At 49.6% G+C, this 115,343-nt stretch carries 107 protein-coding genes, 4 tRNA genes and 8 pseudogenes (1 of these 119 only partly in view); 71 read left to right on the top strand and 48 right to left on the bottom strand.

What is annotated here, in order from left to right:
* A protein-coding gene (locus DT73_RS03625; RefSeq protein ID WP_036104012.1) for an integrase domain-containing protein crosses the window boundary here: on the top strand, nucleotides 1-758 show its 3' portion. It extends 436 nt beyond the left edge of the window; the window shows 758 of its 1,194 coding nt (coding positions 437-1,194); the start codon falls outside the window, past its left edge; the stop codon is at nucleotides 756-758.
* Nucleotides 759-767: 9 nt separating this feature from the next.
* On the opposite strand, the gene DT73_RS03620 is transcribed toward DT73_RS03625, so the two are convergent.
* The 5 genes from DT73_RS03620 to DT73_RS03595 all read right to left on the bottom strand — a co-directional run bounded on the left by DT73_RS03620 (nucleotide 768) and on the right by DT73_RS03595 (nucleotide 6,565).
* A complete protein-coding gene (locus DT73_RS03620; protein ID WP_036104009.1) occupies nucleotides 768-3,428 on the bottom strand; it encodes a DEAD/DEAH box helicase in 2,661 nt (886 codons plus the stop codon).
* A gap of 22 nt (nucleotides 3,429-3,450) precedes the next feature.
* Nucleotides 3,451-4,398, bottom strand: a complete 948-nt coding sequence (locus tag DT73_RS03615) for a DUF1837 domain-containing protein (RefSeq protein ID WP_036104005.1) — start codon at nucleotides 4,396-4,398, stop codon at nucleotides 3,451-3,453.
* A 608-nt stretch (nucleotides 4,399-5,006) separates the two neighbouring features.
* Nucleotides 5,007-5,573: a phage polarity suppression protein gene (locus tag DT73_RS03605; RefSeq protein WP_036104003.1), complete on the bottom strand. Its 567-nt coding sequence runs from the start codon at nucleotides 5,571-5,573 to the stop codon at nucleotides 5,007-5,009.
* 15 nt (nucleotides 5,574-5,588) lie between these two features.
* Nucleotides 5,589-5,834, bottom strand: a complete 246-nt coding sequence (locus tag DT73_RS03600) for an ogr/Delta-like zinc finger family protein (RefSeq protein ID WP_036103999.1) — start codon at nucleotides 5,832-5,834, stop codon at nucleotides 5,589-5,591.
* Nucleotides 5,831-6,565, bottom strand: coding sequence for a hypothetical protein (locus tag DT73_RS03595; protein ID WP_036103995.1), 735 nt, complete (start codon nucleotides 6,563-6,565; stop codon nucleotides 5,831-5,833). The genes DT73_RS03600 and DT73_RS03595 overlap by 4 nt, the downstream gene beginning before the upstream one ends.
* A gap of 545 nt (nucleotides 6,566-7,110) precedes the next feature.
* Here DT73_RS03595 and DT73_RS03590 point away from each other — a divergent pair.
* From DT73_RS03590 to DT73_RS03565, 6 genes are read left to right on the top strand one after another with little or no spacing between them, the layout of a single operon-like run.
* On the top strand, nucleotides 7,111-7,377 hold the full coding sequence (locus DT73_RS03590; protein ID WP_036103992.1) for an AlpA family transcriptional regulator: 267 nt from the start codon (nucleotides 7,111-7,113) through the stop codon (nucleotides 7,375-7,377).
* Nucleotides 7,374-7,592: a hypothetical protein gene (locus DT73_RS03585; RefSeq protein WP_036103989.1), complete on the top strand. Its 219-nt coding sequence runs from the start codon at nucleotides 7,374-7,376 to the stop codon at nucleotides 7,590-7,592. The genes DT73_RS03590 and DT73_RS03585 overlap by 4 nt, the downstream gene beginning before the upstream one ends.
* Before the next feature lie 20 nt (nucleotides 7,593-7,612).
* A complete protein-coding gene (locus tag DT73_RS03580) occupies nucleotides 7,613-8,140 on the top strand; it encodes a host cell division inhibitor Icd-like protein (protein WP_369792560.1) in 528 nt (175 codons plus the stop codon).
* Nucleotides 8,137-8,364 carry a hypothetical protein gene (locus tag DT73_RS03575; protein ID WP_036103984.1) on the top strand — a complete coding sequence of 76 codons (228 nt, stop codon included), beginning with the start codon at nucleotides 8,137-8,139 and terminating at the stop codon, nucleotides 8,362-8,364. The genes DT73_RS03580 and DT73_RS03575 overlap by 4 nt, the downstream gene beginning before the upstream one ends.
* Complete coding sequence (locus DT73_RS03570; protein WP_036103980.1) at nucleotides 8,361-8,681, top strand: DUF5375 domain-containing protein; 321 nt, start codon at nucleotides 8,361-8,363, stop codon at nucleotides 8,679-8,681. The genes DT73_RS03575 and DT73_RS03570 overlap by 4 nt, the downstream gene beginning before the upstream one ends.
* 14 nt (nucleotides 8,682-8,695) lie before the next feature.
* A complete protein-coding gene (locus DT73_RS03565) occupies nucleotides 8,696-11,038 on the top strand; it encodes a primase-like DNA-binding domain-containing protein (protein WP_036103976.1) in 2,343 nt (780 codons plus the stop codon).
* A 459-nt stretch (nucleotides 11,039-11,497) separates the two neighbouring features.
* On the opposite strand, the pseudogene DT73_RS26660 reads toward DT73_RS03565, so the two are convergent.
* From DT73_RS26660 to DT73_RS03535, 7 genes and pseudogenes are all read right to left on the bottom strand, one after another.
* Nucleotides 11,498-11,605: pseudogene (locus DT73_RS26660) on the bottom strand (late control protein B); the annotation flags it as partial.
* Nucleotides 11,602-12,012 (bottom strand): annotated as a pseudogene (locus tag DT73_RS03560) (phage tail protein); the annotation flags it as partial. The pseudogenes DT73_RS26660 and DT73_RS03560, both read right to left, overlap by 4 nt.
* A 161-nt stretch (nucleotides 12,013-12,173) precedes the next feature.
* Nucleotides 12,174-12,608 carry a hypothetical protein gene (locus tag DT73_RS03555; protein WP_036103972.1) on the bottom strand — a complete coding sequence of 145 codons (435 nt, stop codon included), beginning with the start codon at nucleotides 12,606-12,608 and terminating at the stop codon, nucleotides 12,174-12,176.
* The gene (locus DT73_RS03550) at nucleotides 12,605-13,309 is read right to left on the bottom strand and encodes a hypothetical protein (RefSeq protein ID WP_036103971.1); all 705 of its coding nucleotides are present in this window, start codon (nucleotides 13,307-13,309) and stop codon (nucleotides 12,605-12,607) included. Before DT73_RS03550 ends, DT73_RS03555 begins: the two co-directional genes overlap by 4 nt.
* Nucleotides 13,310-13,532: 223 nt before the next feature.
* Nucleotides 13,533-14,189: pseudogene (locus DT73_RS03545) on the bottom strand (IS3 family transposase); the annotation flags it as partial.
* A gap of 79 nt (nucleotides 14,190-14,268) precedes the next feature.
* Nucleotides 14,269-15,534 (bottom strand): Y-family DNA polymerase, encoded by a 1,266-nt coding sequence (locus DT73_RS03540; protein WP_036103968.1) that lies wholly within the window; start codon nucleotides 15,532-15,534, stop codon nucleotides 14,269-14,271.
* Between the two features lie 3 nt (nucleotides 15,535-15,537).
* A complete protein-coding gene (locus DT73_RS03535) occupies nucleotides 15,538-15,957 on the bottom strand; it encodes a translesion error-prone DNA polymerase V autoproteolytic subunit (RefSeq protein WP_036103965.1) in 420 nt (139 codons plus the stop codon).
* 77 nt (nucleotides 15,958-16,034) lie between these two features.
* Here DT73_RS03535 and DT73_RS03530 point away from each other — a divergent pair, with 77 nt between their 5' ends.
* On the top strand, nucleotides 16,035-16,277 hold the full coding sequence (locus DT73_RS03530; RefSeq protein WP_036103963.1) for a DinI family protein: 243 nt from the start codon (nucleotides 16,035-16,037) through the stop codon (nucleotides 16,275-16,277).
* A gap of 212 nt (nucleotides 16,278-16,489) precedes the next feature.
* Here DT73_RS03530 and DT73_RS03525 read toward each other — a convergent pair whose 3' ends face one another.
* Complete coding sequence (locus DT73_RS03525; RefSeq protein WP_036103961.1) at nucleotides 16,490-16,801, bottom strand: hypothetical protein; 312 nt, start codon at nucleotides 16,799-16,801, stop codon at nucleotides 16,490-16,492.
* 721 nt (nucleotides 16,802-17,522) lie between these two features.
* On the opposite strand from DT73_RS03525, the gene DT73_RS03520 reads away from it, so the two are divergent.
* The 4 genes from DT73_RS03520 (at nucleotide 17,523) to DT73_RS03505 (ending at nucleotide 22,825) form a co-directional block, all read left to right on the top strand.
* Nucleotides 17,523-18,929, top strand: coding sequence for a cytosine permease (locus DT73_RS03520; RefSeq protein ID WP_036103959.1), 1,407 nt, complete (start codon nucleotides 17,523-17,525; stop codon nucleotides 18,927-18,929).
* A gap of 11 nt (nucleotides 18,930-18,940) precedes the next feature.
* The gene (locus tag DT73_RS03515) at nucleotides 18,941-20,584 is read left to right on the top strand and encodes a GMC family oxidoreductase (protein WP_036103956.1); all 1,644 of its coding nucleotides are present in this window, start codon (nucleotides 18,941-18,943) and stop codon (nucleotides 20,582-20,584) included.
* Nucleotides 20,577-22,067, top strand: coding sequence for an aldehyde dehydrogenase (locus DT73_RS03510; RefSeq protein WP_036103952.1), 1,491 nt, complete (start codon nucleotides 20,577-20,579; stop codon nucleotides 22,065-22,067). Before DT73_RS03515 ends, DT73_RS03510 begins: the two co-directional genes overlap by 8 nt.
* Before the next feature lie 140 nt (nucleotides 22,068-22,207).
* Entirely contained in the window at nucleotides 22,208-22,825 is a 618-nt protein-coding gene (locus DT73_RS03505) for a DapH/DapD/GlmU-related protein (protein ID WP_036103949.1), read from the top strand.
* A 123-nt stretch (nucleotides 22,826-22,948) separates the two neighbouring features.
* Here the strand turns inward: DT73_RS03505 and DT73_RS03500 are convergent, their stop codons facing one another.
* Nucleotides 22,949-24,202, bottom strand: a complete 1,254-nt coding sequence (locus tag DT73_RS03500; RefSeq protein WP_036103946.1) for an enolase C-terminal domain-like protein — start codon at nucleotides 24,200-24,202, stop codon at nucleotides 22,949-22,951.
* Nucleotides 24,203-24,535: 333 nt separating this feature from the next.
* Between DT73_RS03500 and DT73_RS03495 the strand changes: the two genes are divergently transcribed.
* The 5 genes from DT73_RS03495 (at nucleotide 24,536) to DT73_RS03475 (ending at nucleotide 29,316) form a co-directional block, all read left to right on the top strand.
* The gene (locus DT73_RS03495; protein ID WP_036103943.1) at nucleotides 24,536-25,303 is read left to right on the top strand and encodes an SDR family oxidoreductase; all 768 of its coding nucleotides are present in this window, start codon (nucleotides 24,536-24,538) and stop codon (nucleotides 25,301-25,303) included.
* An 85-nt stretch (nucleotides 25,304-25,388) separates the two neighbouring features.
* Nucleotides 25,389-26,750, top strand: coding sequence for an MFS transporter (locus DT73_RS03490; RefSeq protein ID WP_036103940.1), 1,362 nt, complete (start codon nucleotides 25,389-25,391; stop codon nucleotides 26,748-26,750).
* A gap of 10 nt (nucleotides 26,751-26,760) precedes the next feature.
* Nucleotides 26,761-27,810 (top strand): L-idonate 5-dehydrogenase, encoded by a 1,050-nt coding sequence (gene idnD, locus DT73_RS03485; RefSeq protein ID WP_036103937.1) that lies wholly within the window; start codon nucleotides 26,761-26,763, stop codon nucleotides 27,808-27,810.
* Between the two features lie 90 nt (nucleotides 27,811-27,900).
* Nucleotides 27,901-28,620, top strand: a complete 720-nt coding sequence (locus tag DT73_RS03480) for a FadR/GntR family transcriptional regulator (RefSeq protein ID WP_036103934.1) — start codon at nucleotides 27,901-27,903, stop codon at nucleotides 28,618-28,620.
* Between the two features lie 273 nt (nucleotides 28,621-28,893).
* Nucleotides 28,894-29,316, top strand: a complete 423-nt coding sequence (locus tag DT73_RS03475; RefSeq protein WP_036103931.1) for a hypothetical protein — start codon at nucleotides 28,894-28,896, stop codon at nucleotides 29,314-29,316.
* A gap of 5 nt (nucleotides 29,317-29,321) precedes the next feature.
* Here DT73_RS03475 and DT73_RS03470 read toward each other — a convergent pair whose 3' ends face one another.
* Both DT73_RS03470 and DT73_RS03465 read right to left on the bottom strand, forming a co-directional pair.
* The gene (locus DT73_RS03470) at nucleotides 29,322-29,777 is read right to left on the bottom strand and encodes a GNAT family N-acetyltransferase (protein ID WP_036103928.1); all 456 of its coding nucleotides are present in this window, start codon (nucleotides 29,775-29,777) and stop codon (nucleotides 29,322-29,324) included.
* 113 nt (nucleotides 29,778-29,890) lie between these two features.
* Nucleotides 29,891-30,448, bottom strand: a complete 558-nt coding sequence (locus DT73_RS03465; RefSeq protein WP_051691257.1) for a tetratricopeptide repeat protein — start codon at nucleotides 30,446-30,448, stop codon at nucleotides 29,891-29,893.
* Nucleotides 30,449-30,628: 180 nt separating this feature from the next.
* On the opposite strand from DT73_RS03465, the gene DT73_RS03460 reads away from it, so the two are divergent.
* Nucleotides 30,629-30,922 carry a YciI family protein gene (locus DT73_RS03460; RefSeq protein ID WP_036103926.1) on the top strand — a complete coding sequence of 98 codons (294 nt, stop codon included), beginning with the start codon at nucleotides 30,629-30,631 and terminating at the stop codon, nucleotides 30,920-30,922.
* A gap of 45 nt (nucleotides 30,923-30,967) precedes the next feature.
* Here the strand turns inward: DT73_RS03460 and DT73_RS03455 are convergent, their stop codons facing one another.
* The 4 genes from DT73_RS03455 to DT73_RS03440 form a co-directional block, all read right to left on the bottom strand.
* Nucleotides 30,968-31,207, bottom strand: coding sequence for a thioredoxin family protein (locus DT73_RS03455; protein WP_036103924.1), 240 nt, complete (start codon nucleotides 31,205-31,207; stop codon nucleotides 30,968-30,970).
* Nucleotides 31,208-31,220: 13 nt separating this feature from the next.
* Nucleotides 31,221-32,264, bottom strand: coding sequence for a permease (locus DT73_RS03450; protein ID WP_051691256.1), 1,044 nt, complete (start codon nucleotides 32,262-32,264; stop codon nucleotides 31,221-31,223).
* A 61-nt stretch (nucleotides 32,265-32,325) separates the two neighbouring features.
* Nucleotides 32,326-32,913, bottom strand: coding sequence for a sigma-70 family RNA polymerase sigma factor (locus DT73_RS03445; RefSeq protein WP_036103922.1), 588 nt, complete (start codon nucleotides 32,911-32,913; stop codon nucleotides 32,326-32,328).
* A 276-nt stretch (nucleotides 32,914-33,189) separates the two neighbouring features.
* Nucleotides 33,190-34,773: a hypothetical protein gene (locus tag DT73_RS03440; protein WP_152552475.1), complete on the bottom strand. Its 1,584-nt coding sequence runs from the start codon at nucleotides 34,771-34,773 to the stop codon at nucleotides 33,190-33,192.
* A gap of 161 nt (nucleotides 34,774-34,934) precedes the next feature.
* On the opposite strand from DT73_RS03440, the gene DT73_RS03435 reads away from it, so the two are divergent.
* Together DT73_RS03435 and DT73_RS03430 are read left to right on the top strand one after the other, a co-directional pair.
* Entirely contained in the window at nucleotides 34,935-36,113 is a 1,179-nt protein-coding gene (locus DT73_RS03435) for an oligogalacturonate lyase family protein (RefSeq protein ID WP_036103916.1), read from the top strand.
* A gap of 93 nt (nucleotides 36,114-36,206) precedes the next feature.
* Nucleotides 36,207-37,022: a sugar phosphate isomerase/epimerase gene (locus tag DT73_RS03430; protein WP_036103913.1), complete on the top strand. Its 816-nt coding sequence runs from the start codon at nucleotides 36,207-36,209 to the stop codon at nucleotides 37,020-37,022.
* A gap of 100 nt (nucleotides 37,023-37,122) precedes the next feature.
* Here DT73_RS03430 and lpxP read toward each other — a convergent pair whose 3' ends face one another.
* The 3 genes from lpxP to DT73_RS03415 all read right to left on the bottom strand — a co-directional run bounded on the left by lpxP (nucleotide 37,123) and on the right by DT73_RS03415 (nucleotide 40,480).
* Nucleotides 37,123-38,034, bottom strand: coding sequence for a kdo(2)-lipid IV(A) palmitoleoyltransferase (gene lpxP / locus DT73_RS03425; RefSeq protein ID WP_036103910.1), 912 nt, complete (start codon nucleotides 38,032-38,034; stop codon nucleotides 37,123-37,125).
* Nucleotides 38,035-38,549: 515 nt separating this feature from the next.
* On the bottom strand, nucleotides 38,550-39,131 hold the full coding sequence (locus tag DT73_RS03420) for an NlpC/P60 family protein (RefSeq protein ID WP_036103908.1): 582 nt from the start codon (nucleotides 39,129-39,131) through the stop codon (nucleotides 38,550-38,552).
* 260 nt (nucleotides 39,132-39,391) lie between these two features.
* On the bottom strand, nucleotides 39,392-40,480 hold the full coding sequence (locus DT73_RS03415; RefSeq protein WP_036103907.1) for a LacI family DNA-binding transcriptional regulator: 1,089 nt from the start codon (nucleotides 40,478-40,480) through the stop codon (nucleotides 39,392-39,394).
* A 273-nt stretch (nucleotides 40,481-40,753) separates the two neighbouring features.
* Here DT73_RS03415 and DT73_RS03410 point away from each other — a divergent pair, with 273 nt between their 5' ends.
* The 10 genes and pseudogenes from DT73_RS03410 (at nucleotide 40,754) to DT73_RS03380 (ending at nucleotide 53,773) form a co-directional block, all read left to right on the top strand.
* On the top strand, nucleotides 40,754-41,935 hold the full coding sequence (locus DT73_RS03410) for a glycoside hydrolase family 88 protein (RefSeq protein ID WP_036103904.1): 1,182 nt from the start codon (nucleotides 40,754-40,756) through the stop codon (nucleotides 41,933-41,935).
* Between the two features lie 32 nt (nucleotides 41,936-41,967).
* Nucleotides 41,968-42,954 carry a TRAP transporter substrate-binding protein DctP gene (dctP, locus tag DT73_RS03405; protein WP_036103901.1) on the top strand — a complete coding sequence of 329 codons (987 nt, stop codon included), beginning with the start codon at nucleotides 41,968-41,970 and terminating at the stop codon, nucleotides 42,952-42,954.
* Nucleotides 42,947-43,510: pseudogene (locus tag DT73_RS26655) on the top strand (TRAP transporter small permease); the annotation flags it as partial. The gene dctP and the pseudogene DT73_RS26655, both read left to right, overlap by 8 nt.
* A gap of 135 nt (nucleotides 43,511-43,645) precedes the next feature.
* Nucleotides 43,646-44,947: pseudogene (locus DT73_RS03400) on the top strand (TRAP transporter large permease).
* Nucleotides 44,948-44,964: 17 nt separating this feature from the next.
* On the top strand, nucleotides 44,965-46,707 hold the full coding sequence (locus tag DT73_RS03395) for a DUF2264 domain-containing protein (RefSeq protein ID WP_051691255.1): 1,743 nt from the start codon (nucleotides 44,965-44,967) through the stop codon (nucleotides 46,705-46,707).
* Nucleotides 46,708-46,941: 234 nt separating this feature from the next.
* Nucleotides 46,942-47,718 (top strand): annotated as a pseudogene (locus DT73_RS27035) (PAS domain-containing protein); the annotation flags it as partial.
* Nucleotides 47,704-48,240 (top strand): methyl-accepting chemotaxis protein, encoded by a 537-nt coding sequence (locus tag DT73_RS27030; protein WP_369792559.1) that lies wholly within the window; start codon nucleotides 47,704-47,706, stop codon nucleotides 48,238-48,240. The pseudogene DT73_RS27035 and the gene DT73_RS27030, both read left to right, overlap by 15 nt.
* 99 nt (nucleotides 48,241-48,339) lie before the next feature.
* Nucleotides 48,340-49,134, top strand: a pseudogene (locus DT73_RS27025) (CHASE domain-containing protein); the annotation flags it as partial.
* 60 nt (nucleotides 49,135-49,194) lie between these two features.
* Nucleotides 49,195-52,818: a PAS domain S-box protein gene (locus tag DT73_RS03385; RefSeq protein WP_369792558.1), complete on the top strand. Its 3,624-nt coding sequence runs from the start codon at nucleotides 49,195-49,197 to the stop codon at nucleotides 52,816-52,818.
* Nucleotides 52,808-53,773 (top strand): diguanylate cyclase domain-containing protein, encoded by a 966-nt coding sequence (locus DT73_RS03380; protein WP_051691253.1) that lies wholly within the window; start codon nucleotides 52,808-52,810, stop codon nucleotides 53,771-53,773. Before DT73_RS03385 ends, DT73_RS03380 begins: the two co-directional genes overlap by 11 nt.
* A gap of 3 nt (nucleotides 53,774-53,776) precedes the next feature.
* Here the strand turns inward: DT73_RS03380 and DT73_RS03375 are convergent, their stop codons facing one another.
* Complete coding sequence (locus DT73_RS03375; protein WP_036103897.1) at nucleotides 53,777-54,046, bottom strand: hypothetical protein; 270 nt, start codon at nucleotides 54,044-54,046, stop codon at nucleotides 53,777-53,779.
* 40 nt (nucleotides 54,047-54,086) lie between these two features.
* Nucleotides 54,087-56,510, bottom strand: a complete 2,424-nt coding sequence (bamA, locus tag DT73_RS03370; protein ID WP_036103894.1) for an outer membrane protein assembly factor BamA — start codon at nucleotides 56,508-56,510, stop codon at nucleotides 54,087-54,089.
* A gap of 429 nt (nucleotides 56,511-56,939) precedes the next feature.
* Here bamA and DT73_RS03365 point away from each other — a divergent pair, with 429 nt between their 5' ends.
* The 3 genes from DT73_RS03365 (at nucleotide 56,940) to DT73_RS03355 (ending at nucleotide 60,047) form a co-directional block, all read left to right on the top strand.
* Nucleotides 56,940-57,221, top strand: a complete 282-nt coding sequence (locus DT73_RS03365) for a hypothetical protein (protein ID WP_036103892.1) — start codon at nucleotides 56,940-56,942, stop codon at nucleotides 57,219-57,221.
* Between the two features lie 555 nt (nucleotides 57,222-57,776).
* Nucleotides 57,777-59,384, top strand: coding sequence for a diguanylate cyclase (locus tag DT73_RS03360; RefSeq protein WP_160173953.1), 1,608 nt, complete (start codon nucleotides 57,777-57,779; stop codon nucleotides 59,382-59,384).
* 399 nt (nucleotides 59,385-59,783) lie between these two features.
* Nucleotides 59,784-60,047, top strand: a complete 264-nt coding sequence (locus DT73_RS03355; protein WP_036103888.1) for a hypothetical protein — start codon at nucleotides 59,784-59,786, stop codon at nucleotides 60,045-60,047.
* 339 nt (nucleotides 60,048-60,386) lie between these two features.
* On the opposite strand, the gene stpA is transcribed toward DT73_RS03355, so the two are convergent.
* Entirely contained in the window at nucleotides 60,387-60,785 is a 399-nt protein-coding gene (gene stpA, locus DT73_RS03350; protein ID WP_036103886.1) for a DNA-binding protein StpA, read from the bottom strand.
* A 768-nt stretch (nucleotides 60,786-61,553) separates the two neighbouring features.
* Between stpA and DT73_RS03345 the strand changes: the two genes are divergently transcribed.
* Nucleotides 61,554-62,012 (top strand): L-alanine exporter AlaE, encoded by a 459-nt coding sequence (locus DT73_RS03345; protein WP_036103876.1) that lies wholly within the window; start codon nucleotides 61,554-61,556, stop codon nucleotides 62,010-62,012.
* 156 nt (nucleotides 62,013-62,168) lie between these two features.
* Here DT73_RS03345 and DT73_RS03340 read toward each other — a convergent pair whose 3' ends face one another.
* Nucleotides 62,169-62,513, bottom strand: coding sequence for a DUF2002 family protein (locus tag DT73_RS03340; RefSeq protein WP_036103874.1), 345 nt, complete (start codon nucleotides 62,511-62,513; stop codon nucleotides 62,169-62,171).
* A 163-nt stretch (nucleotides 62,514-62,676) separates the two neighbouring features.
* Here DT73_RS03340 and DT73_RS03335 point away from each other — a divergent pair, with 163 nt between their 5' ends.
* From DT73_RS03335 to emrB, 14 genes are all read left to right on the top strand, one after another.
* The gene (locus tag DT73_RS03335; RefSeq protein ID WP_036103872.1) at nucleotides 62,677-63,006 is read left to right on the top strand and encodes a DUF883 family protein; all 330 of its coding nucleotides are present in this window, start codon (nucleotides 62,677-62,679) and stop codon (nucleotides 63,004-63,006) included.
* Between the two features lie 209 nt (nucleotides 63,007-63,215).
* Nucleotides 63,216-63,458, top strand: coding sequence for a glutaredoxin-like protein NrdH (gene nrdH, locus DT73_RS03330; protein WP_036103871.1), 243 nt, complete (start codon nucleotides 63,216-63,218; stop codon nucleotides 63,456-63,458).
* Entirely contained in the window at nucleotides 63,455-63,856 is a 402-nt protein-coding gene (nrdI, locus tag DT73_RS03325) for a class Ib ribonucleoside-diphosphate reductase assembly flavoprotein NrdI (protein ID WP_036103869.1), read from the top strand. The genes nrdH and nrdI overlap by 4 nt, the downstream gene beginning before the upstream one ends.
* On the top strand, nucleotides 63,838-65,988 hold the full coding sequence (nrdE, locus tag DT73_RS03320) for a class 1b ribonucleoside-diphosphate reductase subunit alpha (RefSeq protein WP_084172231.1): 2,151 nt from the start codon (nucleotides 63,838-63,840) through the stop codon (nucleotides 65,986-65,988). The genes nrdI and nrdE overlap by 19 nt, the downstream gene beginning before the upstream one ends.
* Before the next feature lie 9 nt (nucleotides 65,989-65,997).
* The gene (nrdF, locus tag DT73_RS03315; RefSeq protein ID WP_036103867.1) at nucleotides 65,998-66,960 is read left to right on the top strand and encodes a class 1b ribonucleoside-diphosphate reductase subunit beta; all 963 of its coding nucleotides are present in this window, start codon (nucleotides 65,998-66,000) and stop codon (nucleotides 66,958-66,960) included.
* Nucleotides 66,961-67,472: 512 nt separating this feature from the next.
* Entirely contained in the window at nucleotides 67,473-68,675 is a 1,203-nt protein-coding gene (gene proV / locus DT73_RS03310) for a glycine betaine/L-proline ABC transporter ATP-binding protein ProV (RefSeq protein WP_036103866.1), read from the top strand.
* Nucleotides 68,668-69,759, top strand: a complete 1,092-nt coding sequence (gene proW, locus DT73_RS03305; protein WP_036103863.1) for a glycine betaine/L-proline ABC transporter permease ProW — start codon at nucleotides 68,668-68,670, stop codon at nucleotides 69,757-69,759. The genes proV and proW overlap by 8 nt, the downstream gene beginning before the upstream one ends.
* Before the next feature lie 137 nt (nucleotides 69,760-69,896).
* Nucleotides 69,897-70,892, top strand: coding sequence for a glycine betaine/L-proline ABC transporter substrate-binding protein ProX (gene proX, locus DT73_RS03300; protein WP_036103861.1), 996 nt, complete (start codon nucleotides 69,897-69,899; stop codon nucleotides 70,890-70,892).
* Nucleotides 70,893-71,053: 161 nt separating this feature from the next.
* Entirely contained in the window at nucleotides 71,054-72,265 is a 1,212-nt protein-coding gene (locus DT73_RS03295; RefSeq protein ID WP_051691252.1) for an MFS transporter, read from the top strand.
* Between the two features lie 111 nt (nucleotides 72,266-72,376).
* Nucleotides 72,377-73,117 (top strand): AzlC family ABC transporter permease, encoded by a 741-nt coding sequence (locus DT73_RS03290; protein WP_036103859.1) that lies wholly within the window; start codon nucleotides 72,377-72,379, stop codon nucleotides 73,115-73,117.
* Nucleotides 73,107-73,442, top strand: coding sequence for an L-valine transporter subunit YgaH (gene ygaH, locus DT73_RS03285; RefSeq protein WP_036103858.1), 336 nt, complete (start codon nucleotides 73,107-73,109; stop codon nucleotides 73,440-73,442). The genes DT73_RS03290 and ygaH overlap by 11 nt, the downstream gene beginning before the upstream one ends.
* Nucleotides 73,443-73,529: 87 nt before the next feature.
* Nucleotides 73,530-74,060, top strand: coding sequence for a transcriptional repressor MprA (gene mprA, locus DT73_RS03280; RefSeq protein ID WP_036103847.1), 531 nt, complete (start codon nucleotides 73,530-73,532; stop codon nucleotides 74,058-74,060).
* 134 nt (nucleotides 74,061-74,194) lie between these two features.
* Nucleotides 74,195-75,370, top strand: coding sequence for a multidrug efflux MFS transporter periplasmic adaptor subunit EmrA (gene emrA, locus DT73_RS03275; RefSeq protein WP_036103845.1), 1,176 nt, complete (start codon nucleotides 74,195-74,197; stop codon nucleotides 75,368-75,370).
* A 14-nt stretch (nucleotides 75,371-75,384) separates the two neighbouring features.
* On the top strand, nucleotides 75,385-76,920 hold the full coding sequence (gene emrB / locus DT73_RS03270) for a multidrug efflux MFS transporter permease subunit EmrB (protein ID WP_036103842.1): 1,536 nt from the start codon (nucleotides 75,385-75,387) through the stop codon (nucleotides 76,918-76,920).
* Nucleotides 76,921-77,136: 216 nt separating this feature from the next.
* On the opposite strand, the gene luxS is transcribed toward emrB, so the two are convergent.
* The 14 genes from luxS to mltB form a co-directional block, all read right to left on the bottom strand.
* A complete protein-coding gene (gene luxS, locus DT73_RS03265) occupies nucleotides 77,137-77,652 on the bottom strand; it encodes an S-ribosylhomocysteine lyase (RefSeq protein ID WP_036103839.1) in 516 nt (171 codons plus the stop codon).
* A gap of 153 nt (nucleotides 77,653-77,805) precedes the next feature.
* Complete coding sequence (gene gshA / locus DT73_RS03260; protein ID WP_036103836.1) at nucleotides 77,806-79,380, bottom strand: glutamate--cysteine ligase; 1,575 nt, start codon at nucleotides 79,378-79,380, stop codon at nucleotides 77,806-77,808.
* A gap of 191 nt (nucleotides 79,381-79,571) precedes the next feature.
* Complete coding sequence (locus DT73_RS03255; protein ID WP_036103834.1) at nucleotides 79,572-80,003, bottom strand: YqaA family protein; 432 nt, start codon at nucleotides 80,001-80,003, stop codon at nucleotides 79,572-79,574.
* Entirely contained in the window at nucleotides 80,000-80,566 is a 567-nt protein-coding gene (yqaB, locus tag DT73_RS03250) for a fructose-1-phosphate/6-phosphogluconate phosphatase (protein ID WP_036103831.1), read from the bottom strand. The genes DT73_RS03255 and yqaB overlap by 4 nt, the downstream gene beginning before the upstream one ends.
* A gap of 322 nt (nucleotides 80,567-80,888) precedes the next feature.
* Nucleotides 80,889-80,965 (bottom strand) — tRNA-Arg (locus tag DT73_RS03245).
* 38 nt (nucleotides 80,966-81,003) lie between these two features.
* Nucleotides 81,004-81,080 (bottom strand) — tRNA-Arg (locus tag DT73_RS03240).
* Between the two features lie 179 nt (nucleotides 81,081-81,259).
* A tRNA-Arg gene (locus DT73_RS03235) sits at nucleotides 81,260-81,336 on the bottom strand.
* Between the two features lie 4 nt (nucleotides 81,337-81,340).
* Nucleotides 81,341-81,433: transfer RNA gene (locus tag DT73_RS03230), tRNA-Ser, on the bottom strand.
* A gap of 319 nt (nucleotides 81,434-81,752) precedes the next feature.
* Nucleotides 81,753-81,938 (bottom strand): carbon storage regulator CsrA, encoded by a 186-nt coding sequence (csrA, locus tag DT73_RS03225; protein WP_000906486.1) that lies wholly within the window; start codon nucleotides 81,936-81,938, stop codon nucleotides 81,753-81,755.
* Between the two features lie 233 nt (nucleotides 81,939-82,171).
* Nucleotides 82,172-84,799, bottom strand: coding sequence for an alanine--tRNA ligase (alaS, locus tag DT73_RS03220; RefSeq protein WP_036103825.1), 2,628 nt, complete (start codon nucleotides 84,797-84,799; stop codon nucleotides 82,172-82,174).
* Between the two features lie 157 nt (nucleotides 84,800-84,956).
* Nucleotides 84,957-85,400 carry a regulatory protein RecX gene (locus tag DT73_RS03215; protein WP_152552476.1) on the bottom strand — a complete coding sequence of 148 codons (444 nt, stop codon included), beginning with the start codon at nucleotides 85,398-85,400 and terminating at the stop codon, nucleotides 84,957-84,959.
* 464 nt (nucleotides 85,401-85,864) lie between these two features.
* Nucleotides 85,865-86,929 carry a recombinase RecA gene (recA, locus tag DT73_RS03210; protein ID WP_036103823.1) on the bottom strand — a complete coding sequence of 355 codons (1,065 nt, stop codon included), beginning with the start codon at nucleotides 86,927-86,929 and terminating at the stop codon, nucleotides 85,865-85,867.
* A 97-nt stretch (nucleotides 86,930-87,026) separates the two neighbouring features.
* Nucleotides 87,027-87,524, bottom strand: a complete 498-nt coding sequence (pncC, locus tag DT73_RS03205) for a nicotinamide-nucleotide amidase (RefSeq protein ID WP_036104113.1) — start codon at nucleotides 87,522-87,524, stop codon at nucleotides 87,027-87,029.
* A 148-nt stretch (nucleotides 87,525-87,672) separates the two neighbouring features.
* Nucleotides 87,673-88,758, bottom strand: a complete 1,086-nt coding sequence (gene mltB, locus DT73_RS03200) for a lytic murein transglycosylase B (protein WP_036103821.1) — start codon at nucleotides 88,756-88,758, stop codon at nucleotides 87,673-87,675.
* Nucleotides 88,759-89,207: 449 nt separating this feature from the next.
* Here mltB and DT73_RS03195 point away from each other — a divergent pair, with 449 nt between their 5' ends.
* Both DT73_RS03195 and DT73_RS03190 read left to right on the top strand, forming a co-directional pair.
* The gene (locus tag DT73_RS03195; RefSeq protein ID WP_036103817.1) at nucleotides 89,208-89,723 is read left to right on the top strand and encodes a DUF2778 domain-containing protein; all 516 of its coding nucleotides are present in this window, start codon (nucleotides 89,208-89,210) and stop codon (nucleotides 89,721-89,723) included.
* Nucleotides 89,704-89,973, top strand: coding sequence for a hypothetical protein (locus DT73_RS03190; RefSeq protein WP_051691251.1), 270 nt, complete (start codon nucleotides 89,704-89,706; stop codon nucleotides 89,971-89,973). The genes DT73_RS03195 and DT73_RS03190 overlap by 20 nt, the downstream gene beginning before the upstream one ends.
* Nucleotides 89,974-89,987: 14 nt before the next feature.
* On the opposite strand, the gene DT73_RS03185 is transcribed toward DT73_RS03190, so the two are convergent.
* A complete protein-coding gene (locus DT73_RS03185) occupies nucleotides 89,988-90,470 on the bottom strand; it encodes a type VI secretion system tube protein TssD (protein WP_036103810.1) in 483 nt (160 codons plus the stop codon).
* A 359-nt stretch (nucleotides 90,471-90,829) separates the two neighbouring features.
* Here DT73_RS03185 and DT73_RS03180 point away from each other — a divergent pair, with 359 nt between their 5' ends.
* From DT73_RS03180 to gutQ, 7 genes are all read left to right on the top strand, one after another.
* On the top strand, nucleotides 90,830-91,378 hold the full coding sequence (locus DT73_RS03180) for a PTS glucitol/sorbitol transporter subunit IIC (protein ID WP_036103805.1): 549 nt from the start codon (nucleotides 90,830-90,832) through the stop codon (nucleotides 91,376-91,378).
* Nucleotides 91,379-91,390: 12 nt separating this feature from the next.
* Nucleotides 91,391-92,398 (top strand): PTS glucitol/sorbitol transporter subunit IIB, encoded by a 1,008-nt coding sequence (locus DT73_RS03175; protein ID WP_036103802.1) that lies wholly within the window; start codon nucleotides 91,391-91,393, stop codon nucleotides 92,396-92,398.
* 8 nt (nucleotides 92,399-92,406) lie between these two features.
* The gene (gene srlB / locus DT73_RS03170) at nucleotides 92,407-92,769 is read left to right on the top strand and encodes a PTS glucitol/sorbitol transporter subunit IIA (RefSeq protein WP_036103799.1); all 363 of its coding nucleotides are present in this window, start codon (nucleotides 92,407-92,409) and stop codon (nucleotides 92,767-92,769) included.
* Between the two features lie 22 nt (nucleotides 92,770-92,791).
* Nucleotides 92,792-93,571, top strand: a complete 780-nt coding sequence (gene srlD, locus DT73_RS03165) for a sorbitol-6-phosphate dehydrogenase (RefSeq protein WP_036103796.1) — start codon at nucleotides 92,792-92,794, stop codon at nucleotides 93,569-93,571.
* 175 nt (nucleotides 93,572-93,746) lie between these two features.
* Nucleotides 93,747-94,106 carry a transcriptional regulator GutM gene (gutM, locus tag DT73_RS03160; RefSeq protein WP_036103793.1) on the top strand — a complete coding sequence of 120 codons (360 nt, stop codon included), beginning with the start codon at nucleotides 93,747-93,749 and terminating at the stop codon, nucleotides 94,104-94,106.
* Between the two features lie 62 nt (nucleotides 94,107-94,168).
* Entirely contained in the window at nucleotides 94,169-94,942 is a 774-nt protein-coding gene (locus DT73_RS03155; protein ID WP_036103790.1) for a DNA-binding transcriptional repressor, read from the top strand.
* Nucleotides 94,935-95,900 (top strand): arabinose-5-phosphate isomerase GutQ, encoded by a 966-nt coding sequence (gutQ, locus tag DT73_RS03150; protein WP_036103787.1) that lies wholly within the window; start codon nucleotides 94,935-94,937, stop codon nucleotides 95,898-95,900. Before DT73_RS03155 ends, gutQ begins: the two co-directional genes overlap by 8 nt.
* A 102-nt stretch (nucleotides 95,901-96,002) precedes the next feature.
* Here the strand turns inward: gutQ and DT73_RS03145 are convergent, their stop codons facing one another.
* Nucleotides 96,003-96,212 (bottom strand): DUF1471 domain-containing protein, encoded by a 210-nt coding sequence (locus tag DT73_RS03145; protein ID WP_036103785.1) that lies wholly within the window; start codon nucleotides 96,210-96,212, stop codon nucleotides 96,003-96,005.
* A gap of 234 nt (nucleotides 96,213-96,446) precedes the next feature.
* Here DT73_RS03145 and DT73_RS26650 point away from each other — a divergent pair.
* The 7 genes and pseudogenes from DT73_RS26650 to DT73_RS03115 all read left to right on the top strand — a co-directional run.
* Nucleotides 96,447-97,145: pseudogene (locus DT73_RS26650) on the top strand (DJ-1/PfpI family protein); the annotation flags it as partial.
* Nucleotides 97,146-97,211: 66 nt separating this feature from the next.
* Complete coding sequence (locus tag DT73_RS26645; protein WP_235234383.1) at nucleotides 97,212-97,592, top strand: GNAT family N-acetyltransferase; 381 nt, start codon at nucleotides 97,212-97,214, stop codon at nucleotides 97,590-97,592.
* A gap of 136 nt (nucleotides 97,593-97,728) precedes the next feature.
* Complete coding sequence (locus DT73_RS03135; RefSeq protein WP_036103782.1) at nucleotides 97,729-98,085, top strand: RcnB family protein; 357 nt, start codon at nucleotides 97,729-97,731, stop codon at nucleotides 98,083-98,085.
* 238 nt (nucleotides 98,086-98,323) lie between these two features.
* On the top strand, nucleotides 98,324-99,598 hold the full coding sequence (locus DT73_RS03130) for a YbiU family protein (RefSeq protein WP_036103779.1): 1,275 nt from the start codon (nucleotides 98,324-98,326) through the stop codon (nucleotides 99,596-99,598).
* A 110-nt stretch (nucleotides 99,599-99,708) separates the two neighbouring features.
* On the top strand, nucleotides 99,709-100,473 hold the full coding sequence (locus DT73_RS03125; protein ID WP_036103776.1) for a DNA-binding transcriptional regulator YciT: 765 nt from the start codon (nucleotides 99,709-99,711) through the stop codon (nucleotides 100,471-100,473).
* A 300-nt stretch (nucleotides 100,474-100,773) separates the two neighbouring features.
* A complete protein-coding gene (locus DT73_RS03120; RefSeq protein ID WP_084172229.1) occupies nucleotides 100,774-101,409 on the top strand; it encodes a division plane positioning ATPase MipZ in 636 nt (211 codons plus the stop codon).
* Nucleotides 101,409-101,705, top strand: a complete 297-nt coding sequence (locus DT73_RS03115; RefSeq protein ID WP_036103771.1) for a hypothetical protein — start codon at nucleotides 101,409-101,411, stop codon at nucleotides 101,703-101,705. The genes DT73_RS03120 and DT73_RS03115 overlap by 1 nt, the downstream gene beginning before the upstream one ends.
* 349 nt (nucleotides 101,706-102,054) lie before the next feature.
* Here DT73_RS03115 and DT73_RS03110 read toward each other — a convergent pair whose 3' ends face one another.
* Nucleotides 102,055-104,487, bottom strand: a complete 2,433-nt coding sequence (locus tag DT73_RS03110; RefSeq protein ID WP_036103768.1) for a formate C-acetyltransferase/glycerol dehydratase family glycyl radical enzyme — start codon at nucleotides 104,485-104,487, stop codon at nucleotides 102,055-102,057.
* Between the two features lie 4 nt (nucleotides 104,488-104,491).
* Nucleotides 104,492-105,394, bottom strand: a complete 903-nt coding sequence (locus DT73_RS03105) for a glycyl-radical enzyme activating protein (RefSeq protein WP_036103765.1) — start codon at nucleotides 105,392-105,394, stop codon at nucleotides 104,492-104,494.
* A 138-nt stretch (nucleotides 105,395-105,532) separates the two neighbouring features.
* Here DT73_RS03105 and fsa point away from each other — a divergent pair, with 138 nt between their 5' ends.
* Complete coding sequence (gene fsa, locus DT73_RS03100; protein ID WP_036104105.1) at nucleotides 105,533-106,195, top strand: fructose-6-phosphate aldolase; 663 nt, start codon at nucleotides 105,533-105,535, stop codon at nucleotides 106,193-106,195.
* An 11-nt stretch (nucleotides 106,196-106,206) separates the two neighbouring features.
* Here the strand turns inward: fsa and DT73_RS03095 are convergent, their stop codons facing one another.
* Genes DT73_RS03095 through DT73_RS03085 form a run of 3 tightly spaced genes read right to left on the bottom strand, consistent with a single transcriptional unit; the run spans nucleotide 106,207 to nucleotide 109,282 of the window.
* A complete protein-coding gene (locus tag DT73_RS03095; protein WP_051691250.1) occupies nucleotides 106,207-106,992 on the bottom strand; it encodes a DeoR/GlpR family DNA-binding transcription regulator in 786 nt (261 codons plus the stop codon).
* A gap of 14 nt (nucleotides 106,993-107,006) precedes the next feature.
* Complete coding sequence (locus DT73_RS03090) at nucleotides 107,007-107,987, bottom strand: D-threonate 4-phosphate dehydrogenase (RefSeq protein ID WP_036103762.1); 981 nt, start codon at nucleotides 107,985-107,987, stop codon at nucleotides 107,007-107,009.
* The gene (locus tag DT73_RS03085) at nucleotides 107,984-109,282 is read right to left on the bottom strand and encodes a four-carbon acid sugar kinase family protein (RefSeq protein ID WP_036103759.1); all 1,299 of its coding nucleotides are present in this window, start codon (nucleotides 109,280-109,282) and stop codon (nucleotides 107,984-107,986) included. Before DT73_RS03085 ends, DT73_RS03090 begins: the two co-directional genes overlap by 4 nt.
* Nucleotides 109,283-109,462: 180 nt before the next feature.
* On the opposite strand from DT73_RS03085, the gene DT73_RS03080 reads away from it, so the two are divergent.
* The 6 genes from DT73_RS03080 (at nucleotide 109,463) to DT73_RS03055 (ending at nucleotide 115,324) form a co-directional block, all read left to right on the top strand.
* Nucleotides 109,463-110,611: an iron-containing alcohol dehydrogenase gene (locus tag DT73_RS03080; RefSeq protein ID WP_036103757.1), complete on the top strand. Its 1,149-nt coding sequence runs from the start codon at nucleotides 109,463-109,465 to the stop codon at nucleotides 110,609-110,611.
* Nucleotide 110,612: 1 nt separating this feature from the next.
* A complete protein-coding gene (locus tag DT73_RS03075) occupies nucleotides 110,613-111,497 on the top strand; it encodes a dihydrodipicolinate synthase family protein (RefSeq protein WP_036103754.1) in 885 nt (294 codons plus the stop codon).
* 79 nt (nucleotides 111,498-111,576) lie between these two features.
* Nucleotides 111,577-112,992, top strand: a complete 1,416-nt coding sequence (locus tag DT73_RS03070) for a sodium:solute symporter family protein (RefSeq protein ID WP_036104099.1) — start codon at nucleotides 111,577-111,579, stop codon at nucleotides 112,990-112,992.
* Between the two features lies 1 nt (nucleotide 112,993).
* Nucleotides 112,994-114,160: an exo-alpha-sialidase gene (locus DT73_RS03065; protein ID WP_036103750.1), complete on the top strand. Its 1,167-nt coding sequence runs from the start codon at nucleotides 112,994-112,996 to the stop codon at nucleotides 114,158-114,160.
* Nucleotides 114,161-114,170: 10 nt separating this feature from the next.
* Nucleotides 114,171-114,647 (top strand): YhcH/YjgK/YiaL family protein, encoded by a 477-nt coding sequence (locus DT73_RS03060; protein ID WP_036103747.1) that lies wholly within the window; start codon nucleotides 114,171-114,173, stop codon nucleotides 114,645-114,647.
* The gene (locus DT73_RS03055; protein WP_036103744.1) at nucleotides 114,647-115,324 is read left to right on the top strand and encodes an SDR family NAD(P)-dependent oxidoreductase; all 678 of its coding nucleotides are present in this window, start codon (nucleotides 114,647-114,649) and stop codon (nucleotides 115,322-115,324) included. The genes DT73_RS03060 and DT73_RS03055 overlap by 1 nt, the downstream gene beginning before the upstream one ends.
* Nucleotides 115,325-115,343: the final 19 nt, after the last annotated feature.

Below are 115,343 nucleotides of genomic sequence, written 5' to 3'. Positions count from 1 at the left end.
AAGTTCAGGAGATAAAGGCCAGAACGATTGTTGAAGCATTGGAGCCAATCAAAGCGCGCGGAGCTCTGGAGACAGTTCGCCGCCTGGTACAGCGTATTAATGAAATCATGATTTATGCTGTTAACACTGGCCTGATTGATGCAAACCCAGCATCAGGGGTTGGGATGGCATTTGAGAAACCTAAAAAACAAAATATGCCGACACTGCGGCCAGAGGAATTGCCAAAGCTGATGCGTTCTCTAGTCATGTCAAATCTGTCCGTTCCGACTCGCTGTCTTATTGAGTGGCAACTCCTGACCCTTGTGCGCCCTTCTGAAGCCTCCGGTACTCGGTGGGCAGAGATCGATCTCAATGCCAAACTCTGGACGATCCCAGCAGAACGGATGAAGGCGAAACGTGAACACATCGTACCTCTATCTTCTCAGGCATTAGAGATTCTGGAAGTGATGAAGCCAATCAGTGCTCACCGAGAATATGTTTTCCCGAGCAGGAATGATTCAAAGCAAGCTATGAATAGCCAAACAGCCAATGCCGCATTGAAACGTATAGGTTATGGTGGAAAACTTGTTGCTCATGGTCTGCGCTCTATCGCAAGTACGGCTATGAATGAAGCCGGTTTCAATGCGGATGTTATCGAAGCGGCTTTAGCTCATAGCGATAAAGATGAAGTTCGAAGAGCTTATAATCGGTCTATTTATCTCCCACAAAGGCAAGATTTACTTGCCTGGTGGGGAGACCTCATCGATAAAGCAAAGTAAATTACAATATCATTGTGCAGGCTTTGAAGACCCAAAGCCTGCTCTTTGCAAATATTTTCTATGCAATGGTGAAAGCTTATCCAAATTATATTGCACTAAATATTGCCAAGTGGTTTGCTCATTTTTTATTTTTTGTTTTTTCAATAATTCAATTGCAGTACTTCTATTTATTCCATAAGCCATCACCTCTAAAACCTGAGGATCATAATTACCCATTTCTAACATAGATGAGAGATTGAGGAAAAATGCATTCAACGTACGTTCTTCCTCAGACATAAATGAGCTTACTACGTCAGCCCAAAGCGAGAGATATTTAACCAAAATGAATGTCAAATTAGTATTAATGTGTGTAGTTACAAAATTGGTAATCCCGTCAACCTTCTTATAATCAACTGAAATGCCTTTATTTGTTAATTTCTTAGTTACCATGTCATCTATAAAAAACCTATAATTTCTACCTTGCATCCACTTGTGTGAGTCGTTTACTAATTTAAAGATAGAAACGAAATAACTTGATTTTCTTGACACGCCATCTTCTTTATAATTAATCTCTTTCTCTATCTCAAAAATATCATTCAGCCGTAAAATTATGCTTTTGTATTGGTTATAATAATTCATATGCTGAAATTCAGCATTGGGATCTGCCACTCCAGATTTGACTCTAGGATATTTATCAATCATCCATTTATTAACACCTTCGCTTTCAACCAAAAAATAAAGTTGATCAATCAAGAGGGGATCGATGAAAGGGTTTTTATATATTATATCCTTCGGTACATTTAAAATATCTTCCAACGCCTCCAATCTATTCGTCATCACTCTAATTTGATTAGTAGTAAGACTGGAGTTGCTTATTATTTTCTCATAATGCTCTCTGTCTACTAAAAACTGGCCTCGCAGATAGGAGGCAAGATTGACAGCATTAAGCTCTCCTTGAGCATCAACAATATCTTTAGTGTAGACATCAATGTAACTTACAACTGACTCACCATATTCATTGAGCTTTCTTAAAACTGAAGATTGTATCTCCTTTGTTTCATTCGACTCAATCTTATCTTCAGCCCACTCTTCATCAACAAGCTGAATGCAAAAAATCTCACCATATAAAGATGTACTAATTCTACCTGCACGGCCAATAAGATTTAAAAAATCAAAATGGGATAACTCATAGTCACCAATCTTTGGGGATATTACAATCATTCTATCAGCAGGAAGATTTACGCCCTGTAGTAAAGTTGAGGTGCACACCAAATTCCTAATCGCACCATCAGCGAAAAGATCCTCGACCTCGAGCCTTGCCACATCCAATAAGCCACCATGATGAAATGCAACCCCTTTCTTAAGGCATCTAACAAGAGAATACAGAGGATGTATCTCATTTTCTAAAAATGAACACAAACTCTCCATTCTTGAATCATATACTAAATCAGTATTATCTTCATCTAACTCCGAATCTTCATTGTCAGTTTGAGCAATTGCCAGCGCCCATCCCTCAGCCAAATTTTTCTTAGGTGCGTATATTATATTTTGTTCATCAGCATCTAGAATAGAAGTTATATGCTTTAATGCTGCACCCTTTGATGAAGATAATTTACTATACAATGCTTTACCTATATCATACTCACCTAATACCGCATCCCCAACAGGGCTTATTAATTTATAATTAACGGTTTTCTTATTTTTATGTACTGTAAGTACAACTTTTAACTGCAAAACCGGGGTTGTAGAAGTTGTTTGCTCAACTAGATTAAGGTCAATAATTTTATTGAGTGAATGATGTAAGTTGATTATGTATGGGCCAGCCATAATAAATTGAGTTGACTGCCATAAGCTTGTCATTCTATAGATAACATTCTCAAAAACATTACCCCTACTTTTATCCTCTAAATTTTGTATTTCATCAAAAAAAACTATTTTAGGTGCTTTGTTACTATTCTCATTTAACAATCGCATACATCTTTCAGGCGTGAGAACATATACTATTTTTAAATCATCATTTTCGGAGTCCTTATAGGTTGTCATCACTGTAGCTATGTCTTTTAACTCTCTAGACATTTCATTGCCGACTTGGTTTATTAGCGCCTTTGAGGGTACAACGTAAACGAAGTAACCATCATTTGCAGATATAACACTATCGTAGACATACCTTTTAATTACAAATGATTTCCCGGCCGATGTTGGTGCAGATACTGCAACGTTTTCACCGCGTTCTAGTTTGTCCCACAGACTTCTTTGAAAATGAGTAAAATAAATATAATTATTATCAGAAACTCTTTTTTCAAGAAGAAATTTTTGACTTGTGAGTTCAAAATCCAATGATGAACTAAAGTGTTTAATAATATTCCCTTGACTAAAAAGACCTTCTAAATGCTTAGCAGAGACTATATTACCAGCTCTAGATTGCAGAATATAACAAGCTTTGAGATACAGTTCATTACTTGTGTCGTATAAATAGAGCAAAGTACCGAATGCACTTGCAATATTTTTATCGTTTTCGTTGCCTGATGATCCAAGTGATGCAAGCCAAGTTGCTCTCCTAATCATTTCATCAGATATTTTATATTTTTCTTCCTTACCTCTATTTTTCAAAAACAAATGCTCAATCAATAAATTAAAAACGCTTGTAAAGTCTTGATGATTTATTGCTGTTGTAGCAGTACTTTCAGCCATAGCAACTCCAAAAGATATTTTATTAACTTTCTTTATAATCTATTCCGTGGATAGCTCTATACAACGACTTTTTGAACTCACCAACATCTGTCATAGGTATTAGGAAAAAGTCTAAGAAGCAAGGTTTAACGTTAGGGTATTTGATTAACTTTGCATCGATGTCTGACTTTATCGCTTCCTTTTTTTTAGTAAGCCATGCATCAAACAGTCTTTCGGCCTCCGCCTTGTTGATTGCTTTTTCCTCTATGCTCTTAATTTCTGCATCTTCAAATATAAGCAGAACCGGGTGTGTTTTAACACACTCAGAGTAAATATCATCACCAGGAGTAAATGCTTTATAAATTAACTCCATAGTTTCAAAATCAAAATTACTTGATATATTAGTTCTAGCCATGAAAAGTTCATGACCAAGTGCACCGCTAGTATAATTTTTTGTAAATCTGTCAAGAGAGTCAAATGCGCTTTCCAGCGCACCACTAAAACTCTTATATATTTTCGATTCACCAATTAAAATTGAAAGATTTTCTCTATACACACCGAAGAAAACACCGTCACCACCCTTAACCTGATCGTTTAAGTTAGTTAAATTAGTGATTTTATGTGAGACCATCGGTGTATTAAGTATAGCCTCAGATAGGATATAAAGGAGCAACTCTCCGTACTTACCATCCTTGATTGGATTAGTATCCCCAAAAAACTGTGCAGCTTTTCTAAAAGGGGTAACGCCATCCGCTTGCATTTTAGCAAGAGCTTCTTTATCAAAAACGTAGTGTTCAATAGCATCAGCCATTGATTCCACTAAGTGATGATGCTCTTGTATAACTCCACTGAATGGGATAGTAAAAATCCTAGAAACTATCTTAGCTTGACTATCACAAGGATGATTAACCAACCTTGATTCAATCCACTCGTGACTGTTCGTAATTAACTCTTTCCAGTTTATCGATTTGAGCTTTTCTACACTTTCCATATATGAACTACTCAGCCTAATTTAGGAATACCCCCATATTGAATTAAAAAGCAACATTCCCATAGATGATCATTTAACCAGTTGTTACATTTAAATGCTCTCATTGTATATTGACGCGCAATACTCTATTGGTCACTTTATGGGGCGGTTTTCACACCTGTTTATTGACAGTTTAGGGCCGTTAATACATCAGGTAAAGGCATTGCCCAGTGAGAGCGGCTTCATTAAGCAACTCCATCAGCATCGAATTGACTGATATTTCTAATTCCCCAAGCGACTTCTTTTTTCCCCTCTCCAATACGATTCAGAAACCTATCACCGCGCCGGACACTCCCTCACTACCCAGCCTATACCACCATGCCACAGCGATGCCTTCAGGCCGTTAAATTAAATAAACACTTTGCTGCTGGCGCGCAATGCTTTCCCCGCCTCGCCTGCCCGCTTTCCGGGGCGGTTTTAATGCACCTGCATTAACGGCCTTAGCCCCTGCCAGCACTGGCGGGAACAGCATTAAAGGTAGTCATAAAACGCATGCAAAGCCATGCACCTTATGCATGCATGGCTTTTTTTGGGGAAAATGGCGGGATTTTCGCGGTTTTTTACGCAGGTTACTGCGCGGCCATGTCGGCACGTCGGCGGGTGTAAATCATGTTCTGTGCGGGGGTAAATTGCTCCCGGCAGTCATCGCGGGAAGGTGTTTCCGGCCGGTATCCGGCGGCCGTTAAAATCTCGCTGTCCCGCTCTGAATAAGTCATGTCATGCCCTCCGGCCAGCCACACTGACAGGGCTTCACGCAGGTATTCTGATGAACGGTCGAGGGCGCGTTTGCGTACCATTTCAGGCTGGCCGCTCAGGTGCATCAGTTCCGGGGCGAGAATGGCGGCCAGTGCTGCGCCGTTCTGCTGCATGAAGTCATTCAGCCCGGTGCGGATGCTGATGCGCTGCACTTCTTCATGTGAGCGGATATAGCGACCGGCGGCCTGATTCACTTCCCATTTTTTGATGTCAGTGACGTCGCGCAGTTCCTGCATTCTGGCAGGAATGTGGTCATCAACGGCCAGAAGCTGTTCGCGGTATTCCTGCTCTGCCGCGGCCAGCTCTGATTTACGGTTCAGCCAGACGGCTTTGTTGGTCTGGCAGGCCTCTGCGGCCTGCTGCAATGTGATAGTGGTCACCGGGGTTTCTCCTGGTCAGTGGCGGAACGGTGAGCGGTAACAGCCTTTTACCCTGCCGGTGGCTGTGGCGGCTGGCGGCACCGGGGCGGGTTTTTCTTCCACGACCGGTGAGCGAATCACTTCAAAAATGGATTCATGGGTTTTGAAGGTGGCCGAGCACTCCAGATTCTGGCACTGGTGATAACGCTCCTTGACGTTTTCCGACATGTAGCGGCTGGTTCGCACATGGGCGGCCTGACGGCAGAACGGGCAGCACATCATGACAGTAACCCCCGCGCTTTCAGGTCTGATTCACGCTGGCGCATTTTCGCCTGCCAGACCTGACGCTGAACGGGCGTGGCCGCCACACCGTGTTCCATATGCGGCAGTGTGGCCGCCGACAGCCCGGTTTTGTACAACACCGGTTCATCTGTCAGACGGATATTGCAGTTTTTAACCGACCGCTCAAGCCAGTTTTTCACCTGCTGCATCACCGCCTGTTCCGGTTCGGTATAGCCCTGATGGCCGGTGGTGTTGGCAAGAGGATTCTCCCGTACCAGTACGCTTAATTTCATCGCCCGGACAAGCGCCCCGCAGGTTTCACGTAATGCGGCATCCAGCTCATGTTCTGCATACTGACTCAGGACATGGTGATGTGCCTGCCGCCACGCTCTGGCCGTGCCGTCACAGTCTGCCCGCAAGTGGTCGCGCTCAAATGCCAGCACTTCCGAAAGGTTCTCGCATTCCTGCGCCAGCGTCCGGCGTGTCACCTGCTCAATATGCCGCTGTTTCAGTTCATCGGTCAGGATGGCACCACCGGCACGAAAGGCACTGCGCCATGCGCCGGTGTCACCGTCGTTTTCCTGCTCCAGCGCGGTTTTCTGCTCTGCCGCACGGCTGATGGCGGTGGTGATTTCATCCATCCGGCGGGCGTTTTCAAGATGGGCGGCTCTGGCGCTGTCCAGTTGTGTCAGTGCCGGTTTCAGGTAATCAGGCATACGGGGTTTGGTCATGTTCGGGCTCCTCAGTGTTTCAAGATGAGGAGATTCTGCCGTGCCGCACACAACAACACGACACATTGCCGTTGTGGCAAAAATGACACAAACAGACCTCAAAACCCGGCTTGCCAGGAAAAGGTCGCAGGAAACCCTTATCACTGGTTATTTTTATAATAAAAACTGTTCACTACTGTTCATCATAATAAAAAATATAGTTAATACAGTAAGATAAAGGGTGAACAGTTGAGGGTCTGACTGTTCACCCTCTGTTCACCACTGTTCACCCTCCTTTTTTAGTCAGTTAATCACTTAGACTTTTTTGGAATTAAAACGTAATTTGATATAAACAAATGTAGTTATTGATTTGCCAAAGAATTATCAAGGATTGCCAACGATTGTCAGAGATTGTCACTGTTTGCCATTCACTTGTTAATGGTTTGTTGTGTGGCATTTCGCTGCAAAATGACTTGTTGCCCTGCGTAAAAATATTCACAAAATAGAGAGCTACCCGAAGCCGGACAGATACCCCCGGCACTCTATGGACTTTATGAGGTAGCCTGATGCACACCGCTTTTTCTTCTTCACCTTCCGCCCCAGTGGCTCCACTGATGCCGGTTTCTGAAACCGCTCCTGAGCGTTTTATTCGTCTGCCCGAAGTCATTCACCTGTGCGGGCTGTCCCGTTCTTCCATTTACGACCTTATCAGCCGTGACGCCTTTCCGAGGCAGATTTCCCTCGGCGGCAAAAATGTCGCCTGGGCGCAGTCTGAAGTCTCGGCATGGATGGCTGAACGCATTGCCCACCGTAACGGAGAACTGACGAAATGATCACCCTGACACTGACCGGACAGACCCACACCCTGGCTGATGAAGATGCCCGCCTGCTGGCACTGGCACTGACTTCCCTGACCACGGGAGACCGTCACCGCAAAACGTTCCGCGTTCGCTCATCAGCATTCCGGGCTGAACGTGCAGACAGTCCGTCATACCCGCATAAATCAGCCACTGAGCATCCTGCCGGTGACGTGCTCACAGACTGCTGAGGAGTGCTTTTGTGTTATTGATTCTTTTCCCTGGCTTGCAGGCCGGGGCTTTTTCCGGTTATAGTCCTCTCGCTGTCGCAAAATCGGCAGCCGGGCGTAGGAACCCGAGTTACTTATTGGCGACACCAGACGCGCCATGCGTCTTTTTTTATGTCGTTGCTCAGGCACACCCATTTTCAGGGCTGTGGTGCTTACACCGTGGCTCCTGTCAGATAATGGTGGTCCGGGCGGGGCAGCCTTCGGGCTGGCCGGTTTCCAATAAGGCCGGTATTCCTACCCCCGTCCGGGTCACCACCCATGAGCGTAGGAACTCCGGTGGTGGCATTTACCGCTACTTATTGGAGGTTGCCCTTATGGCTACGACCCTCACCCCGTCACACCCGCAGTTTGTCTTTGTGTTTGCCGCCGTTCGTCGCGCAGACCGTAAACCCCGTATTCGTATGCTTCGCACTGTTGCCAGTGATGAACGCGCCGCACGCCTTTCCCTTGTCCGTGATTACGTCCTCTCGTTCGCTGGCCGTCTGCCGGTTGCGGAGGTGCGCGCATGAGACATACCGCCATTACCGTCAGCGACCTCGAATGCCTGGAGCATATGCGCAATGTCGGCCAGCTCGTCAGCGACCTGATGCAGGTGCAGGACTGCGCCACTGTACATCGTGACCCGGCGCAGCAGTTACAGCTCACCTCAGTGATTTACCTGATGACCGCCCAGCTCGACGGCGTGGTTGAACGCTGTAATGAGCGCTGGCTCACTGAGGAGGTTCGCGCATGAAACACCCCTTACCGCCCGTATTACGTGCCGCACTGTACCGCCGTGCGGTGGCCTGTGCCTGGCTGACCCTGTGCGAACGCCAGCACCGTTACCCTTATCTCACCCTCGATACACTGGAAAGTGCCATTGCCGCCGAACTGGAGGGTTTTTACCTGCGCCAGCACGGCGAGGAAAAAGGCCGCCAGATTGCCTGTGCCTTACTGGAAGATTTAATGGAAGCCGGCCCCCTGAAAGCCGCCCCGTCGCTGTCCTTTCTCGGGCTGGCCGTGATGGATGAACTCTGCGCCCGTCATATCACCGCACCGGTACTGCACTGAGGGAGACAATAACCATGAACATGAACGTAACGGAATCCGTAGAACGGGCTCGCGGCCACTGGCCGCGCATTCTTCCGGCGCTGGGCGTGAAAGTGCTGAAAAACCGCCATCAGGCCTGCCCGATTTGTGGTGGCGATGCGCACAGTGACCGGTTCCGCTTTGATGACCAGGAGGGGCGCGGCACATGGTACTGCAACAGGTGCGGCGCGGGTGACGGCCTGACACTGGTTGAAAGGGTGTTCGGGGTGTCAGCGGCAGAGGCCGCCGGAAAGGTGAATGCCGTGACCGGTAATCTGCCACCGGTCGCCCCGGAAATGATTGCATCAGCAGAAGCCGGAACGGAAGCCGGGCGCAAAGCAGCGGCCGCACTGGCCGTCACCCTGATGGCAAAAACCCGCACGGCCACCGGTAACGCCTACCTGACCGGCAAGGGCTTCCCGGATTATGCCTGTGCCATGCTGACGGGGGCACACAAAGCCGGTGGCGTGTCGTACCGCGCCGGTGATGTGGTGGTGCCACTGTATGACGACACCGGCGCACTGGTGAATGTCCAGCTAATCAGTGCAGACGGCCAGAAACGCACCCTGAAAGGCGGCCAGGTGAAAGGGACCTGCCATACCTTCAACGGCCAGAAACAGGCAGGGAAACGCCTGTGGATTGCCGAAGGGTATGCCACGGCACTGACCGTGCACCGCCTGACCGGCGAAACCGTCATGGTGGCGCTGTCGTCCGTGAACCTTCTTTCTCTGGCGAGCCTGGCCCGCAGCAAGCACCCGGCCTGTCAGATTATCCTCGCCGCCGACCGTGACCTGAACGGCGACGGCCAGAACAAAGCCGCCGCGGCCGCAGCAGCCTGCGAGGGCATTGTCGCCCTGCCGCCGGTGTTCGGTGACTGGAATGATGCGTTTGTTCAGAAAGGTGAGGAGGCTACGCGTAAAGCCATTTTTGCCGCCATCCGCCCAGCGGCACAAAGCCCCTTCGACACCATGAGCGAGGCGGAATTTACCGCCATGAGCGCCAGCGATAAGGCAATGCGGGTGCATGAGCATTACGGCGAATCGCTGGCCGTGGATGCCAACGGCCAGCTTCTGTCCCGCTATGAACACGGCATCTGGAAGGTGATAACGCCGTCTGATTTTGCCCGCGACGTGGCCGGACTGTTCCAGCGCCTGCGCGCCCCGTTCTCGTCGGGGAGAATTGCCTCAGTAGTGGAGACCCTGAAACTGATTATTCCGCAGCAGGAGGCACCGGCACGCCGTCTGATTGGTTTTCGCAACGGGGTGCTCGATACCAGCTCAGGTATATTCAGCCCGCACAGTAAATCGCACTGGCTGCGCACCCTGTGTGACGTGGATTTCACCCCGCCGGTGGAGGGAGAAACGCTGGAGACCCATGCGCCGAATTTCTGGCGCTGGCTCGACCGGGCGGCCAGTGGCAACCCGACAAAACGCGACGTCATTCTGGCCGCGCTGTTTATGGTGCTGGCGAACCGCTACGACTGGCAGCTCTTTCTCGAAGTCACCGGCCCCGGCGGCAGCGGGAAAAGTATTCTCGCCGAAATCGCCACGATGCTGGCCGGAGAGGATAACGCCACGTCAGCCGATATCGACACGCTGGAAGACCCCCGCAAGCGTGCCTCGCTGATAGGCTTCTCGCTCATTCGTCTGCCTGACCAGGAGAAATGGAGCGGTGACGGTGCCGGACTCAAGGCCATCACCGGCGGCGATGCGGTCTCCGTTGACCCGAAATACCAGAATCCCTACTCGACGCATATCCCGGCGGTGATTCTGGCCGTGAACAATAACCCGATGCGCTTCACCGACCGCAGCGGCGGCGTGTCACGTCGCCGGGTAATCATCCACTTCCCGGAGCAGATAGCCCCGGAGGAGCGCGACCCGCAGCTCAGGGATAAAATCGCCCGCGAGCTGGCCGTGATTGTGCGCCAGTTAATGCAGCAGTTCAGCGACCCGATGAGCGCCCGTTCACTGCTCCAGTCGCAGCAGAACTCCGACGAGGCGCTCAGCATCAAGCGCGATGCTGACCCGACGTTTGATTTTTGCGGCTATCTGGAGGCGCTGCCGCAGACCAACGGGATGTTTATGGGGAATGCCAGTATCATCCCGCGTAATTACCGTAAATATCTCTATCACGCGTATCTGGCCTATATGGAGGCCAACGGGTACAGGAATGTGCTCAGCCTGAAAATGTTCGGGCTGGGGCTGCCCATGATGCTGAAAGAGTACGGGATGAATTATGAGAAGCGGCACACCAAGCAGGGGATACAAACTAACCTGTCGCTGAAAGAGGAAAGCTACGGCGACTGGCTGCCGAAGTGCGATGAACCCGCAGCAACATAAGCGAACTCAGACCGGCAACAGCCGGTCTTTTCCTTTCTGAACATTGCCATAAGGTGAACAATCCACTGTTCACCCTTCACCGTGTATTCACCCTATATTACCATGAATTTATTGATAAAAAACAAAAGGTGAACAGTGTGAACAGTTAAATGCAAAAAAACTTTTTCTATAGCCTTTGTAGATACAGAAAAATTATCAGGAGGAAGGGCAATCGACAACTTTAGATAGGTAAGAATGCTATGACATTCCATAATTGGTACACGTTTAGGTACACAACTGAAAGTTGAATACGAAAAAACATATTATATTTAATAGGTTGGGAAACTTATTCAGACTCCGCCAGCCCACCAAATAAAACAAGGGGTTACGTGAAAGCGTAGCCCCTTTTTGTTGTCTGATGGCGGCAAAATGGCGATAGAGCATTGGGTTGGCGGTAAAGAAAAACCCGCATTGTGCGGGTTAATATGAGAGTTGGACTTGCCCACCTTTAGGGTGAGGTGGGGCTGCACTGATATGTTGTGGCCTGCAGACAGACCGGACAAATGTTTCATGTGTGACAAAGGTGTGTCATGCCCTGGTACCCCAAGAATACGGGGTTTCACACCGAGTTGTGATTGTGCCGACAGCAGGGCTTTCATACCTGTCTTTTTACCGTCAGCTGTGACACCGCCGATAATATTTGAAGTGGTTTCCGCTTCGCTTTCGCCCTGAGCAACACGGACAACAACCGTGACCGGTTTTGCCTGATCAGCAATGGCATCCAGCGAACGTGCCAGCGTACCGGTTTCACCGGCTTTACCACTGGCGGTCAGTACATCAGTGAGTAACACCGGCTTATTGAGTGGGAACACGGACGCATCCGCATCGTCACCGGTACAGACCATTCCCACAATGGCGGTACTCACTGTGGTTATGGGGCGGGTGCCGTCATTGATTTCAATAACGCGCACCCCATGGTGGTAATCCTGAGCCATAAGGCAGTCTCTCCGGTTAAAGGGGTCTGCCTATGTTCTTAATAAGTACCCGACAGGGCACGTAATCAACAATGTGTGGGTGATAGCACAACAGGCTACCAGAGAATGCATTGAAAGCAGGAAGGGAATGCAGGGCAGAACATGCAGCCCTGCAGGCAGCACTACTCTGTGTTTTCGCTGCGGTAAATTTCTATACCGACCAGATTGAGCTTTGTGGAGGCATAAAGGGATACAACGTCTTTTTTATTACGTGGTGAGCGCCAGCATTCTGCTTCTGTCTGGCATTGTGCCTGCGGCTCATAACCTTCAGCAGAAAGATAATCACGAATTTTCCTGGTATCAGCCGTCCCGTTGAATGTGACACCAAACACGAAGGCCTGCGGCCCGCTTATGTTGTGATAGCTGAATTCATAATCGTCCGATATACGAGGCAATTTTCTGAGCAATTCAGGCGTATAGTAGTCATATTCTCTTTTATCTTTTTCGGTATAGTGAGCACTTTCTGCAAACTCAAGCTGCAAATAAGGCCAGACAGAACCCCCGACGATACCAGCGACTACAACCACACTGACCAGAACGAGAACTAATTTTTTCACAGCCCCATCCTTCCGTTCTCAGCGCCCAGCACGATAAATGTTTTGTCATGTTGAGGCAGTATGACATTCCCTGATAAAAAATCGTTATAAGGGGTAATTGTTCTCATAAAGGGAGGAAGAATTCCTTTCTGTGGACGGGAGTGAGGATATTTATCCGGGTCAGGAAACAACAAAGGCTGGAAAGTTTCATTTTTCCAACTACCTATTTTTCCATAGTGGTCCCAACGTTTCAGCGCTTCCACCTTACTTATCGGACGCAGCATAGCAAAAGGATTTTGAATGGAGACTACACGGTAAAATCCCAGCAAATCAGAAACCAAATCTTCTCCACTGAAACCACTGTCTGTCACAATATTGTTCGGGAAGGACCCCTGAAAAGCCTCAAATTTTCGGGCCATGGTCATCATCATTGCCAGCGCGATGCTCTTTCTCTCCCAGTCAGGTCTCCCATGGTGAATTCGCCAAGTGAGCACTTTACCGGAACGCACTAACCCATGAGGTGATGTCATCCCCTGAGAATAAGTCACATCGTAGAACTGCTGACCAGATGACTCACCCTGTGCCATTTTATTAAGCAGTTTAACAATATCAGTTCCCTGTGCATGTCCTAAATCAATCCAGCCAAGTACCTCTGTATAAACCAGTCCGGCTTTGGCTAAAGCAGCCAGAGAGCCATCAATTATATCCTCGCGCTTACTCATTCCTGATATCCTTTCCTGTGATAAAACGGGACTGTTGGATTAACCCGAATTTCCATTTAACACTGATATAGCAAACCTCTGAACAATATCAGTCCATTATGGATGGCTCTGATATTTTGTTGCTGAGGTAAAGATAAGCAAGCAGAGAACCCACACACCGAATCAATTAAGATTATTCCTAACCACGAACAATTGATCCTACCCACGTAATGTGGACACAGCCCTAAGCGAGGTTTTCGTTTTCAAATTGTTCCGGGCTGAGACCGCCACAGGCACTGTGACGACGCCAGCGATTGTAATCACACTCGATATAATTAAATACCGTCGTCCGCATAATTTCACGGTCGGTAAAACGCTCTCCGTGGATACATTCCACTTTCAGTGAATGAAAGAAGCTTTCCGCGCACGCATTATCGTAGCAACAACCTTTTGCGCTCATGCTGCCGTGCAGGCTGTGTCGCTTCAGCAATGCCTGATAATCCGTTGAACAGTATTGCCCACCGCGATCCGTGTGAACGATAACGCTTTTCGGGTGTTTACGCCGCCAGAGTGCCATTTGCAGTGCATCGCAGGCCAGCTTTGCCGTCATTCGTGAGGACATCGACCAGCCAATAACGGCACGAGACCACAGGTCAATCACCACCGCCAGATACAGCCAGCCTTCATCTGTACGTAAGTAAGTGATGTCACCCGCCCACTTCTGGTTCGGGCCGCTGGCGATAAAGTCCTGCTTCAGCAGGTTTTCTGATACCGGCAGACCATGTTCACGGTAGCTGACCGGGCTGAATTTGCGGCTGGCTTTCGCCCGTAATCCCTGACGACGCAGACTGGCAGCGATGGTTTTGATGTTGTACTCCGGCAACTCATCAGCAAGCCGTGGTGTAAGCATACCTATTTTAGTTCCACGCACTTTTTGAAACTTCCGGTTTTTCAGCCATCAGCCGGTACTCTCAGGCTTTTCACCTCACCAACAACAAATCACAATACCTCGTGGTGTACCGTGGTGAAAGCATCGCGCGCTTCATCTGCCATTGCGGCTTAATACCCTGCCCGGCAAAATAAAGCGTGCCCTTCCCGCTTTTTGCATTCAACTGATCAAGTATGTCCATTAACAGCCCGCTGTTTTTGCGGGGCGCGTTTTCGTCGAACAGGTCGAGTTGAGCAACGCCCTGGCTAAAAAAATCACCCAGCATGACTCCAGCTTTTTGGTACCTGTGCCCTTCTTTCCAGATATGGCTCAGGCATTTTGACGCGGCATTAATAATATCCCTGCTGTCCTGTGTCGGTGTCAGCAACTTCACTGAAGCACTATTGCCGTAATATGGCTCATTCAGGGAAAACGGTGATGTCTTAACGAATGCTGAAATAAAGCGGCAGTGCTGGTGTTCCCCACGCAATTTCTCCGCTGCGCGCGCAGCGTAATAGCATATGGCCTGCCGCATCTGCTCGTACTCCGTAACGCGATCACCGAAAGAACGAGAACAAACTATCTCTTGCTTTTCTGGGGCAAACTCATCCAGTTCAAAGCAGGGCTCACCGCGCAGTTCGCGCACTGTGCGTTCCAGAACTACGTTGAAGTGTTTGCGAATAACCCAGGTGCTTTGTTCTGACAAATCCAGGGCGGTTTTGATTCCCATAGCGTTCAGCTTTCGACTGATACGCCTGCCAACCCCCCATACATCTTCCACTGGGACCACGGCCAGCAACCGCCGCTGGCGGTCAACATTCGACAAATCAACAACGCCCCCCGTTTGCCGCTGCCACTTTTTTGCTGCGTGGTTCGCCAGCTTGGCGAGAGTCTTCGTCTGCGCAATGCCCACCCCAACAGTAAGGTGAGTGCGCTTCAGCACGGTAGAGCGAATTTCTTTGCCAAATTCAGTAAGATCCTTGCAGTTACGGACCCCGCTCAGGTCGCAAAATGCTTCATCAATACTATAGATTTCCACGCAGGGGCTCATTTCTTCCAGTGTTGTCATCACCCGGTCAGACATATCAGCGTACAGCTCATAATTGCTGCTGAACGCCGTAACACCGTGCCGCCGAAAAGCCTCCTTTTGCCTGAAATAGGGCTCCCCCATCACAACGAACGCCTTCGCTTCCGCACTGCGGGAAATAACACAGCCATCGTTATTTGAAAGCACAACCACTGGCTTCCCTTTCAGGTCTGGCCTGAATACCGTCTCGCAAGATGCATAGAAGGAGTTAACATCGCAGAGCGCAAACATAGCTTAGCTCGCCACTTTCACAATAAAGGTCACCACACCAAAGATATCGAGGATCTCTTCACTGCCTGGAACAATGGGTGAATAGGCGCTATTCATTGGGTTAAGCTGCACAGTGGGCCGAAGCTGTAGCCGTTTAACAGTAAATTCACCTTCCACTGCGGCTATAACGATGTCACCGTGCGCGGCTGTGCGTGAACTGTCTACCACAAGCAAGTCACCGTCGCTAATTCCCCCTTCAACCATTGAGTCGCCACTGGCTTTCACAAAATACGTGGCGCTCGGGTGCACCACCAGTAACTCATTCAGATCAATACGTTGTTCTATATAGTCTGCCGCTGGAGACGGAAAGCCACATTGAACCATATCGCTAAATAAAGGGACTGAAACCGCCTGGCGCAGTTCATTTGGTGAATAAAACCGCATAATAAACTCACTTACGTTGATACTGGTTATGCATACAGTATATACTGTGAAAACACACAGTAAAGAGGACTTAAAACATGTTTGTGGAACTCGTTTATGACAAAAGGAATTTTGATGGTTTGCCGGGCGCCAGGGATATCATCCTGGGCGAGTTAAGCAAAAGAATGCAGCGTATCTTTCCGGATGCAGAAGTTCGGGTTAAACCAATGATGACACTGCCAGCAATCAACACAGACGCCAGCAAGCACGAGAAAGAACAAATAAGCCGGGTGGTACAGGAAATGTTTGAAGAAGCAGATATGTGGCTCACGGGCGAATAACAAGCCTGAGTAACATGCCACAACCGCAGCCCACCTCTGCCATTACAGGGCTGCGGTACTGGCTTACACGGCAAGCAGCAAACCCCGCGCTCGGGTGAGTCTTCCTGCTCTTGCATAGCGGTAATCATCAGCTGGCCTGCACTGAGCATTTCCACATACAGGCAGGCTGTGCTGTACAGATTGCAGCAGGGGGTTACTCGCCGGGGGCAATACTACCGGCGCCTTCCCTTCGCCACGGAAGCCGTCCAGTTAAAATCACTGACTTCACTCTCCTTCAGTGACTCAGGTTTCTTGCGGCGCACCGGTTTTTTCTTCGTTTTTTCAGCCTGTGCTTTCTCTTTTTCAAGCTTTACAGACATCACTTGTTGCCGGGCCTCGGCAGTCAGTTCTTTCTCTTTTTTGCCATCCGGCTCTTTGCCGGTGCGTTCACGGTATTTCTGTATCAACCCTTGCAGCGTTTCCTCAACCACCAGGCGTTCATCGGCATTGAACTGGTCGATAGAAATCATTTTTGTATCTTTCATAGGATAGCGTCCGTTGGCAAGTATGGCCCTCAGTGTACAGTAATCCCCATAGCGGTAACTGATGCTATCGCAAATAAATTCAAGTAAGTACGCAGGCCTTCCGCCAGATAAGTTAGCCCCAGGGCAGAGCAGGACAGGGCAGAAATACCACACCAACAACAGCGTGAGTGGCGGTAAAACCGCGGGTATATTAACAACATCTAAAAACAGTGTTATTTCTACCAGAAATACAGGTAAAAAAGAGCCAAACATGGGAAAATAAAGGCGATTAATAACGTAGTGAAAGTATATTAAAACTATTACCTGGGAATATAATAGCTAGCCAGTAAACCAGCACATGCCCGTAATAGAAAAATGTACAGCGTTCATCGCTCTCACCTGAAACACGCCTTTCGAATACATAATTTTCTCTAACTAACTTGCACTCATCTGATGCAGGTTAATACCTTAAACCCCAGGCAAAACAACAAAAACCATTAAAAAACAATAAAATATAAAAATACATCATTTATAAAAAATACTATTTACCGACCCATAACAGTGCAATTAACCACATATTCATGTTGCCTCATTTTTTTATAGGCACTACCCACATTTTTCATCATTTATATCAAGCGTTACCTGTTGCAACATCAGGTCAACGTTATTGTAACGTTTTCCCTAATTCAGGGTGAAAAACTCTGGCCGGGCGAAAACCTGCTGATTCATTTATGAGATAACAATGATGACAAATAAACCTGTAGACAGTGCCAGTACCACAACCATTGAGTTAAGCACTATTCAGCCTATTCCACTCAATGAGCGCCACGGTAAACCACAGAATCTGTTTACCATCTGGTTTGGTTCTAACATCATGCTGCTCACGGTAATCACCGGGGCACTGGCTGTCAGTATCTTCCATTTATCGTTTTTGTGGGCAACCGTTGCAGTATTGATTGGCAACCTTGCCGGTGGTTTGTTTATGGCACTCCACTCTGCACAGGGGCCGCAGTTGGGCGTGCCGCAAATGGTGCAAACCCGTGGTCAGTTCGGCTCATATGGTTCTGTGCTGGTCGTGGCACTGGTTGTCATCATGTATATCGGCTTTCTGGCCTCTAATTTAGTGCTGGGCGGCCAGTCTCTGCATGCCATCTATGCGCCCGTGTCCATCAATATGGGGATTATCGTTTCCGCACTGCTGAGCCTGGTTGCCTGTGCATTTGGCTACAACCTGATCCACGCCTATACCAAAGTGATGTCGTGGGTTTCAGGTTTTATCCTGGTCGCCGCCTTTGTGTGGATAATTTTTGTCACCGGGTTACCGGCCAATTTTCTGGCACGCGGTGATTTCAATTTGAGTGGTTTCCTGGGTGCCGTTTCCATTGCCGCATTGTGGCAGTTAGCTTATGCCCCATATGTCTCTGATTACTCGCGCTATATGCCGAAAGACATCAGTGAAAAAAGTGTCTTCTGGTGCAGCTACCTGGGGTGTGTTCTGGGCTCCCTGTTCCCCATGATCCTCGGTATTCTGGTTTCTGTCTGTATTGGCGATGGCGATTTAATCAACGGCATTGTCAATATGACAGGCGGGCTGTCGTCAACCGTTATCATCGTGTTTGCTGTTGGTATTGCCGCAACTAATGCCATGAACCTGTACTGCGGTGTGCTGTGTACACTCACACTGGGCCAGACTTTTTTCACTAAATGGTCCCCCCTTTCTGGGGCACGCATTGCCGTATCCATTGTGACTGTGCTCATTGAAGTTTTAATTGCTATCTATGGGCAGGAAAACTTCCTGGTCAATTACACCAACTTTATTCTGATGCTGCTCTATGTACTGGTGCCATGGACTGCCATTAACCTGGTGGATTACTACCTGGTCGCACACGGTAATTATGATGTTGCATCGTTTTTCCGCCGGGATGGCGGCATTTATGGCTACTTCAATTCAAAAGCTATTTTCTGCTACCTGCTGGGCATTATTGTTGAAGTCCCATTTATGTCTACGGCCATTTATACCGGCCCGGCAGCCACAATGTTAGGTGGCGCAGATATTTCCTGGATAATCGGCCTGGCGGTAGTGTCACCGGTTTATTACCTGCTGTGCCGCACTCAGCCTGCCGTACAAGTATCATCCGTTAAATCCTGAGAGAGCCAGCAATGACTAAAAACGAATTTGATTACATCATTATTGGCGGTGGCTCTGCAGGTTCAGTACTTGCCGCACGGCTTTCAGAGCACAGCGAGTTGAGTGTTTGCCTGGTTGAAGCGGGCAGCAACGATGCCACGCCACGCATCCAGACACCAGCCGGAACCATCACGCTGTATAAGAGCCAGAAATACAGCTGGAATTACTACTCCACACCACAAAAGAGGCTGGGTGGCCGGCAAATTCATGTTCCGCGCGGGAAAGCGCTGGGTGGTTCATCATCCATGAACAGCATGATTTATATCAGAGGGTTACCCTCAGATTATGACCGCTGGGAACAGAAAGGTTGCCAAGGCTGGGGCTGGCAGGATGTTCTGCCCTGGTTTAAGCGCTCAGAAAAAAACCTGCTCAATCAGTCTCCCGAATACCACGGGTTTAATGGCGAATTACTGGTTGATAAACCGCGGGACACCAACCCGGTGTCTGCTCTGTTTGTCTCTGCTGGTGTGCGGGCGGGCTTGCCGGAAAATAGTGATTTTAACGGCGCATCACAGCCCGGTGTTGGTATCTATAATGTGACCCAGAAAGATGGCAAACGGTTATCAAGCTACCGCGCATTTCTGCACCCCTGCCTGAGCCGCCCCAACCTGACAGTCATAACGGGCTGCACAGTAGATACGTTGATTCTCAAAGGAAAAGCTGTTGCTGGTGTCAAAGTCATTTTGCCAGGAAGTGATGCGCCAACTGAGCTGATGTGCCGCCGTGAAGTGGTGCTGTGTGCCGGTTCTATTGGTTCCCCGCATATTCTCATGAAATCGGGTATTGGCCCGCGTGCGTCACTGGAGCCTGCCGGTGTTGCCGTTGCCCACGACCTCCCGGGGGTTGGGCAAAATTTGCAGGATCACCTGGATGGCCTGGTTACAGTACGAACCCGCAATCCGTTAACGCTCGGCTTCTCACTGGCGGCATGGAAACCTATTCTCACCTCGCCATTCCGCTATCTGTTCCGGCGCAAAGGCTGGCTGACCACCAACTACGTCGAAGCTGGTGGGTTTGCCTCTACCCGCTTCACCAACCATCACCCGGATATCCAGTTCCACTTTGTGCCGGGTTACCGCAGCCACCGGGGTCGCCTGTTTGAATGGGGGCATGGTTATGCCATTCATACCTGTGTTCTGCGCCCGAAATCTGTCGGTGCGCTGCGCCTTACGCCGGAAAAACAGCCTGAAATTGATTTTAACTTCCTTGCGGATCCATCCGATGCCAGCGTGCTGGTCGAAGGGATAAAAGCCGCCAGAAATATCCTTGCCCAGCCTGAGTTTTCCGCATTTTGCGGCAAGGAGATGCTGCCCGGTACACAGATACAGACTGATGAGCAACTGCTGCAGTACGTGAAAGAAAACTGTGCCACCGTATTCCACCCGGTTGGCACCTGCAAGATGGGAAATGATGCCATGAGTGTCGTTTCCCCTGAAACACTCAGGGTGTATGGCATTGCTAATTTGCGGGTTGCTGACGCATCTATTATGCCGGACCTTATCAGCGGCAATACCAATGCGCCTTCAATCATGATTGGCGAGCGTGCCGCACATATGATCCTTAACGCAACCACAGCACCGCAAGATATCGCCCACGAGGAGCAAGCGTATGCATGACAGACAAAGCTGGGAAAACCGCCTGAACAATCAACAGTTTTGTTCCTGGTCAGTGATTAACGGTGAGCGTTACCTTGCCAAAGATGGCGGAAAGTTGCCGGTCATCAACCCTGCTACCTGTTCAGTTCTGGCAGAGGTAACGGCATGCCAGCAAGCAGATATTGATGAAGCGGTGCATTCGGCCCGGCGTACATTTGATTCAGGCATTTGGTCTGAGCAACCATTGCAGGTGCGTAAGGCAGCATTGCTGCGGCTATCACAACTGATTCTTGAGCATAAAGAAGAGCTGGCGCTGCTGGAAAGCGCCAGTATGGGGAAACCGGTAATGGATGCACTGAACGGAGATATCCCCGGTGCGGCTCATGTGATTGCCTGGTATGCCGAAAGCATCGATAAAATTTACGGTGAAGTTGCCCCCACACCGCCCGGCTCGCTCGCCACTATCACCCGCGAACCCATTGGAGTGGTTGCCGCCATTGTGCCGTGGAACTTCCCGCTGGATATTGCCGCATGGAAAGTTGGCCCGGCGCTGGCAGCAGGTAACAGCGTTATTCTGAAACCTTCAGAAAACTCCCCGTTCACCGCCATCAGGCTGGCTGAACTGGCACTGGAAGCCGGGTTGCCTCCGGGCGTTCTGAATGTTGTCACAGGCACAGGCATTGAAGCCGGGGCCGCACTGGGCAAACATCATGATATCGATGTGGTCACGTTCACCGGTTCGACCACGGTTGGCAAAGCATTCATGGCATACTCAAGTGAGTCTAACCTGAAACAGGTATGGCTCGAATGTGGTGGTAAAAGCGCCAATATTATTTTTGCCAATTGCCGTAATTTGGATGAAGCGGCAGAAAAAGCCGCGTTTGGTATCTGTTTTAATCAGGGGGAAGTGTGCTCTGCCAACTCCCGGTTGCTGGTTGAACGTTCAGTCTACCCGGCCTTTATTGAAGCCCTGCTCAGCAAACTGCACGCCTGGCAACCCATGCACCCACTGGACTCACAAGCCAGAATGGGCGCCATGGTTTCATCTGCCCATAAAGAGAAAGTGCTGGGTTTTATTGCTACAGCTCTGGAGCAAGGCGGCGAACTGCTCACTGGTGGCACTGCTTGTGAAATCGAGGCATCAGGCAATTACATCTCACCCACAGTAATTAAGATCAGCGATGAAAATGCCGCTTTATGGCGCGAGGAAGTATTCGGGCCGGTGCTGGCAGTAAAAGTGTTTGACGAAGAGCCAGAGGCGATTCAGTCTGCCAACAATCATATTTATGCCCTTGCCGCATCTGTCTGGACTGACGACCTGAATCAGGCTCACCGGGTTTCCCGCAAGCTTAATGCGGGCACCGTATCCGTTAATACCGTTGATGCGCTTGATGTCACTGTACCTTTTGGTGGCAACCGGCAGTCAGGGTTTGGCCGTGATCTCTCTTTACATGCTTTTGATAAGTTCACCAGGCTGAAAACCACCTGGCTGGCATTGCGCTAACGACACAACCGTGCGCTTCCCGGGCCAAAAACCCGGAAGCGCGCTCAGTGCCCTGCGATTAACCCCTTGTCATTTCACAGACACAGATACCGGTTACGCTGGTATTTTCACAGACAATTTTCGCAGGCAAGAGCCCCACCATGAACCCCGTTAAACTCGCAGCAACCTTTATTGACCCCAGTGTACGCATGCGTGAATGCCAGACCGGCCGGCAATGCGAAATTCTGGCTGCAACCGCCATGGAATACAGCACATTGGGGGATTTTTCATATATTGGTGAGTACTGTACCGTTGCCGATGCCACTATCGGGAAATTCACGGCTATTGCCAACCAGGTACGGATTGGTGCGCCCAATCACCCAATGTCCAGGCCAGCTCAGCACCGTATCACCTACTGCCCGGAGTACTATTCCCCGCATGCAGCACGAGACCATGCATTCTTTGCCCGTCGCCGTGCCGCTACAGTCACTATTGGTAACGATGTCTGGATTGGTCATGGCGCCATTGTGCTGCCGGGTGTCACTATTGGTGATGGTGCGGTTATTGCCGCCGGAGCGGTGGTCAGCAAAGATGTAGCGGCTTACACCGTGGTGGGTGGTGTTCCTGCCAGAGTAATTCGCCCACGCTTTGCCCCGAAAACGGCACAGCAGTTACAGCAAATAGCCTGGTGGAACTGGCCGCTGGATACCATTATTGAGCGTCTGGCAGACTTTCAGAGTGAAAATATTGAAGCATTCTGTGCAAAGTGGCAGGCGTAAAACCAGAGCCAGCCCAATACCTTCACAGAATGTCATGCTGATGAATAACGCTGGCAGGTTATTGCTAAATCTGTTTAACCCTTACCAGAAAAAGCCCGGTTACAGTAACCGGGCTTGCATCATTCAGGGACGTGACGCAGTACCATCTGGTGTGCGCGCCATGGTCCAGGAAGGAATGCCACCTTCACATGGGTATTGCGCTGCTTTGGCTTCGTCAATATCTATCCCCAGGCCTGGCTTGTCACTCAAATAGGCATAGCCATTGTCTATCTCCGGGCAACCCGGGAACACGTCGCGTAACGCGTCATTCATTGGCGTGTATTCCTGAATACCAAAGTTCGGTGAACTTAAATCCAGGTGCATGTTAGCGCAAACACCAACAGGGGAAATGTCTCCCGGTCCGTGCCATGCGGTACGCACCCCATTCAGCTCACTGTATACAGCAAGTTTCTTCGCCGGAGTAATCCCGCCAATAGTGCTGACATGGCAGCGAATATAATCAATCAGTTTGTTGTCAATGAGCGGTTTCCAGTCATTGACGTTCACAAACAATTCCCCCATAGACACTGGTGTGGAAGATTGTTGGCGCAACATTTTCAGCCAGTCGATATTTTCTGGCGCCACAGGGTCTTCAAGATAAAAGAGCTGATACTGCTCAAGAGTTTTTGCCAGGTTAATCGCTGTTACTGGGGTCACTCGCTCATGTACATCGTGTATAAATTCGATTCCAAAGCCCAGTTTATTACGCAAGTGCTCAAATAAACGTGGAACACTTTTCGCGTAAGCTTCCGGATCAAAATAAATCCCCGGAGTTTTGTTACGAGGTGAACGCTTGGGTTGAATGTTTTTAGCACGAGCTAAATGAGTGGCAATCAATTTAAGATCGTCGGTCCCAGCCCCGCCGTACATTCCCATTTGGCAACGAACATACTGGTAGCCTTCTTCCATTCTGGCGCGGATGTTATCTTCTACTTCAACTTCATCCCCACCATCTGTGTGGCAATACAACGGAATTCCGTCGCGGCATTTGCCCCCCAGCAGGTCATAAACCGGCATACCTGCCAGCTTGCCTTTAATATCCCATAAAGCCATATCCACACCAGACAGGGCATTATTCATGATGGGACCATTGCGCCAGTAACCGCTCACTGCAGCCGATTGCCAGATATCATCAATACGAGACGGATCTTTACCAATCAGAAAGGGGGCCATGTACTCATCAATTGCGCTTTTTACCGCGAAGATACGCTGGGTAAATGTCGCGCAACCCAGGCCATATAACCCCGGCTCATTGGTTTCAACTTTAACTACAGCCAAATCAATGCCGCCAGGCGCCGTCAGGATCGTTTTCACGTTGGTGATTTTCAGTTTACTCACTTTAACTCCTCAATTCAGCGAACCTACGGCATGGCATGCCGTAAAGGATCACACAACAAGTTGTAAGTTGTCCTACAAGTTAGCGGTGTTATATCACGCTTATCATGATGCGTACTCTTGGGAGTGACGTTATGTGACACTGATCAGATTTTGTTTATCAAAATCAACAAAAACATAATAAAAACATGGAAATGATAAATAAACACAAAAATAAAAATGAAACTTAATGTGATCAATGTAGCAAATACCTTCTCGTAACATTGATTTTATACACACAAAAACACACCTTAAATGAGTCAGTCGTCATACAAATTTTACGAGTGAGGAAATAACATGTCCGCTTTATTTGACTTAACAGGGAAAACAGCGCTGGTAACAGGATCTGCACGTGGGCTTGGCTTTGCTTATGCCGAAGGTCTTGCTGCTGCGGGTGCACAAATTATTCTGAATGATATTCGCGATACGTTGCTGGCTGAGTCAGTAGAGAAACTGGTAGCTAAAGGCTACAAAGCCCATGGTGTTACTTTCGACGTTACCGATGAACAAGCAATTGAAGCTGCTTTTTCTCACCTTGATGAACAAGGGATCCATGTTGATATCCTGATCAATAACGCCGGTATTCAGTATCGCAAACCCATGGTAGAACTGGAACTGGAAAACTGGCAGAAAGTGATTGATACCAACCTGACCAGTGCCTTTTTGGTGTCTCGTGCCGCAGCAAAACGCATGATTGCACGTAACAACGGAGGGAAAATAGTCAATATCGGCTCATTAACCAGCCAGGCCGCCAGGCCAACCGTGGCGCCTTATACTGCAGCCAAAGGGGGTATAAAAATGCTCACCTGCTCAATGGCTGCAGAATGGGCACAATTTAATATTCAAACCAACGCTATTGGGCCGGGTTACATCCTGACAGATATGAATACTGCGCTTATCGAAGATAAACAATTCGATAGCTGGGTCAAAAGCAGTAACCCATCACAGCGTTGGGGCCACCCGGAAGAGTTAATCGGTACTGCCGTCTTTTTATCATCAAAAGCATCAGATTATATCAACGGGCAAATTATTTACGTCGATGGTGGTTGGCTCGCAGTTTTATAAAACAGCCACGTACTCTACCTACTTGCCTTTAAAATTTACGGCATGTTTTCAATACTGAGCATGCCGATATAATACAGGTATTATTATGAAGGCCTCAAGATCACGACTCTTTATCCTTACACTGTTGTTTATTGTAACTGCAATCAATTATATGGATCGTGCCAACCTTGCTGTAGCAGGTACCAATATCCAAAATGATTTCAGTTTGTCGCCAACCCAGCTTGGGCTGTTATTTTCAATGTTTACCTGGGCCTACGCTGTAAGTCAGATCCCGGTAGGCTATGTTCTTGATCGTATCGGCTCACGTATTCTTTATGGTAGCGCAATTATTTTGTGGAGTATTTTCACATTCATGATGGGATTCTCGTCACATCATTTATTTGCCACTACTACAGCTTCATTTATTATGTTACTGTCCTGCCGGGCACTGATCGGTATTGCAGAATCCCCCTCATTTCCGTCTAATACAAAAATAATAGCCACCTGGTTTCCTGATCATGAACGGGCACGCGCCACAGCGATTTACTCCAGCGCCCAATATATTGGTCTGGCATTATTAACACCTGCACTGTCGTTTATTGTGGCTAACTATGGTTGGGAAATGTCATTCTATTTATCTGGTGCAGCAGGTATTCTGTTTGGTGTGTTCTGGCTGGTTTATTACCGCGATCCACAGCACAGTAAAACCGCCAATCGGGCAGAGCTCGACTATATCAAGGCCGGTGGTGGTTATGGCTCTACCAACCAGGCCACTGTGAGTGAAAAGATTAGCTGGCACGACATTAAATTCTTCCTTAGCAAGAAGACTGTTTGGGGCTTATTTATTACTCAATTCGCCTGCTCATCAACACTCTATTTTTTCCTGACATGGTTTATTGTTTACCTGGAAAAAGGCCTTCACCTGTCTGTTTCAAAAGCCGGTATTGGTGCAATGCTTCCTTATATTATGGCAATGTTTGGCGTGCTCTGTGGTGGCACACTAAGTGATATGCTTATTAAAAAAGGCAAATCCAGAACACTGGCCAGAAAATTACCAATCATGGCTGGGCTGGGTGTCACCATGATTATTGGCCTGGTAAATTTCTTTGAAAACCAGCCAGTCATTGCCATCATTATTCTGTCAATCGCATTCTTCGCCAATGCTTTTTCAAATCTGGGTTGGGTTGTCTGGAGTGATGTTATCCCCCGTAATTTCCTTGGTACCATGGGCGGTTTCCTTAATATTTGTGGAAATCTTTCAGGGATAGTCAGCCCTATCGTTATTGGCGTTATTCTCCAACGCACTCAAAACTTCCAGTATGCCATGTGGTATATCGCAGGTGTGGCCGGGCTTGGTTTATTAGCCTACATATTCCTTGTCGGTAAAATTGAAGTCATTATTCCCGAAAAAAAGAATGCCAAAAACCTTAGCGAGAATGCAATTAAGCCGGCAACAGCTAACAAATAAAGAGGTAATCATGAAAACTGAAAAAATAACCTGTAATGCCTGTCTGGCTCATGCAGAAAAAGATGTTCGTTTTGAAGCGCGTGAAATAGAACATGGTGAGAACGAAGTGCTGGTGAAAGTCAGCAGTGGTGGTATCTGCGGTTCTGATATTCACTACTACCAGCACGGGCGTGCCGGAATGTCGGTTCTGAAACATCCGATGGTTATCGGCCATGAATTTGTCGGCGTTATTAGCAAGGTGCCAGCCAACAGCCAACTGAAAGTCGGGCAAACCGTTGCAGTAAACCCATCCTGCCCGTGTAACCAATGTGAAATGTGTCTTTCGGGTCATCAAAACCTGTGCAGCAGTATGCGTTTCATGGGAAGTGCGCAGTTTAATCCCCATGTAAACGGCGGTTTTTCCGAATATGTGGTGGTAAAACCAGAGCAATGTATTCCTTATGACAGCACTATACCCGCAAATGTAATGGCGTTTTCTGAGCCACTGGCTGTAGCTATTCATGCGGTGAAAGTAGCAGGCCAGCTTACTGGTAAACGCGTTTTAGTCATTGGGGCCGGGCCAATTGGCTGTTTAATACTTGCCGCTGCACGCAGTGCTGGTGCCTCCGAACTTGTGGCATCTGATCTCAGCCCACGTTGTCTGGATCTGGCCCGTCAAATGGGGGCAACTGCAACCATGAACCCACTTGATGAACAACAGGTGGCCCATTATCAACAAAACAGGGGTTATTTTGATGTAGTTTTTGAAGCTTCAGGGGCACAGGCTGCTGTCGCTTCAACTGTTGATTTTACTCGCCCTTCCGGCGCCGTAGTGCAGGTTGGTATGGGTGCGAGCCCGGTAAACTGGCCTGTTTCGTCAATGCTGGTCAAAGAAATCAGTTGGGCTGGTTCATTCCGCTTTATTAGCGAGTTTGAAACTGCTGTTCGCTGGCTTGAAGATGGCCGGGTAGACCCCCGCCCACTTATCAGCGCGGAGTTTCCTCCTCAGCAAATTGAAGAAGCGCTGATAACCGCTACAGATAAGAATGTATCGGCTAAGGTACTCATTCGTTTCGATTAGTCATGAAAAGCGCCCGGCAGGGCGCTTGGTTCCTGGATGTGAAGTATTATACAATAAATCACTTCTGTTACATCATACCGGATACCCACCTTGAGCATAAAATCCATTCAAAAACATAACGTTGTAAATGAAATTTATGATCAGATCAGCGCCAAACTGCTTGACGGAAGCTGGGCGCCTGGTAGCCGTTTGCCCTCTGAAGCTGAACTGACAACATCTTTTAATGTCAGCCGGGTGAGCGTGCGTAGTGCGGTACAGCGCTTTCGTGACCTTGGAATTGTGGTCACACGGCAAGGCAGTGGCAGTTACGTCAGCGAAAGTTTTACACCTCAGATGCTGAATAATGATTCCCGCCCAATCATGCATCTTAGCCGCGAAGAGTTTCACGACATGATGATTTTTCGCCAGACGGTGGAATTCAAATGTGTGGAGCTGGCCGTGACAAACGCCACAGAAGATGACATTCGCCAACTCGAAGAAGCCCTGAACAATATGTTGATCAACAAGGGCGACTATAAAAAATATTCCGAAGCGGATTACGCATTTCACCTGGCAATTGTCAGGGCATCGCACAATAGCGTGTTTTACAACGTAATGAGCTCCATTAAAGATATTTATTACTATTATCTTGAAGAGCTTAACCGTGCTCTCGGCATCACGCTGGAGAGCGTGGAAGCACATATAAAAGTCTATATGTCCATTAAGAACCGCGATTCCAGTACGGCTGTTGAAGTGCTTAATGAAGCAATGGCAGATAACATTGTTGCTATAGAAAAAATTAAATCGGCAGATACGCCCACAAAAAAATAATCACCAGGGCTGGTTTGCCGGCAATGTGCTAAAGCAGAAAAATACCAGCCGGCAGGTGTGCTCTGATTTGCGTTTTAACCCTGAAGGTTCTTCCCTGTCAGCTCTTTGGCAGCGCAACTGTTGCCAGTCTTACTTTATAAGACACATCAACAACACCACTCTCTTACTGAGTAAACCCAATGATTAAATTAGGGTTTATTCCTAATGCATCACAGATTTCATTACGCCATACTCACTACAACTCATGTACTGACCATGTTTAGTGAGGAAATGATGAAAAAAACAGTAATGGTATTCTCCGCACTTTTGCTGGCAACGCCCGTTTTTGCCGCAACAACACACGCAACTGACGAAACCGTTGCCGTAGCGCACGAAGGTGCTGATACCGCGAAGGAAAAATTGCATCAGGCACAAGACAAGGGCGATGAACTGAAGCTTAAATCCGAACATGCCGCTGAAGGCAAAAGTGGCACGCTGAGCAGCAAAGTCAGCGAAGGTTCGCAAAAAGCCTGGAATAAAACCAAAGAAGGCACAGAGAAAGGGTGGGACGCCACTAAAGAAGGTGTGGAAAAAGGCTGGGATAAAACCAAAGCCACCACAGAAAAAGGCTGGGACGCAACCAAAGATGGTGCCGAAAAAGGGTGGGATGCCACCAAAGACGGCGCGGAAAAGCTGAAAAATAAAGTCAGTGAATAACCCGGTTACCCTCTGAGCCCCCTGATGGCCGCAAACGGTGTTCTGGCATACAGAATATAGCGGCCTTCGGGGCTTACCCCTTTCCCTTGCGGTACAAACCCCCGCTGTTCGTAAAACTGGCAGGCGGCAGTATTAGCCACCAGGCATTTCAGTGAAAGTTTTTCACCAACTTCACGCAAGCTGTGTTCCAGTAACGCAGTTCCCACCCCCCTATGCTGGCAAGCGGGGGAAACATACAAATGATGAAGAAAAGTATCCGGCAACCATACAGCAGCAAACCCGGCAACCGCGCCAGAAAGGCGGGCAACAAACACCTGTTCACCGGCAATTAACCGGGCAAACTCACTGTCGGTATGGTGTTTTTTGATAAACACCGCGCTGGTTTCACGTGCACAGTTAAATAACTGGCATAGCACGGGTAAATCCGCTTTTTTGGCACCGGTTATTTCAGCTCTTGCCATAAAAACCCCCTGCTTACTATTCCCTGTATAACGTTAAACCAGAGGCGAAGCACAAAGCACAGGCTGGGGAAATATCGCCATTTTACCAGCCTGAATAGCAGTGCTGTATGCGGTTAATCTTTCAAGAATTCACAGGCACGGTCTGCGCCTTTTTTGCACAAGCCGTCCATCATTTGGTTTGCCTTTTTCTCGTCTTTCGCCACACCTTTACCATAATAGTAAGACAGCGCAAGGTTGTATTCACCATCCTCACTCCCCAGTTTTGCAGCTTTCGCATACCACTGAGTTGCAGTTTTATAATCTTTATCCATACCCTGGCCATATTCATAAATATGGGCCAGTTGAATCATAGCTGGTGCTGAATTCTGTGCGGCGGCCTTTTCAAGCAGTGGGCGGCTCTTTTTATAATCATGCTGTACTTCACCATAGAATGCGCCCAGTATCAGGTAGCCACAGGTCGCTTTCTGGTCCACTGCTTTTTGCAGCCAGGTTTCGGCCTGTTTCATATCCGGCTTACCCACCTCACCCTTTGCATACGCCAGGCCCAACTGGCACTGAGCCTCAGCATCGCCCTGCTCTGCCTGTTGTTGTAATTTTTCCAGTGCAGTAGCAGCAAGTACCTGGCCACTAACAGCCACACCCATAAGCAGCGCTAAAAGACGTAATTTCATTATTTTTCCCCAGTGGTATTGTTCATTAAAGGGGATTGTTTATATCAGATTTTCCTAATGTATTGAAGTTTTCCACAAATAAAAACCATATAAAACAGGCAGTTTGCTACAAATACTCCGTGCCAATTATTAAGTTTGCAGTAAGATAAACGCTTTATATTAAAGAACGGGGAAATAGCGATGCCGACAATATATGTTGTGACATTAAAATATATCAAACCACTGGAAGAGGTTGATGCCCTTATTCCGGCTCATATTGAATGGTTGAAACAAGGCTATGCCGATGGGGTATTTCTGGCCTCGGGCCGCCAGGTTCCCCGTGTGGGCGGTGTTATTCTGGCGCAGTGCGCCAGCAAAGAATTGCTCCTTGAAAGATTGCAACACGATCCCTTTTCCCAAAATAACTTAACAGAGACAGTAATTACTGCCTTCGAACCCAGCATGTGTGCCGAAGCACTAAAAACGCTGTTGTAATAACACGCAGGCGAAGCGGGCAACAGCCCTGCCGCGCCTGCAGAACTAATGGTGGGAAAACCACTGCGCTACTTTTTCACGCTCAGGCACACCACCGCTATGCACCACTTTGCCATCCACCACCACACCAGGTGTACGTAAAATGCCATAGCGGGCAATTTCCTCGATGGCATCCACTTTCTCCAGTTGGATAGTTTCCCCGGCATCAAAGGCAACCTCTTCAATTACCTGCCAGGTCTTACGGCAATTAGCACATCCGGAACCTAATACTTTGATGTTTTTCATCTGTTATCTCCTGTTAAAACAGTGCATTAAATACATAACCGACCAACACAATTCCGCAGGCAACTACGCCTGTGAATGTGGCAATTAAGCGCAGTTTCAGCACCTTGCGTAAAATCACCATTTCTGGAAGTGACAAGGCCGTTACACTCATCATAAAAGCCAGTACCGTGCCTAATGCTGCACCTTTGGCTAACAAAGCCTGAACTACTGGCAGTATCCCGGCAGCATTGGCATACATTGGTACACCAGCCGCTACTGCGAGCGGAACAGACCACCAGGCCTGTTTCCCCATGATGCTTACCATCATATTTTCTGGCACATAGCCGTGAATCAGAGCACCCGCGGCTATCCCCGCTAAAATAAAAGGCCAGACTCGCCCAACGATTTCTCGCACCGCCCGGGCTCCTTGTTTAATCAATTCAACCAGCAGGAATGTTTCACGGGCCACGTGGGCATCAACGCGTGGCATTTCCCGAACCCAGTCTTCGAGATAAGGTGTCATATTGAGCTTGCCAATAACCCAGCCACTAACCATGGCAACCGCCAGGCCCATCACTAAATACAGCAGTGCAATTTGCCAGCCAAACAGGCCAAACAATAAAACCAGCGCCACTTCATTAACCATAGGAGCGGCAATCAGAAAGGAAAATGTCACCCCAAGTGGGATCCCCGCCTGCACAAACCCAATAAACAGCGGTACCGCAGAGCAGGAGCAGAAAGGCGTCACCACCCCCAACAGGGCGGCAAGCATATGTGAGCCAATCACACCGGGCCTTGCAAGCACCGCCCGGGTTCTCTCTGGCGTGAAATAGCTGTTCACCATTCCCATCACAAACACCACCCCGGTCAGTAACAGCAACACTTTGGGTGTGTCATAGAGGAAAAACTGCAGCGCCTGCCCTGCCGGGCTGCTCTGGTCAACAGGCAAAAACGAGACCAGTGCTACTGAAAGCGGGTACAGCAGGCTATACAGCGCCACCCACAGCACACCACCCACCAGCAACACAACGGCAGGCCTGCGCAGCAGCGCACGCTGAAACAACACGGAATGGCACATATTTTTCTCCTCACGCTGTCTTCCTGGTAAGAAGACGCAGCAGAGCAGAAAAGGATGCAGATTATTTTATGACGGGAGAAGATGCGCCCCGTGGAACAAACTGGCATACAGCGCCAGTTGGGCCGGTCTGTACCTGGCACTGCTTACGCATCAACTGGTACAAACGCTGCCGGGCCCGTAACAACCGGGATTTCGCAGCAGGGAGCGATAACTGGTGTGTGGCAGCATACCCGGCAACCGTCATCCCTTGCAGGTCACACTGGCGAACTATATCGCTGTCCGCTTCAGCCAGTTCACTGAGCACCCGGGGCAGGCACTGGTGAGCCAGTTGGTCAATCACCGCCAGGTCCCCGGCTTCAGGGGCGGCGGGTTCACATTCCACAACCTGCTCCAGCGAGATAAAGTGCCTGCCACGCCGGTATGTATCGGCCAGGTAATGGCGCGCAACCTGATAAAACCAGGCGCGCGGGTTTTGTACTGTGCAGAAACCCTCCCGGGTGGCAAGTGCACGTAAAAACACTTCCTGCATCACATCATCCACACTGGTTTGTGCAGGCAGCCGCGCCAACAACCAGTGGCGAAGTTCATTCGAAACACTGCCCCATGACGCAGTAAGGCATGGCGGCACACAACGTTGGATGCAGGGCATAGCGCATCTCTTCCACACTCAGGGTGATACCAGAGTAAGGCCAGGATAAATGGCAAACTGTTCAGCTACACGCATTCCTGCCATTTTCCCTCACTCACAGCACAACAACTGCTCTGGATCACAAAAAAACCAGAAAAAAATGTGATCTCATTCACGCAGAAATAGCTGAATTTGTGACGCACATTACCTTTCCTGGGGTTTTCCCCGGTTCCGCCAGTTCACTGAGCTATTCGGGAATTCACAACCGCGTTTTATCCCGCCATGCTGTGCCACAGATTAATCGTGCTCAAGGCTGTGAATCAGCCCGGCAATTTGTTGAGTATTAAGTAACGAGGCAAACGCCAGTGGGTGCTCAGCACCATGGTGTTGAAACCAGGTCTCCAGAGACTGGTTGCACTGGCGAAAATCGCCAAGCGCCCGGCGAAACAATGCCTGAATCTCTGGCTGATTTTGGCCATATTTACGCAGGCGCAATTTAAGCATCAGAGCATATTTGAATACGGTGTACAGCTGGGAATACTTTTGCGCCCGGGCCATGCTGCCAGTGATGCACGCTCTGGCAGGTTCCTGCAAACCACAACCAGGCAGCAGGCGCAAAGCGCGGGAATGCATCCGTTCGGCCAGGAATGTAATGCGCTCGTTCTCAAGGCTGATTAACTCACATTGTTGCAGGCCAAGAGCGGTGTCATCGCCCGGTAAAAGCGGCTGGAAAGACTGGGCCCAGTTAGCGTTACGCGTATCCATGTGCAGCAATGACAGTGCGTGTTCAAGGTTCAGCGGTAACTGGCTGCGGCATTGTAAAACGCGCCCCAGCAGGTTCGGGGTTTTACAGCTCCACTCGTAGCTCGTGGTCAGTATGCCGCTCAAGGCACCCAGTTCTGCCCCGGGTAAAGGGCTGGCAGCCTGGTGTTGCAACCACTGGTGAACCATGTGTTCAGGCGATAGCGATAAATCCTGAACCACACCAGAGAGGCCATACAGGTTCAGTGCATTTACCGATGCGGATAACGGCAGGCCGGGGAGCCACTCCCAGTCGATACGCACGGTGATCGCTTCCGGGTAGCACCCGGGGTACTGGCTTAGCCACAATAAGCGCTGGCGGAACTCTTCCAGCAAATAACAAGGGAGCAAAGACCAGCCATAGTCCAGCCCCCATAAATCCAGTTCCAACCATTTATGGTTTGTGGGCAGGTTAAGCAAGTTTGGGTTACCAGCAAACCCCGGGCGGTAATCCAGTTCGGTCGCTTTGAGTGATGCACGCACATCACCGGGCAGGCCAGCAAGGGCATCGCGCAGCATATGGCGTGGCCAGGTTGTATCGCGGTAGTCGCGTAGCACCAGTTGCCGCCCCGCGGCACGCACGCCACGGTACAACGCCATTAATGATGCCTGCCAGTCAACATCAGCAATATCTGGTGTGGCAAGGGATAAACGCAACCCACGCACCGCGGGCAGCACAGCAAGAATCTGTGGGATGCTTTCGGAAAAGAACCAGGCAATAAACGCCGATAAGTCGTTATCTGCCAGGAAAAATTCGGGGAACTTCATTTTCAGTGACGGGCAGTCAGGTGTCGCTTCGCCCTGAAGCCAAAGCTGTAAATGGTGGCGCTCGCAATACTCGCCAATTTTTTGCAAATGGCGCAAAGCATGGTCACGGGCTAAAGACAGATTAATGATATCAGCAGGGCGGCAACGTGGAGAAGGTGCCGCAAGTTGTGCCAGTAATGACTGCTGGTTGATGACAATACCCTGAAAATGGTATTCCCTGGCAACCCGAGCCATTTCCAGAAAAAAGGGCCAGTGCCAGATATCTGGCGAATTGATTTCCAATAATAGTTGAGGCACTGGCGTATTCATCATGAACATCCCTGAACAAAATTCAACCGGGATGGTAATAAGCCAGGTGCAGTGCGTCAAATACTGAATTACAGAGCCACCATACAACATGGCGCAGTCTGAATAATCAAGCTACTGCCGGTCTGCGGCTCTGCCACAACACTGAGTTAACGGAGAAATAAAACATGGCAAAAGGAATGACTATCCAACTGGATTACCACCACTATGTGGATAAAGATACCGGCGCTAAAGTTATTCGCTTAACACCGCCAGATATTATCTGCCATCGTAATTATTTTTATCAGAAATGTTTTCTCGACCAGGGGAGAAAATTAATTTTCGGTGCCGAATTTGACGGTAACCGTAATTACTATTTGCTGGATTTAGCCGGGCAAACTGCAACCCAGTTAACCGAAGGCCCGGGAGATAATACCTTTGGCGGCTTTTTATCGCCGGATGAACACTGGCTCTATTATGTGAAAAACGAACGTAACCTGCGGCGCGTAAATCTTGCTACCTGTGAAGAAGAATCGGTATATCAGGTACCCGAAGAGTGGGTTGGCTATGGCACCTGGGTGGCAAATTCAGCCTGCGATAAACTGGTTGGTGTCGAAATTCACCGGGACAGTTGGCGCCCAATCAGCGACTGGGTGGTATTTCAGGAATTTTACGCAGAAAACCCGCGCTGCCGTGTAATCCGTATTGATCTGCAAACCGGCGAACGCAGCACATTACTTGAAGACAACCAGTGGCTTGGCCATCCTATTTACCGCCCCTTCGACGACAACACCGTTGCCTTCTGCCACGAAGGCCCGCTGGACCAGGTGGAAACCCGGATGTGGTTGATGAATGAAGATGGCACCAACATCCGCAAAGCAAAACAACCTGCCGCGGGGGAAAGCTATACCCATGAGTTTTGGGTGCCAGATGGCTCTTCGTTAATGTACGTAACCTACCTGAAAGACAGCCCGGTGCGTTACCTGTGCCGGGTCGATGGTGAAACCGGGCAGGATGAAAAACTGCTGGCAATGCCGCCCTGCTCCCATGTCATGAGTAATGACAACGGCACGCTGGCCGTTGGCGATGGTTCAGGCAAACCCATTGATATGGCAGATGCTGAAGGTTATGGCGAGGCAACTGATCCCTATTTATGGTTATTTGACCTGCGAAAAAAACAGCACCACAAAGTGGCCCGCCACAGTTCTTCATGGGAAGTGCTGAATGGCGACCGCCAGGTCACTCACCCACACCCTTCGTTTACTCCCGATGAAAGACAGGTGCTGTTCAGTTCAGATAAAGACGGCAAACCCGCCCTGTACCTGGCAGAAATTCCGGCTGACGTGCTGCAACAGATTCAGGGTTGATACAGGCACGCAACGCATGTTTTTCACTTAGCGGCCAGCCCGGAGTCAGTTGTCTCATGGTTCCGGGCTCCACAGATCAAATACGGGCTCAACATGATTACCTTTAGTGCAACACTGACCTGCCGGTTTGACGCGATATTCTCACCGTTCGCGCCTCACGAACTGGAGCAAGGTTTCGCCTGGCTTGCCAGCAGCGGCTTTGATGCGGCTGAACTGACCATTAATGATTACGATGGGCTGGATGTCCGCCAGTTAAAACAACAGCTCGACCAGTTTGGGCTGGGTTGTACCACGATTGCCACCGGGCAGGCCCGCAAACGAGACGGGCTGTCGTTATTATCCAGCGACCCAAACGTGGTACACAAAACACAGCAGCGTTTACGTGAACATATTGAAGCAGCAGCACTGCTGGGCAGCCAGGTCACTCTGGGCTCGCTGCGAGCACCAGACCGCGCCATGAGCAAAACGGAATATATTCATGCGCTGGCCGAAGCCATGCGGCCTTGTGTGGATTACGCCCGCCAGTGCAATGTGCCACTGATTCTTGAGGCACTTAACCGCTATGAAATAAGCTACCTGCACAGCGCCGCCGATATGATGGAATTTATGGCATTAAGCGATGCGCCCGGTAACGTCGGTATATTATGGGATGTTTTCCATGCCAATATTGAAGACCCGGACTTCGCCAGTGCGATTGCGCATATGGGGTCGCGTCTGCGGCATGTTCATCTGGCGGATTCCAACCGGCATTTCCCTGGTTATGGTCATTTGCCAATAGAAAGTATTTATAACATGCTGCAAAGAGCGGGTTACCAGGGAGCAATATCACTCGAATGTTTCTGCCTGCCATCCAAAGAAGCCGTTATTCAGGGAGCCGGGCCGTTACTGAAGCGGTTAAGAGCGTTATAAGCAAGGTCTTAGAAAACGGCTAAGAAAAAACGAAACCCCGGGCCAGCCGGGGTTTGTTATATCTGCCAGTCAAGCCGGCCAGGACTACTGTCAATACAGGCTAATACAGAGAACCACCGCCAACCGGGCGGGTTTTAAAGCGGCGGTGCACCCACAGATATTGCTCCGGCGCACGCAGTATTTCCTGTTCAATAACCCGGTTCATATAACTGGCTGCAGCCTGATCTTCCTGCGGGTAGTCTGTCATGGTAGGGCTGATATACAACCGGTAACCTTTCCCTGCTGCTTTACGAACCATGGTAATGGTAAGCATAGATGCGCCAGACAAGCGTGACAGCACATAAGTACCATTTGTTGTAGCGGCATCAGGCACGGAGAAGAACGGGGCAAAAAGGCTGCCCTTGGGGCCATAATCCTGATCCGGAGCAAACCACACAGCTTCACCGCTCTTCAGCGCAGCCACCAGGCCTTTAAGATTATGCCGGTCAATCATGGCTTTATTCGAACGCAGGCGGCCTTTGGTTTGCACCCATTCCATGACCGGAGAGTTATGCGGGCGATAAGTTGCCATCATTGGGCGGCACAACCCCATGACCCGGCCACCGAGCTCCAGAGACATAAAGTGCACACCCACCGCCATGACACCTTTACCACTCCCCAGTGCAGCAGTTAAGTGACCATAACCTTCCACATCAAACCACTTGCGCACACGGGCATCTGACCAAAACCAGGCCATCCCGGTTTCAACCAGGCCCATGCCCAAAGAGACAAAGTTATCTTCAATCAGTTTTTCGCGCTCAGCCTGAGCCATGTTGGGGAAGCACAACTCAATATTTCGCCGGGCGATACGCTCGCGGCGTTTTAAAAATGGGCGGGAAGCACGGCCCAAAGCGCTGCCTATTTTGACCAGCAAAGGGTATGGCAACTGAACCAGCGCCCAAAGGACACCCAGACCAAACCAGAGCGACCAATAGCGTGGATGGAGAAATGAACGACAGAAACCTGAAGACATTTGTTTTTTCCTGATAAAAGTGCGTTTAAAACTGGTAACGCGTAAGGCAAAAACGAATTTCTTCATCTGTCTTTATGCGGTACGTCCACAGAAATTATTTTCCCACAAGGAAATAATCCCTGCCAGTGACTACGTCTTTCCGGCGCCTAAAGTAACCGACAAAAATGCCCTTGACTATGGTGTGCAGATAATATTTTTTGTAAAGAAAAAGGAGAGAAAATGTGCCTGCGGTTATTGTCTGTTCTGACTGGCTTTTTTTGCCACCCGCTCGTACTCTGCCTGGGCTAATTTTCAGACTAATTCCGGTCACTCCTTCACCAACAGGAGTGATGACAGCCAGGCAAAACCATACTTATCTTGATGACCTGGCCTGATCCAGGGCTGCAGGTTATGCAGAAACACCCCCGAAAACCCCGCGCGCAATCAGCCCCTGCAACATTTTTGGCCCATACCATACACCGGCCCCGTTACAGCCAGCAAATATAGCTGAACCTTGTGCCGCACTATTACTACCTTTATTCGTCTGCCAGTTTTTCAGAAGTATTATTGCCATAATTGAAAGAGATTTGCGCGCCATATTCTCCAGGCAAACGCCGCCCTTCCAGATATACTTTTTGCCAATAAGGATTATCTAATGACGAGCGCATTACCCCACGACTGGCGGAAGCGTGCAGAAAATGGTGTTTGGTATCATAAAAACCGACATGCATTTCATGGTGAATGCGGAAAAACACTAAATCACCCGGTTGTAATTGCTCTTCGCTGACCTTGTGCCCCATATGAATTAATTGCGCAGTCGTTACCCGGTTAATATCAATATTGAAGCGATCTTTAAGAGTGCGCCAGACAAACCCGGAGCAATCAACACCTTTTAGTGTTGTTCCCCCCCAATGATAAGGTGTTCCCTTCCATGCGCCCATTTGGTCGTGCAGGGCGGCAATAACATTAATTAAATCAGGTTGCTGATGTGAGGCAAATTGATCATCAGCCTGTATATCACTTGCATCTTTTCCCTGATGAACAGGCTGTGAACTACAGCCCGCCAATAGCATTAATAACAGTCCAAAAACGGCAACAGGTTGTCGGGAAATCATCATTTTTTTATCATTTTCAGTGGGCTGTATTATAAGAAGTGGTATTCATCCTAAAGAAGGAATTATTGGAATACTACGCTTAAGGCATTTCATTGAATGAGCAATCATTACAAGTGATTACAAAACAGCCAATCCCGCTGCCCCCCTGTACACACAGACTCTCCACACCGGGGAAAATCTGCAAGAACAAAAAACCATTTACCAATATATACTCCGGGCCACAACCCGGGGCATAGAGTTAATTTACCGCGCCGCGGCCACTCTTATTTCAACGTTTGTACAGACTGGCGGGCCACAAAATGTACCTGAGTATTGAGCCGCACACTGTAATCATGTTGCTGGCCAGTTTCAGTTACCAGCAGGTGCACGGCTGATTTGGTTAACGCAGCAAAGTCTGTCCGCACAGTTGTGAGCGGAGGCGTGGTCAGAGACGAGATAGCCAGGTCATCAAACCCGACAACAGAAACGGAACCCGGTACAGCAATGCCCGCCTGGCGCAGGCAGTCCATAACAGAAATCGCCACCATATCACTGACACAGAATAACGCAGTTGCCCCTGCCAGCACACCGTGAGACAGCGCATGAGGGATTACCTGTGCCGCCCCAAAATCACCACCAGCCCGGTCGGCCTCTATTTCTGCAGCCAGTGCTTCATTTTGCATCTGATTACGGGCGTAATCTTCCAGCGTCAGTACCTGTGAACTGGCGTCAAAACCTGCCCCTGCCAGTTCCATTGCCCGCATGAAACCTGCCTTACGCTGAAATAGTGAGTGCCGGTAGCCCGCAGTGATAAAACGAATATCACGGTGACCTGCCTCAATTAAATGCCGGGTCGCCATCATTGCCCCAAGGGTGTAATCCGGTGATACACAAGAAGACACCATATTTAAATCTGCGCCATTAATAATGACTGCCGGTATCCCCTGAGCCTGAATGACCTCCAGCACTGTTGGCGTATCCAGCCCCAGCAGCAAAATAGCTTCTTGCCCCGCCACCTGGCTCGCAACAGCGTCGGCATTCAGGGTATCGTGCAATACCAGCAGTTCCACATTCAGGTGAATACGCTGTGCTTCCTCTTTGATATGGCTTATCAGGTAAGAATAAAACCCGGTAGACAACCCAACATAATCACCCACCACCAGGGTGATACGGCTAATGGTGATACCCGTTTGCAACTTCGGGGTATTCTTTTTGTAGCCAGTTTCTTCAATCGCTGCCATCACTTTCGTAGTGATTTCGGGCGTCACAAATTTACTGTTGTTGAGAACCCGTGAAATCGTACTTTTGGAAATCCCGGTCAGCGCTTCGATATCGGCCAGCGTTGGTTTTTTTGTTTTGTTCTCTGGCTGCATTCTTCACTCTCCTGCCATAAGGAAATTTTTCCCAAATGATATCGTTTCCTGCCGTGTTACAGAATTGAATCCTACCCCGAATCGGTCATTTTTGTCATTATTTTAAATAATATTCCCTTTTAACTGTTTACTGATTGGTAAAACTTACAGGAAAATTTTCCTAAACAAGAAAATTTTCAAAACTGAGAAAACGATCACGACGCGATCCTGAAGGCAAGTGTTACCCTGGCAGTGCTGAAAAAATGGACTCTTCACTTATTACAGGAACACATTATGTCTGCTGCTTTTGATACCTCTGCTCTGTTTACACCTGCACAAATTCCTCATGAAAAACTGGAAAACGCATTACACAATGCATGCAGTGCCGTACTGAATAATGTCCGCCGCATTGGCGACCGGAACCCCAAAATAGGCCTGGATAACAGCGTCAAATACCGTTTTTGCCCGCCAAGAGACTGGGTGAGTGGGTTCTGGGCCGGGCAACTATGGCTGGCATACAAAGTTACCGGGGAAAGCCGTTTACGAAACAGTGCAGCCATGCGCCTGCCTTATTTCCAAACTCTTTTGAATAACCCCGAGTGGATGGATCACGATCTTGGTTTTCAGTTTTCACTTTCCTGTGTGGCGCAGCACAAGCTTACCGGCTGCGAAACCAGCAAAACCATGGCACTTAAAGCAGCAGATACATTACTCGGGCGGTTTCGTCGGGTAGGGAAATACCTGGTGGCATGGAATGAAAACCATGAGCTGGGGCTGGAGCAAACCCTGGGCCGTACCATCATCGATTCTTTGCAAAACCTGTCATTACTATTCTGGGCGTCGGAAACCACTGCCAACCCGGTTTATCGTGAAGCGGCTCTCGCCCATGCTCATACACTAAAAAAATATATTATCCGGGAAGATTACAGCACCTGGCACTGTTTCTTGTTTGATCCATTAACTCAGCAGCCGCTGCGCGGGGAAACGTTTCAGGGTTATGCCGATGACTCTTGCTGGTCACGCGGCCAGGCCTGGGCCATTCACGGTTATGCACAACTTTTCGAGCATACCGGCGATCCCCAGTGGCTGGATACAGCAATACACCTGGCGGATTACGCTCTTGCCCATTTGCCACATGATGGCATTCCCCTGTGGGATTACCGCCTTCCTGCCCATGAAACACCCTGGCGCGATTCTTCCGCGGGCGCTATCACCGCCGCGGGTTTGTTATTAATCGCCCAACACTGTACTGACCAAATCCAACAGGAACACTATCGCCAGGCGGGAACCAGCATGCTGGCAAGCCTTGAGGATCAATGCAGCCTGTCTGGTGATCCCCTGGCGGAAGGGTTGCTGAGCGAAGGGGCGTCTTACGTCAAAGAAGGCTTATGCAACAACATGTTGCCTTATGGAGATTACTACTACCTGGAAGCGCTTATGCGCGCCAACGGCTACACCGACTTCTTCTGGAAATAACACTTACCCTGCATCAGAAAAGGAACACCATAATGAAAAACCATATTCTGATTACTGCCCTGCTTGCTACGGTACTGTCATTCAGCGCCCACGCCCGTACCTACAAACTGGCTACCAACACCCCGGCAGACAGCCCTACAGGCCTGGTCATCAAACAATTTGTCGATGCAGTAAAAACCGGTACAGACAACCGGGTAAATATTCGCGTTTACTGGAATGGCGCATTAGGCGGGCAGACCCAGTACATTTCGCAAGTACAAAGCGGCGTGATTGATATGGGTATGCTGAACAGCGGCATGCTGGAAAACCTGCAACCCGCAATTGGCGTAATCAACCTCCCTTATGTTTTTCGTGACCTTGAGGAATACCACAAAGTCATGAGCAGCGATTACATGCACCAAGAATTGCTGGCAACCACCCAAAAAAATGGCTTTGAAGTTTTAGGCTATATCAGCAATGGCTTTCGCAGCCTGCATGCTTCTAAACCCATTTACAACATTGAAGATATCCGGGGCCTGAAGATCCGCACGATGGCATCAGACACCTATATCCGGATGCTGCAGGCAATGGGGGCGATTCCAGTGCCACTGGAGTTCACCGAAACATACGGCGCACTGCAGCAAGGAATGGTCGATGGCGCAGAAGGCAGCCTGGCAGGCCTGTGGGAAATAAAATTTGGCGAGGTCACTAAATATGGTGTGCGCAGTGAGCAAACCCGCCTGACAGACTTTATTGTTCTGAGCCAGCGCGCGATGAAAACCATTTCTGATGACGACATGGCCGTTCTGCGCACCGCGATGCATGCGGCATCTGAGTACTCCATCAACCTGATTGATGCAACCCACAAGCAATCCGAAAAACTGGCAGAAGAGAAAATGGGCGTCGTGATTACCGATATCGACAAAGCTCCACTGATTGAAGCCATGAAACCGCTGTGGCGCGATGCCATGCAAACCCCGGAAAAGCGTGAAGCACTGGAACGTATTTTCGCTATAGAAGACCGCGAACTGGATGTTTAACCTGACAGGCCGGCGTGCGTCCCCCACGCGCGCCAGGCTTACTATGAGTGACCACCGCATGAACCAGACAACGACCCCGAGCCTGGCAGTACCGCCTGCGTCGCTTGCTGCAAGCAGGTTGCAACGTATTGAGCAAATATTGTCGCGGGTACTCAGCTGTTTTATGGTGTGCCTGTTAGGCGCCATGAGCCTGTTGATTATTTACAGTGTTATTACCCGCTATTTTTTTCAGTCACCCAGCAGCCTGTCAGAAGAATTGCTGCGCTTTTCACTTATCTGGCTGGGGTTAATTGGCGCAGCGCTGTGTTTTAACGGCACTCGTCACCTCAGCCTGCCAATACTATTTGACCGGGCCGGTGCCACAACCCAGCGCTGGATGATGCAATTTAATAACCTGCTGGTTATCGCCTTTGGGGTGATTTTGCTGGCTGGCGGCTGGCTGGCAATGGAAAAAAACAGCCAGATGCTGACACCCATGCTCAAAGTTTCCGTTGGTATGCTGCATGGTGCTGTTGTGCTGTGTGGGGCATTCATGATTATCCACCGCGTATTATTTGCCCTGCGCGAATTAGGCTGCTCACGGCGTACCTTACTGGAAAGCCTGGTGTGTGCTCTGAGCCTGGCTGTAATCCTGTTCGCCATCAGCCAGTTTGCCACCACACCACTGTGGGAATCACTGGTTTACGACCATCTGGAAGCCACTTCACTGCTGATTTTATTCAGTACATTCTTCCTGTTTCTGGCAATGAACACCCCCATCGCCGTTGGCCTGGCTCTCTCTGGTTTATTCACTCTGGCTCTGCAAATTGCCCCCGGAGACCTGCTGGCAGTCGTCGGCGAAAAGATGTTTTCCGGGCTGGACAGCTTTGGTTTTCTGGCACTGCCCTTTTTTATTCTGGCAGGGAATATTATGAACCAGGGCGGTATTGCCCGCCGCTTGCTCGACCTCGCGTTATTGCTGGGTAAACGCATCCCTGGCAACCTGTGGCAGTCAAATATCATCGCCAATATGTTGTTTGGTTCATTGTCAGGCTCCGCCATTGCGGCTTCCACTGCAATTGGCGGCATTGTCGCCCCCATGGCGAAAGAAAAAGGCTATGACATGGCTTTTACTACTGCCGTCAATGCCAGCTCAGCCCCCACGGGTATGCTTATCCCGCCCACTGGCGTGTTTATCATGTACTCCCTGATAACCGGTGGCAGCGCATCTATTGCCGCCCTGTTCCTGGCCGGTTACCTGCCCGGCATCATGATGGGGCTGGCAGTGATGATTGTTGCCGGGATTTGGGCCCGTCGGCATAACTACCCGGTAGATAAATCCCCCTGGATGTGGCAGGAAATATCGCAGGTGCTCATACGGGCATAACCCAGCCTTTCCCTGGTTGTTGTGATTATTGGCGGTATTATTGGCGGCGTATTCACCGCAACAGAAGGTGCCGGTGTGGCCGTTGCCTGGAGCCTGATGCTGGGGCTTGTCTACCGTACTCTCAGCATGAAAAAACTGGTGAAAGTACTGGCAGAGTCGGCAATCACTTCCGCCGTGATTTTGTTTCTTATCGCCTGTTCAGGGTTAATGAGCTGGTCAATGACCTTTGCCAATATCCCCGACACCATTGGCGAACTGTTAATCAGTGTCAGTGACAACAAATTCGTTATTTTACTGTTGATCACCCTGACTTTATTGGTGGTTGGCGTATTTATGGATATGACCCCGGCCATGCTGATTTTCACCCCAATTCTGTACCCGGTAGTGACAGAACTGGGCATGAGCCCGGTGCAGTTCGGTGTCGTGCTCACCTACAACCTGGCAATTGGTATTGTCACCCCACCAGTCGGAACCGTGTTGTTTGTTTCCTGCAGTATCACCGGTGAGAAAGTCACCCGGGTGATCCGCCCGTTGTTGCCAATTTTTGCCATGCAACTGGTGGGGCTGCTGCTTATTACCTGGTTCCCGTTCTTTACCCTCTGGCTACCCGGGCTGTTTGGCCTGTAACTGAAAGGAGTCACGCCATGGCATATTATTTACCCTTTAAGAACAACCCACTAAAGACTCGCGCGGATGCTCAACAGATGGTACACGACCTGTTTACTCCGCTTATTCCTTACTTATCCAGCCTGGGAGCCGCGCTGGATCTCAATGAAGGTGGCGCTATCTTCGATATGCAGGCAAGCGCACTTGAAGGCGTGGCTCGCCCACTGTGGGGAATTATTCCACTGGTACTTGGCGGTGGTGAGTTTCCCTGGTGGCCGCTGTTGCATAACGCGATTCGCGAAGGCGTTGACCCGGCACACCCCCGCTACTGGGGGCCAACAGGTGATATCAATCAGCGCAGTGTGGAAATGGCTGCCTTTGGTTTTTTGCTGGCAGTGTTGCCAGAACAGGGCTGGCAGCCACTTTCAGCCACCACACAAAATCAACTGGCAGCCTGGCTTGCCGGTATCCAGCACCACGCCATGCCACAGAATAACTGGCTATTTTTTACCCTTCTGGTGCAGGCCGGGCTCACAAAGGTTGGCCGGGAAGACCTGGTAGACGAAGCATTACGCCAGCGCTACCTGGAGCAAATTGCTGGCTGGTACCGGGGGGAAGGCTGGTATGGTGATGGTAATGACCAGGCAATTGACCACTATGGCGGCTTCGCCATGCATTTTTATGGGTTGATTTACGCCTGCCTGCTGGATAACCCCAAGGAAGAGTATGCACAACTGTTTGTACAGCATGCCCGGGATTTCATTGTGCCCTTCTCCACCTGGTTTGCGGATAGCGGCGAAACCCTGCCGGTTGGGCGTTCAGGTTGTTACCGTTTCGCCAGTGCCAGTTTTTGGGGTGCCGCCGCCATGCTGCCTTTAGAACAGCGCGAAATGGCCCAGGTAAAAGGCCAGTGGGCACGCCATATTCGCAGCTGGCAACCCAGCCCGATATTCAGCGAAAGCGGTTTGTTAACCCGGGGCTACCGGTATCCGAACTTACTCATGGCTGAATGGTACAATTCTCCCACTTCGCCCTGGTGGGCAATGAAAGCCTTTTTACCACTGCTGTTACCTGAAACACATCCATTCTGGCTTACTGAAGAAGCCCCGGCTTGTGCACCCGGCCCAATATTTGCCATGCCAGCAGCCAACAGCATTGCTCAACGGGTAAATGGCCACAGCATTGTGCATTTCGCCGGGTTTATTGAAACCAAATTCCAGTGGGATAAATACAATAAATTTGCCTACTCCACTGCCTTTGGGCCGGAGATGGAGAGTACTGCATACGGCCACCTACTCAATTTAGGGGATAATATTCTCGCATTCAGCCAGGATAACGGCATTCACTGGCACACGCGCCATGCCAATAAATCGGTTCAGGTTGAGGGGAATACAATGCAAATCCTCTGGCTGTCTGGTGATATTGAAGTCGAAACGCTGATTACCGTGCAGGACCTGGGCTGTTGCCGCCGGCGGCACCGCTTTATGCTGCATAAACCCACCCTGGTGGCTGAAACCGGGTTTGCCGTGCATCAATGGCATCATGCACATACTTGCCTGGTAAATACCTCTGGTACCAGCGCACAAATTGCACTGGCCGGTGAGAATGGGCAATCCCGGGTAACCAGCCTTGATGACCACGCCAAAGACACCCACATTGCGGTACGGGCACACACTAACCTGCTGTCACCGCGTTCAGCGGTGCCTTTCCTGTTAACCAGCCTGCCTGCTGGCGAACAGGTTCTGGAAAGCATATTTACAGCACTGCCTGAAACCCGGTAATAATCAATGCGCCATCTGTTATTTTTACTTATGGCGCATTATTTTTTGCCACAATCATAAATCACAGGTCGTTATTCCTCGCTGACAATTAACCATTGATAAAAATAATAATTAGCCCTGCTTAATAAAAAAAATAAACCACCTGAATATCTGCTATTTGGGCAACTCCAGGCTAATACTTTCCTATACAAAGAAAGAATAAAAACATTCGCCACTGTCATAGCGGAGAACATCATGTTTGGATTATCGAAGCCTCAGGGGTTAAAAAAAGGTGCCATTTCGGGGCTGAAAAGCAACCTGCAATCTCTTGACTTAAATGCAATTAAATCTGCTGTTGCCTGGATAGAGTTTCTGCCCGATGGCACTATTTTACATGCCAATGATCTCTTCCTGGCAGTATCTGGCTATTCACTGAGTGAAATCCAGGGCCGCCACCACCGTATGTTCTGCCGCCCGGATTATGCACAGTCAGCCGAGTATGCCGGTTTCTGGCAACAGCTGGCGGCTGGCAACCCTGTAGACGGAACGTTTGAACGCTACAACAAGAACCACCAGCCCTTTTTCCTGCGCGCCACTTACTTCCCGGTAAAAAATCAGCAAGGCGTGGTAATCAAGGTGATTAAACTGGCCTCAGATATTACCGGGCAACACCAGGAGCTGGAAGATAAAGAAGCCATTATATCCGCCTTACACCGTTCACTGGCGGTAATTGAATTCACGCCTGACGGGCATATTCTTTGGGCGAATAATAATTTCCTTAAAACCATGGGGTACCAGGCAAACGACCTTCAGGGAAAACATCACCGCTTATTTTGCTATGACAGTTTTTATAAGGAAAACCCACATTTTTGGGATAATTTGCAAAATGGCCAGTCTTTTGTTGGCCGTTTTGAGCGTAAAACAGCTGATGGTGAGCGTGTATGGCTGGAAGCCAGTTATAACCCAATCATCGACAGCCATGGCGAGGTGTATAAAGTCATTAAATTCGCCTCAAACATTACCGCCCGTGTAGAGAACGCCAAACGTATTGCAGACATTGCTGTTACCACATCAGAACAAACATCGCAAATTACCCATAATGCCAACCAGGTACTGGATGAAACCGTTGAGAACTCCGAGCGCATTGCCGGGCAAGTGGAAGCCGCCTCACGTATTGGCAGCCAGCTCACGGAATCCGCCCAGGATATCAACACCATAGTGGGTACGATTGATGCCATTGCTTCGCAAACCAATATTCTGGCACTGAATGCGGCCATTGAAGCGGCCCGTGCCGGGGAATCCGGGCGCGGGTTTTCGGTGGTTGCCGAAGAAGTCCGCCGCCTGGCCGCCTCAACTTCCGATGCCACCCGCAAAATTACCCAGGTGGTAGAAAAAAACAACGCACTGATTGCCGATATGTACCGCCAACTGGATGAAATCAATCAGTTTCTGAAAACAGAACACGACAAAATAAGTGATCTGTCCCGCAGTCTGAGTGAAATCAACAGGGGCGTAAATGGATTCGTGGAGGTCATTCATAAATTAAATGTGTAACTGTGCCGATACTGTAATAAAGCAAGCATCACTACAAATGCAGGGTAATCGCTGTTTGGTGTATCGCGCCTTCAACTGCGCATAACTCGGGACGCCAGCATGCAGGCACAGCACATAAATAAGTTATTGCATCTGCAGTTCGCCACCGTGGCCACTTTTTTAGTCGGTCTGCTGATAACGGCTGGCATTACGGCCACGGTACATCACCTTAACGAAGAACATATCAGCCAGGCGATGATTAACAGCGCTCAACCCGAATTCAGCGCTGTTATCGCCTCGATGAGCCGCTACCAGTACGGGTTATTTGAAGCACGAACAGCAGTACTGAGTGGTGGCGGAAAAGACATTGAAAGCTCAGGGTTTTATGCGTTTGCCAAAACACTGAACCTGGAAAAGAATTTTCCCGGCGCACGCGGGTTTGGTTTTGTGCGCCGGGTTCCCCATGCTGCACTTGCTGATTTTGTCGAAGAAGAGCGCCGGGAAACCTGGCCTGATTTTACTGTACAGCATATTGCGCCCTGGTTGGGCGAACACTTTATTATTGAATATTTAGAACCGCAGCATGTCAGCACCAATGCCAAAGCTATCGGGCTGGATATTGCATCGGAAACGCAACGCCGTGAAGCGGCAATTAAAGCAATGAGAACAGGAAATGCTGCTATTACTCAGCCCCTGGCCTTGCAATTTTCCAATAACACCAAACATAACGCCTTTCTAATTTTGCTCCCCATTTACCAGCACGCGACAATCCCCACAACTGAAAATGAACGAGTTAACCAGTGTTTCGGCTGGGCCTTCGCACCATTAAGCATTGCCGATATTATGCAGTCGCAACGCTTTCATGACCCCAACCTGATCCTCACGTTAAGCGATGTCACTGACCCGGAAAATCACGAAACTTTCTACCACAGCAGCACTGAAACCGGGTTATACACCTGGTACCAGGATAGTGACATTCTGGGCCGTACCTGGCGCTTTTCCATTTCCGTCACCCCTGCGTGGCTCAATGGGCTTAATCTTTTTTCCGTACCCGGAACCGCTTTTATTGGCGTCCTGTTTTCAGCGATTCTGGCATTACTGGTCAATATTGCAGTCTCACGCACCAATGACCGCAGGCGGTTATCTGTAGAACAAAGCAAACTGACCATGATAGTGGAAAGCTCTGCCGATGCGATTATCGGTAAAGATACCACGGGCAAAATAATCAGCTGGAATAGCGGGGCGGAGCACATGTTTGGCTACACCCGGAAAGAAACACAGGGCTATTACCTGGCAGACTTGATTGTCCCCATACGCCTGCAGGATGAAGAAGTGATGACCCTGCAGCGGGTCAACAATAAAGAAACCATTCATCATCTGGAAACAGTACGGCGGCGTAAAGACGGTAGCGAGCTTCAGGTATCTGCTACGGTGGCCCCTATTCTGGATGCCAGCGGCAGAGTTATTGGTGCCTCGGCCACAGTGCGCGATATCTCGCAACAAAAAGAGAATGAAAAACGCATTCATGAACTGAACCACAACCTGGAACAACAGGTGCGTGAGCGCACCGCGGAACTGGCCGGGCTGAATACCCTGCTCAGTACCGTTATGTCTGCCACCTATGAATTTACTATTATCGCGACCGATTTAAACGGCACCATCCAGCTGTTTAACAAAGGTGCTGAACGTATGCTGGGGTACAGCGAGACAGAGGTTGTTGGCAAAGTTACCCCGGAAATTATTCATGTACCAGAAGAGGTTGAACACTACAGCCAACAACTCAGCGCAGAACATCACGAAGAAATTAACGGCTTTGATGCCTTCGTTTACCACGCACGCAGAGGGCTCTCTGAGCAACGCGAATGGACCTATGTGCGCAAAGATGGCAGCCGTTTCCCGGTACGCCTGGTGGTGACAACCATGCACAATGCTGATGGCGAACTGACCGGTTACCTGGGCATTTCCATGGATATTACCCAGCAGCGCCAGGCACAACAGGCTCTCGAAACAGCAAGAGACCAACTTCTCAGCACCACCCAAACGTTGCTGACTGCCTCAAAAACAGCAGGGCTTGGTATCTGGCGCTGGAATCTGGCGGATAACTCGCTGGAGTGGAATGACCTGATGTACAGCTTTTACGACTTGCCGCCATCACTGGAAGGTAATGGGTTATCACTTAACCACTGGGAATCCCGTATTCACCCGGATGACCGGGTTATGGCTATCCAGCAATTACATGATGCCGTTAATTTACACAAGGAATACACCCCGGCATTTCGGGTGGTTCAGCAAGATGGTGAAGTACGCTACCTGCAGGCAGGCGCATATATCGAACGTGACAATAACGGCCAGGCAACCCGGGTGACGGGAATAAACCTCGATGTAACAGAAGACCATATGTTACGTGGCAAGCTGATTGAAGCCAAAGAACAGGCCGATGCAGCAAATGCCGCTAAATCCCTGTTTCTGGCCAATATGAGCCATGAAATACGCACACCAATGAATGCGGTGCTGGGTATGCTGCAACTGTTACTTAAAACCCAACTGGCACCACGCCAGCACGATTTTGCCGGGAAAGCCCATATTGCGGCAAAATCTCTGTTGGGTTTACTGAACGATATTCTGGACTATTCAAAAATAGATGCCGGTAAACTGGAGCTGGATAACCAACCTTTTAATCTGAACAAACTGATGGAGCACCTGGCCATTGTGATGTCAGGTAACCTTAACAACAAATCTATTGAGTTACTTTTCGACCTCGATAACCAATTGCCACCCGACCTGACTGGCGATGAAATGCGTCTGCAACAAGTGCTAATCAACCTGGTCAGTAATGCCATCAAATTTACTGAGCAAGGTGAAGTGATAGTGAAAACACACCTGCTGTCACTGACTCAGCAGGATGTCACACTCCGGTTCAACGTGTCTGACACCGGTATAGGGATTAGCGAGCACCAACTGGCGCGTATTTTTGATGTGTTTACCCAGGCGGAAGCGTCCACATCCCGCCGTTATGGTGGTACCGGGTTAGGCCTGGTAATCAGCCGCCGGTTAGTTGAGCAAATGGGTGGCGAACTGGCAGTACAAAGTACTGAGGGCAAAGGCAGTGACTTTTCATTCAGCCTGACACTGCCGCGCGCAGATAAGACAAAATGGCATCCACTTATCTTCCCTTCTCCGGCGCCCAAAACCCTGGTCGTTGATGATAACCCGGTCGCCAGAGCACTTCTGGAACACCAGTTAACCGCGATGCAGGTTCCGGCAACCAGTACCAACAACCCGGATGAAGCAATACAGCTTATTGCTAAAGCAGCTCAGGAAGGCGCTCCCTTCGACACCGTGTTACTGGACTGGATCATGCCAGAAATGGATGGTCTGGCTTTAGCGGAACATATTCGCTACCAAATGAACCTGGCTAAAGTTCCCACGCTTATTCTGGTCAGTGCGGCGAACCATGCTGATCTGCCCGACACCCACAATTTCCCAATGCTGGATAACGTGCTGACCAAGCCATTAACACCGGAACAGCTGTTTAATGCAATGAATGTTGGCAGAACACACGCAGATGCCATCGCACAACCCCAAAAGCACCGCCTTGCCGGTGTAAATATTCTGGTTGTGGAAGATAATCCGTTTAACCAAATGGTTATCAGTGAGTTTTTAACCAGTGAAGGTGCGCACACCCGTATCGCCAGTGGCGGTGAAGATGGTGTGCGTGCAGTGCTTTCCGGCAGAAAAACGTTTGATGTGGTGCTGATGGATGTCCAAATGCCAGACATTGATGGCCTGGAAGCCACCCGGCGTATTCGCGCCAACCCGCGTTTCGCCAAACTGCCGATTATCGCCATGACTGCCAATGTCAGCGCATCCGACCGGCAAAACTGTCTTGATGCCGGCATGAATGACCACATCGGGAAACCGCTGGATTTTAATAACGTTATTGCCACGCTTTCCCGGGTATTAGGGCGCGATAACACATTACCCCTTGCAGTACCCGGCAACACCCCAGGTTTTTTGCAACGCACGGGCGGAAATACGGGCATGTATCAAACATTGCTCAATGCCTTTATGCCATCGTTTATTTCATTACAGAACGAGCTACGCAGTGCCTGCAAGGCAGAGAACTGGCCTGCAGCAATGGTGGTAATACACACCATGAAAGGAACCAGTGGTTCCGCCGGGCTGGATAAACTGTGGGCCTGGCTGGTTGAGCAGGAAGCCGCGCTGAAAACAGCTGACAATGCCGGGAAAGCCAGCCTGTTTGCCACACTGCCTGATGAAATTGAACAACGTGCCCAAAGTGAATATGCCGCACTTATGGAGCAAATTACTGCGCTTATTGCCCAGGAAAAAGAAGCCAGTCACAGCGATACAGAAACCACGCTCCCAATCGGGGAGATAATTCAGTTATTACACCGCCACCTGGATAACAGCAATATGGAAGCTCTGGAAGTGGCGAAATTATTGCGCCATGCGCTGGCAGAACAGCCGGAGTTAATCCCGGAGCTTAACCAACTGATACAGGCTACAGATGCTCTGGATTTTGAACAGGCAAAACACTTCTTAATAAAGATACAGGAGCAGGCACATGTGGAATAAGGTTCTGGACGAATATGCCCTGCGTGGCTACAAACCCCGCATCCTGATCGTCGATGATCAGCCCGTCAATATTCATACCTTGAGCGCCGTGTTCCATGGTGAACTGGATGTCATCGTCGCTACCAGTGGTGAAAAAGCACTGCACCTGGCGCTGAACCAGAAACCTGATCTGATCCTGCTGGATATCGTCATGCCGGATATTGATGGCTATGAAGTGTGCCGGCGGCTAAAAAATGATCCCATTACCGAATGGATCCCGATTATTTTTGTCACCGCCGAAACTGAGGCCGATGTGGAAGCATACGGTTTTGAAATTGGCGCGGTCGATTTTATTGCCAAACCAATTAACCCGGCGATTGTTCGTGCACGGGTCATGACACAGCTGATGCTCAAGCTGTATATGGATAATATGCGCGAAATAGCCTGGCTTGATGGGCTGACCGGCCTGTATAACCGGCGGCGGTTTGATGAAATGTTAAAGCAAAACTGGCTGTTATGCCGCCGTGAACAGCGCCCTCTGGCTATTATTATGCTGGATGTGGATTTTTTTAAACGCTTTAATGATAACTATGGGCACCAGAAAGGCGACGATTGCCTGCGGGCAATTGCCGTCGCACTGAAAGGTACACTGCGCCGCCCGATGGATATGGTGTTCCGTTATGGTGGCGAAGAGTTCACTTGCCTGCTGCCTTTGACTGATCTCACAGGAGCACAGGAACGCGCCAGCGCCATTCTGAGTGCCATAAAAGCTCTCAAAATTCCCCATGCTACATCACGAGTAAGCCCGTTCGTTACCATTAGTATTGGTATAGCCTGTACCATCCCGGAACAGGATACGGGCGAAGAGGATTTGCTTAATCACTCAGACCAGGCGCTGTACCAAAGCAAAAGCGATGGTCGCAACCGCATCACGGCCTGGTCTGGTGATAACCCCGACGCCTCCCCTGAGGTATAATTTTTACGCCGCTGTGCTATTGCGCCGCGCCGTCATCAGGTAGCGGTTAAAGAGCGCTGTCAGTGGGTTAGCGCAACCGAAACACACCCCAGCCCGGGTTGAGTAACGGTAGCGCCCGGCAATTTTCCGAGCCTGAATTTCCCCCGACTGCATCCCTTTTTTTATCTCGTAATAAATAACTTTGCCGGACGTACCCAGAGCATGATTAATCGCCTGGGCATCAGAAGCAGGATGTTCCCGTAAAAACGCATAAAGTTGTTCATAACGTGTCATCGCACTCTCCTCATTATTCATCACGTATCCCCCGCTATAATTACCAGGTTTTTCCGATGTTAAACTGGAACTGCTCTGATTTATCGCCACTGTATTTTTTCACCGGCTCGGCATAAGAAAACACCAAAGGCCCGAGCGGAGACATCCATTGCAACGCCACCCCGGCAGAAACACGGATGTCTCCCGGGTCGCTGTAATCCGGGATCCCGGCACTTTCGGTTTGTGCGGTATTTTTCCAGGTGGTACTCCATACCGAACCGGCATCAACAAATAGCGAGGTACGCAGGGAATCCGCGTAACGGTCATTCACAAATGGCGTAGGTACAATCAATTCCGTGTTCAGTACAGCCATGGCATTGCCGCCCACGGCATCTGATGAAGAATCAAGCGGGCACGCACTGTAGCTACTTTCAGAACCATTACACCGGTAATAAGCCGCCTTTGGCCCAATCGTGTTGGAAGAAAACCCGCGAACAGAAGACGAACCACCCGCATAGAAATTGTCATAGAACGGCACAACATGCCCATTCAGGCCCGCCGCGTAACCAGCACGCAGCCGCTCCATCCACACCCAGGTTTTACTGGCGGATAACGGGACATACTGAGTGGTATCAAAAGACAGTTTGTAATAACTGTTATCAGACCCCGGCACTGTCACTTTACCGGTCAGGCTGGTTTTATTACCCGACTGCGGGAAATAACCCCGGTTCAGATCGTTGTATTGCCAGCCCAGGCTGGCAAAGTAATCATTGCCGCTATAACTTGCCCCGCTGTCGCCATCTTTTGTCACCACCTTCGGGTTAATATTTTGCGAACTGAGGTAATTCCAGATAGTCAGTTCCGGATCCATGTTCGTTAAACGGTTATGAACATAATCCAGCCCCAGGTTCAGGCGGTTATTCTCACTGATGGGAAACCCCAGATTGCTGCCCAGGCCGTAACTTTGCAGGTTATAACTGGCTTCATCAGAATCAGAGGCATCGTAGTTGTTATAAAAAATCTTCCCGCCGAGGCTGACGCCATCCGGAGTAAAATAAGGGTCAGTAGCAGATAATTCGACATACGACTGGTAACTGTTTCTTGTGCCATTAAAACTCACGGTGTTACCTGTACCCAGCCAGTTATCCTGGGTCACGCCCAGTTGGTAGCTCACACCGCTGTCTGTTCCATATCCCAGCCCCACATTAAATGAGCCAGTATTACGCTCTTTCACGGTGTAGATAACGTCCACCTGGTCTGCGGTACCAGGAACCGGGCGAGTTTCAGTATCGACTTTCTCGAAAAAGCCAGTCCGGTCGAGCCGTGCTTTTCCCTGTTCAACACTCTCGCTGTTCAGCCAGCCACCTTCCATTTGCCGCATTTCCCGGCGCAGCACTGAATCACGGGTTATATCATTACCTTTGAAAATGATACGGCGCACAGTAAATCGCCGCCCGGCATCCACTTGCATATGCAGCACCACCCGGTGAGAGGTGTCATCAATCTCTGGCTGGGTTCGGACAACAGGGGAAGCGTAGCCATATTTCCCCAACAGTTTTTTAATGGCCTCTTCAGCCTGGGTAATTTTCGCACCACTGTATAAAGAGCCTTTGGGAAAGGTGGCAAGCTTCTCAATTTCGTTGCTGTGCCCTGCCAGGTTGCCTGTCACCTGGGTGCTGTCAATCTGGTAGCGGGCACCTTCATGCAGGTTAATGGTGATATAGAGTGATTTTTTATCCGGGGTCATACTGACCTGGGTGCTGTCGATGGCAAAGCGGGCGTAACCACGGTCGAGGTAATAACTGCGCAATGTCTCTAAATCACCGGCCAGTTTTTCTTTCTGGTATTTCTGGTCTGCCAGCACGTTCCACCAGGGCACGTCGTCACGCAACTGAAAATTATCCAGCAATGTTTGCGTGCTGAAAGCGTGGTTACCAATCAGGTTTATCTGGGTTATTTTCGCTGAAACCCCTTCCTGAAACACGAATTTCAAATCCACCCGGTTGCGGGGCAACGGCGTAACCACCGCTTTTACTGTTGCGCTGTATTTCCCCACACTGTAGTAAAACGACTGCAACGCCTGCTCCATATCAGAGAGCGTATTGCGGTCAAGCGCACTGCCAACAGTAATACCCGATGCATCCAAATTTTGCTTCAACAGCTCGTCTTTAACCGACTTGTTCCCGGCAAAACTGATGCTGGCAATGGTCGGTTTCTCTTTCACCTGCACCAGTAAGGTACTGCCATCGCGGGAGATGGATACATCTTCAAAATAACCGGTCGCATAGAGCGCACGAATCGCATTGCTGATGTCCTGGTTGCTGACGTCATCTCCCTGATGAACAGGCATACTCAGTAATGCAGCTCCAGGCGTTACTCTCTGTAATCCTGTGAACTGAATATCGTTCACGATGGTGCCTTCTGTAGCCCAGACAGTCATTGTCGGCAACAATAAACTCAGAAGCCAGTAATGCCTAATTTGCATAATCTCTTCACTATCCAGCAATGGGTTTTCTGTACACAGCAAATCAACCTGCCAGCAAAGTTATTTATTGGTGGCGAGAGAGGAAATACTCACAGTTTCATGAAGCCGAAAAGTAGCGAGGAAAAATGGTGAAACAATGAAGAAAAAATGAATGAAATAATAGTTATAAAATTATTTCAAACAAAAAAACATTTTATCAAACATCAATGAACTTTCATCTTACAGATTTGTCTCAACACCGTTTACAAAGTGAATCGCCATTAACCATTTTACTTGCCATGGCGCCAAAATACCTGTTTATCGCTCAAACTAATTTTCAGGGCAAGTTTTTCAGATGAAACGATACCACTGGCAGACATTAGCCATACGGTACAAAAGCATTATCGTTTAAAAAACACCCTTGTATTAAATATTACTGGAGATATAACAATGTTGTACCAACCCGGTCCCTGGTCGTTGACCAAAGAAGGAAAAGTGACTGATGCCAGTGGAAATTGTGTACTGATACAAGGTTTTTCCAGTGGGCTTCCCGGGGGGGAAACAGCCGCCAATACCTTACTTTGCCTCTCGGCCCCGGAACTGGTTGAATCACTGGAACTCACCTGCCAGTTATTGCAGGCCTGCGAGCCTGATAATATTCAGGCTCGCCACGCAATCACCCATGCCAATGCACTTATTGCCCGCATAAATAGTCAGGAAATAAATTCCTGATTTACAACTATTGCAAATTATGGCTGAGTGGTTCCACCCTTTTCTTACATTGCCACCCTGCATTAATAATTCACACATTCTTTTTAACCCACCCCAATTCTGAAAAATGATTGGGGCTAATATATAACGCCATAAAGCAGATTCATATTTCCTCCGTTTTCTCATCACTATTCCCCGCTATGGTACACATCACCAGAGCAAATTAACTTACCTGTACTGGTTAAAGCCTGCCCCCGGTTTTGGTTTTAACCTGTTTAACAACAAAGGGAGGTAAATTGTTTATTCTGGGATTTTCATTCCTAACCAATAAGTTGACTTTGCCCACCGCCTGGTGGGCTTTTTTTTTGCACACAGAGCAGCACATTTGCGGATTCACGATTTGTGACTCAAAATCAAATCCATATCACCTTTTGATGCTTTTGTGCTCAAGAAATAACTCACAGTGCCGAAAACGTTAATGGGAGCGTAACACGTTTCCAGAACCCCGGTCTCAATGGCAACACATAAGAAACGTTAACTATGGTGTCATATAAGCTGGTTAATTTAAGAAATCTGATGATAACTTTGTCTGTTGGCAGCGTACTGGCAACGGCAGCGATTTTGCTTGTCCTTGTTTACCGGTTCCAGAGTGATGATTTCCGCCATACCATCTTGTCTGATAACACCGCGTCATCACATAAACTTGCTGAAAGCATTAACCATTATTTTCTGCAGGCACAACATGCTCTGGCCTGGAGCGTGCAGAATGTGCCGGATGCAACCCAGCGCGTAAATCTGGCCCAGGAAGCCCGGCGCCTGTACCAGCAATCGCAACTTTTTAACCGGGTCGCCGTCGTCAATGAACAGAATGTTATTGATGCCATTTTCCCGGCAATGCCTGGCGATAACCACAAACCCCTCAAATCACCAGGCAGCCTGAGTGCGTTGCAAAGCCGGCAACCATTAATAAGTTTGCCCTACATTTCAACTGCGAATAATTTTGTTGTTCTGCTCAGTTACCCACTTAGCTCACCACGGGGGCTGCCGGTGGGTTATATCGCTGGCGTGATTTATTTACACAAAGACAGTGAACTGAACCGGTTACTGAAGAGTTACCACTATACAGAAGGCAACCATGTTCGTATTGAAACACCACAAGGAACAGTCATCTATGACAGCAGCCGTAACCCGGAAGATACATCAGCCTTGCTGGATGAACCAAGTTTGTCTGAACGCCTGCTGAAGAGTGCCTCCGGATCATTTGAAGGAGAAATCCACCACCAGACGGCGCTTATCAGTTACTCAACAGTTAATTCAACAGGATGGAAAGTGGTCATTTATTCGCGCCAGACAGCAGTCAAAGCGATGATGGCATCGTCTATCAGCCTGTCTGCCGGGGTGATATTCCCGGTAATTGTGTTGATTTCCTTAACTGCAGGCTACCTGGCCTCACGCATATCAACACCTCTCACCCGACTTGCGCGAGTAACAGAAAAATTCCCCACAGATGAAAAGCTCAAAAACATTCTCAACATCAACGTCTGGTACTATGAAGCTAAGATATTACGCAAAGCGGTGTATAAAAGTTTACGGGCAATGCAATATACCGTTTCTCGTTTAAACAATGATGCCATGACAGACCAACTTACGGACTTATACAACCGCCGCGGGTTGGTTGAAAAGATGCGCGATTTGCCAGCCGGCAATAATATTATCATCATGCTCGACATTGATAATTTTAAACACATCAATGACAGATATGGCCATGATACGGGTGACCGCACATTAGTCGCTCTGGCAAAACGCCTCAAAAATCTGTGCCGCAGTAGCGATATTATTAGCCGTTTTGGCGGCGAAGAATTTGTGGTGGTGTTGCCAGGTTGCCCGTTTGATACCGGGGTCACAATAGCCGAGCGTATTCGGTTTGGCGTTTCAGGCTACCACGATGAAAGTATCCCGGTATTTACCGTTTCAGTCGGTGTTTACTGCGTAACGGAAGCTGCCGACATCCCGGTAGACCAGGCTATTAAACTGGCTGATATTGCCCTGTATGCCGCCAAGGAAGCTGGCCGCAATTGTGTAGTAACCAATCACCAGGGGCAATTGCGCCGCTACCCACAAGGGAATCTGTTAGTTCAGCCACCACATGACGTGGTGGTTGAAAAAGCCGCATCTAAAATTTGACCATACCAGGCTGGTATATACCGCCAGTACGTTGTGAATAATTTAATTTAAAGCAGTGTAATTTCAACATACTATTATTTAATTAAAAACAAAAAGTCATGGAATGGCTCAGCATTAAAAAGACAAAAACATTACTTAAGAGAAATAACATTCATGCCTGTTATATATTTACAGTTACTTAAAGTAAATTAAGCAATAAGGCAGGTGTCTTTTATTTTATTTTTGCTATATTAAAATTTTACTCTGGAGTATTCAGCTTACAGCGAAGTCAGCTACATTCACTGTAACCTGATGTATAGGATATTTTTAGCAAATAGCTGTATCCAGACACCTTAATTCAAATTATCAAACAGGCCATTCGTTTTATTCGACTGGCCGGGAATGATGTCAGGATGGTTAATGATGAAAATAGACAGCGTACAAACAGGCTGGCTCGCGACAGGCAATAACCTTGCCAGCGACACATCAGCAAGACAACCTCTGGGTATTGAGCGTAGTAGTGGCAACTGGTGCCCACAAACAGGGATGTGGCAAATGACCAACATAACGGCCAGCGCCATTGTGGGTGTGCAGAAAGGGGCGATGATGCCCTGGCATCATGGGCAGTCGGCTAACTGGCGACTGGTGAGTTATGACTACACGAGTGAAGATGCAGCATCCTGATTATCAGAAAGGGTGGTAAAAATAAGCTGTTTTGCCACCCTTGCTGATTTATTACTGGCAGTTAATCTTTTCGCATCAAAAGCGTTTTACACTTTTCGCTTGTGGTTTAATTCAGATATTTCATGTTTTCTGGCTGTGGGGAACAGAACAAACAACAGCCCTTTGCATTGACAGGTTGTATCAGCACTTCTCGCTCAACCAATTGACAGACAGATCTACCCACCGTAAAAGATATTCAACCTTGAAAAATATTTTCTGACTTTTACTACGATCAATAAAAAATAGCTGTACGGGAGGCCGCAACGCAGCCTCGTCAGCGTGGGAATTCTCGTAAGGCTGTCAGATTAAGAAATCGTCTAATGATTTGCCTTGTTCCAGCGCCTGAGCAATCGGCTTTGGAGTACGCCCCTGGCCTGTCCATGTTTTTACTTCACCATTGGTATCAGTAAAACGGTATTTAGCCGGGCGGGCTGCACGCTTCGTTCCAGTACCTTTACCAGCAGTGGCTCCCATTAATAATGAGGGATCCAGTCCGTCCTCTTCCATCAGGCTCAGAATAAGATTAATTTTCTCTTCCCTTTCAGCCAGCACTTCAGCCTGAGCATGTTGTTCTTCACGCTTTTCTTCAGTGACGATCCTGACTTTTTCCAGAATATCTTCAAGCACGTCAATGGAGAAATCGCGAGCCATAGCACGCAATGTGCGGATGTTATTTAATTTTTGCAACTCAACAGTCATTATAATTAGCCACCTTTCACTAAAATAAATAGAATCGTTATTCTAACCATTAAAACGAATACATTTCAAGACTACATAAAAATAACACCAACTAACGCAAGGATAATTATAAGACATAGCAATACTAAACCACCAATAAACAGAAGGATTAATCCTCGTTTTTAAGAAAAATACATACAGTCACCCCCGTTCTGTAACACCGATAAAATAGTCTGGCCATATTCAGCCTGCATTACATTGGCAGGACTGGCGTATTCATCACAATAAGCTGCGTGCTGTGCATGTTTTTTCCCCTGCACGGCCCTCTTGCTGTTACCTCAGTCTGGCCGCCGACCAGTAACAGCACTGCATAAGCAGTCATTTTAAGGAATAGTTATTCACCAATGAAAACAGAATAAAAAACTTAAAAATAACACAAAACAAGAAACAAACAACCAAAGACTAAAAAACAGACAACAACAAAGCATTTCCCACTGAATCCAGTAAAAGTCACGTTGTACCGCTTTATCGCCTTTCGTTGAAATTAAAATTAACTAATTGATAAATAAACAAAACTAGCAAAAAGCCGGAGTTTAATGACATAACCGGCTCAAAAATCAGTATTGCAGCGAATTTTATCGACAAACTTCACTTAAATAAAAATTTTACGCTAATTGCTGTTTTCAACACAGTCATATAATCTGGCGTCATTAACTAAAGCCACTCATATAAACCATAAATAAACAAATAGCCAACACTTATAGCCAGGTTTAACAAGGAGCCCGGAACATGTTCTCGCCACATTCACGCCTGCGTCACGCGGTTGCAGACACCTTTGCAATGGTGGTGTATTGCTCTGTAGTTGGCATGATGATTGAAATATTTATCTCAGGAATGGATTTCCGCCAGTCTCTCTCGTCACGCCTGGTGGCCATTCCGGTTAACATGGTTATTGCCTGGCCGTATGGGCTCTATCGCGACAAAATAATGGGTTATGCACGCAGGGCGGGTGGCGGTAAAAAAGTGAAGAACCTGGCGGATATGTTTGCCTACGTCACATTCCAGTCACCAGTTTATGCTGCCATTCTGTTTACTGTTGGCGCTGACTGGCACCAGATTGTGGCTGCGGTGAGTTCAAATATGGTCGTATCTATGATGATGGGTGCGGCTTATGGTTACTTTCTTGATTTCTGCCGCCGGTTATTCCGTGTTGTTGATGCACAACACCCCGTTCACGCAGAAATATAAAAAACAGTACAACAAAACAGAGATCCATCTGTAGCAGGCTCAAGTAAACAGCACGGGCGGAACCCACTGCCCGTTGCTGGTAACAGGCTAATACCAGCGTGTATTTACTGAATGAAATACTTGCCTGGTATTACCCTTCTCAAGAAAAAATCTGTTTTATTCCACCCGGCCAAACAACCCATCTAAATAACGTTCCAGGGCAATGCGTGAGCTAAAACCGTGGGGAATACCATAATGTGTTTGCTCATCTCCACCTAACCACAGCGGGAAATGTTTATACAATTCGCTGGTTTTTATATCTGATGCAGGCTCCGCCAGTGTATGGCTTCGCTCTTTCATTGCCGGGTGAATAACCAGTGCAGTGCGACCCATCCTCGCTTCCCGGTTTACATAAACATAATTCTCTCCGCGGCGGTATCCATATGCCCCCCGCTCCATGCTGTCCATAATAAAACCAGCCTTCTCCAGAACGCGTGCCACCTCATCGGGTCGTAAATACATTGTGCTTCCTCATCCTCTCATTACAGCTTCGCAACCATACAGCATGGCTACAAGGAGATGCTTTCAGAATAGTCCAGAAACCGTCTTTTACCGCAGTTTCTGCCAGAAAAACGGCATTCTGGCGTCTACACTGTTATCTGAATCACTAAAAAAAGGAGGTCCTGTGTTCAGAAATACCAAACAGAAGACACTTCACAACGCACCAGAAAACCAGGCAATGCAGGATGAGATAACCCATATCGCCAGTACGCTGGAAAAAGTGCTGGACGCCTGGGACAGCGATGCAAAAGAAGAGCGTGACAGCATTAAGCACCACGCTACACGTTTACTGAGTGAAACCCGCGCCCGCCTTAATGGCAATAACCGCCTGCAACAAGCCACGCGTGATGCCGCTCATCACACTGATGAGTGGGTGCACAACAAGCCATGGCACAGTATTGGTCTGGGTGCAGCCGCGGGGGTTATCGTCGGTGCCCTGCTGGCACGAAAATAACATCCTCACACAACCCGGCCACGCGCCGGGTTTACCTCTCTTCCTGCCTGAAGTTGTGGCACAAACGCCCGGCCCATCGCCTCTGCTTAATTACCATATATTGTATGGTTGATAAAAATTGCAACTACATCTAGTATCAAAAACACAAGAGCTCACCCAACGCTGTGCGTCCGGGTGTTTTTTTAACCCTATATATGAGAATACGAATCATGAGCATTAGCATTTACACAAAAGAGAGCTGTGTACAGTGCCATGCCACCAAACGCATGCTGGCACAACGCGCAATCCCCTTTACTTTGATTGATACCGACGCCCACCCGGAATGTGTTGGCTGGTTAAAAAGCCAGGGGTTTCTTCAGTTGCCGGTTGTCATTACTGATACTTTGCGCTGGAGCGGTTTCCGCCCGGATATGATTAACCGCCTGCATTCACAACCCGGGGCTGAAGCATGAGCAATCTGGTGTATTACTCCAGTTCATCGGGAAATACACACCGATTTGTCGAACGCCTGGCAATGCCCGCACTGCGCATCACCACGCCGCCGCATCCAATACTCCATGCCAGCGAGCCCTTTATTTTGATTGTGCCCACTTATGGTGGCGGTGGCAGTAACGGAGCTGTTCCGGCTCCGGTTATTCGGTTTCTGAACCAACCAGAAAACCGGCGTTTGCTGAAGGGAGTGATCGCTTCCGGTAACCGAAGTTTTGGTGCCGGATATTGTCTTGCCGGCAAAGTAATCGCTGAAAAATGCCAGGTGCCCTGCCTGTATCGGTTCGAATTACTCGGCACACCTGAAGACGTCGAAAACGTGAGAAAGGGAGTAAAACAATTTTGGCTACAGCAACTATAACCGCAACCACAACAGCCACCCGCGACCTGGATTACCACGCGCTTAATGCCATGCTGAATATGTATAACAGCGCGGGGCAATTACAACTGGATAAAGACAAAGCAGCGGTGGAGGCTTATTTACACCAACACATAACTCCCGCAACACGCACTTTCACAACCGATGCTGTACGCCTGGAAACACTGGTGGATGAAGGTTATTACGATGGCGCGATACTGGCCCAGTACACGCCAGAAGAACTGGGAAACCTGTTTCTTACTGCCGCTTTAAGTAAGCACCAGTTTGCAACCTTTCTGGGCGCGTGGAAGTTTTATAACAGCTATGCCCTGAAAAGCTTTGATGGCTCACAGTACCTGGAAGATTTCCCGCAACGAGCCTGCATGGTCGCGCTCACTCTGGCCCAGGGAGACGCTCGTTTTGCAGCACAAATACTTACCGAAATACTCACAGGCCGCTTCCAGCCTGCCACACCAACATTCCTTAATGCTGGCAAGCAACAGCGTGGCGAGCTGGTCTCCTGTTTTTTGTTACGTATCGAAGACAACATGGAATCCATTGGCCGGGCTGTTACTCACGCATTGCAGCTATCCAAACGTGGTGGCGGCGTAGCCTTTGTATTGTCTGCATTACGTGAAGCTGGCGCGCCAATAAAAAGAATTGAGAACCAGTCTTCCGGTGTCATACCTGTCATGAAAATGCTGGAAGATGCGTTCAGTTACGCCAACCAACTGGGCGCCAGACAAGGTGCCGGAGCGGTATGGTTGCATGCGCATCACCCCGATATTTTACGTTTTCTGGATACCAAAAGAGAAAACGCCGATGAAAAACTGCGTATCAAAACCCTGTCGCTGGGCGTGGTTATCCCTGATATCACTTTTCGGTTAGCCAAAGAAGATGCGCAGATGGCTCTGTTTTCACCCTACGATGTTGAGCGGGTAACCGGAAAGGCGTTTTGCGATATCAGCATCAGCCAGCACTATGATTCACTGGTAGCCGACACACGCATTCGCAAACGCTGGGTTCGGGCCCGTGATTTTTTCCGTATTCTGGCTGAAGTACAGTTTGAATCGGGCTATCCCTACATCATGTTTGAAGACACGGTAAACCGGGCCAACCCGATTGCGGGTTATATCAACATGAGCAACCTGTGCTCTGAAATTCTGCAGGTTAACCAACCTTCCGTGCTGGCGGAAAACCTGGATTACCTGCACACCGGTAAAGATATCTCTTGTAATCTGGGGTCGTTAAATATTGCTCATACAATGGACTCCCCCGATTTTGCACAAACCGTTGAAACAGCCGTCCGGGCATTAAGTGCAGTTTCAGATTTAAGCGCTATTGAGTGCGTGCCTTCAGTAATGGCAGGAAACGCGTCGGCTCATGCAATTGGGCTGGGTCAAATGAACCTGCATGGTTTTCTGGCGCGCGAAGGGATTGCCTATGGCTCAACAGAAGCCATTGATTTCACCAACATCTATTTTTACTGCATTGCATGGTATGCGTTGCGTGCGTCTAACCGGCTCGCCCGTGAACGTGGCCAGCGTTTTGCAGGGTTTGAACAGTCGCAGTACGCAAGCGGTGAATATTTCCAACGTTACACCAGCAAGTTGTGGCGACCAGAAACAGCCCGGGTACAGCAACTGTTTGACCGTGCGAATATTTGCATACCCGACCAGGCAATGTGGAGCCAGTTGCGTGACGACATCATGCGCGATGGGTTATATAACCAGAATTTGCAGGCTGTCCCGCCCACTGGTTCCATCTCCTATATCAACCATGCTACATCCAGTATTCACCCGGTCATCGCCCCCATTGAAATCCGTAAAGAGGGCAAAACTGGCCGGGTGTATTACCCGGCACCTTTTATTACTGAGCACAACAAACACCTCTACCAGGATGCCTGGCAAATTGGGCCAGAAAAAATTATTGATACCTATGCTGCAGCCACACAACACATCGACCAGGGGTTATCGCTGACGCTCTTTTTCCCGGATACCGCAACCACTCGCGATATCAATAAAGCACAAATTTATGCCTGGCAAAAAGGTATCAAAACTCTCTATTACATTCGCCTGCGCCAACAGGCGTTAGCAGGCACCGCCATTGACGGCTGTGTCTCCTGCACACTGTAAGGAATAACCATGAATACACAACGCCCTGTTAGCGCCATTAACTGGAACCGGCTAATTGACACCAAAGACCTGGAAATCTGGAACCGGCTGACTGCCAATTTCTGGTTACCGGAAAAAATACCACTGGCCAATGACTTGCCTTCCTGGCAAACACTGAGCCACGAAGAACAAACACTGACCATTCGCGTCTTTACCGGGTTAACCCTGCTTGATACCGTGCAAAATACGGTGGGAGCTCCCGGCCTGATGCCCGATGCCCTGACTCCCCATGAAGAAGCGGTGCTGTCCAATATCAGCTTTATGGAAGCAGTACATGCCCGCTCCTACAGCGCAGTTTTCTCCACCCTGTGTTCAATGCAGGAAGTGGATGCGGCATACCAGTGGAGCGAAGAAAACCCATGGCTGCAACACAAGGTTGCGTTAATACTTCAGTATTACCGAGGGGAATGTCCATATCGTAAGAAAATTGCCAGTGTTTGCCTGGAATCATTTTTATTTTACTCGGGGTTTTACTTGCCAATATATTGGTCAGGACGAGGGAAATTAACCAATACCGCAGATCTGATTCGCCTTATTATTCGCGATGAAGCAGTACACGGATATTACATTGGTTATAAATACCAGCAGATGGTGGCGCCACTGAATCATCAGAAAAAACAAGAACTGGAAAATGAAGCCGCAGACCTGATTATGAACTTGTATGATAATGAAGTGTCTTACACGCAAAGTTTGTATCAGCAATCAGGCCTGGTTGATGAAGTAACTGCTTTTCTTTGTTATAACGCCAATAAGGCTCTGATGAATCTGGGCTATCAGGCACTGTTTCCCGCACAAATGTGTGACGTCAACCCAGTAATTTTGTCTGCACTGTCGCCTGGCGCAGATGAAAACCATGATTTTTTTTCGGGTGCTGGCTCTTCTTATGTTATTGGGAAAAGTCTGCAAACCGAAGATGAAGACTGGAACTTCTAATTAAAATATTGCCGGGAAAAAGGGCTGATTTTCCCGGCAACAGGTAACCAGTTGTGCGCCACTGCAACTTAAATCAGTCAGGCCAAACCACCTTCTGGCAAGCATGGTGAAGCAGGTTTAGTTGCGTGTATAAGTACAAGGTTACAGGGAAAATTATTACATACTCAGGCTAACAAATATTTACTATTACAGAGACATTACAGGACAAAATATCCTGCCACTACAACCACCTCATTATCCCTCCTGAATCATCCAACTCTCCGGCAATATCCGCCTAAAAGCTGAACATTGTATATACTGACAGCACAAATTTTGCAGAAAATTGGCAACAGCAGCGCTACGCGCTCAGCCCTTATATCACGGGGTTTGTGGAAAAATATTCAGTTATGGATCACACTTTCACTGGGGGATTAAGGGTTGTCTCAAATTCTGAGTATGTTAGGGTATAGGCAACTAATATTTTCACCAGGACACTTATAGCGTTTAAACAATAACAGGAAAACCATTATTGCATGGCAATTAAATTAGAAGTTAAGAACCTTTATAAAATATTTGGTGAGCATCCTAACAGGGCTTTCAAATATATAGAGCGCGGTTTATCAAAAGAAGAAATCCTTGCTAAAACCGGTCTCTCTCTCGGCGTTAAAGATGCCAGTCTGGCCATTGAAGAAGGCGAAATATTTGTTGTTATGGGCTTATCCGGTTCGGGTAAATCCACATTAGTCCGCCTTCTCAATCGTCTGATTGAACCCACCCGCGGTCAGGTATTGATCGATGGCACTGACATTGCCCAGGTTTCAGACGCAGAATTGCGTGAGGTGCGCAGAAAGAAGATCGCAATGGTCTTTCAGTCCTTCGCGTTGATGCCGCACATGAACGTACTGGAAAATACCGCTTTTGGTATGGAGCTGTCGGGCACACCGGTTGCTGAACGCGAAGAAAAAGCGCTTGATGCACTTCGCCAGGTTGGGCTGGAAAACTACGCACACAGCTACCCGGATGAATTATCTGGTGGTATGCGTCAGCGTGTTGGTCTGGCACGGGCTCTGGCAATTAACCCGGACATCCTGTTGATGGATGAAGCGTTCTCTGCGCTCGACCCATTAATTCGTACTGAAATGCAGGATGAGCTGGTTAAGCTCCAGGCCAAACATCAACGTACCGTGGTGTTTATCTCCCATGATCTCGATGAAGCGATGCGTATCGGCGACCGTATTGCCATTATGCAAAACGGCGAAGTCGTGCAGGTAGGCACCCCGGATGAGATCCTGAATAACCCGGCAAACGATTATGTACGCACCTTCTTCCGTGGTGTGGATATCAGCCATGTGTTCAGCGCCAAAGATATTGCGCGCCGTTCACCTGTTGGGCTGATTCGTAAAACGCCCGGTTTTGGGCCCCGCTCAGCAATTAAACTGCTGCAGGATGAAGACCGCGAATATGGCTACGTGATTGAACGTGGGCAAAAATTTGTCGGTATCGTCTCGATTGACTCTCTGAAAAAAGCGCTGTCTGAAGGCCAGGGGCTGGATGCCGCCTTACTGGAATCGCCCACATCTGTACCAGGAGAAACGCCGCTTAATGAGCTGCTCTCTACCGTGGGCCTTGCACCTTGTGCGATTCCTGTTATCGACGACAACCAACACTATCTCGGCATTATCTCTAAAGGGACACTGCTGAAAGCCTTAGACCGGGAGGGATCAACCAATGAGTAACGCAGCAAATCCATGGGATGCCAGTGGTGCAACCACTGATGCCGCAAGCAATGCAGCAAGTAATGCAGCATCTTCAGCTGATGCATGGGGCACACCAGCCTCATCAGGCAGCTCCAGTGGTGCGGCTGACTGGTTAAACAGCGCGCCGGCTCCCAAACCCGAACACTTTCACTTTATGGATCCGTTCCATAAGACACTGATCCCACTTGATAGCTGGGTCACTCACGCTATTGACTGGGTAGTGTTTCACTTTCGCCCGGTATTCCAGGGCATTCGTGTTCCGATTGATTATATTCTGAGTGCATTCCAGCACTTACTGACAGGTATGCCAGCACCAATGGCGATTCTGATATTCGCCTTAATTGCCTGGCAGATGTCAAACCTGGGCATGGGTATTGCCACTCTGATTTCGCTGGTTGTTATCGGCGCCATTGGAGCATGGTCTCAGGCGATGGTGACACTTGCGCTGGTGCTTACCGCATTGCTGTTCTGTGTGGTAATAGGCCTGCCAATGGGAATATGGCTGGCTCGTAGCAAGAGAGCTGCGAAAATTGTCCGGCCAATACTGGATGCCATGCAAACCACACCGGCGTTTGTTTACCTGGTGCCTATCGTTATGTTGTTTGGTATCGGCAACGTGCCTGGCGTGGTTGTCACCATTATCTTTGCACTGCCACCCATTGTGCGCCTGACGATTCTGGGGATTAACCAGGTGCCGGCAGACCTGATTGAGGCAGCCCGTTCATTTGGCTCCAGCCCGCGCCAAATGCTGTTCAAAGTGCAGTTGCCGTTGGCTATGCCCACCATTATGGCTGGTGTAAACCAGACACTGATGCTGGCGCTGTCGATGGTGGTCATTGCATCAATGATTGCTGTAGGTGGTCTGGGGCAAATGGTTCTGCGTGGCATTGGCCGCCTCGATATGGGGCTGGCAACGGTTGGTGGTGTGGGTATCGTTATTCTCGCCATTATCCTTGACCGTTTAACGCAGTCAGTTGGCCGCGACGCTCGTAGCCGGGGTAACCGCCGCTGGTATACCACTGGCCCGGCAGGCCTGCTGGCCCGCCCATTCATCAAGAAGTAACGCTCAACAAGTCCAGGCAGTTCCGGCTGCCTGAGACTGCATCAGCACCTGGATAGCCATGTTCTTCCGGGCACAACACATCATCGAACAAACCAGCTTATTGGTTTTCGGTCTCTCATGATAAAAAAGGAATAACGATGCGACATTCTGTTCTTTTAGCCACAGCCTTTGCCACACTCGTTTCCACCAGCACCTTTGCGGCGGATTTACCGGGTAAAGGCATTACCGTTAAACCGGTTCAGAGCACCATCTCTGAGGAAAGTTTCCAGACTCTGCTGGTAAGCCGTGCGCTGGAGAAACTGGGCTACACCGTAGATAAACCCAGCGAAGTTGATTACAACGTGGGTTACACCTCTATTGCCAACGGCGATGCCACTTTTATGGCGGTTAACTGGAAACCTCTGCACGACGACATGTATAACGCAGCAGGTGGCGATAAAAAATTCTACCGGGAAGGGACTTATGTAACCGGTGCCGCTCAGGGGTACCTGATCGACAAAAAAACCGCTGAGAAATACCACATCACTAATATTGGGCAGTTAAAAGACCCGAAACTGGCGAAACTGTTCGACAGCAATGGCGACGGTAAGGCCGACCTGACAGGTTGTACGCCAGGCTGGGGCTGTGAGGCGGTGATTAACCACCAGCTCAAAGCCTACGACTTGAGCAATACCGTTGTACATAACCAGGGTAACTACGCCGCAATGATTGCGGATACCATTACCCGTTATAAAGAAGGCAAACCGATTCTGTACTACACCTGGACGCCTTACTGGGTAAGTGATGTTCTGGTGCCAGGCAAAGACGTGGTCTGGTTGCAGGTTCCGTTCTCTTCACTGCCTGGCGCACAGAAAGGTGTTGATACCAAACTTGCCAATGGCGCGAACTATGGCTTCCCGGTCAACAACATGTACATTGTTGCCAACAAAGCCTGGGCCGAGAAAAACCCGGCAGCGGCAAAACTGTTTGCTCTGATGAAACTGCCTATTGCCGACATCAACGCAGAGAATGCCATGATGCACGCAGGCCACGCTTCTGAAGCGGATATTAATGGCCATGTCGATGGCTGGATCAAAGCTCACCAGTCTGAGTTCGATGGCTGGATCAAAGCCTCACTGGCTGCAGCGAAGTAAAACGCCACCACTCAGAACCTCCCTTCACGGGAGGTTCTTTTTTTCTCCCACACCACAAACCGCACGTTCTGCTACCCGATAACCGGGGCAAATTGTTTTTCCTCCATCAATCTTCGCTATTATCTGTGATTCTCACTACAAATTAGCCAATTACACTCGTCATGACTCAACAATATAACGCCGCCAAAACCAGCCCGTTAACGCCTGCACTGACGCTCCTGATGGCGGTTGCCACCGGGCTGGCCGTTGCCAGTAATTATTATGCTCAGCCATTACTGGAAACGATCGCCCGGGCGTTTTCGCTCTCGGTCAACCAGGCCGGATTTATTGTAACAACCGCGCAAATGGGTTACGCCGCCGGGTTACTGCTGATTGTCCCGTTGGGAGATATGTTTGAACGGCGTGCGCTGATTGTCAGCATGACCCTGCTGGCCGCCTGCGGCATGATAATCACGGCCAGCAGCCATTCACTGAGTATGATGCTGGTAGGCACAGCGTTAACCGGGCTATTTTCCGTGGTGGCTCAGATACTGGTTCCTCTGGCCGCAACCCTTGCCGCACCAGAAAAACGTGGCCGCACTGTTGGCACTATCATGAGTGGGTTGTTGCTGGGCATTTTACTGGCGCGAACGGTTGCAGGCGCTCTGGCAAGCCTCGGTGGCTGGCGCACAGTCTGGTGGCTGGCAAGTGGCCTGATGATTATGATGGCACTGGCACTCTGGCGCATGCTGCCAACCGTAAAACAGGAAAATCACCTGAATTACCCCCAATTACTGGTTTCCATTTTTTCCCTCTACTTTCACAACCGGGTATTACGCACCCGGGCACTGACAGGCGGATTGATCTTTGCGCAGTTCAGTATGTTGTGGACCTCAATGGCGTTTTTACTTTCTGCCCCACCCTTTTCCTTTTCCGAAGCTGTCATTGGTTTATTTGGCCTGGCAGGCGCAGCAGGTGCACTGGGAGCCCGCCCGGCCGGTGGCCTGTCAGATAAAGGTAAGTCGCACCTGACAACCACTGCGGGTTTGGTTCTGTTGGTTCTGGCCTGGATAGCCATTTATCTGGGGAAATTTTCAGTTATCCCTTTAATGGCCGGTATTGTGCTGCTCGACCTGACAGTCCAGGGTGTACACATTACCAACCAGAGTGTAATTTACCGTTTGTACCCGCAAGCCCGTAACCGGCTGACTGCCGGGTATATGACCACTTACTTTATTGGTGGCGCATTCGGCTCACTGGTTTCTGCAAGTGCTTACCAACACGCAGGCTGGATGGGCGTTTGCCTGGCCGGTGCCGGTACCGGTGTACTAAGCCTGGTGGTATGGGCACTGGGGTATCATCGTCAGGCCCCGGTTAACGAAACCCCGCAATGACGCATAACCAGGTGAGTCAGTAAACGCTCACTTACTTCTTTAGTCTGGTGTTCAGCGCTCTACACCACAACGAGAGATCCTCTGGCTCGTATTTAATTACAGATAATAAAAATGACGGAATCTTCCTGCGTAACAGACACCCAAACGACGGCAACCTGGGCAGAAGGTTGTAAAGACAGCCTGCCGATTGTGATTAGCTACCTGCCCGTCGCTTTTGCTTTCGGGCTGAATGCCACCAAACTGGGATTTACTCCCCTCGAAGCCACCTTTTTTTCCTGCATCGTATATGCCGGGGCCAGCCAGTTTGTGATAACTGCCATGCTGTCTGCTGGCAGTGCTCTGTGGGTGGCGGCCCTGACAGTTATGGCGATGGATGTTCGCCATATCCTGTATGGCCCTTCACTACAGAGCCGTATCCGCACCAGGTTAACAGGTTCGCGCACCGCGCTATGGGCGTTTGGTTTGACCGATGAAGTTTTTGCGGCCGCTACCGCCAAACTGGTGCGCGACAACCGGCGCTGGAGTGAATCCTGGATGGTAGCCATTGCCCTGACTTCCTGGGCGTCCTGGGTATTGGGCACACTGGCGGGGGCATGGTCAGGTAACGGCCTGCTCGATAACTGGCCCGTCGTTGAGGCTTCGCTGAGCTTTATGTTGCCAGCGTTATTTTTAAGTTTCCTGCTGGCTTCATTTCAACGCAAACAGTCATGGTGTGTGGTTGCGGCGCTGGCAGGCGCTGTGCTGGGTATTACTTTGTTTTCAATTCCGGCGGCGATTCTGTGCGGAATCGTCTGCGGTTGTGCTGCAGCATTGATTCAGGCGTTTTATCAGGAGGCCAGCGATGAGCATTGATGTATTAGTACTCGGGCTGTTTGTTGGTTGCGTGAACTACCTGTTCCGTTACCTGCCGCTGCGCCTGAACCGTGGGCAAAACACGCAAAACCGGCGCGGCGCAGTGACTATTTTACTCGACAGTATTGGCATCGCCTCTATTTGCGCGTTACTGGTCGTCTCCACAGCGCCAGACTTAATTAAGCACCACCAACATGTGCTCCCCGTGGCTATCGGTTTCGCCGTTCTGATTGCCAGTTTCTACAAATTACGCACCATTATCATCCCGACATTGCTCAGTGCACTGAGCTTTGGTCTGGCGCTGAAACTGATGAGTGGCGGGTAATTAGCGAACCTTAAGCGCACGAATAATCCATTTACTTTATTTATCACTATAGTTACTATATCGGCTGCAACTAATGAGGTTAATCTAATGGATAGTTCGTTCACGCCCATAGAACAAATGCTTAAGTTTCGTGCCAGCCGCCAAAAAACCTTTCCTTACCAGGAAATTTTGCTGACCCGCTTGTGTATGCACATGCAGGGTAAGCTGCTGGAAAACCGTAATAAAATGCTGAAAGCTCAGGGTATCAATGAAACCCTGTTTATGGCGTTGATCACGCTTGAGTCACAAGAGAACCACAGTATCCAGCCTTCTGAACTAAGCTGTGCACTGGGCTCTTCCCGCACCAATGCCACCCGCATTGCTGATGAACTGGAAAAACGTGGCTGGATTGAACGTCGTGAAAGCGATAATGACAGACGTTGCCTGCACTTGCAGTTAACTGAAAAAGGTAAAGACTTTCTTGATGAAGTATTGCCGCCACAACACAGTTGTCTGCACATGCTCTGGTCATCACTGGATGAACAAGAGAAATCTCAACTCGAGACAATCACGCGTAAATTGCTCCTGCGACTTGACCAGATGGAAGCCGATGAAACCGTGCTTGAAGCGGTACGATAACTCCCCGCATCGAATAGCAAGCCACAACCAGACAGATTCAACCTCAGGCCAGTTGATTACCCGACTGGCCTGTCTGATAAAAACAGGGTCATACCGACCAAACCTAAGAAAATAATAAGATGGTGGAGAATAGTATGAGCGCAAATGCGGAAAATCAGGCACCGCAGCAGCACGCTAAGAAAAAGAAAGGTAAGCGAAAGAACGCGTTACTTTTCCTCACAACACTTTTTGTTGTTATTGCGGTAGGTTACGGAATCTATTGGTTCCTGGTACTACGCCATTATGAAGACACTGACGATGCTTATGTCGCGGGAAACCAGGTCCAGATTATGTCCCAGGTTTCCGGGAGTGTGACAAAAGTATGGGTAGATGACACAGACTTTGTAAAACAAGGCGATACGCTGGTCACTCTCGACCCAACAGATGCACAGCTGGCGCTTGATAAAGCGAAAACCGCACTGGCTTCCAGTGTGCGATCAGTTCACCAATTGATGATCAACAGCAAACAATACGAAGCAAATATTGCTCTGCAAAAAACTGCGTTAACGAAAGCGCAGAATGATTTAAAACGCCGTGTACCATTAGGAACGGATAACCTGATTGGTAAAGAAGAACTGCAACACGCCAAAGATGCCGTAGCCAGTGCCCAGGCTCAGCTTGATGTTGCCGTTCAACAGTACAACGCCAATAAAGCGATGTTGCTGGGCGATAAAATTGAAGACCAGCCAAGTGTAAAACAAGCAGCTGCAGCTGTACGTGATGCCTGGCTTGCTCTGCAACGTACCAATGTTGTCAGCCCGGTAACAGGTTATGTTTCCCGGCGTGCAGTGCAGGTTGGCGGGCAAATCAGTGCTTCCAGCGCCCTGATGGCGATTGTTCCGGCTCACCATATGTGGGTTGACGCTAACTTCAAAGAAACCCAACTGGCGCACATGCGTATTGGGCAGTCTGCTACCGTTGTCAGCGATATCTATGGCGATGACGTGAAATACACCGGTAAAGTAGTTGGCCTTGATATGGGCACCGGGAGCGCCTTCTCGCTGCTGCCAGCACAAAACGCCACCGGTAACTGGATCAAAGTGGTTCAGCGCCTGCCTGTACGTATTGAGCTTGATGAGAAGCAACTGGAACAGCATCCACTGCGTATTGGCCTGTCAACTCTGGTGACTGTTGATACCAGTAACCATGACGGCAAAGTGCTGGCAAGTGAAGTACGTAAAACGCCAGCCTACGTAAGTAACGCGCGTGAAATTTCTCTGGCGCCAGTCAATAAAACCATTGACGATATTATCCGGGCCAACGAAGGGTAAACAGCGGAGGGTGTATGCCACAAAAACCGCTTGAAGGCCCACAACTGGTTGTCATGACCATTGCGCTGGCTCTGGCGACATTCATGCAGGTGCTGGATTCGACAATTGCAAACGTCGCCATTCCCACCATCGCCGGTAACCTTGGCTCTTCGTTGAGCCAGGGGACCTGGGTTATTACCTCATTTGGGGTGGCTAACGCTATCTCCATCCCAATTACCGGCTGGCTTGCCAAACGGGTGGGTGAGGTAAAGTTATTCCTGTGGTCCACCGGTGCTTTTGCCGTGGCCTCCTGGGCGTGCGGGATGTCCAACAGCCTGTCGATGCTGATTTTCTTCCGCGTCATACAGGGTGTGGTTGCAGGCCCGTTGATTCCGCTGTCGCAGAGTTTGCTGCTGAGCAATTATCCTCCGGCCAAACGGAGTATTGCCCTTGCGCTGTGGTCAATGACCGTTATCGTTGCGCCGATTTGCGGCCCTATTCTGGGTGGCTGGATTAGCGATAACTACCACTGGGGCTGGATATTCTTTATCAACGTGCCTATTGGGGTTGTCGTGGTAATGATGACACTGCAAACCCTGCGCGGGCGTGAAACACGCACCGAGCAACGGCGCATAGATGCCATAGGCCTGGCGTTGCTGGTATTAGGTATTGGCTGCCTGCAGGTGATGCTTGACCAGGGGAAAGAGCTCGACTGGTTCAATTCGAAAGAAATTATCATTCTGACGATTGTCGCCGTTGTTTCGCTCTGTTTTCTGGTGGTATGGGAGCTCACTGACGACAACCCCATTGTGGACCTGGCGTTGTTTAAGTCGAGAAACTTTACCATTGGCTGCCTGTGTATCAGCCTTGCTTACATGCTCTACTTTGGCGCGATTGTACTGTTGCCGCAGTTATTGCAGGAAGTCTATGGCTACACAGCAACCTGGGCAGGTTTGGCATCAGCACCAGTCGGGGTTATCCCGGTGATCCTGTCGCCAATCATTGGCCGTTTTGCCCATAAGCTGGATATGCGCCGCCTGGTCACCTTCAGCTTTATTATGTACGCGGTGTGCTTCTACTGGCGGGCATGGACATTCGAACCAGGAATGGATTTTGGCGCTTCTGCCTGGCCGCAGTTCATTCAGGGCTTTGCTGTTGCCTGCTTCTTTATGCCGCTGACGACCATTACGCTTTCCGGCCTGCCGCCGGAGCGCCTGGCCGCAGCATCCAGCCTGTCGAACTTTACGCGTACTCTGGCAGGTTCAATAGGGACGTCTATCACGACAACGATGTGGACCAACCGGGAATCACTGCACCATGCGCAACTGACAGAATCTGTTACGCCGTATAACCCCAACGCGCAACAGATGTACAGCCAGTTAGAAGGTATGGGAATGTCTCACCAGCAGGCTTCCGGGTATATTGCCCAGCAAATCACTAACCAGGGGCTGATTATCTCTGCCAACGAGATATTCTGGATTTCAGCCGCCGTGTTTATTGTTTTGCTGAGCCTGGTGTGGTTTGCCAAACCACCGTTCAGTTCAGGCGGTGGGGGCGGTGGCGCGCACTGACAACCGCAGGTAAAGCGTCAGAACCTGAGCGCGGGCGTTGTAAAGCCCGCGCTTTTTTATTGCGCCATTCCCTGTGCAGTACAGTGCAAAGCAAGCAGCACCAGCTGCAAAATATTTTTCGCCAGAATCCCACCTGCCGCCCATAAAAAAGAGAGGCTCACGGGCCTCTCTTCTGACTGATAACAAACTGATTCAGCTCACCAGAACTGATGGCTGTCAGATATGTAGTTCTTTCAGCTTCTCTTTAGGCAGCGCCAGTTCCTGGTTGCTGTTTACCCCTACGCCACGTTCGATAATATGGCGCGCAATATCCTGAGCTTCAGACAGAGAGTGCATTTCCCAGGTACCACACTGGTAAACATTCAGTTCCGGGATCTGAGACTGATCCTGAACTTTCAGCACATCACTCATTGCCGCTTTCCAGGCATCAGCGACACGCTGTTCGCCAGGCTGGCCAATCAGGCTCATATAGAACCCGGTACGGCAGCCCATCGGGGAAATATCGATGATCTCCACGCCATCACCATTGAGGTGATTACGCATAAAGCCAGCAAACAAGTGTTCAAGGGTATGAATCCCTCGTTCTGGCATAACTTCCTGATTCGGGATACAAAAACGCAGGTCGAATACGGTAATAGTATCGCCATGCGGCGTATGCATCGTTTTCGCTACACGTACCGCTGGTGCGCCCATACGGGTATGGTCAACAGTGAAGCTATCCAACAATGGCATCTGATCACCTCCGATAAGTGATTTTTTTAAAAATAAACTGAACTATTAATTCCGGGGCGAGTCTGAGTATATGAAAGACGCGCATTTGTTATCATCATCCCTGTCCGCAGAGATGAATTATTTGGCCACAGCAATGTGGCCTTTTCTTTTGGTTCATGCCTGGCGGGCAAGCAGAGCCTCAAATGATTCGCTATCGCTTTCTTCCAGCACTTTCTGGCGCGTTACAGACGCATCACGCTCACGGTCAAAATCGGCCTGAGTGAGGATCTCGAGCGGTTCCTTCATTAACAGCTCGCGGTAATGAGCAGCCAGCGCTTTACCTGTACCACCAATACCATTATCGATCATAGATCGTAAAATACGCGCTGAATAGGTTAATTCCGGGTCCTCAAAGCTGGCAACCAGTTGATCGCAAACATTCTGGTAAGCCGGGGTATCTGCCATGGCATCCAGTGTTTGAGCCACACGCCGCAAATCAGCAAACAGAGCCATACCCAATTCTTTCAGAGTATGCTGCGTTGCCTGGCAGCCTGTTTCAAGCATGGCAAACATATCCAGCATCAGGCCAGGTTTGCGCCCTTCAATAATGACTTTGTTCCAGTTTTTACGGGTACAGGCCAACTCATCTCTGTTCATTTCTGGTGCATCAGCAAGCACACACCAAATCATAAACAAGTCGAGGAAACGTACCTGGTTTTCATCCACACCAATAGGTGAGAAGGGGTTAATATCGAGCGAACGTACCTCAATATACTCCACACCACCACGCAGCAACGCATCTGATGGCGATTCACCCGGCCGGGTAACTCGCTTAGGCCGAATCGGGGCATACAGCTCATTTTCAATCTGCAAAATATTGGTGTTCAGCTGTAACCACTGCCCATTCTTTTGCAGCCCCAACTCACTGTATTCCAGTGAAGGAGTATGGATAGCCTGTTTCAGGTTCTCAACATAGCTTGAAAGGTGGTTATAAGTGATATTCAGCTGGCTCTGGGATTTATTGGTATACCCCAGGTCGCTGAGACGTAGTGATGTACCGTATGGCAGGTAATACAGGCCATTTTCCGTCTGCTCAAAAGGCAACGCACTCGGTTTGCCTTGCAGGAACGAAGAGCAAATCGCTGGCGATGCCCCAAACAAATAAGGAATAACCCAGCCAAAACGGTAGTAGTTACGAATCAGGCGGAAATAGCCTTCAGAAATAGCTTCCTTACCACTCACTTCGTCGGTAATGCCAGCTCTCGCCTGCCAGAAAGACAGTGGCAGCGAAAAGTTGTAATGCACGCCAGAAATGGTTTGCATCAATGCCCCGTAACGGTTTTTCAACCCTTCACGGTAGAGTGTTTTAAAACGCCCAAGATTTGAACTGCCATATTGAGCCAGTTCAATATCCTGCCCATTTTCAATAAAACACGGCATACTCAGCGGCCACATCCGTTCATCACCAATGTTGTTCGCTGTATGGCGGTGTAAATCCCGCATAAAGCGCAGCATATGGTCGATATCGCGGTCTACTGGCGTAATAAACTCCAGCAGGGCTTCGGCAAAGTCTGTGGTAATCCATTTATGTGTCAGCGCAGCACCAAGGCTCTCCGGGTGCCCTGTTGTGGCAAGCGAGCCATCAGGTGCAACGCGCAGTGTTTCACGTTCCAGCCCGCGGCGAAGACCCGCAACCGCTTGTGGATGTTGTTCAAGCCAGGCTAATGCCTGTGATACGTCAGGGATCAAATTGACCTCCCGCCTGTCAAAATTCTTCTGTTAAGCATAATTGTAATGGTTGACGAATAAAGGTCACTCCTGGCGAGTAATAATCCTGTTTGCCGGAAACGAAAGTTACCAGGCAGGCTGCTCCAGTATTGTGAGCACTAACACCACACCCTGACCTTTCGCACATCAACAACAATTACCCGCCTGCTGTTTTACCCTTGCCACCATGCCATCCCTTGTACTGTTACCAGCATGATAAATACATAACGCAGTGCCTTACCCAGGCACAACCAGAGGACTACCGGCCCCCAGGCCATACGCAGCCATCCGGCCATTAAACACAACAAATCCCCAATCAACGGTAACCAACTCAATAGTAGCGTAACGGGGCCAAACCGATTTAACCACTGTAAGGCCCTGTCATGCCGTTGACTGGTTTCCCGCAACGGGAACAGGCGCCCTAGAATAACGTTTGTCAGACCGCCAAGGCTATTACCGATTGATGCGGTTATGACTAATAACCAGGGGGAACTGTTTCCGGCAAGTAATAACCCCGCCAGCACAGCCTCCGAACTTCCTGGTAACAATGTGGCACTCAGAAAGCTACTGGTAAATAAAGACAGAACGGGTAGCCAGTCATTCACAGTGTGCGAACGTCCACAACAGCCATTCCAGCTCGTTGTGCGGCCTCAATACCAAAATCCGCATCTTCAAATACGATACACTTATGTGCTGCCACCCCCATTAACTCGGCACAGCGCAAAAATGTATCAGGAGCAGGTTTATGGTGCTCGACGTCATCGGCGGTGACTACAGCATCAAAGTACTGGCGTAGCCCCAGATGATTTAACAGCAACCCGGCCACACGGCTTTCACTCCCGGTGCCAACCGCCATCGGTTTCTTGCCATACCAGGCTTTCACCACTTCAATTAAAGGTAATGGTGTCACGCTGTCCAGCAACATGGTTTTTACCAGCGCTGTTTTTTCATCTGCCAGCGCATGAGGAGAGAGTGAGCCATTATTCCAGTTGATAATCGCCTCGGCGATTTTCCAGGTGGGAGCGCCATTCAGGGCGATAATGGCCTGTTCATCCAGTTGCATATCATAGCGAGCCAGTACGGTACGCCAGGCTTTACGATGCGTGGGTTCGGTATCCAGAATTGTGCCGTCCATATCGAATATCAGGCCATCATACTGTGTATACATCGAAACCTCCGGCAAGATGAAAAGAGAGGCTACTTTAGCGCACCTGGTAATATTTGTCGCTGCCAAAGGTGTATTGCCCGCATTTACCTGCCGAATTAACCCTTTTAATAAAAAGGGAATTCTGTTTATATCGCCTGTTTATATTATCTGTTCACACCGGCCACCAGGATAGCTCAGGTAAGCACAGGTTAACGATTAAACCGAAGCAGTAAGAGCACAGGCGGCAGAGTGCTGAAATAAAGCAGCAAACAGAAATCAAGTTAGTGGATTAAATCAGGAAAATTCAGAGAGAGTGTGTGGAATATACAGAGGAACAAGAAGATGGTGCATCCGGGAGGATTCGAACCTCCGACCGCTCGGTTCGTAGCCGAGTACTCTATCCAGCTGAGCTACGGATGCATCGGGTATGACATAAAACTGGCGCATAAAAGCAGAAATGGTGCATCCGGGAGGATTCGAACCTCCGACCGCTCGGTTCGTAGCCGAGTACTCTATCCAGCTGAGCTACGGATGCATCGGAATAACTACTTTACTGCTAACCTTTATTACTACTAAAGCAATAAAGGATATAACGCATTCTGAAAGGCTCTGTACTGCATTACCTTTCTTACCATTGGGTTAACAATGGCAACCTCACGACCACTACATTGATGTAGTGCGTTTACTACCCGCTATTGGTGAGTAAACAAGAGATGGTGCATCCGGGAGGATTCGAACCTCCGACCGCTCGGTTCGTAGCCGAGTACTCTATCCAGCTGAGCTACGGATGCAAAATGGCGGTGAGAGAGGGATTCGAACCCTCGATGCAGCTTTTGACCGCATACTCCCTTAGCAGGGGAGCGCCTTCAGCCTCTCGGCCATCTCACCACACGCCTCTTGCGAGGAACCCCGAAGAACTTGTTTCTGCTCATCGGCGTTGCGTGGCGCACATATTACTTTCTGGGACTTATAAGTCAAACAATTTTTCCGGAGTTCTAATCGTTTGCACATTTCACAAACAATTCGCCTGTTTTACCAGCGTGAAGCTGCCTTTTTACCCACAAACAAAGCCTGTCACGCCACTTAAGGCGCAGCAATGTTATGGCATCAGAGCAAGAAAACAGACAGGGAAAACGACAAAAATACGGAAAAAACCAATTAAAGGCCATGAAGGGAGCGCCTCGCACAAAATGCGAGACGCTTTAGATCAGTAGCTGGACTGTTGTGACTTTTCAGCCTGGATACGCTGGTAAATTTCTTCACGGTGTACAGAAACTTCTTTCGGGGCATTCACACCAATGCGCACCTGGTTACCTTTTACCCCAAGAACTGTCACGGTTACCTCATCACCAATCATGAGGGTTTCACCAACTCGACGAGTCAGAATCAGCATTCTTTGCTCCTTGAAAGATTAAAAGAGTCGGGTTGCTTGTACCCCGGCCTATCCATCATATAACGAGTACCGCCATGGATGACAAACACATATGTGTCAGAAGTCATTGCACAGCCTGCTGTTACTTAGTTTAGCCGATATACGACACTTCAACCCGACTTTATCATTTTTGCCAGCGCGTTAAAGTCTTAGCGCCATTTATTCACGAAATGGCGCACGTTACGCTTATAATTTTACAGTTTGGCGGCTACCCAGCTTTCAACACTGGCCAGCGCACCTGGCAGTGCCTGTGCATCAGACCCACCGGCCTGAGCCATATCGGGACGGCCACCACCTTTACCACCAACTTGCTGTGCAACCATGCCGATCAGCTCACCCGCTTTAATACGGTCGGTCAGATCTTTAGATACCCCGGCAATCAACGAAACTTTCCCTTCTGCAGCTGTCCCCAGGACAATTACAGTGGAGCCAAGTTGGTTTTTGAGGTCGTCTACCATCGTGCGCAACATTTTCGGTTCAACATCGCTCAACTCACTCACCAGCAGCTTAATGCCTTTCACATCGACAGCTTTGCTGGACAGGCTGGCACTTTCTTGTACCGCCTGCTGAGCTTTAAGTTGCTGCAATTCTTTCTCAAGCTGACGTGTCCGGTCAATCACAGCACGAACTTTATCACCTAAATTGTGACTGTCGCCCTTGAGTAATTGTGCTATATCCGTCAACTCGTCGCTTTGGTTATGCATCACAGCCACCGCACCTTCACCTGTTACGGCTTCAATACGGCGAACACCTGCTGCAGTACCTGACTCAGCAACAATATGGAACAGGCCGATATCCCCGGTTCTGCTGGCGTGAGTACCACCACACAGTTCAGTCGAGAAATCGCCCATGCTCAGTACACGCACGCGCTCATCGTATTTTTCACCGAACAGCGCCATGGCCCCTTTCTCTTTTGCTGCATCCAGGTCCATCACGTGGGTTTCAATCGGCAAGTTACGGCGAATCTGTGCGTTAACAATATCTTCTACCGCACGAATCTCTTCCGGCTTCATCGCTTCAAAATGCGAGAAGTCGAAACGCAGTGCTTTATCATTAACCAGTGAACCTTTCTGCGCAACATGAGTGCCAAGCACCTGACGCAGTGCCGCATGCAATAAGTGCGTTGCAGAGTGGTTAAGGCGAATACGTGAGCGGCGCGCCTCATCAACCTGGGCATTCACGCTGTCGCCAACTTTAAGAACACCCGTTGAGACAGTACCCTGGTGGCCAATTGCCTGGCCATATTTCTGTGTATCAGACACAGTGAAGGTGGCATTAGCAGACTTCAGTTCACCAGTATCACCAACCTGGCCACCAGACTCACCATAGAACGGGGTTTTATCCAGCACAACAACGGCTTCCTGCCCGGCAGCAACCTGTTCGGTTTGCTTACCATCGACAAACAGTGCAGTTACTTTGCCAGTCACAGCCAGTTCTTCGTAGCCTTTAAATTCAGAGGCATCATCAACGCGAATCATCGCATTGTAATCCGCGCCAAAACCGCTGGATTCACGGGCACGGCGGCGTTGTGATTCCATTGCAGCTTCAAAACCCGCTTCATCAACTTTGATGTTGCGCTCACGGCACACATCTGCAGTTAAGTCTACCGGGAAGCCGTAGGTATCATACAGGCGGAAAGCTGTTTCGCCATCCAGGGTATCCCCTTTCAGTTGTGCCAGCTCTTCATCCAGCAGTGCCAGACCGCGTTCCAGTGTACGGGCAAATTGCTCTTCTTCCGTTTTCAGTACTTGCTCAACCAAAGCCTGCTGGCGTTGCAAATCTTCGCCTGCCGCACCCATAACCTGAACTAATGGCGCAACCAGTTTGTAGAAGAAGGTGTCTTTCGCACCCAGCATATTACCGTGACGAATTGCACGGCGAATAATACGGCGCAGGACATAACCACGGTTTTCATTGGATGGTGTTACACCATCGGCAATCAGGAATGCACAGGAACGAATATGGTCGGCAATTACTCGCAGTGATTTGCTGCCCAAATCCGTCGCACCAGTTACTTCAGCAACTGATTTGATAAGATTGCGGAACAAATCGATATCGTAGTTTGAATTCACATGCTGCAGAACAGCGGCAATACGCTCCAGCCCCATACCGGTATCAACCGAAGGCTTCGGTAGCGGAACCATAGAGCCGTCAGCCTGGCGGTTAAACTGCATGAAGACGATGTTCCAGATTTCAATATAGCGGTCGCCGTCTTCTTCCGGGCTCCCCGGAGGCCCACCCCAAATATGGTCGCCATGATCATAGAAAATTTCAGAACATGGACCACAAGGACCGGTATCACCCATCTGCCAGAAGTTATCTGATGCGTAAGGCGCGCCTTTATTATCGCCAATGCGAATAATACGCTCACGCGGAACACCAACTTCTTTTTCCCAGATAGCGTACGCCTCGTCATCGCTTTCATAGACGGTTACCCAGAGGCGGTCTTTGGGCAGGTTGAACCACTGCTCACCTGTCAGCAGTTCCCAGGCGAACTGGATAGCATCATGCTTGAAGTAATCACCAAAGCTGAAGTTACCCAGCATTTCAAAGAAGGTGTGATGGCGTGCGGTGTAACCTACGTTTTCGAGGTCATTATGTTTACCACCGGCCCGCACACAACGCTGCGCGGTTGTCGCACGCGAGTAATTACGTTTATCAAGACCAAGGAAAACATCCTTGAACTGGTTCATCCCGGCGTTGGTAAACAGCAATGTCGGGTCGTTATTTGGAATCAGGGAGCTACTTGCAACAACCTGATGTCCCTTGCTATGGAAAAAGTCGAGAAACGCCTGACGGATCTCAGCGGTGCTCTTGCTCATAATTATCCTGAAATCAAGCTAACGGAGTCTTGTAAAACCACCATGATAAACGCTATTACGCTTTCATGTGCGCTTTTACCGGGAAAAAAGTGGGAATAAGATATGTTTTCTTAGCGGGGAAGTAAAATCCCTATGCGCCCGGTTGGTAAAAATTCTGTCACAGCTCATCATATTCTGAGTAAATCTGCTGTATCTCTTCCATGTAAAAACCACGGTATTGCAGGAAACGTTGCACTTTGATTTTCTCCGGGAAGCCCGCAGGCAGTGGGGTACCGAATTTACGCTGGGCTACGTCCCGGGCCAGTGCGCACCAGTCGCCTTCAAAAGCTATAAAAGCGCTGTCAATTTCGTCACGCCCTACGCCTTTCTGCTGCATTTCCTGGCGGATGCGTTGTGCCCCATACCCTTTACGGTAACGGCTTTCAATGAAACGCACTGCAAAACGGCTGTCATCAAGCCAGTTATGTTCACGGCAAGTGTTAATAACCTGTTCAATTTCCTCTGGCCGCACAGCCTCTGTCTCCTGTTCTTTACTGAACCGGGAAGGAGTAGCTAGTTTACGGCGTAATTCCAGTTCACTGTGGTCACGCATAGCCAGCATGCGCACTGCGCGTTCCTGCAAACCACGCACCCGCTCTTCAGGTGTTTTTGGCGTGTTTTTTCTCTGTGTGGTACGCGGCACAGGTGCATTTTGTCGCCCGTGAATTACCCGGCCTGGTAATGATTCATCTTCACCCGGCTTCCCTGATGTATTTTGCCGCACCTTTTGCTCATACGGCTCGCAAGGTTCAACGGAAAGAGAGGACGGTTTGGATGAAGGGGAACGGGGCATAAAAGTGGACTCCAGAAATAGTTCAGGGCTGCCGAAGCAGCCCTGATTATATTCAGTACATTCGCTCTGTACATTTGCGCTGTACATTCGTTCAGTAAATTCATGCAATGCATTCATTCCCAAAAACAATTCCAAACGATGCATCAAAACAGTTATTCAAAACAATAGCTCAGAATAATCATTCAGAACTGCCTGTAACCAGAACGACGTACCTTCAGCACAGTGCGCCTGGATTAAAACTCTTCCTGCGCGTTGTCTGCATGGTCTTCTGTTTCATCAGCAGAGAAATCAGGCGTGCTGTCCTGGTTATTTAGCAGCATTTCACGCAGCTTGCTTTCAATCACTTTGGCAACAGCTTCATTCTCTTTCAGGTAGCTGGTGGCATTTGCTTTACCCTGGCCAATTTTGTCGCCATTGTAGCTGTACCATGCACCTGCTTTTTCAATCAGCTTATGCTTCACACCCAGGTCAACCAGCTCGCCGTAGAAGTTAATACCTTCGCCGTAGAGGATCTGGAACTCAGCCTGTTTAAACGGTGCGGCAATTTTATTTTTCACAACCTTAACGCGGGTTTCACTCCCCACCACGTTATCACCTTCTTTCACCGCGCCAATACGGCGGATGTCCAGGCGAACAGAGGCATAGAACTTCAGTGCGTTACCACCCGTAGTGGTTTCCGGGTTACCGAACATCACACCAATCTTCATGCGGATCTGGTTGATGAAAATAAGCAGCGTATTGGACTGTTTCAGGTTACCGGCAAGCTTACGCATTGCCTGGCTCATCATACGTGCAGCCAGCCCCATGTGCGAATCACCGATTTCGCCTTCAATTTCAGCTTTTGGTGTCAGTGCCGCAACGGAGTCAACAACGAGAACGTCGACAGCGCCGGAACGTGCCAGTGCATCACAAATTTCCAGAGCCTGTTCGCCAGTATCCGGCTGTGAACACAGCAGGTTATCAATATCAACGCCCAGTTTACGGGCATAGACGGGGTCAAGGGCGTGTTCTGCATCGATGAACGCACAGGTTTTACCTTCACGCTGCGCGGCAGCAATAACCTGCAGTGTCAGTGTTGTTTTACCTGATGATTCTGGCCCATAAATCTCTACGATACGGCCCATCGGCAAGCCACCTGCACCCAGAGCGATATCCAGGGAGAGTGAACCGGTGGAGATCGTTTCCACATCCATAGTGCGGTCTTCACCCAGGCGCATGATGGAGCCTTTACCGAATTGTTTTTCAATTTGGCCCAGTGCTGCCGCCAACGCTTTTTGCTTGTTTTCGTCGATAGCCATTTTTACTCCTGTCATGCAGCCCAGAGTGATTGCTCTACCTGCTGCGTCTCACGAATGCTGTTTTGTTGAACTGATTATACTGTACAATCATACAGTATCAAGCAATTTGTAGAAAATCTTCAGCCAGGGTTTTAAGAGCAAAGGCTGTCGCCTGGCGGCGCACTGCTTCTCTGTCACCACTAAAACACTGGCGGCAGGCGGTTACTTTCCCGTTTTGGGCGCTGAACCCAAACCAGACAGTACCCACCGGTTTTTCCGCACTTCCACCGCCCGGGCCCGCAATACCACTGACTGCAATAGCGAAAGAGGCTTCAGCCGCCTGCATGGCTCCCAGAGCCATTTCACGGACAACCTGCTCACTGACCGCGCCATAACTCAGTAATGTTTCCGGGAGAACGCCAATCATTGCCTGTTTGGCATCATTACTGTAAGTCACGAAACCACGCTCAAACCAGGCGGAACTCCCGGCGATATCAGTAATGACTTTCGCAATCCAGCCCCCGGTGCAGGACTCGGCTGTCGTCAGTGTTGCTTTCTGTTGCAGCAGCGCTTCACCTACCTGTTCACTGAGCTGCATTAAAGCCTGGTCACTCATTATATTGCCCATTGTACCTCCACTTTTTTTGCGCTGGCTACGCGCGCCAGCCCGCAATGCCCGGAAGTGTTCAACTCTGCGGGCTGTGCCGAAAAACACGCCCGCAGACGGGCACTGACGCAGAGCATACCGCCCTCAGGGCAAATACCTATTGCCCTCGCGCCTGGGAAACTGCCAGCCCCAGTTGCCAAACTGCCATTGCATAATGGGTACTGTGGTTATAACGGGTTATGGCATAAAAGTTTGGCAGCCCGTACCAGTACTGATAAGAAGTGCCCATATCCAGCCTTAACAGGCTGACTTGCTGATGTGTGCCAAGAGGTTGCTGTGGCGTTAACCCCGCCATTGTCAGCATCGACGGGCTGTATTTCGTGTTGTAACCGCTATCCAGACCAGGAGCCTGGCCATTTGCCATAATAGCGACCTGGTCGCCAGGCACCCAGCCGTTGGCTTTAAAGTAATTAGCAACACTACCAATCGCATCAACCGGATCCCATAAATTAATATGGCCATCACCGTTAAAATCAACCGCATATTGTTTAAAGGAGGAAGGCATAAACTGCCCATAGCCCATCGCCCCGGCGAAAGATCCACGTAAATCCAGCGGATCATCGCCTTCAGAGCGGGCCATCAGCAAGAAGGTTTCCAGTTCCCCCTGGAAATAAGTGGCACGGCGTGGGTAATCAAAGGAGAGCGTCGCCAGCGCATCAAGTATGCGGGTTTTCCCCATTACTCTGCCCCAGCGCGTTTCTACACCAATAATACCCACGATAATTTCCGGTGGAACGCCGTACACCTGCCATGCACGGTTAAGTGCATCCTGATACTGATTCCAGAACACCACACCATTTTGTACGTTGTCGGGTGTAATAAATTTTTGGCGGTAACGCAACCATGCGCCATTTGGCCCGGTAGGAGCGGTTGCCGTTGGCGCCTGCCTGTCCATCAGGCGCAGAACATAATCAAGGCGTTTCGCCTGAGATAAGATCTCGTGGAGTTGCTGGCGGTCAAAACCATGTTTACTGACCATCATATCAATAAACTGTTCTGCGACCGGGTTTGTGGCGAAATCACCACTCAGCACCATCTGGTTATGTTGTGGATCCAACAAAAAACCGCCAGATGGCGAGCCCACAGTGGGTGCAGCTACTGGCGTTTGTGTTTGGGGTTTACTGCTGCACGCTGTGAGTAATAGCGCAACAGGAAGCATAAGAGCATAACGACGTTTCAGCATGAGTTGTCCATAAATAGCAGCCGAAATTAAAGTGCCTTAATGGTAAATCAACTTCCGGCTGCCAGGTAGCGTAACAAGCGTGAAAGCACAGGTTTTTACGATTCGTCCTGTTTTCATCCTCATCCCTTCACACACAAACAAAACACCTGTTATGCCGAATAAAGCCTGTCAAAGTTATCAACGAGACAAACAATGCGCACCGAAAAGTTTCGACAGGTATGAGATACAGTAGAAGTTTGCAACGATAGTGGATTTGTCACCAATGTTACATAAAAGAGAAATCTTTCATCCTCTCAATATGGTGTTTTTAATGTAACCACAAGCGTGACAAAAATCTCACTTAAACACCTCAGCAGACATGAACAAAGGCATTAATTGACTTAAGTCAAATTATTCTAAATAAAACAAAATTAGTTTATAAATTTCAATGGATTATAAAAGGATTTTCCGTGGCACTACATGGTAAGTTTGTAATCAATGATGCTGATTTCTCCCCCTTAACGATTTATGGCGTCGGCACTTTTATGGCTTTTTCTGGTAAGGGAGCGTATCGCAATCGTGGGGCTTGTGCGCATATTCCGACAGAAGGCCCCATTCCACCGGGTAAGTACTGGATCGTGGAAAGAGGGCAAGGAGGCGGATTATCTAAAATGTGGGGAGGCGTGAAAGATTTATATAACAAGATTGCGAGCGGTTCCGAATTCATGCGCTCTGAATGGTTTGCACTCTATCGCGATGGTATCAGTATTAGCGATTATACATGGGTTAATAGTGTTCAACGCGGCCTTTTCCGTCTTCACCCGGGAACGATTTCTGAAGGGTGCATTACTCTTCCCCATAATTCCGATTACTCCCGGTTACGAAATGCATTATTAAACACCCCCCAGATTTCTGTTCCCTGCATGAAGAATTTAAAAGCTTATGGAAGCATTGAGGTTATCATAAATGGTTCTAAAAATTGCTAAAGTACTGGGTGTCGTAATCAGTAAGATAGTTTTATTTCTCGCAATTTTTACCATTGCAGCAAGGCTGATAGATGCATCAACTTTTATCAGTTATGACAAATCAGCACATTTTGGTGAATGGCTACACGGCTATCGGGCTCCGGAAAATTATGATGATCTGTGGTTTGTTGTGAATGCAGGTTTATCAATGATAAGTGCTGTTGTCTCCTATAACATAGTGATGTGGGTAATCAGAAAAGTGCGCCAATAATGGCGCACCAGCAATTAACGCATATTCCATGCATCTGTATGTTTTACGTTACCATCTACATAGTGCCAGGTGATTTTTTCATATTGCATACCTACTGATTCCATATGGTTTATTTGAGAATTAGCAGCATATTTAATATTAGGCATTCCCGGATTAACGCCAGTGATTTTCACACCTTCAATCAGCATAATGAAATAACACTCTTCATGTCCGGCATCGTTTATTTTATACCAACGTAATTCACCACTTTTAAGTGTTTGCCCTTGAGAAACAGCCTTATACAGATATGGGCTGGATGCATCGAACTCTTTCTCAATCATGAACGGTGAGTGGTTACGAGTACCAGTAATTTTACCATTTGCCGGGTCAACAGGGAGATTAAGCCCATGGCTAAAACCAACAACTTCAATGCTACCTTCCCGCCCCTGGACATCAACAGAGCCCTTGATGTGTGAACCGCCATCGTCATACAGCCACAAATAACCAGGAATTGGCATATAAATTTCCTTATTTATCAATGAAAATGGAAATTCATACTAATATAAAGTCCTTTCTGGCACCTGACATAAATCAATCAAGAATAGAAAAGTGCCAGGAAATGAGAAATGGGTTTTACTGAGCAAAAACTCTTACCAACTGCCTGCCTCCACGCACAATTCCCCGCCCTTCCTCCACATACCGCATCCCCCCACTCAGTCGGTGATAAAAACGGCTCGATCACGATCAATAACCTTTCACATCGAAATATTTATCTTTCACAATGAGATCAAGTTAACACATTTTAATGTTTCATTTTGATTATGATAAGCCATCACTTCATAACAAGTGACCCTCACTACCCGACAGGAGAATAAGAATGATTGATGTCATAACACACAGTGCCGAATGGTTTATCGGGCTGTTTCAGAAGGGAGGCACCGTCTTCACCGGCATGGTGACAGGCATATTGCCGCTGTTGATCAGTTTGCTGGTTGTCATGAATGCGCTGATCAATTTCATTGGGCAGGACAGAATTGAACGCCTGGCACAACGCTGTGCAGGTAACCCGGTATCACGTTACTTGCTGCTGCCGGTTATTGGCACATTTGTGTTCTGTAACCCAATGACACTGAGCCTGGGGCGTTTTATGCCGGAAAAATACAAACCCAGCTATTACGCCGCCGCATCCTACAGTTGCCACTCAATGAACGGGTTATTTCCACATATCAACCCGGGTGAGCTTTTCGTCTACCTGGGCATTGCCAATGGCCTGACAACCCTCGGCCTGCCGTTGGCGCCACTTGCCGTCAGCTATTTATTTGTCGGCATGGTGACTAACTTCTTCCGTGGCTGGATAACCGATCTCACCACCTCCATTTTTGAGAAAAAAATGGGGATCCAGTTAGCCCGTCAGGTTCAACTCTAAAGGACAACCATTATGCGTACCGTTCAAATTGTTAAAGGCACTGGCGGCTGGGGTGGCCCACTCACACTGGCCGTAGAACCGGGTAAAAAGATTGTCTACATCACTGCAGGAACGCGCCCGGCAATTGTGGATAAACTCAGCGAACTGACCGGATGGGAAGCGGTGGATGGCTTTAAAGAAGGTGAGCCCCCCGCAGAAGAGATTGGTGTCGCGGTTATTGACTGCGGAGGCACCTTGCGGTGCGGTATCTACCCTAAACGCCGTATCCCAACCGTCAACATTCATTCAACCGGGAAATCGGGCCCACTTGCCCAATTTATTGTGGAAGATATTTATGTTTCCGGCGTGAAAGAACACAACATTTCACTGGTGGGCGAAGGCGAAGCACAACCCTCACAGCCCACTTCTGTTGCCAACCCCGTAGTACAGGCAGAAGCAAAACAGCAAACAACCCGGGACTATGACACCAGCAAAAAAATCACCGAACAAAGTGATGGCCTGCTGGCAAAAATTGGTATGGGGATGGGCTCTGTTGTTGCGGTCTTCTTCCAGGCCGGGCGCGATACCATTGATACCGTTCTGAAAACTATTTTGCCTTTTATGGCGTTTGTTTCAGCTCTGATAGGCATCATTATGGCTTCCGGCCTGGGCGACTGGATTGCCCATGGTCTGGCACCTCTGGCAAGCAACCCTATAGGCCTGGTCATACTGGCATTGATTTGTTCCTTTCCGTTTCTTTCACCTTTTCTCGGCCCAGGTGCGGTCATCGCTCAGGTTATCGGCGTGCTGATTGGCGTGCAAATTGGCCTTGGCAATATTCCACCGCATCTGGCACTGCCAGCCTTATTTGCCATCAACGCACAAGCCGCCTGCGACTTCGTACCTGTTGGGTTGTCACTGGCAGAAGCACGCCAGGATACCGTTCGGGTTGGGGTGCCTTCCGTGCTGGTTGGCCGTTTCCTGACAGGCGCGCCAACCGTGCTAATCGCATGGCTGGTGTCCGGCTTTATTTATCAGTGAGGTACCGAATGCAAACTATTTATCAGACCACCATTACTCATATTGGCGAAAACGCGTGTGACGCACTGCTCGACAACATGCTGATTACTTTCCGTGAAGGGGCTCCGGCAGACATTGAAGCGTTCTGTTTTATCCATAACCACGGCGCGCTGAATGCAGACCTGGTACCCGGTTGCACACTGGAACTGGCCGGGCACAACTACCCCGTCACAGCAGTAGGCTCCGTTGCCGGGCAAAACTTACGCGAGCTGGGGCATATCACCTTGCGCTTCGATGGCAGTGAACAGGCGGAATACCCCGGGTGTGTTCATGTTGCCGGGCAAACGCCAGGCGACATTCCCACGGGCAGCACTATCAAATTTATTGCTTAACAGGTTATTTAAGGAGTTACACATGAATCAGGTTGCCGTTGTCATTGGTGGGGGACAAACTCTTGGCGCGTTCCTTTGCCATGGGCTTGCACAAGAAGGGTATCGCGTAGCGGTTGTTGATATTCAAAGCGACAAAGCCTCGCGCGTTGCACAAACCATTAACGATGAATTTGGTGAAGGCACAGCCTGCGGGTTTGGCGCCGATGCCACCAGCGAACAAAGCGTCATGGCGGTTGCTCGTGGTGTGGATGAGATTTTTGGCCGGGTTGATTTGCTGGTGTACAGCGCCGGTATTGCTAAAGCCGCATTTATTTCCGACTTCGCACTGGGCGATTTTGACCGCTCATTGCAAGTAAACCTGGTTGGGTACTTTCTGTGTGCGCGTGAGTTTTCACGCCTGATGATTCGCGACAATATCCAGGGCCGTATTATTCAGATTAACTCGAAGTCCGGGAAAGTGGGGAGCAAACATAACTCGGGGTACAGTGCGGCAAAATTTGGTGGTGTAGGGCTGACACAATCGCTGGCGCTGGACCTGGCTGAATACGGGATTACCGTCCACTCACTAATGCTTGGCAACCTGCTGAAATCCCCTATGTTCCAGTCACTGTTACCGCAATATGCACAGAAACTCGGGATCCAACCAGACCAGGTTGAACAATATTACATTGATAAAGTTCCGCTAAAACGCGGCTGTGATTACCAGGATGTACTGAACTTATTGCTGTTTTACGCCAGTGACAAAGCCTCTTATTGCACCGGGCAGTCAATCAACGTAACTGGTGGGCAGGTCATGTTTTAACACTACATGATGCCTTACCCTGCTGTGCGGGCCACTTCTCTGTGGGTAAGTGGCCCTTGCCAGTGTACAGCACTATGCGGTTATTCATGCACCGTGGTTATTCAGGTGCAGCTACTAATGTGTAGTAGCTAAACACTTGCAGGTAACAGAATAAGCACAATGAAAGGAGACATCTATGGTTAGCGCGCTGATTACTCTCGCCGCCATTGCCTGGTTCAGCCAGATGGTTCTGGGAGCATGGCAAATATACCGTTTTAACCGGGCATTTGATGCACTGTGCCTGAAAGGCCGGGTAGGTGTTGGCCGTTCTGGAGGGCGTTTTCGCCCCAGAGTGCTGGTTGCCATTGCTCTCGATGAACAAGAACGTGTTATTGATTCATTTCTGATGAAAGGGCTAACTATTTTTGCAAAACCCAAGGCACTTCCCAATATTCAGGGGCTTTCAAAGCAACAATTACAATCTGATGTGATCTTTCCCAATGATCAGAACTGTCAGAATGCTCTATTATTAGCGCTTAAACTGAAACAAAGATAATTTCGTTTTGAACGCTTATGGCTTGCGAAGTTATCATTTTGCAAATTTTGTAAGGTCAGCTAATGAAACCACGTCAACGCCAGGCCGCCATTCTTGAGCATCTGCAGAAACAAGGTAAATCTTCGGTAGAAGAACTGGCCCAGTTCTTTGCCACCACAGGAACCACCATTCGCAAGGATCTGGTGTCACTGGAAAACGCCGGTACCGTCATACGCACTTACGGTGGCGTGATGCTGAACAAAGACGAAGCCGATCCGCCCATTGATCACAAAACCCTGATTAATACCCACCAAAAACAAGAAATTGCCCACACCGCTGTTGGTTTTATTCAGGATGGTGACTCCATTATTCTGGATGCCGGGAGTACCGTATTGCAGATGGTGCCGCTGCTTGAGCACTTTAATAACATCACGGTAATGACCAACAGCCTGCATATCGTCAATGCGCTTTCTGAGCTGGACAACGAACAGACCATCCTGATGCCGGGCGGCACATTTCGCAAAAAATCCGCCTCATTCCATGGGCAACTGGCCGAAAACGCCTTTGAGCACTTCAGCTTCGATAAATTATTCATGGGTACCGATGGTATTGATCTGAATGCAGGCGTAACCACGTTTAATGAAGTATTTACTGTCAGCAAAGCAATGTGTAACGCCGCAAGGCAGGTTATTCTGATGGCAGACTCCACCAAATTTGGGCGCAAAAGCCCGAACGTTGTGTGTGGATTAGACCAGGTAGATATATTGATAACGGACAATGGCATCAGCCCGGAATTCCACAAAGCACTGGAAGACTCCGGGATAAAAGTCATTATTACAGGAGAAAATAATGAGTGATTCTCTGCTCGCCGCCGCCAAAAACACCCTGCTTCTGGAGTTACATGAAGCCAGTAAATTACCAGAGCGTCTTGATGAAGGCTTTCTGAAAGCAGCCAAAGCAGTGCTGCACTGCAATGGAAAAGTGATTGTGTCCGGGATGGGTAAATCCGGCCATATTGGCAGAAAACTGGCCGCGACACTTGCCAGTACCGGGACACCGGCTTTCTTTGTTCACCCGGCAGAAGCGCTGCATGGTGATTTGGGCATGATTGAATCGCGCGATATCCTGTTATTTATCTCCTATTCCGGCACAGCAAAAGAGCTGGATTTTATCCTTCCCCGCCTGGCTGAAAAGCAAGTGTTATTACTGGCGATAACTGGCAAGAACACCTCTCCCCTGGCTCAGGCAGCGCACGCAGTTATTGATATTTCGATTGAGCGTGAAGCCTGCCCCATGCACCTGGCTCCCACCTCCAGTACCGTAAATACCCTGATGATGGGCGATGCGCTGGCAATGGCGGTGATGCAGGCTCGCGGGTTTAATGAAGAAGATTTTGCCCGCTCTCACCCTGCCGGGGCGCTCGGTGCACGCTTACTCAACCGGGTACACCATTTGATGCGTCAGGGCGAAAATGTGCCGCAGGTGGCAGACAGCGCAACAGTAATGGATGCAATGCTGGAATTAAGCCGTACCGGCCTGGGAATGGTCCCCGTCGTTAATACCCACACTGAAGTCAGCGGTGTCTTTACCGATGGTGATTTAAGGCGTTGGCTGGTTGGTGGCGGCAAACTGGAAGACTGTGTCACGCAGGCAATGACCCGTGGCGGGTTTACATTGAATGCCGACAGCCGTGCTGTAGAAGCAAAAGAACAACTTATGAACCGGCGCATCAGCGCTGCACCCGTCACTGACAGTAATCACAAACTGGCAGGGGCTATTAACCTGCAAGACTTCTGGCAGGCTGGCATTTTATAACGCCACTACCGCTCTGGCAGAAAGAGTATTTTCAGATACAAAACAACCGGAAAAAGCCGCGCTCACGCGGCTTCGTCCGGCTGTTCCCTCAGCGACCATTAATTATTTGGTCAGTTCTGCGGTCATATGAACCTGGTTACCATCACGGGCTTCAGTGATGTGGTAAGACGCACCATCCTGTTTAGCCTGAGCAGCAATTTTTGCTTCTGCACCATCCAGAGTGCTGGCAGTGGCAGTCACAGTTTGTGCAAAGCTTGCAGAAGAAACCAGGGTTAACGCAGCAACAGCAAAAAGAGTTTTCATCATTTTCATGGTCTTGTTCCTTATTCAATCCATCTTTCAATCTTGGTAAAAGGCGCCGTGCCTTCGATGGGTGAAATAATAACCCTGGAAATTATTAGCAGAGTAGCAAAAAGTGCGATCCAGATCACTTTCTTATATTCGGGAAATAAAAACGCAACACACATCTGTTACCGATTGGTAATACTTTCATACTGTTATAGGCTGGCTTATTAACGTGGGCAGAGACGGTAAAAAAGGTGACACATGGCTTCCTCCACACAAGGCGATGTTTTGAACCCATTTTCCATTGGGTTTCTTCTTTTTCCGGGCGTGACGCAACTGGACTTAACTGGCCCGTGGGAGGTGTTCTCCCGTGCGCCAGGCGCTCAGGTGCACCTTATCTGGAAGACGCGTGAGATTGTCCAGTCTGACAAAGGTATGGGTATTCAACCTACGGCAACCTTTACCGACTGCCCGCAGCTTGACTTGATTTGTGTACCCGGTGGCCCCGGACAAATCCCGCTGATGGACGACACTGAAACCCTGCAGTTTCTGCGTGAACGGGCACAGCAGGCGCGTTTTATCACGGCGGTATGTACCGGTGCATTAGTGCTGGGGGCCGCCGGGCTGCTGCATGGCTACCAGGCAACAACGCACTGGGCCTCACTGGACCAACTTGCCTTGCTCGGTGCCATTCCGCTGGCGCAAAGAGTGGTGCGTGATGGCAACAGAATTACCGGGGCTGGTGTCACATCGGGTATCGATTTTGCGCTTAGCGTAATAAGTGATATTTGGGGAGCAGACATCGCTCAGGGAATTCAGCTACAACTGGAGTATGCCCCACAACCACCGTTTAACAGTGGCACGCCAGGCCAGGCACCACGCGATGTGCTGGCACAGGTGCAACACACTAACCAGGCATTCGCCAGGCAGCGCCTTGCTGTTACCCGGCACACGGCAAGCTACCAGGCAAAACAACCCGGCTGCGGTGATGGCTGGCATATTGCTGTGCTGGAAAATGGCGAATATATGCCCCTGCGCCAGCAAGTGTTGTGGCCAGATAAACCGCTGGCATTCAGCGCTGTACCTGGTGATGACGCTGCGTTGCACTTTGGCGTATATCACACAGGTGAGCTCATCTGCTGCCTTTCCGCATTTGCCCTGGCTGAAGGACTCTGGCAAATACGCAAGTTCGCTACCGTAGCTGAATGGCAGCGCAAAGGATTTGGCACAATACTGCTGGCTACAGTGATAAAACAACTGGAACAACAAGGTGCGCTGCGTTTTGAGCTGGACGCCCGGCAAACTGCCTGCGAATTTTATGAGAAACTGGGTTTTGCCCCCTGCTCTGCTCCTTTCGAGAAATCAGGCTTGCCTTATATCCGTATGGCGAGACAGGTGCTTACCTGAAGGTACAGAAGGTTACATCAGGAAACAAAATCCATGCATATTAATTCATAGCGGGCGTGTCTAATGCAGTCCTGTTTATTTATTTTTATCGATGCGCTACTTGTCCATGTTCAAAGCAGTTTCATCGGGAGAGGTTATGTCCAAGTCCACACCGTTACTGTTATCCGTGCTGTTGCTTAGCGCCAGCGTGTTGCCATTTGCCAGTGCGCATGCTGATGATGAAACAACAGCGCCAGCAGCACAAACCAGCGGGCAGGATCCTTACGCCGCTACATCGTTCACTGCTGATTTTAAGCGTTTCACGATTGGCGACATCGTGCCTGAACTTTATCGCTCTAAGACCTATGAAATTGACCAGTGGCAGCTCCGCCACCTGCCAGCACCAGAGGCCGACAGCCACTGGACCTACATGGGTGGTGACTATGTTCTAATCACCAATGCCGAAGGCAAAGTTCTGCGCGCAGAAGAAGGTAATATTTTTTACGAGCATTAATGGCTCGCGCAGTTTAACTTTCTTGCCTTTATTACCAGCACGGTGAGCCCTGAGCCACCGTGTTGTTTCTTTTCTTACCCCTTCATTTAGCATGCCATTCCACTTGCCTTTCCCCTTTGCTGTGATCCTCAACAGTTTGTGATCTTATTCGCATTTAAATGTTTCATAGTTGTTATACTCGCCAAAATTACGAATGAAAGCAAATAAAATTCATTCGAAGATTAAATGGGAGCCAACGATGAAAGATACATTCACTGCACAGACTCTGCCTGAAGATATCAAAGCCAGCATTGTGAACATGAAGCGCGCGCTGCGAGCCCAAATTGGTGATGTAGCCGGTCTGTTTAAACAAGTTGAAGCCAAAATTACTCATGAACTGGCTGCAGCCCGTGAAGATGAGCAACGCTTTGGCACGGCCTGGCCGGTTGCCAGCCGGGAAGAAATTTTGTCGGGTAATATCAATGATACCCTGCGGGCGCACATCAAACGGCGCGGGTGCCTGGTGGTTAAACAGCATTTCCCCCGCGAGCAGGCTCTCGCATGGGATCAGTCTATGCTGAACTACCTGGACACCAATAAGTTCGACGACATTTACCGCGGACCGGGTGATAACTTTTTTGGTTCGCTGGCAGCTTCACGCCCGGAGATTTACCCCATTTACTGGTCCCGTGCCCAAATGGAGGCCCGCCAAAGTGACTCAATGGCAGGTGTTCAGTCATTTCTCAATCGCCTGTGGTCATTTGAATCACAAGGAAAACAGTGGTTTGATCCAGATGTCAGCATTATTTACCCCGACCGGATCCGCCGCCGTTTACCCGGCACTACATCAAAAGGCCTGGGTGCCCACACCGATTCAGGCGCACTGGAGCGTTGGTTATTACCGGCTTACCAGCAAGTATTCCGCCATATCTTCAATAACCAGTTTGACCAGTATGACCCGTGGGATGCAGCCTGGCGGACAGACGTTGACGAATATGATGTCGATAACACGACTAAATGCTCGGTTTTCCGCACTTTTCAGGGCTGGACTGCGCTGTCAGATATGCAGCCAGGCCAGGGGTTACTGCATGTTGTTCCGGTCCCTGAAGCTATGGCGCTGGTACTCTTGCGCCCGTTACTGAATGATGTTCCGGAAGATGAACTCTGTGGCGTGGCACCAGGCCGTGTGTTACCCATAAGTGAGCAATGGCATCCGCTTCTGGCAAACGGGTTGTGCAGCATTCCGCAACTGGAAGCGGGTGATTCTGTCTGGTGGCATTGCGATGTTATTCACGCTGTAGCAGCGGTGGAAAACCAGCAAGGCTTCGGTAATGTCATGTATATTCCGGCAGCACCCGTGTGTGATAAAAACCGCCGCTATGCCCGGCGCGTAGCCGACGCGCTGGAGCGAGGCGCTTCACCCGGCGATTTTCCCCGTGAAAACTATGAACAGCACTGGCAGGACCGGTTTCTGACTGCGGATTTAAACGAGAATGGCCGCAGCAGCTTAGGGCTGAGCCAGCACCACATCTGATAACGGTCTGGCGCTCTGCTATTTACAGGGCGCCAGAACCGCTGCGCCTTTCTGCCAGGCCTGCCTTTTTGTTACACTGGCAAAATCAAGGGTAATCAGTGAACTGAAACATGAATGCACGCCATCAAAAAATCATCCAGTTAGTGAACGACAAAGGCAGCGTCAGCGTTAACGAATTATCGCACCTTACTGGTGTTTCTGAAGTCACCATCCGCCAGGATCTGACAGCACTGGAGCGCGAAAATTACTTAAAGCGCGTTCACGGTTCTGCCATTGCCATGGATCTGGAAGATGTCGGCGCACGCATGAATACCCGGTTTCCACTGAAAAAGACCCTGGCCGAATACGCAGCCTCACTGGTGAAAGACGGTGAATCGGTGTTTATTGAAGGCGGCAGTACTAACGCACTGTTGGCACGCAGCCTGGCAGATAACCCGTCAATTACCCTGGTCACTGTCAGCCACTATATTGCTCAACTCCTGAAAAATGCCCGTTGTGAAGTTATCGTCCTTGGCGGGTTGTACCAGAAAGGGAGCGAGTCTGTTGTTGGCCCATTAACCCGCCTGTGTATCCAGCATGTGCATTTTCAAAAAGCGTTTATTGGAGTTGATGGCTGGCATAAAGATACCGGGTTTACCGGGCGCAATATGATGCGCAGTGACGTAGTTTGTGCCCTGCTGGATAAAGGCATTGAAGCCATCGCGTTAACCGATTCATCAAAATTCGGAATCATTCACCCTTACCCATTATCGACAGAAAACCATGGGTTTCGCCATGTAATAACCGATTCCCGACTGCCCTCAGACGCCCTGAAATGCATGCAAAAGCAAGGTATTCAGGTAGACCAGGTTGCCGACGAAACTGCTATTGCATAACAGCGCAAAGCCTTATAGCAACGGCTTTACCTGCTAAAAATAAGGCAGAGGAATACCGCTTCACAGCCTCATTATGGCGCTGCTTTAACTTCTGCCGATTCATAAATATCACTTCATAAGTAATACTTCACACATATTATTTATGAAGTATCACCTATGAAGTGACACTTCACACCTCATAATGATTCATTCATACTAAACCCGTTTACTGCCCTCCCTTGCGGGAAGGCTAATCAGTAGAGAATATGTAATACGTATGAAGTAGCAAGTATTACTTCATACTTAACATTGGAGGTTGCAGTGATAACAATTGTGGGTTGTAACAAGGGTGGTGCCGCCAAGACAACAACAGCGATTAACCTTGCTGTTGGGCTTGCACAACAGGGCAACGATGTGTGCCTGGTGGATGCAGATGTACAACGCTCTGCCGCAAGGTGGATTAGCGAGCGGGAAGAAGCGGGGTTAAGCCCGGCTATCACTCTGGTGGAAAAACGGGATAACATCGCCGCCACACTGCGAAGCCTGAACGAGAAATATACCCACGTTATTGTTGATGTGACCGGGCGTAACAGCCGTGAGCTGGTAACCGGTGGTACTGTGGCCGATGTCATTATTGCCCCGCACCAAAGTTCGCAACTGGATCTTGATACGCTTATTGAGTTGCAACAGCAGGTTATCTCCTGGCGCGACCTTAACCCGGAACTGAAAGTGTTCGGTTACCAGACAATGGCAACCACCAACCCGCTGATTCGCGGCAACGAACGCTATGAGTTTCTGGAATACATTAAAGAATTCCCGGAAATCACCCCACTGAATGCAATAGCCTGCTTCCGCAAGGTTTACCGTGATGTTATGCCTCAGGGGAAATCCGTTATGGAAACCAGTAATGAACAGGCGAAAAATGAAGTACTTGCACTGATTAAGGAGGTGTTCTGATGGCACTGAAAAAACCCAGCCAGCAGGCATCTGCCACCCGGAAATACGCCAGCGACCAGGACATAGAACAACTGGCAGAACGCCTGGCTGGCAAACCTTACGGCTCACCAGGTAACAGTACACCGGTTACAGAAGCGGAAGACCCGCTCAAGCGTACTACTATCTCACTGCCTGCATCGTTGCTGGATAAAACCGAAGATACGGCTCTGAAAAATAAACGCAGTGGCCGCGACCCGAAAAGTGTCAGCGCACTGGTTCGTGACGCGCTGGCGGAATACTTTAAAAACCACCCGTAATAAAACAAACCCCACGGCGCCGTACAACCGGCAGCACGTGGGGTTTGGTACCAAAGCATTGTTATGAGAATGGATAGGTATTTATTCATATTCGCATCATTCATAAATGCGAAATTCATAACTACGTCATTCATAAACGCATCATTCATAAGTGTGAAGTATTACTTCATATCAAAGTGGCTGCGTGTGTAGCCGCCGGTGACTATTCACATCCCCTTCCCCCGCACACTTTCACACTTGCCACCTAATATTTATCACTTCACATGTATTACTTCATATTTAATACATAACACTTATGCTGTGCAGGATTCACGCCACACTCAGGGCAAGTGTGGCGCCAGTTGCCGTATCACAATACATGTTCAGTACGGGCGATTATGTCATCCTGGGTATCCGGCGAAAGTGCGGTAAAGAACGCCGAATATCCGGCCACCCGCACCACCAGGTCGCGGTACTGGTCGGGATGCTTTTTCGCTTCAACCAGTGTTTCACGGGAAACAATGTTGTACTGAATATGCCAGCCTTTATAGGTTTCAAAGAAAGTGCGCAGTAAAAACATCAGTTTTTCGCGGTCTGCCGGGTTATCCAGGGTAGCAGGATTGAGCTTCTGGTTAAGTAACACGCCCCCAAGAATTGAGCCAGTAGGCAATTTGCCAACAGAGCTGATAACCGCGGTGGGGCCCAGGTGATCGGTGCCAGATGCCGGGCTTGCCCCCTCTGCCAGCGGCGCATGGGCTTTGCGCCCGTCCGGGGTTGCCATCGTCGCCGCGCCAAATGGCACATTGGCAGAAATAGACGAAGTACCGGCATAGTAATTTCCGCCAACAGGCCCGCGCCCGTGACGTGGGTTATGGTACTGCTTCAGCTCATCAATATAAGTTTGATAAGCGCGCACTAACAATGCATCCACAGATTCATCGTCATTACCGTATTTCGGAGCCCGGTTAATCAGTACCTGGCGTAGCTGTTCAAACTCCGCACCTGCAAAATCGTCGGCCAGTGCGCTGGCGAGTTGTGGCTGGCTGATTGCCTGGTCGTCAAACACCAGTTGCTTCACTGCGGCCAGGCTGTTACCCAGGTTAGCTATCCCAACCTGCAAACCTGAAACCCAGTCATATTTTGCCCCGCCCTGTTTAATGGTTTTCGCCCGCTCAATACAGTTATCCACCAGCGCTGAGCACAGAATATCGTGGGCATTTTCTTCAAGAACCGTATCCACGACGTATTCAATTTCAATGGATTTTCGCGTGTAATAGCGAATCTGGTTATCCCAGGCAGCCAGCACAGATTCAAAATCAGCAAAGTTACCGGAAGCAAGGGCTTCTGGCTGAGCCAGGAATACCTTGCCACTGGTGGCATCACGGCCTCCATCGAGCGCCGCCAGCATGACACGGGCAAAGTTAATAAAGCTCATGCCGGTACACCGGTAGCCCCATTTGCCCCCAACAGCAGTTTCAATACACCCAATGGCTGCATATTGATAAGCATCTTCCGGCAACACACCCAGGCGAATAAACTCAGGAATAACAATTTCATCGTTATTAAATGCCGGCATACCGAAACCACAGCGAATCACCTGCACACAGGCATCGAGAAAGTCATCGCCCATGCCTGCATGGTAGCGCACACTCAGGTTTGGCTGGGTTGAACGCAACCGCCCACAGGATTCAAGAATGGACCAGGATAACGGGTTAACGGCATCCACCGGTTTGCCATTCACCAGGCTCTGGCCACCAATAGTCACATTCTGGTACAGCGGGCTGCCCGCAGAGGCTTTAGAATGCGAACCAGAACGGATCTTGTTAACTTCCAGCAGTTTCAGCCAGCAACTTTGCAGTAATTCAATGGCCTGCTCGCGGCTCAGAGACTGCTCCAGTTCAACATCGCGCCGGTACCACGGGTAGAGATACTGATCCATGCGCCCGAAGGAAACAGAGTGCCCATTGGATTCAATTTGCAGAATCAACTGGATGAAATAGCACAACTGCAGTGCCTGCCAGAAGGTTTTCGGCGGCTCATGGGCAATAACATCGCAGTTGTGGGCGACAGCCAGCAACTCTTCCCGCCGTTCAGCGCGTGTTTCGCGTTCTGCCATATGCCGGGCCAGATCCGCATAGCGGGTAATATGCTGGCTGACCGCTTCCAGAGTGATATCCACCGCTTTTAAGAACTGCTCGCCATGCAAATCTTCCAGCACCGTCAGGTTAATCAGTGCACGCCGGGTATTAACTGTTTCACGCAGCCCGTCCAGCCCCTTCTCCAGCAACACCGGGAAATCCACCGCCAGGTGGGCATCCCCGGAAGTCATATTGCCTTCTGCTTTGATAATACCGGTATCGAGAATGGCCTTTTGCTCGGCAGTAAACATGCCATAACACCTGTCCTGCACCGTTTGCCCACGCCACCACGGGCACAGTTTATGCAAAATTTGCTTATTCTCTTCACTTACGGAGAACCCGGCTCCGGGGCGTTCTGCCAGTTCATCAATTTCTTTCTCAATCCATGAAACGGTGTATTCCGGGAATATGGGGGCGGCACGCAGTTCGCTTGCCTGGTTTCCCACTATCAATTCATCGTGCTGAATCCAGATAGTGCGCTGCGCCAGGTGATGCGCCAGAGCCAGTGCACGGCGCACGGCTACCGGTTTGTCCATATTCTGCTGGTACACTTCGGTGTAATGCTGAGCGCGCTCGGTGCAAACAGGGGGTTTGACGATATGCACCAGAGCCGCTTTATGTGCCTTAATTCGGTCGGTCAGGACATCAAGTTTCAACTGTGTCATACAATTATCCTCGTAAAGTGGCTGCCAGGCCTTTTTGGTGTGCATATGACTGAGCAAAAGTAAGTAAGCCCGGGTTATCAAGGGGCTTTTCCGGTGCTTCATAAGGCAGGCCAAGCAGGGCGTATTTGTTCATGCCCAGGGTGTGGTAAGGCAGAAAATGTATTTGTTCAACGCCGGGTAACCCGGCAGCAAAATCGACAATGTTGCGCACAGCACCTTCACTGGCATTAAACCCAGGAATTAAAGGCACACGGATAACTACCTGTGCGCCCTGCTCTGCAAGGCGTTGCAAGTTAGCCATAACCCGCCGTGCTGAGCCCCGGGTCCAGGTTTTGAATAATTCAGCGTCGGTATGTTTCAGGTCGGCCAGGAAAAGCCGGGTAAAAGGCAGGCAGGGTTCAATATTGTGCCAGGGAACATGCAGGCAGGTTTCCACGGCAGTGTGAATACCCGCTTCATGGCTGGCCTGCAACAGTGCCCGGGCTAATTCCGGGTTCATAAAAGGTTCGCCGCCAGAAAGCGTCACCCCACCACCACTGCGCTGGTAAAACGGCTTATCACGCAAAACTACCTGCATGATGTCTTCTACCGTGCGGTTTTCCCCGCATACAGTCAGCGCCTGGCTCGGGCAACACTTCACTAGCGCATTAACAGCATTACCAGAAAGTTTGCTACGGGCGATATCCAGCGCGCCGCCCGGTTTACGGCTAATTGCCTGAGGCGCTGCATGGCAGCAACACGCGCAACCGGTAAGGCATAAACGGGCATCGAACAACACTTCTGGTTCTGCACTGCGGCTTTCCGGGTTCTGGCACCACCGGCAAGCCAAAGAGCAACCTTTCAGGAAGACAACAGTGCGGATCCCGGGCCCGTCATGGGTGGAATACCGCTGGATATTGAAAATCATCTCGCCTCCCCTTTGTGTTTCGTATAAAAATAAAAACACTTTCGAAAGAAAGAAAATTTGATTTCCGACAACAAAAACACTGCTCGCTGGCCTATGATGATGAAAAGCCGCGAACCATCACAATTTCAGGAGTTGAATATGGAGCTCTACCTCGATACCGCTGATATCCACGCTGTAAAAAAACTGGCCCGCATCCTTCCTCTTGCAGGTGTGACGACCAACCCCAGTATTGTTGCCAGCAGTAAACAACGGCCAGAAAACCTGTTGCCTGCGTTATATGATGCGCTCGGGGGAACCGGGCAATTGTTCGCCCAGGTGATGGCTGATACCGCGCAGGGAATGGTGGATGACGCAAGAAAACTACGGGCAATTATTGCGGATCTGGTCGTGAAAGTGCCGGTAACGCCAGAAGGGCTGGCAGCGATTAAGTGCCTGAGCAAAGAAGGTATTCCCACACTGGGCACTGCCGTTTATGGTGCAGCTCAGGGGTTACTGTCTGCGCTGGCAGGTGCACGCTATGTTGCACCATACATTAACCGGGTGGATGCCCAGGGTGGGAGTGGTATTGAATTAGTGAATGACCTGCAGTCACTGTTAGTTCAGCACGCACCCCAGGCACAAGTGCTAGCCGCCAGCTTTAAAACCCCACGCCAGGCGCTGGACTGCCTGCTGGCAGGTTGCGGCGCCATTACGCTGCCTGTAGATGTGGCGACCCAATTTATTTCTGCTCCTGCGGTAACAGCGGCTGTTGAGAAATTTGAGCAAGACTGGCAGGGCGCGTTCGGGAGTAAACAGTTGTAAAGCGTGAAAGGTTACACTGTGCCTCTGGCTGATGCGGCATCCGCCAGCACCAGGGGCACACCTTCACCTTCCAGTTGCCGGGCACAATGCGCTTCAAGCCCGGCATCAGTCACGATATCAGTAAAAGCAGGTAAGCGTGCTACATGGAAAAGTGACCACAAACCATACTTACTGCTGTCTGCCAGTAATACCCGGCGGCGGGCATTCATCATAATATCCTGTTTGATACCGGCTTTTTCTTCCGTTGGCGCTGTTACGCCTTTCTCCCAGTCCCAGCCATTGCAACTGACAAAGGCGATATCCGGGCAGATATGGCGTAACAACCGGCGGCCATGTTCACCAATGCATGACTGGCTGCTGTCATCAATGCGACCACCAATAATGGTGACTTCGATTTGTTTGAATTCACTCAAAAATAACGCGATATGCAAATCGCTGGTGATAACCCGTAAAGGCAGGTGAGTAAGCTGGCGGGCCAGTTCCATGGTGGTGGTACCAGCATCCAGGACCACGGCATCGTTGGCATTAACCATCTTTGCCGCAGCACTGGCGATAAAATACTTTTCTTGCTGGCTACGCTGCATTTTCTCAAGCGTAGTGGGCTGCGAAGGGAGAAACCTGTTGAGGGTAACGCCACCGTGTGTACGGCTGACCACACCCTCTTCATCCAGCTTGACTAAATCACGGCGCACCGTTGCCGGGGATGCCCCCGTAGCGGCCACCAGTTGATCCACAGTTACCAGATTATGGCTTTTAAGATAATCCATAATCTGTTCAAGGCGGTTATATCCCTTCATGAGCACTCTTACGCCTAAGCCAGTTGCATCGCCAGTTTTATCGAAACCGCCATGCTCTCAGACTTTGCTTTACCTGTCCAGGCAATATCAAATGCGGTGCCGTGATCGGCCGAAGTACGAATAAACGGGAGCCCGGCAGTGATATTCACCCCATCATAAAAGCCTAACAACTTAAGTGGAATATGCCCCTGATCGTGGTACATCGCCACCACCATGTCATACATACCTTCATTACATTGCATATAGACGGTATCTGGTGGGCACGGGCCATACACATCCACACCCTGTTCTTTCATTGCGGCAACAGCCGGGCCGACAATACGAATCTCTTCATCACCAAACAGGCCGTTTTCCCCGGCATGAGGGTTCACCCCGGCCACAGCAATACGCGGGTGGGTAAAACCAACACGTTTCAGGAACTGGTCGGCCAGGCGAATCACGGTTTCTACACGCGGCTGGTTAAGCGTATCGAGAAACTTACGCAGTGCAATATGCGTGGAAACATGAATCACTTTCAGCGTGTCGGTGTATAACACCATCGCATAGTCTTTGCTGTTGGTGAGCTTAGCCAAAAGCTCAGTATGCCCGGGGTATAAATGCCCGGCGGCATGCAGCGCCTCTTTATTGAGTGGTGCGGTGGCAATTGCACTGACATCTCCTGCCATTGCCAGCTCAGTTGCTTTCCTGATGCAGCGGTAAGCCAAATCACCGGCCTGCTTTTGCACTTTCCCGGGTTCAAGGGCCTGAGGGTCTGCAAGGGGTTCATCAATCACGTTGATAATCCCGGGCGCAAACTGGGCCTGGCTCACCTGGTCAATAATGCGCAATTCTGCAGGTTTGGTAATTTGTAGCGCCAGAATACGGCGTAACGTTGCCGCACAACCGACAACAACTGCTGGAATGCCTGATAACTCTCCTTCAGCCAGTGCACTGATGATAATTTCCGGGCCAATGCCCGCCGGGTCACCCATGGTAATTGCGATAACGTTGGTCACTTAGTCTTCTCCTCAAAAAAATGCACAACCTCCAGCAAGGTGTCCGTGTTACCGAAACCGCCTGCTTTGGTCATTACCGGCCGCAGATACTGGCTGCCTGTGAACTCTCCCCACGGCACACATTCGGCAATGCGGCCATGAATCGTAAAACCTTGCGCTCCGAGCACCCGGGCTACGGCTATCGCCACATCACCACCAGACAGGTACATCCCTCCAGGTGTGGCATCACTCAAAATGGCCTGGGTAAGCCTGCCCAAAAACAGGCACAGCTTTTCGCCCAACTGAGCGCGGTTCAGTTGATAACGCTGGCACAACCGGGCAACCTGGTGCCTGGCATCATGGTGCTCAGTGGTGCTGATAACGCAATGGCGGCCACTATTCAGCGCGGCAACTGCCGCCTGAACACATTCATGCAGGTAGCTCTCGCTGCCCGCAGAAAGCGCCTGTTCTGCACTGAGAGCCATGTGGGTAACAAGCGGGTGCTGCATGACTGCCTGCATTTGCTGTTGAGCGATTTCACTCATTGAGCCAACTACGGCAAGGAGCGGCCCGCTGGAATGGGGCAATAGCGGCGATGTTGCTGCCTGTGGAAACAGATACTGCGCCAGCGCCTCACAAATTCCCGCAGACCCTGCCAGCAGTGGGCGAACTGGTAATGAAGCAACCGCTTCAATGACTCGCGTCAGATCTGGTGCAGTTTCACTGTCCACCACCACCACTTCCACGCCGCGGGCAAAGCACGCCTGCAGTGTTGCGGCCAGGTTACCCTGGCGGACGCAGGCCAGGTCTGCCAGGTAACAGACCCGCTCCGCCTGTTGTTGCAGCACATGAATAATGTCGGCATCGGTGACCGGGGTTTTCGGGTCGCTGGCAAATTCGGTTTGGTTGACGGGTATACCTTTTACCAGGCACTGCCCGTTGGTGGTGGTACGCCCAAGGCCCGGTGAAGCCAGCGCCACTACCGCACCGGCTAAACCGGATGCCTGTAATGCCGCGGAAACTTCTGCACCGGGGTTGCCCCGCAACGTTGAATCGATTTTTTTGACCAGCCAGTGGGAATGGCCCGGTAACCCCACAGTATTGATGGCTGCTTTGATTGCCTGTTCAGCCTGGTTTGCGGGCAACGCACGGCTGTCGGTATTGACTGCCACCACTTGCGCCTGAGGCACATTTTCCGGGTGGAACATCACCATTGCCTGCACGCCATTCAGAGCGAAGTTAACTGCGGCATCATTTGCCCCAGTGAAGTCATCCGCAAGGATCAGGACGTTGTCTCCCTGGTACTGCGCTTCCATGGTCTCTCCTGCTCATCATTATCGTTGCCAATGATTATATTCAATCACATTTGATTATATGTGAGCAAGATCAAGTTAATTGAATCGAGGATAAATTATAAAATTAGCCATGTTGTGAAACAGCAATGCTGTATTGATTGAATTCAATCACTACATTGCATATCCAGACAGGAGAGGAGCGTGGGTACAATAAACAGCACCATTATTAGCGGCGCAGGTGCCATAGCGTCAATAGAGCCATTACTGGCAGATAAAAAAAGCATTTTATTAGTCAGTGACCAGAACATTATCAAACTGGCCCCGGTGAAAGCGCTGTCAGAACTTTTGCAGGCCAATAACCGGCACGTGAGCATTGTTGACAATGTTCCCCCGGAACCCGCCCGCGATGACGTGAACCAGATTATGGGCAAACTCCAGGGTGCCCAGTTTGATTTGGTGGTGGGTGTTGGCGGTGGCAGCGTACTGGATGTCGCTAAGTTATTGTCTGTGCTCTGCCACACCAGTGCCCCCACACTGGAAACCCTGCTTGCTGGCGAAAAACCGTCAACGCGCCTGGCTTCTTTGCTGATCCCTGCCTCTGCAGGTACCGGTTCAGAAGCCACTCCCAACGCAATTCTGGCCATCCCGGAACAGCAAACAAAAGTGGGCATCATTTCGCCTGTGTTATTACCGGATTACGTTGCGCTACTGCCAGAACTCACCACCAGCATGCCAGCACATATCGCCTCTTCGACTGGTATTGATGCCCTGTGCCATCTGATTGAGTGCTTTACCGCCACCATTGCCAACCCGGTGAGCGATAACGTGGCGTTACAGGGGATGTTTAAGCTGTTCCGCAATATAGAAAACGCAGTTAAAGACCCGGAGAACCTGTCTGCCAAACTGGAAATGCTCTGGGCTTCTTATTATGGCGGGGTGGCGATTAACCACGCAGGGACGCACCTGGTGCACGCAATGTCTTACCCTTTGGGCGGGAAATATCACCTGCCCCATGGTGTTGCTAATGCCATTTTACTTACCCCCTGCATGCGCTTTATTCGCCCGGCCGTTGTTGAGAAGTTTGCCGAAGTCTGGGACCTGATCCCCGGCAGCGACCAGCAGTTAAGTGCAGAAGAGAAATCATGCCGCCTGGTCGACTGGTTTGGCGAACTGGTAGAAAAACTACAACTCCCGGCATCACTGGAAGCACTGGGAATCAGCCCGGATAACGTACCATACCTCGTGGATGGTGCGCTGAATGTCCAGCGCCTGATTAAAAATGTGCCCTGCCCTGTCAGTGCAGCAAATATTCAGGCCATCTACGAAACGCTTTTTACTCAAGGAAAATAACATGTCTGAACCCATTACCGGGGTACTGACCGCCATCGTCACACCCTTTACTCAACAAGGTGAGTTGAATACCGCCCAGTTACGCCAACAAGTTCAGCGCCAAATCAAGGCTGGTAATGGCGTGTTTTGCGGCGGCACAAATGGCGAATTTTTTGTGCTCAGTGAGCAGGAAAAAATCGCTATAGCTGAAATCTGTGTTGCCGAATCTGCCGGGCGTAAACCGGTCGTCGGGCATATTGGCGAAATATCAACCCGGGATACCATTCGCCTGGGTAAACAAGTCGCGCAAACGGGTGTCAACGCGGTATCGGCTGTTACGCCCTGGTTTGTTCCCCTCACCCAGCAAGAGCTGGCACGCCACTACCTGGCTGTCGCGGATGCGCTGACAGTACCTTTGTATCTCTACAATATTCCGGCCCGGACCGGTAACACCCTGGCACCAGAAACCGTACGCCAACTGGCGGAACACCCCAACATTGTTGGTATTAAAGACAGCGCAGGCAGTTACGACAGCCTGAGTGGTTTTCTCCACGCCACACAAGATTTACCCGCGTTCTCCGTACTGAATGGCCCGGATTCATTAATTCACCGCGGCTTTGTTGAAGGGTGTAAGGCCTGCGTTTCAGGGCTGGCAAATGTAGCCCCCACACAAATCAACGCTATTTGGGAAACTTTCCGTAACGGCGATATTGCGGCCTCACACCATGCACAGGAAGCCGTTACGGGACTACGCACTGACCTGTACAAAATTGCCTTTTCGCCTGCCGTCGTTAAAGAGGCACTGGTGTTGATGGGCCATGACGTGGGGGCCAGCCGCTATGGTGTGAGCTTTACACCAGACCAACAACAGCAAATTCGCCAGATAGTGAACCAGTACCTTCACTAAAGCCATTTGCGCTTTCGTCAAAAATGCAGTCGGGCATCCCAGGATGCCCAGGTCTGATACGCCCAAAAGAGAGGCTATGATGAATCATTTTACCACTGAAGATACCTTATATATTGTCGGTATCGTCGTTGCTTATATCCTGTTTACAACGTGGCTGACGTTCCGATTACGCAGTAAAGATTCTGGCGATTTCATGGAAGGCTCCAGAGCGATGCCGGCCTTTATTGTCGGGATCTTGTTGATGTCTGAATATATCGGTGCCAAATCCACTATCGGTACTGCACAGGCAGCATTTGAATCCGGTGTTGCTGCCTCCTGGTCGGTACTTGGTGCCGCAATTGGTTTCCCTTTATTTGGTTTATTATTGGTGAAACGGATTTACAACACCGGGAAAATCACTATTTCTGGTGCAATATCTGAAAAATATGGCCGTTCAACCAAGAATATTGTATCCCTGATAATGATCTACGCGCTGTTGCTGGTGAATGTCGGGAACTATGTCAGTGGTGCAGCAGCCATTTCCACGGTGTTGAAAATCAATCTTCCGGAAGCCGCCTTTATTACCGCAATTGTCAGTACATTTTATTTTGCCTTTGGTGGTATGAAAGGCGTGGCGTGGGTAACAATGCTGCACAGTGCACTTAAATATGTCGGTGTTCTGGTTATTCTTGGTTTTGCTCTGTACGAAACCCATGGTTTTGCACCTATGGTGAAAAACATGCCAGATTACTACTGGACATGGGATGGCAACTTTGGTGCCGGCACCATCGTCGCATGGGTGATTGGTACGGTAGGCTCTATCTTCTGTACTCAGTTTGTTATTCAGGCGATATCGTCCACCAAAAATGTTGAATCCGCCAAACGTTCAACCTGGGTTGCGTTTTTCTTCTGCCTGCCCATTGCTCTGGCAATCGCCATTATTGGTGTCGCCGCAAAATACCTGCACCCGGAAATCCACAGTTTGTATGCACTGCCAGTGTTCCTGCAGGACATGCCGGTTTGGCTGGCAGGGCTGGTAACGACTTCGCTGGTTGCTTCTATCTTTGTGAGCGTCAGTACCGTTGCGCTGGCAATTGCTTCTCTGGTAGTCAAAGACTTCTATGTGCCAATGAAAAACCCAACACCTGATCAGGAGTTCCGCGCCACACGCTGGATCTCACTCGTCATTGGTTTTCTGCCCCTTATCTTTGTCTTGTTTGTTCCTGAGGTTCTTAAACTGTCGTTCTTCACCCGTGCAATCCGTTTGTCGATATCGGTTGTGGCTGTCATTGCCTTCTACTCGCCGATGTTCAAAAGTACGCGCGGTGCCAACGCTGGTTTAATCGGTGCCTGTGTCATGACATCACTGTGGTACTTGCTGGGCGACCCATTTGGTATCAACAACATGTATATCGCTCTGATAACACCAGCAGTCATCATGGTTATTGACCGCATCGTGCCTCATAAAAACAAAGTACAAAATCCACATACCGTAATGAGTAATAACGGAGTCTGATATGTCTGAAGCTTTCTGTGCCACACGGGATGGCGTAATCCAAACACCAGCAAGTGATTCACCTTATGCAACCGCTATGCTGCCATCGTCATGCCCGCAAAATCATGCAGCGAATTTGTTGCCGCTGCCCAATGGTGATGTGCTTTGTGTCTGGTTTGGCGGTACCCAGGAAGGTATAGCGGATATCTCGGTGTGGATGTCCCGGTTGCCAGCAGGCAGCCAGCAATGGTCGCAGGCCCGTAAACTTTCAGATGACCCGAGCCGCTCGGAACAAAACCCGGTGTTGTTCCTTAGCCCGGACAACGTGTTGTGGCTACTGTGGACTGCGCAAATCTCCGGTAACCAGGACACCGCGATTGTTCGCTATCGCCAGTCCACGGATTTCGGGCAAAGCTTTGGAGAAATTCGCACACTGCTCGACCAGCCAGGCACTTTCATTCGCCAGCCTGTCGTTGTGCTGAAAAATGGCGACTGGCTGTTGCCAGTGTTCTATTGCCGCACACAGCCCGGTGAAAAATGGGTGGGTAACGATGATATCAGCGGCGTGAAAATTTCCAGCGATAAAGGCAAAACCTGGCAGGATGTAGAAGTTCCGCAAAGCCTGGGGTGTGTCCATATGAACATCACGCCAGCTAATGACGGCACCCTGCTGGCCTTTTTCAGAAGCCGATGGGCAGACAATATTTACCGTAGCCACTCCGAAGACGGAGGGCGGCACTGGAGCATTCCTGAGCCAACCACGCTGCCAAATAACAACTCCTCTGTTCAGGTAACCACACTGGCAAACGGCGACCTGGCGCTGGTATTTAATAACATGAGTGCAGCCGGGGCAACGGAGCGCCGCGCATCTCTCTACGATGAAATTGATGATGGCGATGACAGCCGCAGCGAGCCAGTCGCCAGTGGGCGCACTGCATTCTGGGGTGCGCCAAGGGCACCAATGACTGTCGCCATTTCCCGGGATAATGGCAAAACCTGGCCATGGATGAAAAACCTGGACGAAGGTGATGGTTATTGCATGACCAATAACTCTCAGGAAAAGCTCAACCGTGAATTCTCCTACCCAAGCATTAAGCAGGGCCTGAACGGTGAGTTGCACATTGCCTATACCTGGTACCGCCAGGCGATTAAATACGTCTGCATCACACCAGAATGGGTCATGGCATAACGAGGTAAGTATGATAATTGGACACGTTGACACCCTGCAACTGGCAGGGTTACCCGGCGTACTGCTGGCAATTCTCTCCCGGCCTGACTGTGCACTGAGTGCATTGCAACACCGTGATGATGGCCGCTGGCAACCGGAAGGTGAAGACTGGTACTGCACAATCGGCCCGGCAATGACCCAGCCTGGCTCTCAACGCCATACGGAATACCATAACGACTGGCTGGATATCCAACTGATGCTGGATGGGGAAGAAGAGATAAATGCTGATCCTTTGCCGCAAGTCCACCCGGACTTTGTGGAGAAAAAACCGGATCTGTTTATTGTTCCTTCGCCACATTTAACCCAGAGTATCAGGCTGTTACCTGGTTATTTCGCTGTTTTATTCCCCGGTGAGCCACACCAGGCACTGTGTGCTGTCGGGCAGCCTGCCGGGGTACGCAAGGCGGTCTTTAAAATTCCACGCACACTCATTTCGGAGAACATGTAATGCCACATGCATTGGTCACTGGCGCCAGTTCAGGAATTGGTGCAGCCATTACAGAACGGCTTCTGGAAAGCGGCTGGTCAGTGACAGGAATCAGCCGTCGCCCGGCCAGCTACCCGAGCCAGGCATTTCATAACCTGAATGTGGACATGAACGATTTACCCGCGCTCACCGCTGCGGTAACAGCCCTTGAAACAGTTGATGCTGTCATTCATGCTGCAGGTTTTATGGCTGCTGCCCCACTGGGTATGCTGGATGCCGAACTCAGTGAACAATTGTGGCGCATCCATGTTCTGGCACCACAAGTATTACTTAATACCCTGGCACCACGCATGCCCACAGGTGGGCGCATTGTGCTAATTGGCAGCCGTACCGCCCATGGTGCCGCCGGGCGTTCACAATATGTGGCCTGCAAAGCCGCAGTAATTGGTATGGTACGCAGTTGGGCCGCAGAATTGGCCCCCCGCGGCATAACAGCAAATATTGTTGCACCGGGTGCAACGCTTACACCAATGCTCTCTCAACCAGGCCGTGTTTCATCGCCCCCTAAACTTCCCCCTATTGGCCGCTATATCGACCCAAAAGAAGTGGCTGCACTGGTCAATTTTTTGGTTTCGCCAGAAGCGGGGGCAATAACCGGCCAGGAATACATTATTTGTGGTGGTGCATCATTATTCTGACCACTGTGCGCGTATATCG

Origin of the sequence: Mangrovibacter sp. MFB070, assembly GCF_000705335.1 — a bacterium.
GTDB classification, from domain to species: Bacteria; Pseudomonadota; Gammaproteobacteria; order Enterobacterales; family Enterobacteriaceae; genus Mangrovibacter; species Mangrovibacter plantisponsor.
The sequence above is the reverse complement of the archived record's forward strand: the minus strand, read 5'-3'. Positions and strand labels throughout refer to the sequence as shown.

Bases quoted from the DNA above. Each gene is read 5' to 3' on its own strand.
- DT73_RS03620 (WP_036104009.1), bottom strand. From the start codon at position 3,428: ATGGCTGAAAGTACTGCTACAACAGCAATAAATCATCAAGACTTTACA.
- DT73_RS03615 (WP_036104005.1), bottom strand. From the start codon at position 4,398: ATGGAAAGTGTAGAAAAGCTCAAATCGATAAACTGGAAAGAGTTAATT.
- DT73_RS03600 (WP_036103999.1), bottom strand. From the start codon at position 5,834: ATGATGTGCTGCCCGTTCTGCCGTCAGGCCGCCCATGTGCGAACCAGC.
- DT73_RS03595 (WP_036103995.1), bottom strand. From the start codon at position 6,565: ATGACCAAACCCCGTATGCCTGATTACCTGAAACCGGCACTGACACAA.
- DT73_RS03590 (WP_036103992.1), top strand. From the start codon at position 7,111: ATGCACACCGCTTTTTCTTCTTCACCTTCCGCCCCAGTGGCTCCACTG.
- DT73_RS03585 (WP_036103989.1), top strand. From the start codon at position 7,374: ATGATCACCCTGACACTGACCGGACAGACCCACACCCTGGCTGATGAA.
- DT73_RS03575 (WP_036103984.1), top strand. From the start codon at position 8,137: ATGAGACATACCGCCATTACCGTCAGCGACCTCGAATGCCTGGAGCAT.
- DT73_RS03570 (WP_036103980.1), top strand. From the start codon at position 8,361: ATGAAACACCCCTTACCGCCCGTATTACGTGCCGCACTGTACCGCCGT.
- DT73_RS03565 (WP_036103976.1), top strand. From the start codon at position 8,696: ATGAACATGAACGTAACGGAATCCGTAGAACGGGCTCGCGGCCACTGG.
- DT73_RS03550 (WP_036103971.1), bottom strand. From the start codon at position 13,309: ATGAGTAAGCGCGAGGATATAATTGATGGCTCTCTGGCTGCTTTAGCC.
- DT73_RS03540 (WP_036103968.1), bottom strand. From the start codon at position 15,534: ATGTTTGCGCTCTGCGATGTTAACTCCTTCTATGCATCTTGCGAGACG.
- DT73_RS03535 (WP_036103965.1), bottom strand. From the start codon at position 15,957: ATGCGGTTTTATTCACCAAATGAACTGCGCCAGGCGGTTTCAGTCCCT.
- DT73_RS03530 (WP_036103963.1), top strand. From the start codon at position 16,035: ATGTTTGTGGAACTCGTTTATGACAAAAGGAATTTTGATGGTTTGCCG.
- DT73_RS03525 (WP_036103961.1), bottom strand. From the start codon at position 16,801: ATGAAAGATACAAAAATGATTTCTATCGACCAGTTCAATGCCGATGAA.
- DT73_RS03520 (WP_036103959.1), top strand. From the start codon at position 17,523: ATGATGACAAATAAACCTGTAGACAGTGCCAGTACCACAACCATTGAG.
- DT73_RS03515 (WP_036103956.1), top strand. From the start codon at position 18,941: ATGACTAAAAACGAATTTGATTACATCATTATTGGCGGTGGCTCTGCA.
- DT73_RS03510 (WP_036103952.1), top strand. From the start codon at position 20,577: ATGCATGACAGACAAAGCTGGGAAAACCGCCTGAACAATCAACAGTTT.
- DT73_RS03505 (WP_036103949.1), top strand. From the start codon at position 22,208: ATGAACCCCGTTAAACTCGCAGCAACCTTTATTGACCCCAGTGTACGC.
- DT73_RS03495 (WP_036103943.1), top strand. From the start codon at position 24,536: ATGTCCGCTTTATTTGACTTAACAGGGAAAACAGCGCTGGTAACAGGA.
- DT73_RS03490 (WP_036103940.1), top strand. From the start codon at position 25,389: ATGAAGGCCTCAAGATCACGACTCTTTATCCTTACACTGTTGTTTATT.
- idnD (WP_036103937.1), top strand. From the start codon at position 26,761: ATGAAAACTGAAAAAATAACCTGTAATGCCTGTCTGGCTCATGCAGAA.
- DT73_RS03475 (WP_036103931.1), top strand. From the start codon at position 28,894: ATGAAAAAAACAGTAATGGTATTCTCCGCACTTTTGCTGGCAACGCCC.
- DT73_RS03470 (WP_036103928.1), bottom strand. From the start codon at position 29,777: ATGGCAAGAGCTGAAATAACCGGTGCCAAAAAAGCGGATTTACCCGTG.
- DT73_RS03465 (WP_051691257.1), bottom strand. From the start codon at position 30,448: ATGAAATTACGTCTTTTAGCGCTGCTTATGGGTGTGGCTGTTAGTGGC.
- DT73_RS03460 (WP_036103926.1), top strand. From the start codon at position 30,629: ATGCCGACAATATATGTTGTGACATTAAAATATATCAAACCACTGGAA.
- DT73_RS03455 (WP_036103924.1), bottom strand. From the start codon at position 31,207: ATGAAAAACATCAAAGTATTAGGTTCCGGATGTGCTAATTGCCGTAAG.
- DT73_RS03450 (WP_051691256.1), bottom strand. From the start codon at position 32,264: ATGTGCCATTCCGTGTTGTTTCAGCGTGCGCTGCTGCGCAGGCCTGCC.
- DT73_RS03445 (WP_036103922.1), bottom strand. From the start codon at position 32,913: ATGCCCTGCATCCAACGTTGTGTGCCGCCATGCCTTACTGCGTCATGG.
- DT73_RS03440 (WP_152552475.1), bottom strand. From the start codon at position 34,773: ATGATGAATACGCCAGTGCCTCAACTATTATTGGAAATCAATTCGCCA.
- DT73_RS03435 (WP_036103916.1), top strand. From the start codon at position 34,935: ATGGCAAAAGGAATGACTATCCAACTGGATTACCACCACTATGTGGAT.
- DT73_RS03430 (WP_036103913.1), top strand. From the start codon at position 36,207: ATGATTACCTTTAGTGCAACACTGACCTGCCGGTTTGACGCGATATTC.
- lpxP (WP_036103910.1), bottom strand. From the start codon at position 38,034: ATGTCTTCAGGTTTCTGTCGTTCATTTCTCCATCCACGCTATTGGTCG.
- DT73_RS03420 (WP_036103908.1), bottom strand. From the start codon at position 39,131: ATGATGATTTCCCGACAACCTGTTGCCGTTTTTGGACTGTTATTAATG.
- DT73_RS03415 (WP_036103907.1), bottom strand. From the start codon at position 40,480: ATGCAGCCAGAGAACAAAACAAAAAAACCAACGCTGGCCGATATCGAA.
- DT73_RS03410 (WP_036103904.1), top strand. From the start codon at position 40,754: ATGTCTGCTGCTTTTGATACCTCTGCTCTGTTTACACCTGCACAAATT.
- dctP (WP_036103901.1), top strand. From the start codon at position 41,968: ATGAAAAACCATATTCTGATTACTGCCCTGCTTGCTACGGTACTGTCA.
- DT73_RS03395 (WP_051691255.1), top strand. From the start codon at position 44,965: ATGGCATATTATTTACCCTTTAAGAACAACCCACTAAAGACTCGCGCG.
- DT73_RS03380 (WP_051691253.1), top strand. From the start codon at position 52,808: ATGTGGAATAAGGTTCTGGACGAATATGCCCTGCGTGGCTACAAACCC.
- DT73_RS03375 (WP_036103897.1), bottom strand. From the start codon at position 54,046: ATGACACGTTATGAACAACTTTATGCGTTTTTACGGGAACATCCTGCT.
- bamA (WP_036103894.1), bottom strand. From the start codon at position 56,510: ATGCAAATTAGGCATTACTGGCTTCTGAGTTTATTGTTGCCGACAATG.
- DT73_RS03365 (WP_036103892.1), top strand. From the start codon at position 56,940: ATGTTGTACCAACCCGGTCCCTGGTCGTTGACCAAAGAAGGAAAAGTG.
- DT73_RS03360 (WP_160173953.1), top strand. From the start codon at position 57,777: ATGATAACTTTGTCTGTTGGCAGCGTACTGGCAACGGCAGCGATTTTG.
- DT73_RS03355 (WP_036103888.1), top strand. From the start codon at position 59,784: ATGATGAAAATAGACAGCGTACAAACAGGCTGGCTCGCGACAGGCAAT.
- stpA (WP_036103886.1), bottom strand. From the start codon at position 60,785: ATGACTGTTGAGTTGCAAAAATTAAATAACATCCGCACATTGCGTGCT.
- DT73_RS03345 (WP_036103876.1), top strand. From the start codon at position 61,554: ATGTTCTCGCCACATTCACGCCTGCGTCACGCGGTTGCAGACACCTTT.
- DT73_RS03340 (WP_036103874.1), bottom strand. From the start codon at position 62,513: ATGTATTTACGACCCGATGAGGTGGCACGCGTTCTGGAGAAGGCTGGT.
- nrdH (WP_036103871.1), top strand. From the start codon at position 63,216: ATGAGCATTAGCATTTACACAAAAGAGAGCTGTGTACAGTGCCATGCC.
- nrdI (WP_036103869.1), top strand. From the start codon at position 63,455: ATGAGCAATCTGGTGTATTACTCCAGTTCATCGGGAAATACACACCGA.
- nrdF (WP_036103867.1), top strand. From the start codon at position 65,998: ATGAATACACAACGCCCTGTTAGCGCCATTAACTGGAACCGGCTAATT.
- proV (WP_036103866.1), top strand. From the start codon at position 67,473: ATGGCAATTAAATTAGAAGTTAAGAACCTTTATAAAATATTTGGTGAG.
- proW (WP_036103863.1), top strand. From the start codon at position 68,668: ATGAGTAACGCAGCAAATCCATGGGATGCCAGTGGTGCAACCACTGAT.
- proX (WP_036103861.1), top strand. From the start codon at position 69,897: ATGCGACATTCTGTTCTTTTAGCCACAGCCTTTGCCACACTCGTTTCC.
- DT73_RS03295 (WP_051691252.1), top strand. From the start codon at position 71,054: ATGACTCAACAATATAACGCCGCCAAAACCAGCCCGTTAACGCCTGCA.
- DT73_RS03290 (WP_036103859.1), top strand. From the start codon at position 72,377: ATGACGGAATCTTCCTGCGTAACAGACACCCAAACGACGGCAACCTGG.
- ygaH (WP_036103858.1), top strand. From the start codon at position 73,107: ATGAGCATTGATGTATTAGTACTCGGGCTGTTTGTTGGTTGCGTGAAC.
- mprA (WP_036103847.1), top strand. From the start codon at position 73,530: ATGGATAGTTCGTTCACGCCCATAGAACAAATGCTTAAGTTTCGTGCC.
- emrA (WP_036103845.1), top strand. From the start codon at position 74,195: ATGAGCGCAAATGCGGAAAATCAGGCACCGCAGCAGCACGCTAAGAAA.
- emrB (WP_036103842.1), top strand. From the start codon at position 75,385: ATGCCACAAAAACCGCTTGAAGGCCCACAACTGGTTGTCATGACCATT.
- luxS (WP_036103839.1), bottom strand. From the start codon at position 77,652: ATGCCATTGTTGGATAGCTTCACTGTTGACCATACCCGTATGGGCGCA.
- yqaB (WP_036103831.1), bottom strand. From the start codon at position 80,566: ATGTATACACAGTATGATGGCCTGATATTCGATATGGACGGCACAATT.
- csrA (WP_000906486.1), bottom strand. From the start codon at position 81,938: ATGCTGATTCTGACTCGTCGAGTTGGTGAAACCCTCATGATTGGTGAT.
- alaS (WP_036103825.1), bottom strand. From the start codon at position 84,799: ATGAGCAAGAGCACCGCTGAGATCCGTCAGGCGTTTCTCGACTTTTTC.
- DT73_RS03215 (WP_152552476.1), bottom strand. From the start codon at position 85,400: ATGCTGGCTATGCGTGACCACAGTGAACTGGAATTACGCCGTAAACTA.
- recA (WP_036103823.1), bottom strand. From the start codon at position 86,929: ATGGCTATCGACGAAAACAAGCAAAAAGCGTTGGCGGCAGCACTGGGC.
- pncC (WP_036104113.1), bottom strand. From the start codon at position 87,524: ATGAGTGACCAGGCTTTAATGCAGCTCAGTGAACAGGTAGGTGAAGCG.
- mltB (WP_036103821.1), bottom strand. From the start codon at position 88,758: ATGCTGAAACGTCGTTATGCTCTTATGCTTCCTGTTGCGCTATTACTC.
- DT73_RS03190 (WP_051691251.1), top strand. From the start codon at position 89,704: ATGGTTCTAAAAATTGCTAAAGTACTGGGTGTCGTAATCAGTAAGATA.
- DT73_RS03185 (WP_036103810.1), bottom strand. From the start codon at position 90,470: ATGCCAATTCCTGGTTATTTGTGGCTGTATGACGATGGCGGTTCACAC.
- DT73_RS03180 (WP_036103805.1), top strand. From the start codon at position 90,830: ATGATTGATGTCATAACACACAGTGCCGAATGGTTTATCGGGCTGTTT.
- DT73_RS03175 (WP_036103802.1), top strand. From the start codon at position 91,391: ATGCGTACCGTTCAAATTGTTAAAGGCACTGGCGGCTGGGGTGGCCCA.
- srlB (WP_036103799.1), top strand. From the start codon at position 92,407: ATGCAAACTATTTATCAGACCACCATTACTCATATTGGCGAAAACGCG.
- srlD (WP_036103796.1), top strand. From the start codon at position 92,792: ATGAATCAGGTTGCCGTTGTCATTGGTGGGGGACAAACTCTTGGCGCG.
- gutM (WP_036103793.1), top strand. From the start codon at position 93,747: ATGGTTAGCGCGCTGATTACTCTCGCCGCCATTGCCTGGTTCAGCCAG.
- DT73_RS03155 (WP_036103790.1), top strand. From the start codon at position 94,169: ATGAAACCACGTCAACGCCAGGCCGCCATTCTTGAGCATCTGCAGAAA.
- gutQ (WP_036103787.1), top strand. From the start codon at position 94,935: ATGAGTGATTCTCTGCTCGCCGCCGCCAAAAACACCCTGCTTCTGGAG.
- DT73_RS03145 (WP_036103785.1), bottom strand. From the start codon at position 96,212: ATGAAAATGATGAAAACTCTTTTTGCTGTTGCTGCGTTAACCCTGGTT.
- DT73_RS26645 (WP_235234383.1), top strand. From the start codon at position 97,212: ATGCCCCTGCGCCAGCAAGTGTTGTGGCCAGATAAACCGCTGGCATTC.
- DT73_RS03135 (WP_036103782.1), top strand. From the start codon at position 97,729: ATGTCCAAGTCCACACCGTTACTGTTATCCGTGCTGTTGCTTAGCGCC.
- DT73_RS03130 (WP_036103779.1), top strand. From the start codon at position 98,324: ATGAAAGATACATTCACTGCACAGACTCTGCCTGAAGATATCAAAGCC.
- DT73_RS03125 (WP_036103776.1), top strand. From the start codon at position 99,709: ATGAATGCACGCCATCAAAAAATCATCCAGTTAGTGAACGACAAAGGC.
- DT73_RS03115 (WP_036103771.1), top strand. From the start codon at position 101,409: ATGGCACTGAAAAAACCCAGCCAGCAGGCATCTGCCACCCGGAAATAC.
- DT73_RS03110 (WP_036103768.1), bottom strand. From the start codon at position 104,487: ATGACACAGTTGAAACTTGATGTCCTGACCGACCGAATTAAGGCACAT.
- DT73_RS03105 (WP_036103765.1), bottom strand. From the start codon at position 105,394: ATGATTTTCAATATCCAGCGGTATTCCACCCATGACGGGCCCGGGATC.
- fsa (WP_036104105.1), top strand. From the start codon at position 105,533: ATGGAGCTCTACCTCGATACCGCTGATATCCACGCTGTAAAAAAACTG.
- DT73_RS03095 (WP_051691250.1), bottom strand. From the start codon at position 106,992: ATGAAGGGATATAACCGCCTTGAACAGATTATGGATTATCTTAAAAGC.
- DT73_RS03085 (WP_036103759.1), bottom strand. From the start codon at position 109,282: ATGGAAGCGCAGTACCAGGGAGACAACGTCCTGATCCTTGCGGATGAC.
- DT73_RS03075 (WP_036103754.1), top strand. From the start codon at position 110,613: ATGTCTGAACCCATTACCGGGGTACTGACCGCCATCGTCACACCCTTT.
- DT73_RS03070 (WP_036104099.1), top strand. From the start codon at position 111,577: ATGAATCATTTTACCACTGAAGATACCTTATATATTGTCGGTATCGTC.
- DT73_RS03065 (WP_036103750.1), top strand. From the start codon at position 112,994: ATGTCTGAAGCTTTCTGTGCCACACGGGATGGCGTAATCCAAACACCA.
- DT73_RS03060 (WP_036103747.1), top strand. From the start codon at position 114,171: ATGATAATTGGACACGTTGACACCCTGCAACTGGCAGGGTTACCCGGC.
- DT73_RS03055 (WP_036103744.1), top strand. From the start codon at position 114,647: ATGCCACATGCATTGGTCACTGGCGCCAGTTCAGGAATTGGTGCAGCC.